This window comes from Cupriavidus sp. FW305-F7 (assembly GCF_058782875.1).
In genome coordinates, this window is sequence record NZ_JBYSYC010000007.1 from 110,070 (window position 1) to 219,489 (window position 109,420).

104 protein-coding genes and 1 other RNA gene (1 of these 105 running past the window's edge) are annotated in these 109,420 nt (G+C 67.4%); 57 read left to right on the top strand and 48 right to left on the bottom strand.

From position 1 onward, the window contains the following. The 3 genes in view from AC3WL8_RS08960 to AC3WL8_RS08970 are tightly spaced (at most 51 nt apart) and all read left to right on the top strand, a layout consistent with a single transcriptional unit that may run on beyond the window. On the top strand, positions 1 to 195 hold the 3' end of the coding sequence (locus tag AC3WL8_RS08960) for a glycoside hydrolase family 15 protein (protein ID WP_211980695.1). Its footprint begins 1,671 nt before the window's first position; the window shows 195 of its 1,866 coding nt (coding positions 1,672–1,866); its start codon lies off the left edge, out of view; it ends in the stop codon at positions 193 to 195. Positions 196 to 246: 51 nt separating this feature from the next. Further along, positions 247 to 1,638: an alpha,alpha-trehalose-phosphate synthase (UDP-forming) gene (gene otsA, locus AC3WL8_RS08965; protein ID WP_013955519.1), complete on the top strand. Its 1,392-nt coding sequence runs from the start codon at positions 247 to 249 to the stop codon at positions 1,636 to 1,638. A 35-nt stretch (positions 1,639 to 1,673) separates the two neighbouring features. Then, on the top strand, positions 1,674 to 2,018 hold the full coding sequence (locus AC3WL8_RS08970) for a 4a-hydroxytetrahydrobiopterin dehydratase (protein ID WP_013955520.1): 345 nt from the start codon (positions 1,674 to 1,676) through the stop codon (positions 2,016 to 2,018). 12 nt (positions 2,019 to 2,030) lie between these two features. Here AC3WL8_RS08970 and AC3WL8_RS08975 read toward each other — a convergent pair whose 3' ends face one another. From AC3WL8_RS08975 to AC3WL8_RS09010, 8 genes are all read right to left on the bottom strand, one after another. Then, a complete protein-coding gene (locus AC3WL8_RS08975) occupies positions 2,031 to 2,636 on the bottom strand; it encodes a nucleotidyltransferase family protein (protein ID WP_013955521.1) in 606 nt (201 codons plus the stop codon). A 22-nt stretch (positions 2,637 to 2,658) separates the two neighbouring features. After that, positions 2,659 to 3,696 carry an XdhC family protein gene (locus AC3WL8_RS08980; RefSeq protein ID WP_492378165.1) on the bottom strand — a complete coding sequence of 346 codons (1,038 nt, stop codon included), beginning with the start codon at positions 3,694 to 3,696 and terminating at the stop codon, positions 2,659 to 2,661. Further along, on the bottom strand, positions 3,669 to 4,226 hold the full coding sequence (locus tag AC3WL8_RS08985) for an SRPBCC family protein (protein ID WP_211980697.1): 558 nt from the start codon (positions 4,224 to 4,226) through the stop codon (positions 3,669 to 3,671). The genes AC3WL8_RS08980 and AC3WL8_RS08985 overlap by 28 nt, the downstream gene beginning before the upstream one ends. Further along, a complete protein-coding gene (locus AC3WL8_RS08990) occupies positions 4,217 to 5,473 on the bottom strand; it encodes a vWA domain-containing protein (RefSeq protein ID WP_492378166.1) in 1,257 nt (418 codons plus the stop codon). Before AC3WL8_RS08990 ends, AC3WL8_RS08985 begins: the two co-directional genes overlap by 10 nt. A 2-nt stretch (positions 5,474 to 5,475) precedes the next feature. Further along, positions 5,476 to 6,372, bottom strand: coding sequence for an AAA family ATPase (locus AC3WL8_RS08995; protein WP_492378167.1), 897 nt, complete (start codon positions 6,370 to 6,372; stop codon positions 5,476 to 5,478). 192 nt (positions 6,373 to 6,564) lie between these two features. Continuing rightward, positions 6,565 to 7,365 (bottom strand): FAD binding domain-containing protein, encoded by an 801-nt coding sequence (locus AC3WL8_RS09000; protein WP_492378168.1) that lies wholly within the window; start codon positions 7,363 to 7,365, stop codon positions 6,565 to 6,567. Between the two features lie 27 nt (positions 7,366 to 7,392). Beyond that, complete coding sequence (locus AC3WL8_RS09005; protein WP_492378169.1) at positions 7,393 to 9,768, bottom strand: xanthine dehydrogenase family protein molybdopterin-binding subunit; 2,376 nt, start codon at positions 9,766 to 9,768, stop codon at positions 7,393 to 7,395. A gap of 12 nt (positions 9,769 to 9,780) precedes the next feature. Then, a complete protein-coding gene (locus tag AC3WL8_RS09010) occupies positions 9,781 to 10,269 on the bottom strand; it encodes a (2Fe-2S)-binding protein (RefSeq protein ID WP_013955528.1) in 489 nt (162 codons plus the stop codon). 336 nt (positions 10,270 to 10,605) lie between these two features. Here AC3WL8_RS09010 and AC3WL8_RS09015 point away from each other — a divergent pair, with 336 nt between their 5' ends. The 17 genes from AC3WL8_RS09015 (at position 10,606) to AC3WL8_RS09095 (ending at position 30,542) form a co-directional block, all read left to right on the top strand. Further along, positions 10,606 to 11,184, top strand: coding sequence for a YqaA family protein (locus AC3WL8_RS09015; protein WP_013955529.1), 579 nt, complete (start codon positions 10,606 to 10,608; stop codon positions 11,182 to 11,184). Positions 11,185 to 11,365: 181 nt separating this feature from the next. Continuing rightward, positions 11,366 to 15,340 (top strand): DUF3683 domain-containing protein, encoded by a 3,975-nt coding sequence (locus AC3WL8_RS09020; protein ID WP_013955530.1) that lies wholly within the window; start codon positions 11,366 to 11,368, stop codon positions 15,338 to 15,340. Between the two features lie 9 nt (positions 15,341 to 15,349). Further along, positions 15,350 to 15,787: an HIT family protein gene (locus AC3WL8_RS09025; protein WP_013955531.1), complete on the top strand. Its 438-nt coding sequence runs from the start codon at positions 15,350 to 15,352 to the stop codon at positions 15,785 to 15,787. A 123-nt stretch (positions 15,788 to 15,910) separates the two neighbouring features. Beyond that, the gene (locus AC3WL8_RS09030) at positions 15,911 to 17,776 is read left to right on the top strand and encodes an ABC transporter ATP-binding protein/permease (protein ID WP_013955532.1); all 1,866 of its coding nucleotides are present in this window, start codon (positions 15,911 to 15,913) and stop codon (positions 17,774 to 17,776) included. 73 nt (positions 17,777 to 17,849) lie between these two features. Then, positions 17,850 to 18,272 (top strand): gamma-butyrobetaine hydroxylase family protein, encoded by a 423-nt coding sequence (locus AC3WL8_RS09035; RefSeq protein ID WP_010814444.1) that lies wholly within the window; start codon positions 17,850 to 17,852, stop codon positions 18,270 to 18,272. Between the two features lie 34 nt (positions 18,273 to 18,306). Further along, complete coding sequence (gene ubiE / locus AC3WL8_RS09040; protein ID WP_013955533.1) at positions 18,307 to 19,038, top strand: bifunctional demethylmenaquinone methyltransferase/2-methoxy-6-polyprenyl-1,4-benzoquinol methylase UbiE; 732 nt, start codon at positions 18,307 to 18,309, stop codon at positions 19,036 to 19,038. A gap of 63 nt (positions 19,039 to 19,101) precedes the next feature. After that, positions 19,102 to 20,085, top strand: coding sequence for a Tim44 domain-containing protein (locus tag AC3WL8_RS09045; protein ID WP_211980702.1), 984 nt, complete (start codon positions 19,102 to 19,104; stop codon positions 20,083 to 20,085). Positions 20,086 to 20,213: 128 nt separating this feature from the next. Beyond that, positions 20,214 to 20,903: a ubiquinone biosynthesis accessory factor UbiJ gene (locus tag AC3WL8_RS09050; RefSeq protein WP_153953226.1), complete on the top strand. Its 690-nt coding sequence runs from the start codon at positions 20,214 to 20,216 to the stop codon at positions 20,901 to 20,903. A gap of 67 nt (positions 20,904 to 20,970) precedes the next feature. Then, positions 20,971 to 22,548 carry a ubiquinone biosynthesis regulatory protein kinase UbiB gene (gene ubiB / locus AC3WL8_RS09055; protein WP_013955536.1) on the top strand — a complete coding sequence of 526 codons (1,578 nt, stop codon included), beginning with the start codon at positions 20,971 to 20,973 and terminating at the stop codon, positions 22,546 to 22,548. A gap of 31 nt (positions 22,549 to 22,579) precedes the next feature. Then, positions 22,580 to 23,200 carry a methyltransferase domain-containing protein gene (locus tag AC3WL8_RS09060; RefSeq protein WP_211980703.1) on the top strand — a complete coding sequence of 207 codons (621 nt, stop codon included), beginning with the start codon at positions 22,580 to 22,582 and terminating at the stop codon, positions 23,198 to 23,200. A 294-nt stretch (positions 23,201 to 23,494) separates the two neighbouring features. Then, positions 23,495 to 24,931: a high affinity choline transporter 1 gene (locus AC3WL8_RS09065; protein WP_153953228.1), complete on the top strand. Its 1,437-nt coding sequence runs from the start codon at positions 23,495 to 23,497 to the stop codon at positions 24,929 to 24,931. A gap of 164 nt (positions 24,932 to 25,095) precedes the next feature. Next, positions 25,096 to 25,440 (top strand): FmdB family zinc ribbon protein, encoded by a 345-nt coding sequence (locus tag AC3WL8_RS09070; RefSeq protein WP_041228286.1) that lies wholly within the window; start codon positions 25,096 to 25,098, stop codon positions 25,438 to 25,440. A 14-nt stretch (positions 25,441 to 25,454) separates the two neighbouring features. Further along, a complete protein-coding gene (locus tag AC3WL8_RS09075; protein WP_013955540.1) occupies positions 25,455 to 26,177 on the top strand; it encodes a DUF502 domain-containing protein in 723 nt (240 codons plus the stop codon). Between the two features lie 66 nt (positions 26,178 to 26,243). Further along, entirely contained in the window at positions 26,244 to 28,052 is a 1,809-nt protein-coding gene (aspS, locus tag AC3WL8_RS09080; protein ID WP_013955541.1) for an aspartate--tRNA ligase, read from the top strand. Between the two features lie 212 nt (positions 28,053 to 28,264). Beyond that, a complete protein-coding gene (locus AC3WL8_RS09085) occupies positions 28,265 to 29,176 on the top strand; it encodes a hypothetical protein (RefSeq protein WP_249679043.1) in 912 nt (303 codons plus the stop codon). A 98-nt stretch (positions 29,177 to 29,274) separates the two neighbouring features. Further along, positions 29,275 to 29,763 (top strand): dihydroneopterin triphosphate diphosphatase, encoded by a 489-nt coding sequence (nudB, locus tag AC3WL8_RS09090; protein ID WP_153953231.1) that lies wholly within the window; start codon positions 29,275 to 29,277, stop codon positions 29,761 to 29,763. Beyond that, positions 29,760 to 30,542 (top strand): endonuclease/exonuclease/phosphatase family protein, encoded by a 783-nt coding sequence (locus tag AC3WL8_RS09095; RefSeq protein ID WP_013955544.1) that lies wholly within the window; start codon positions 29,760 to 29,762, stop codon positions 30,540 to 30,542. Before nudB ends, AC3WL8_RS09095 begins: the two co-directional genes overlap by 4 nt. Positions 30,543 to 30,544: 2 nt before the next feature. Here AC3WL8_RS09095 and mobB read toward each other — a convergent pair whose 3' ends face one another. Then, on the bottom strand, positions 30,545 to 31,060 hold the full coding sequence (gene mobB / locus AC3WL8_RS09100) for a molybdopterin-guanine dinucleotide biosynthesis protein B (protein WP_013955545.1): 516 nt from the start codon (positions 31,058 to 31,060) through the stop codon (positions 30,545 to 30,547). A gap of 94 nt (positions 31,061 to 31,154) precedes the next feature. On the opposite strand from mobB, the gene clsB reads away from it, so the two are divergent. After that, on the top strand, positions 31,155 to 32,498 hold the full coding sequence (gene clsB, locus AC3WL8_RS09105; RefSeq protein WP_211982105.1) for a cardiolipin synthase ClsB: 1,344 nt from the start codon (positions 31,155 to 31,157) through the stop codon (positions 32,496 to 32,498). Here the strand turns inward: clsB and AC3WL8_RS09110 are convergent. Continuing rightward, complete coding sequence (locus AC3WL8_RS09110; RefSeq protein WP_211980705.1) at positions 32,492 to 32,809, bottom strand: hypothetical protein; 318 nt, start codon at positions 32,807 to 32,809, stop codon at positions 32,492 to 32,494. The genes clsB and AC3WL8_RS09110 overlap by 7 nt on opposite strands. A 49-nt stretch (positions 32,810 to 32,858) precedes the next feature. On the opposite strand from AC3WL8_RS09110, the gene AC3WL8_RS09115 reads away from it, so the two are divergent. The 6 genes from AC3WL8_RS09115 (at position 32,859) to AC3WL8_RS09140 (ending at position 40,915) form a co-directional block, all read left to right on the top strand. Further along, on the top strand, positions 32,859 to 33,449 hold the full coding sequence (locus AC3WL8_RS09115; protein WP_026201385.1) for a TetR/AcrR family transcriptional regulator: 591 nt from the start codon (positions 32,859 to 32,861) through the stop codon (positions 33,447 to 33,449). 76 nt (positions 33,450 to 33,525) lie between these two features. Further along, on the top strand, positions 33,526 to 35,313 hold the full coding sequence (locus tag AC3WL8_RS09120; RefSeq protein ID WP_041227732.1) for an acyl-CoA dehydrogenase C-terminal domain-containing protein: 1,788 nt from the start codon (positions 33,526 to 33,528) through the stop codon (positions 35,311 to 35,313). A 76-nt stretch (positions 35,314 to 35,389) separates the two neighbouring features. Further along, complete coding sequence (locus tag AC3WL8_RS09125) at positions 35,390 to 37,813, top strand: 3-hydroxyacyl-CoA dehydrogenase/enoyl-CoA hydratase family protein (protein ID WP_211980706.1); 2,424 nt, start codon at positions 35,390 to 35,392, stop codon at positions 37,811 to 37,813. Between the two features lie 21 nt (positions 37,814 to 37,834). Then, positions 37,835 to 39,034 (top strand): acetyl-CoA C-acyltransferase, encoded by a 1,200-nt coding sequence (locus AC3WL8_RS09130; protein WP_211982106.1) that lies wholly within the window; start codon positions 37,835 to 37,837, stop codon positions 39,032 to 39,034. Between the two features lie 113 nt (positions 39,035 to 39,147). Continuing rightward, positions 39,148 to 40,104: a DegV family protein gene (locus AC3WL8_RS09135; protein WP_492378170.1), complete on the top strand. Its 957-nt coding sequence runs from the start codon at positions 39,148 to 39,150 to the stop codon at positions 40,102 to 40,104. Positions 40,105 to 40,138: 34 nt separating this feature from the next. Then, positions 40,139 to 40,915 carry an enoyl-CoA hydratase gene (locus AC3WL8_RS09140; protein WP_211980708.1) on the top strand — a complete coding sequence of 259 codons (777 nt, stop codon included), beginning with the start codon at positions 40,139 to 40,141 and terminating at the stop codon, positions 40,913 to 40,915. 81 nt (positions 40,916 to 40,996) lie between these two features. On the opposite strand, the gene AC3WL8_RS09145 is transcribed toward AC3WL8_RS09140, so the two are convergent. Continuing rightward, complete coding sequence (locus AC3WL8_RS09145) at positions 40,997 to 41,401, bottom strand: acyl-CoA thioesterase (protein WP_013955553.1); 405 nt, start codon at positions 41,399 to 41,401, stop codon at positions 40,997 to 40,999. A gap of 107 nt (positions 41,402 to 41,508) precedes the next feature. Between AC3WL8_RS09145 and AC3WL8_RS09150 the strand changes: the two genes are divergently transcribed. The 10 genes from AC3WL8_RS09150 (at position 41,509) to AC3WL8_RS09195 (ending at position 52,246) form a co-directional block, all read left to right on the top strand. Beyond that, positions 41,509 to 43,407 carry an ABCB family ABC transporter ATP-binding protein/permease gene (locus AC3WL8_RS09150; protein ID WP_013955554.1) on the top strand — a complete coding sequence of 633 codons (1,899 nt, stop codon included), beginning with the start codon at positions 41,509 to 41,511 and terminating at the stop codon, positions 43,405 to 43,407. A gap of 204 nt (positions 43,408 to 43,611) precedes the next feature. Then, entirely contained in the window at positions 43,612 to 44,754 is a 1,143-nt protein-coding gene (locus AC3WL8_RS09155) for an ABC transporter substrate-binding protein (RefSeq protein ID WP_194946770.1), read from the top strand. Further along, positions 44,751 to 45,614 carry an ABC transporter ATP-binding protein gene (locus AC3WL8_RS09160; RefSeq protein ID WP_153953238.1) on the top strand — a complete coding sequence of 288 codons (864 nt, stop codon included), beginning with the start codon at positions 44,751 to 44,753 and terminating at the stop codon, positions 45,612 to 45,614. Before AC3WL8_RS09155 ends, AC3WL8_RS09160 begins: the two co-directional genes overlap by 4 nt. Positions 45,615 to 45,626: 12 nt before the next feature. Further along, on the top strand, positions 45,627 to 46,400 hold the full coding sequence (locus tag AC3WL8_RS09165) for an ABC transporter permease (RefSeq protein WP_013955557.1): 774 nt from the start codon (positions 45,627 to 45,629) through the stop codon (positions 46,398 to 46,400). 66 nt (positions 46,401 to 46,466) lie between these two features. Beyond that, positions 46,467 to 47,450, top strand: coding sequence for a LysR substrate-binding domain-containing protein (locus tag AC3WL8_RS09170; protein WP_013955558.1), 984 nt, complete (start codon positions 46,467 to 46,469; stop codon positions 47,448 to 47,450). A gap of 103 nt (positions 47,451 to 47,553) precedes the next feature. Beyond that, a complete protein-coding gene (locus AC3WL8_RS09175) occupies positions 47,554 to 48,861 on the top strand; it encodes a Glu/Leu/Phe/Val family dehydrogenase (protein WP_013955559.1) in 1,308 nt (435 codons plus the stop codon). 269 nt (positions 48,862 to 49,130) lie between these two features. Beyond that, complete coding sequence (locus AC3WL8_RS09180) at positions 49,131 to 50,030, top strand: glutamate/aspartate ABC transporter substrate-binding protein (RefSeq protein WP_492378171.1); 900 nt, start codon at positions 49,131 to 49,133, stop codon at positions 50,028 to 50,030. A gap of 63 nt (positions 50,031 to 50,093) precedes the next feature. Beyond that, positions 50,094 to 50,822, top strand: a complete 729-nt coding sequence (locus AC3WL8_RS09185) for an amino acid ABC transporter permease (protein WP_013955561.1) — start codon at positions 50,094 to 50,096, stop codon at positions 50,820 to 50,822. A 9-nt stretch (positions 50,823 to 50,831) separates the two neighbouring features. Then, entirely contained in the window at positions 50,832 to 51,515 is a 684-nt protein-coding gene (gltK, locus tag AC3WL8_RS09190; protein ID WP_211980712.1) for a glutamate/aspartate ABC transporter permease GltK, read from the top strand. Then, the gene (locus tag AC3WL8_RS09195) at positions 51,512 to 52,246 is read left to right on the top strand and encodes an amino acid ABC transporter ATP-binding protein (RefSeq protein WP_013955563.1); all 735 of its coding nucleotides are present in this window, start codon (positions 51,512 to 51,514) and stop codon (positions 52,244 to 52,246) included. Before gltK ends, AC3WL8_RS09195 begins: the two co-directional genes overlap by 4 nt. 62 nt (positions 52,247 to 52,308) lie before the next feature. Here the strand turns inward: AC3WL8_RS09195 and AC3WL8_RS09200 are convergent, their stop codons facing one another. Next, positions 52,309 to 53,139 carry a class II glutamine amidotransferase gene (locus AC3WL8_RS09200; RefSeq protein ID WP_013955564.1) on the bottom strand — a complete coding sequence of 277 codons (831 nt, stop codon included), beginning with the start codon at positions 53,137 to 53,139 and terminating at the stop codon, positions 52,309 to 52,311. 139 nt (positions 53,140 to 53,278) lie between these two features. Between AC3WL8_RS09200 and AC3WL8_RS09205 the strand changes: the two genes are divergently transcribed. The 5 genes from AC3WL8_RS09205 to rnpB all read left to right on the top strand — a co-directional run bounded on the left by AC3WL8_RS09205 (position 53,279) and on the right by rnpB (position 57,958). Next, positions 53,279 to 54,352, top strand: a complete 1,074-nt coding sequence (locus tag AC3WL8_RS09205) for a tartrate dehydrogenase (RefSeq protein ID WP_013955565.1) — start codon at positions 53,279 to 53,281, stop codon at positions 54,350 to 54,352. Continuing rightward, complete coding sequence (locus tag AC3WL8_RS09210) at positions 54,349 to 55,656, top strand: glycerate kinase type-2 family protein (protein ID WP_492378172.1); 1,308 nt, start codon at positions 54,349 to 54,351, stop codon at positions 55,654 to 55,656. The genes AC3WL8_RS09205 and AC3WL8_RS09210 overlap by 4 nt, the downstream gene beginning before the upstream one ends. A 44-nt stretch (positions 55,657 to 55,700) precedes the next feature. Further along, on the top strand, positions 55,701 to 56,735 hold the full coding sequence (pyrC, locus tag AC3WL8_RS09215) for a dihydroorotase (RefSeq protein WP_011614536.1): 1,035 nt from the start codon (positions 55,701 to 55,703) through the stop codon (positions 56,733 to 56,735). A 20-nt stretch (positions 56,736 to 56,755) separates the two neighbouring features. Beyond that, a complete protein-coding gene (locus AC3WL8_RS09220) occupies positions 56,756 to 57,583 on the top strand; it encodes a DUF3025 domain-containing protein (protein WP_211980714.1) in 828 nt (275 codons plus the stop codon). A 34-nt stretch (positions 57,584 to 57,617) separates the two neighbouring features. Then, positions 57,618 to 57,958, top strand: an RNA gene (rnpB, locus tag AC3WL8_RS09225) — RNase P RNA component class A. A 54-nt stretch (positions 57,959 to 58,012) separates the two neighbouring features. Here rnpB and AC3WL8_RS09230 read toward each other — a convergent pair. Next, positions 58,013 to 58,435 carry an OsmC family protein gene (locus AC3WL8_RS09230; protein ID WP_013955568.1) on the bottom strand — a complete coding sequence of 141 codons (423 nt, stop codon included), beginning with the start codon at positions 58,433 to 58,435 and terminating at the stop codon, positions 58,013 to 58,015. A 727-nt stretch (positions 58,436 to 59,162) separates the two neighbouring features. Here AC3WL8_RS09230 and rplM point away from each other — a divergent pair. The 4 genes from rplM (at position 59,163) to erpA (ending at position 61,211) form a co-directional block, all read left to right on the top strand. Beyond that, positions 59,163 to 59,591 (top strand): 50S ribosomal protein L13, encoded by a 429-nt coding sequence (gene rplM / locus AC3WL8_RS09235; protein ID WP_010813907.1) that lies wholly within the window; start codon positions 59,163 to 59,165, stop codon positions 59,589 to 59,591. Positions 59,592 to 59,603: 12 nt separating this feature from the next. After that, positions 59,604 to 59,996 (top strand): 30S ribosomal protein S9, encoded by a 393-nt coding sequence (gene rpsI, locus AC3WL8_RS09240; protein WP_010813906.1) that lies wholly within the window; start codon positions 59,604 to 59,606, stop codon positions 59,994 to 59,996. A 255-nt stretch (positions 59,997 to 60,251) separates the two neighbouring features. Next, positions 60,252 to 60,740 carry a bactofilin family protein gene (locus AC3WL8_RS09245; protein ID WP_013955569.1) on the top strand — a complete coding sequence of 163 codons (489 nt, stop codon included), beginning with the start codon at positions 60,252 to 60,254 and terminating at the stop codon, positions 60,738 to 60,740. 102 nt (positions 60,741 to 60,842) lie between these two features. Further along, on the top strand, positions 60,843 to 61,211 hold the full coding sequence (gene erpA, locus AC3WL8_RS09250) for an iron-sulfur cluster insertion protein ErpA (protein WP_010813904.1): 369 nt from the start codon (positions 60,843 to 60,845) through the stop codon (positions 61,209 to 61,211). Between the two features lie 57 nt (positions 61,212 to 61,268). Here the strand turns inward: erpA and AC3WL8_RS09255 are convergent, their stop codons facing one another. Next, a complete protein-coding gene (locus AC3WL8_RS09255; RefSeq protein ID WP_211980715.1) occupies positions 61,269 to 62,066 on the bottom strand; it encodes a phytanoyl-CoA dioxygenase family protein in 798 nt (265 codons plus the stop codon). 90 nt (positions 62,067 to 62,156) lie between these two features. On the opposite strand from AC3WL8_RS09255, the gene AC3WL8_RS09260 reads away from it, so the two are divergent. Beyond that, the gene (locus AC3WL8_RS09260) at positions 62,157 to 63,062 is read left to right on the top strand and encodes a LysR family transcriptional regulator (protein WP_011614539.1); all 906 of its coding nucleotides are present in this window, start codon (positions 62,157 to 62,159) and stop codon (positions 63,060 to 63,062) included. Between the two features lie 3 nt (positions 63,063 to 63,065). On the opposite strand, the gene AC3WL8_RS09265 is transcribed toward AC3WL8_RS09260, so the two are convergent. Then, positions 63,066 to 64,196 carry an anhydro-N-acetylmuramic acid kinase gene (locus AC3WL8_RS09265; protein ID WP_492378173.1) on the bottom strand — a complete coding sequence of 377 codons (1,131 nt, stop codon included), beginning with the start codon at positions 64,194 to 64,196 and terminating at the stop codon, positions 63,066 to 63,068. Positions 64,197 to 64,207: 11 nt separating this feature from the next. Continuing rightward, complete coding sequence (locus tag AC3WL8_RS09270; protein ID WP_153953240.1) at positions 64,208 to 65,599, bottom strand: M23 family metallopeptidase; 1,392 nt, start codon at positions 65,597 to 65,599, stop codon at positions 64,208 to 64,210. 245 nt (positions 65,600 to 65,844) lie between these two features. Between AC3WL8_RS09270 and tyrS the strand changes: the two genes are divergently transcribed. The 4 genes from tyrS to AC3WL8_RS09290 all read left to right on the top strand — a co-directional run bounded on the left by tyrS (position 65,845) and on the right by AC3WL8_RS09290 (position 68,996). Beyond that, positions 65,845 to 67,086 carry a tyrosine--tRNA ligase gene (gene tyrS / locus AC3WL8_RS09275; protein ID WP_211980717.1) on the top strand — a complete coding sequence of 414 codons (1,242 nt, stop codon included), beginning with the start codon at positions 65,845 to 65,847 and terminating at the stop codon, positions 67,084 to 67,086. A 10-nt stretch (positions 67,087 to 67,096) separates the two neighbouring features. Next, a complete protein-coding gene (gene dtd, locus AC3WL8_RS09280) occupies positions 67,097 to 67,558 on the top strand; it encodes a D-aminoacyl-tRNA deacylase (protein ID WP_492378174.1) in 462 nt (153 codons plus the stop codon). Between the two features lie 51 nt (positions 67,559 to 67,609). Continuing rightward, on the top strand, positions 67,610 to 68,257 hold the full coding sequence (locus AC3WL8_RS09285) for a YbhB/YbcL family Raf kinase inhibitor-like protein (RefSeq protein WP_492378175.1): 648 nt from the start codon (positions 67,610 to 67,612) through the stop codon (positions 68,255 to 68,257). 64 nt (positions 68,258 to 68,321) lie between these two features. Continuing rightward, positions 68,322 to 68,996 carry a histidine phosphatase family protein gene (locus AC3WL8_RS09290; protein WP_035824657.1) on the top strand — a complete coding sequence of 225 codons (675 nt, stop codon included), beginning with the start codon at positions 68,322 to 68,324 and terminating at the stop codon, positions 68,994 to 68,996. 2 nt (positions 68,997 to 68,998) lie between these two features. On the opposite strand, the gene AC3WL8_RS09295 is transcribed toward AC3WL8_RS09290, so the two are convergent. From AC3WL8_RS09295 to AC3WL8_RS09375, 17 genes are all read right to left on the bottom strand, one after another. Continuing rightward, positions 68,999 to 69,724 (bottom strand): queuosine precursor transporter, encoded by a 726-nt coding sequence (locus AC3WL8_RS09295; RefSeq protein ID WP_013955577.1) that lies wholly within the window; start codon positions 69,722 to 69,724, stop codon positions 68,999 to 69,001. A gap of 176 nt (positions 69,725 to 69,900) precedes the next feature. Further along, complete coding sequence (locus tag AC3WL8_RS09300; RefSeq protein ID WP_013955578.1) at positions 69,901 to 70,485, bottom strand: BPSL1445 family SYLF domain-containing lipoprotein; 585 nt, start codon at positions 70,483 to 70,485, stop codon at positions 69,901 to 69,903. Positions 70,486 to 70,529: 44 nt separating this feature from the next. Then, on the bottom strand, positions 70,530 to 71,123 hold the full coding sequence (locus tag AC3WL8_RS09305) for a hypothetical protein (RefSeq protein WP_010813893.1): 594 nt from the start codon (positions 71,121 to 71,123) through the stop codon (positions 70,530 to 70,532). Between the two features lie 206 nt (positions 71,124 to 71,329). Then, entirely contained in the window at positions 71,330 to 72,388 is a 1,059-nt protein-coding gene (ruvB, locus tag AC3WL8_RS09310) for a Holliday junction branch migration DNA helicase RuvB (RefSeq protein WP_013955579.1), read from the bottom strand. Between the two features lie 58 nt (positions 72,389 to 72,446). Continuing rightward, positions 72,447 to 73,028: a Holliday junction branch migration protein RuvA gene (ruvA, locus tag AC3WL8_RS09315; protein WP_013955580.1), complete on the bottom strand. Its 582-nt coding sequence runs from the start codon at positions 73,026 to 73,028 to the stop codon at positions 72,447 to 72,449. A gap of 78 nt (positions 73,029 to 73,106) precedes the next feature. After that, positions 73,107 to 74,342 carry a glycerophosphodiester phosphodiesterase gene (locus AC3WL8_RS09320; RefSeq protein ID WP_153953242.1) on the bottom strand — a complete coding sequence of 412 codons (1,236 nt, stop codon included), beginning with the start codon at positions 74,340 to 74,342 and terminating at the stop codon, positions 73,107 to 73,109. 81 nt (positions 74,343 to 74,423) lie between these two features. After that, positions 74,424 to 74,969 carry a crossover junction endodeoxyribonuclease RuvC gene (gene ruvC / locus AC3WL8_RS09325; protein ID WP_013955582.1) on the bottom strand — a complete coding sequence of 182 codons (546 nt, stop codon included), beginning with the start codon at positions 74,967 to 74,969 and terminating at the stop codon, positions 74,424 to 74,426. A 149-nt stretch (positions 74,970 to 75,118) separates the two neighbouring features. Next, entirely contained in the window at positions 75,119 to 76,693 is a 1,575-nt protein-coding gene (gene purH, locus AC3WL8_RS09330; protein WP_492378176.1) for a bifunctional phosphoribosylaminoimidazolecarboxamide formyltransferase/IMP cyclohydrolase, read from the bottom strand. Between the two features lie 22 nt (positions 76,694 to 76,715). Further along, positions 76,716 to 76,949: a Fis family transcriptional regulator gene (locus tag AC3WL8_RS09335; protein WP_010813887.1), complete on the bottom strand. Its 234-nt coding sequence runs from the start codon at positions 76,947 to 76,949 to the stop codon at positions 76,716 to 76,718. Beyond that, a complete protein-coding gene (gene dusB, locus AC3WL8_RS09340) occupies positions 76,946 to 78,007 on the bottom strand; it encodes a tRNA dihydrouridine synthase DusB (RefSeq protein WP_013955584.1) in 1,062 nt (353 codons plus the stop codon). The genes AC3WL8_RS09335 and dusB overlap by 4 nt, the downstream gene beginning before the upstream one ends. A gap of 285 nt (positions 78,008 to 78,292) precedes the next feature. Continuing rightward, entirely contained in the window at positions 78,293 to 79,531 is a 1,239-nt protein-coding gene (locus AC3WL8_RS09345; protein WP_492378185.1) for a UbiH/UbiF/VisC/COQ6 family ubiquinone biosynthesis hydroxylase, read from the bottom strand. Next, on the bottom strand, positions 79,512 to 79,991 hold the full coding sequence (locus tag AC3WL8_RS09350) for a hypothetical protein (RefSeq protein ID WP_492378177.1): 480 nt from the start codon (positions 79,989 to 79,991) through the stop codon (positions 79,512 to 79,514). The genes AC3WL8_RS09345 and AC3WL8_RS09350 overlap by 20 nt, the downstream gene beginning before the upstream one ends. Next, the gene (locus AC3WL8_RS09355; RefSeq protein WP_492378178.1) at positions 79,988 to 81,391 is read right to left on the bottom strand and encodes an aminopeptidase P N-terminal domain-containing protein; all 1,404 of its coding nucleotides are present in this window, start codon (positions 81,389 to 81,391) and stop codon (positions 79,988 to 79,990) included. Before AC3WL8_RS09355 ends, AC3WL8_RS09350 begins: the two co-directional genes overlap by 4 nt. A 96-nt stretch (positions 81,392 to 81,487) precedes the next feature. Continuing rightward, a complete protein-coding gene (murU, locus tag AC3WL8_RS09360; RefSeq protein ID WP_013955588.1) occupies positions 81,488 to 82,231 on the bottom strand; it encodes an N-acetylmuramate alpha-1-phosphate uridylyltransferase MurU in 744 nt (247 codons plus the stop codon). Next, positions 82,231 to 82,554, bottom strand: coding sequence for an AzlD domain-containing protein (locus AC3WL8_RS09365; RefSeq protein ID WP_010813881.1), 324 nt, complete (start codon positions 82,552 to 82,554; stop codon positions 82,231 to 82,233). Before AC3WL8_RS09365 ends, murU begins: the two co-directional genes overlap by 1 nt. Then, positions 82,551 to 83,354 carry an AzlC family ABC transporter permease gene (locus tag AC3WL8_RS09370; protein ID WP_211980721.1) on the bottom strand — a complete coding sequence of 268 codons (804 nt, stop codon included), beginning with the start codon at positions 83,352 to 83,354 and terminating at the stop codon, positions 82,551 to 82,553. The genes AC3WL8_RS09365 and AC3WL8_RS09370 overlap by 4 nt, the downstream gene beginning before the upstream one ends. A gap of 4 nt (positions 83,355 to 83,358) precedes the next feature. Next, positions 83,359 to 84,393, bottom strand: a complete 1,035-nt coding sequence (locus AC3WL8_RS09375; protein WP_211980722.1) for an aminoglycoside phosphotransferase family protein — start codon at positions 84,391 to 84,393, stop codon at positions 83,359 to 83,361. Between the two features lie 210 nt (positions 84,394 to 84,603). Between AC3WL8_RS09375 and AC3WL8_RS09380 the strand changes: the two genes are divergently transcribed. From AC3WL8_RS09380 to trpS, 5 genes are all read left to right on the top strand, one after another. After that, positions 84,604 to 87,045 carry an LPS-assembly protein LptD gene (locus AC3WL8_RS09380; RefSeq protein WP_492378179.1) on the top strand — a complete coding sequence of 814 codons (2,442 nt, stop codon included), beginning with the start codon at positions 84,604 to 84,606 and terminating at the stop codon, positions 87,043 to 87,045. Positions 87,046 to 87,054: 9 nt separating this feature from the next. Further along, on the top strand, positions 87,055 to 88,530 hold the full coding sequence (locus tag AC3WL8_RS09385; protein WP_492378180.1) for a peptidylprolyl isomerase: 1,476 nt from the start codon (positions 87,055 to 87,057) through the stop codon (positions 88,528 to 88,530). 28 nt (positions 88,531 to 88,558) lie between these two features. Beyond that, positions 88,559 to 89,662, top strand: coding sequence for a 4-hydroxythreonine-4-phosphate dehydrogenase PdxA (gene pdxA / locus AC3WL8_RS09390; protein ID WP_013955593.1), 1,104 nt, complete (start codon positions 88,559 to 88,561; stop codon positions 89,660 to 89,662). Between the two features lie 17 nt (positions 89,663 to 89,679). Beyond that, positions 89,680 to 90,522 carry a 16S rRNA (adenine(1518)-N(6)/adenine(1519)-N(6))-dimethyltransferase RsmA gene (gene rsmA / locus AC3WL8_RS09395; RefSeq protein ID WP_035824601.1) on the top strand — a complete coding sequence of 281 codons (843 nt, stop codon included), beginning with the start codon at positions 89,680 to 89,682 and terminating at the stop codon, positions 90,520 to 90,522. Between the two features lie 63 nt (positions 90,523 to 90,585). Continuing rightward, positions 90,586 to 91,620 (top strand): tryptophan--tRNA ligase, encoded by a 1,035-nt coding sequence (gene trpS / locus AC3WL8_RS09400; protein WP_013955595.1) that lies wholly within the window; start codon positions 90,586 to 90,588, stop codon positions 91,618 to 91,620. A 52-nt stretch (positions 91,621 to 91,672) separates the two neighbouring features. On the opposite strand, the gene AC3WL8_RS09405 is transcribed toward trpS, so the two are convergent. The 15 genes from AC3WL8_RS09405 to AC3WL8_RS09475 all read right to left on the bottom strand — a co-directional run bounded on the left by AC3WL8_RS09405 (position 91,673) and on the right by AC3WL8_RS09475 (position 107,723). Next, positions 91,673 to 92,578 carry a DMT family transporter gene (locus AC3WL8_RS09405; RefSeq protein ID WP_035824599.1) on the bottom strand — a complete coding sequence of 302 codons (906 nt, stop codon included), beginning with the start codon at positions 92,576 to 92,578 and terminating at the stop codon, positions 91,673 to 91,675. Between the two features lie 12 nt (positions 92,579 to 92,590). After that, positions 92,591 to 92,998, bottom strand: coding sequence for a lactoylglutathione lyase (gloA, locus tag AC3WL8_RS09410; RefSeq protein ID WP_013955597.1), 408 nt, complete (start codon positions 92,996 to 92,998; stop codon positions 92,591 to 92,593). A gap of 83 nt (positions 92,999 to 93,081) precedes the next feature. Next, positions 93,082 to 93,933, bottom strand: coding sequence for a M48 family metallopeptidase (locus tag AC3WL8_RS09415; RefSeq protein WP_013955598.1), 852 nt, complete (start codon positions 93,931 to 93,933; stop codon positions 93,082 to 93,084). Continuing rightward, complete coding sequence (locus AC3WL8_RS09420; protein WP_011614553.1) at positions 93,930 to 94,694, bottom strand: lysophospholipid acyltransferase family protein; 765 nt, start codon at positions 94,692 to 94,694, stop codon at positions 93,930 to 93,932. The genes AC3WL8_RS09415 and AC3WL8_RS09420 overlap by 4 nt, the downstream gene beginning before the upstream one ends. A 34-nt stretch (positions 94,695 to 94,728) precedes the next feature. Next, a complete protein-coding gene (gene gmhB / locus AC3WL8_RS09425) occupies positions 94,729 to 95,316 on the bottom strand; it encodes a D-glycero-beta-D-manno-heptose 1,7-bisphosphate 7-phosphatase (protein WP_013955599.1) in 588 nt (195 codons plus the stop codon). A gap of 21 nt (positions 95,317 to 95,337) precedes the next feature. Further along, positions 95,338 to 97,461, bottom strand: a complete 2,124-nt coding sequence (gene glyS / locus AC3WL8_RS09430; protein WP_035824590.1) for a glycine--tRNA ligase subunit beta — start codon at positions 97,459 to 97,461, stop codon at positions 95,338 to 95,340. A 36-nt stretch (positions 97,462 to 97,497) separates the two neighbouring features. Further along, a complete protein-coding gene (locus tag AC3WL8_RS09435; RefSeq protein WP_013955601.1) occupies positions 97,498 to 98,127 on the bottom strand; it encodes a hypothetical protein in 630 nt (209 codons plus the stop codon). Beyond that, complete coding sequence (gene glyQ, locus AC3WL8_RS09440) at positions 98,124 to 99,071, bottom strand: glycine--tRNA ligase subunit alpha (RefSeq protein ID WP_035824587.1); 948 nt, start codon at positions 99,069 to 99,071, stop codon at positions 98,124 to 98,126. Before glyQ ends, AC3WL8_RS09435 begins: the two co-directional genes overlap by 4 nt. A 590-nt stretch (positions 99,072 to 99,661) precedes the next feature. Continuing rightward, positions 99,662 to 101,272 carry an apolipoprotein N-acyltransferase gene (lnt, locus tag AC3WL8_RS09445; protein WP_492378181.1) on the bottom strand — a complete coding sequence of 537 codons (1,611 nt, stop codon included), beginning with the start codon at positions 101,270 to 101,272 and terminating at the stop codon, positions 99,662 to 99,664. Continuing rightward, positions 101,269 to 102,156 (bottom strand): CorC family transporter, encoded by an 888-nt coding sequence (locus AC3WL8_RS09450; RefSeq protein WP_035824582.1) that lies wholly within the window; start codon positions 102,154 to 102,156, stop codon positions 101,269 to 101,271. Before AC3WL8_RS09450 ends, lnt begins: the two co-directional genes overlap by 4 nt. 144 nt (positions 102,157 to 102,300) lie before the next feature. Then, positions 102,301 to 103,047, bottom strand: coding sequence for an rRNA maturation RNase YbeY (gene ybeY, locus AC3WL8_RS09455; protein WP_211980726.1), 747 nt, complete (start codon positions 103,045 to 103,047; stop codon positions 102,301 to 102,303). Further along, on the bottom strand, positions 103,048 to 104,046 hold the full coding sequence (locus AC3WL8_RS09460) for a PhoH family protein (protein WP_013955606.1): 999 nt from the start codon (positions 104,044 to 104,046) through the stop codon (positions 103,048 to 103,050). Positions 104,047 to 104,079: 33 nt separating this feature from the next. Continuing rightward, positions 104,080 to 105,432: a tRNA (N6-isopentenyl adenosine(37)-C2)-methylthiotransferase MiaB gene (gene miaB, locus AC3WL8_RS09465; protein WP_013955607.1), complete on the bottom strand. Its 1,353-nt coding sequence runs from the start codon at positions 105,430 to 105,432 to the stop codon at positions 104,080 to 104,082. Positions 105,433 to 105,521: 89 nt separating this feature from the next. Beyond that, positions 105,522 to 105,923, bottom strand: coding sequence for a hypothetical protein (locus AC3WL8_RS09470; protein WP_013955608.1), 402 nt, complete (start codon positions 105,921 to 105,923; stop codon positions 105,522 to 105,524). 114 nt (positions 105,924 to 106,037) lie between these two features. Further along, a complete protein-coding gene (locus tag AC3WL8_RS09475) occupies positions 106,038 to 107,723 on the bottom strand; it encodes a ClcB-like voltage-gated chloride channel protein (RefSeq protein ID WP_492378182.1) in 1,686 nt (561 codons plus the stop codon). A 300-nt stretch (positions 107,724 to 108,023) separates the two neighbouring features. Between AC3WL8_RS09475 and AC3WL8_RS09480 the strand changes: the two genes are divergently transcribed. Then, a partial coding sequence (locus AC3WL8_RS09480) for a DEAD/DEAH box helicase (protein WP_492378183.1) occupies positions 108,024 to 109,420 on the top strand: 1,397 nt, incomplete at its 3' end.

Consider the following 109,420-nt stretch of genomic DNA (forward strand, 5'->3'; position numbering starts at 1 on the left):
CGCATCGGCCGGCGCGAAGAAGCGCGCGAGATCTTCGAATCGATGCTGGCCGCGCGCAATCCGCTGGGGCTGCTGTCCGAGGATACCCATCCGGTGACCGGCGAGATGTGGGGCAATTTCCCGCAGACGTACTCGATGGTCGGGCTGATCAATGGCGCGATGCGGCTGTCGGCGCCGTGGGACACGGTGATCTGAACCGCCCACGGCATCCACGGCATCCAGAACAGAGGACTCCAAGAACAACATATGCCAAGACTTGTAGCGGTATCCAACCGGGTCGCCGATCCCCGCAACGTGGCGGCGGGCGGCCTCGCCGTGGCGCTATCCGAAGCCCTGCGCCAGACTGGCGGCATGTGGTTCGGCTGGAGCGGCAAGGCGCTGGAAACCGCCCAGGGCGGCACGCCGGGTGAAGGCGACCTGCACCTGCAGCAGGCCGGCAACGTGACGCTGGCCACCGTCGACCTGAGCCGCGAGGACCACGACGCCTACTATCTGGGCTACAGCAATGGCGTGCTGTGGCCGGTGTTCCACTACCGGCTGGACCTGGCGGATTTCGACTCCAACTTCCTGAATGGATACCGGCGCGTGAACCAGCTGTTCGCGCGCAAGCTGGCGCCGCTGCTGCAGCCCGACGACATCATCTGGATCCATGACTACCACCTGATCCCGCTGGCCTCAGAGCTGCGCGCCATCGGCTGCGGGCAGAAGATCGGCTTCTTCCTGCATGTGCCGCTGCCGCCGCCGCTGATTCTGGCCGCCATCCCGCAGCACGAGTGGCTGATGCGCGCACTGTTTGCCTACGACCTGCTCGGCTTCCAGAGCCATGCGGATGTCGAGCACTTCTCGCGCTACGTGCAGGCCGAAGCGCAGGCCGAGCCCATGGGCGAGCACCGCTACCGCGCCTTCCACCGCACGGTGCGGGCGCAGGCCTTCCCGATCGGCATCGACGTCGACGAGTTCATGGAGCTGGGCCGCGGCGCGGATGCGCAGGAAACCTACGAGATGATGTGCGCGCAGTACGCGCGCCGCCGGCTGCTGCTGGGCATCGACCGGCTCGACTATTCCAAGGGCCTGCCGCAGCGGCTCAAGGCGTTCTACCGGCTGCTGGCCGAGTATCCCGAGAACCGCTCGAGCGCGACGCTGGTGCAGATCGCTGCCCCGTCGCGTGAGTCGGTGGATGCCTACGTCGACCTGCGCCGCGAGATGGAGCAGCTGAGCGGCGCCATCAACGGCGAGTTCGGTGAGCTGGACTGGATGCCGGTGCGCTATATCCACCGCACCACCGCGCGCAAGCGGCTGCCCGGCCTGTGCCGCGCCAGCCGCGTGGCGCTGGTGACGCCGCTGCGCGACGGCATGAACCTGGTGGCCAAGGAGTTCATCGCCGCGCAGGACCCGGAGGACCCGGGCGTGCTGGTGCTGTCGCGCTTTGCCGGCGCCGCCGAGCAGCTGCGCGAGGCGCTGCTGGTCAATCCGTACGACACGCGCGCCACCGCGCAGGCGATCCAGCAGGCGCTGCACATGCCGCTGGCCGAGCGCCAGCAGCGGCACCAGAAACTGCTGGAGCGCATCCGCGCGCAGGATGTGCACTGGTGGAGCAGCGAGTTCCTGCGCGCACTGACTGAGACCGAAGGGGCCTGAGGCGCGGGCTGTTCTTCCGGTCGGGGAGCATGACCATGAGCGAAGACCTGGCAGCGCAATCGTGCACGCCTTGCCGTGGCGGCGTGCCGCCGTTGACGCCGGCTGAGGCCGAGGATTTACTGCAGCAGGCGCCGGGGTGGGAGCTGGTCGATAGCGCGACGCGGCTCGAACGGCGTTTCACCTTCGGCAATTTCGCGCAGGCGCTGGCGTTCGTGAACGGCGTCGGGCAGCTGGCCGAGGCGCAGGGGCATCATCCGGAGATCAGCTTTGGCTGGGGGCATGCCACGGTGTCGTGGCGGACCAAGAAGATCAAGGGGTTGCACCGGAATGATTTCATCATGGCGGTGAAGACGAGCGAGTTGGCGGAGGGGATCGGGTGAGGTTCATGAGGGTCACTTCAAATCCCCAGGCGTATCAATATCGCGAAACGCCCCTTCATCCTCAGTCAGGATCCGCGTCACAGGCTTGTCCTTCAGCAACGCCCGCGCGCCCTCATCTCCGTCCAGCTTCAGCAATTCCTCACGCCAGGCTGCGCCAAAACCCACCGGATGCCCACGTTGCCCGTTGCGCCAAGGGGCGGCGATGGTATCCGGCGTGGTGATCGTCAATGCCACCGCCCGGATCAGTTCCATCGGCAGCCAGGGCATATCCGCCAGCGCTACCACCCAGCCGCGCGCTTCGGGCGTGGCTGCCACGGCGGCACGCAGGGCTGCGCCCATGCCGGCTTCGGCGTCGGCCGACTCCACCACGCGGCAGCCGCCGCGGCGCAGTTCCTCCGCCAGTGCCGGGTTGCCCGGGCGAATGACGGCGATCGATTCCGGCAGCGCCGCGGCCAGCGTGCGCGCGCTGCGCCAGGCCACGGAGCGGCCGCCGGGCAGCACCTCCAGCAGCTTGTTGCGTTTGCCGGCGGCGTCGAAGCGGCGGCCGAAGCCTGCGGCCAGCAGGATGCCGGTGGGCAGGTCGGTGCGGAGCAGGGGAGCGTTGGGGGCGGCAGTCATGGCGGGCGCACTCGCGAAGTCGTCAGGTGGGGTCAGGCGCGACGTCGCAGCTGCTGCCGGTGCTGGCAGCCATCTCGCGCGCGGCCTTGGCGCCTTCCACCTGCAGGATGTCGGGCAGCGATACGTGGTTCCTGGCCGCGATCACCTCGGCCAGGATCGAGATGGCGATCTCGGGCGGCGTGCGGCTGCCGATGTAGATGCCCACGGGGCCATGCAGCCGCGCCAGCTGCAGCTCGGTCAGGTCGAATTCCTTGAGGCGTTCGCGGCGCGCCTGGTTGTTGCGGCGCGAACCCAGCGCGCCCACATAGAAGGCCTTGGTGCGCAGCGCTTCCATCAGCGCCAGGTCGTCCAGCTTGGGGTCGTGCGTGAGCGCGATCACGGCGCAGCGCTCGTCCAGCTTCATGTCAGTGACGGTGTCGTCCGGCATGGTGCGCACCATGGTCACGCCGGGGATGTCCCAGGTCTCTGTGTATTCCTCGCGCGGGTCGCACACGGTGACCTGGAAGCCCAGGCCCACGGCGATCTGGCACAGGTACTTGGACAGCTGCCCGGCGCCAATCACCAGCATGCGGTAGCGCGGGCCGTGGATGGTCAGCAGGGTCTTGCCGTCGAACACCAGGCCGTCGGTGGCGTTGGCCGGGCCCAGCGTGGCGGTGCCGGTGGCCATGTCGAGCGTGCGCGCGACCAAGCGGCCGTTTTCCACGGCGTCGAGCAGCTCGGCGATGCCGCTGGCCGGGGTCAGCGGTTCGGTGAGCAGCTCGATGGTGCCGCCGCATGGCAGCCCGAAGCGGTGGGCTTCCTCGGCGCTGATGCCGTACTTGATCGCTTCCGGGTGGTCGGCGATGATGCCTTGCCGGCGCACGCGGTCGATGATGTCATCCTCGATGCAGCCGCCCGAGACCGAGCCCACCACCAGGCCGTCGTCGCGCACGGCCAGCATCGCGCCTTCGGGCCGGGGCGACGAGCCCCAGGTCCGCACTACCGTGACCAGCAGCACGCGATGGCCTTGCTGCTGCCACTGCACACTGTTCTTCAGGACTTCGAGATCCACGCTGTCCATGATCGTTTCCGCTTCGGTTCCTCTGTTGGTTCATTGTCGCCGGCGGCTGCGGCGGGGGCGCCGTCGGCCGCTGGCGTGTCGTCGGTGGCGTCTGGGGTGACGGCCTCGGTGAAGCGCGCAAAGAAGGTATCTGCCATCTTGCGTGCCGCGGCGTCCACCAGCCGCGAGCCGATCTGTGCGATCTTGCCCCCCACGTGGGCGTTGACGGTGTAGGTCAGCACGGTCTCGTCACCGTCTGGTTCCAGCCGGACCTGGGCGCTGCCCTTGCCGAAGCCCGCCGCGCCGCCCTGGCCATCGAAACGGATGGTGTAGCTGTCGGGGGCCTGGATGTCTTCCAGTGCCATGCGGCCCTTGAAGCGCGCCTTGACCGGGCCTACCGCGGCCGTCAGGGCCAGCTGGTAGGCGTTGTCGCCGTCGGGCTCGATACTCTCACATCCCGGGATGCATTGCTTGAGCAGCTCGGTGTCGTTGAGCGCTTCCCATGCCACCTGCTGCGGGACCGGCAGGCGCTGGCTCTGGTTCATTTCCATGGCGGGGCTTCCTTGTTGTGCCTGGCGAGGGCAGGGGTGGCGGCCCGGGGCGGGCCGCCATGGTCGGACAGCAGCGTCTCGAGCGCCAGCAGGCTGTCCAGGTTATGGGCCGGGCGCAGTGCGTCCACGTGCGGCAGGATGGCTTGCACGCCACGCGCCTGCGGGGTGAAGCCGGGGTAGCGCAGCAGCGGGTTGAGCCAGACGATGCGGTGCGCAAAGCGGCGCAGCCGTGCCATTTCGTCGCCGAGCAGTTCGATGTGCTCGTGGTCCAGGCCGTCGGTGACCAGCAGCACGGTGGCGCGTCCGGACAGCGTGCGCCGCGCCCAGTGGCGGTTGAAGCTGGCCAGCGCGGCGCCGATGCGGGTGCCGCCGGCCCAGTCGCGCACTTGGCCGGTGATCAGCGCGACGGCCTCGTCCGGGTCGCGTTCGCGCAGCGAGCGGGTGATGTTGGTCAGTCGCGTGCCGAACAGGAACACCGACAGCCGCTCGCGCGACTGCATCAGCGCATGGCAGAAGTACAGCACCGCGCGCGAGTACTGGCTCATCGAGCCGGAGATGTCGAGCAGCAGCACCACCGGCGGCTTGCGCTCGGCGTGCTTGCGGAATTTCCAGCGCAGCCACTCGCCATGCTGGCGCACCGCCAGGCGCGCGCTGGCGCGCAGGTCGGCATGGGTGCCGCAGGTGGCTGCGCGCAGGCGGCGGGTGCGCTGCAGTGCGAGATGGGCGCGGCGCGTGCGCACCAGGTGCTGCAGCGCGCGCCACTCTTGCGCGGTCAGGGTTTCAAAGTCGCGCTGCGCCAGGCGTTCCTGGTCGGAGAAGGTCAGCGGCACGTGGATGCGCTCGGCTTCGGTTTGCGCGGGCCGCGATGGCGTTTCGGGCTGGCGCGCGGCCAGGGCATCGGCCAGCCGGTTGCTGCGTTTGGGCGGCGGCGCGCCGCTGTCGACGCGCGGCAGCAGCAGCGCGCGCAGCTTGCCTTCCCAATCGGGATCGCGCCAGAACAGGTCGAAGGCGGCATCGAACAGCGGGCGCTGGTCGGGGCCGGACAGCACCAGCGCCGCCAGCGCGGCGCGCACCTCGTCGCACTGGCCGATATCGACATGGCGCAGCGCCTGCAGCGCATCGACCGCATGGGCCGGCGACAGCGCGAAGCCACCGTCGCGCAACAGCCGAATGAAGTGCGTGACGTTGCGCGCCAGCACCGGCAGGGCCGGTGCGGCAGGCCGTACAGCGGCGTGCAGCGTGGCCATCTTCAGCCTCCCGGCGTGGCACCCGCCAGCAGCTCGGCCACGGTGGGGCCGTCCACGCGCGCCAAGTCGTCCTGGTACTTGAGCAGCACGCCCAGCGTGTCGCGCACGGACTGCGGATCGAGCTCGGTCGCGCCCAGCGCGGAGAGCGCGCGGCACCAGTCGATGGCCTCGGCGATGCCCGGCGCCTTGAACAGGTCGATGCCGCGCAGCCGGTGGATAAAGTCGATGGCCTGGGCCTGCAGCGCCGTGGCGGCCTCGGGGGCGCGCGCGGCCACGATCTGCAGTTCGCGGTCGCGCTCCGGGTAACCCATCCACTGGTACAGGCAGCGGCGCTTGAGGGCGTCGTGGACTTCGCGGGTGCGGTTGGAGGTGATCACGATCAGCGGCGGACGCTCGGCCCGGATCACGCCGATTTCGGGGATCGACACCTGGAATTCGGACAGCACCTCCAGCAGGAAGGCTTCGAAGGGTTCGTCGGCGCGGTCGATCTCGTCGATCAGCAGCACGCGCGGGACGTCCGGTGCGGCAGGGTCGGGCAGCAGTGATTCCAGCAGCGGGCGCTTGAGCAGGTAGTCGTCGTGGTACAGCGACTGCGCCTCGGGACGTTCGCCGCGTGCCTCGGCCAGGCGCAGCGCCATGATCTGGCGCGGGTAGTCCCATTCGTACAGCGCGCTGGCGGCGTCCAGCCCTTCATAGCATTGCAGCCGCAGCAGCCGTGTGCCGAGCACGCCCGCCATCGCATGCGCCATGGCGGTCTTGCCGACGCCGGGCTCGCCTTCCAGGAACAGCGGCCGCTGCATGCGGATGGCGAGATAGAGCACCGTGGCGGTCTCGCGGTCGGCGAAGTATTGCTGGCGTTCCAGCTGGGCGATGGTGTCGTCGATGGAGGTGGGAAGCATGAGATTCTTTCTGTGCCGGCATGCCTCGCACGCCGACGGTTTGCTCCCCTCTCCCGCACGGCGGGGGGGCGGGGGAGAGGGCAGGAGGTTCGCGCGCGATAACGCTTGATTCAAGCGCCGGCCCTCTCCCCCGACCCCTCTCCCGCGGTGGCGGGAGAGGGGAGACCACAATGGGGAGAGGTAAAACTCGCGCTACCCCTTCGCCGCCGCCTCCACCGCCCGCGCCGCCAGCACCGGGATCAGATGCGCCCGGTACTCCGCCGACGCATGCAGGTCGGCGTTCAGCTTCGACGCATTGACCTTCACCCCACGCGCCGCCTGCGCGGTGAAGCTGGCCGACAGCGCCTGCTCCAGCGGCTGGCAGCGGAACACGCTGTCGGCCGCGCCTGTCACCGCCACGCGCACTGTGTTGCCGGTGCGCGCCACCATCACGCCCACCAGCGCAAAGCGCGAGGCCGGGTTGCGGAACTTGGCGTAGGCAGCCTGCTCCGGGATTGGGAAGCGCACCGCGGTGATCAGCTCGTCCGGTTCCAGGGCGGTTTCATAGAGGCCCTTGAAGAAGTCGTCGGCGGCGATGGTGCGGCGGTCGGTGACCACGGTCGCTCCCAGCCCCAGCACACCCGCGGGGTAGTCGGCAGCGGGATCGTCATTGGCGAGCGCGCCACCGATGGTGCCCATGGCGCGCACCTGGCGGTCGCCGATGCCGCCGGCCAGTGCCGCCAGCGCCGGGATGCGCTGGCGCACCTCGGCATGCTCGGCCACATCGGCATGGCGCGCGGCGCCGCCGACCACGATCTCATTGCCTTCGACGCGGATGTCGGCCATGCCGGGAATGCGCGCCACGTCCACCAGCACGGAGGGCGCGGCCAGCCGCAGTTTCATCGCGGCCAGCAGGCTCTGGCCGCCGCCGAGGAACTTGGCGTCGGGATCGGCCTTTAGCGTGGCCACGGCCGCCTTGGCATCCGCGGCGCGTTCAAAATTGAATGCGTACATGTCGGTTTCCTTTGCGGTGTGCGTGGGTCACGGCCGGGCGGCCTGGATGGCCTGCCAGACCCGGTGCGGCGTGGCGGGCATCTGGATGTCCTTCACGCCCAGTGGGCTGAGCGCATCCACCAGCGCGTTGATGAACGCCGGCGGCGAGCCGATCGCGCCGGCTTCGCCGCAGCCCTTCACGCCCAGTGGGTTGTGGGTGCAGGGCGTGCCGGTGGCGGTCTCGACGGTGAAGTCGGGCAGGTCGCCGGCGCGCGCCATGGCGTAGTCCATGTACGAGCCGGTCAGCAACTGGCCGCTGTCGTTGTCGTAGATGCACTGCTCCAGCATGGCCTGGCCCAGCCCCTGGCCGATGCCGCCATGGACCTGGCCTTCGACGATCATCGGGTTGATGATGTTGCCGAAGTCGTCCACCGCGGTGAACTTGACCACCTGCGACTCGCCCGTATCGGGATCGACCTCCACCTCGCACACATAGGCGCCGGACGGGTAGGTGAAGTTGGTCGGGTCGTAGAACGCGTTTTCGTTCAGGCCCGGCTCCAGCTTGTCGAGCGGATAGTTGTGCGGCACGTAGGCGGACAGCGCGACCTCGCCGAAGGTCTTGGTGCGGTCGGTGCCGGCCACGCGGAATACGCCGTTGCTGAACTCGATGTCGGTGTCGGCGGCTTCCAGCAGGTGCGCGGCGATCTTCTTGGCCTTGGCCTCGATCTTGTCGAGCGCCTTGACGATGGCCGAGCCGCCCACCGCCAGCGAGCGCGAGCCATAGGTGCCCATGCCGAACGGCACCCGGCCGGTGTCCCCGTGCACGATCTCGACCTGGTCCAGCTGCAGCCCGAGCCGGTCGGCGACCACCTGCGCGAAGGTGGTCTCGTGCCCCTGGCCATGGCTGTGCGAGCCGGTGAACACGGTCACGGTGCCGGTCGGGTGCACGCGGATCTCGCCCACCTCGAACAGCCCCGCGCGCGCGCCCAGCGCGCCGGCGATATTCGACGGCGCCAGCCCGCAGGCCTCGATATAGCAGGAATAGCCCAGGCCGCGCAGCTTGCCGCGCTGCTTCGCTTCGTCGCGCCGGGCCGGGAAGCCCTTGACGTCGGCCAGCTCCTGCGCGCGCGCCAAGCACGGCTCGTAGTCGCCGGTGTCGTAGGTCAGGCCCACCGGCGTGGCGTACGGGAACTGGCGGATGAAGTTCTTGCGGCGCAGCTCGGCCGGGTCGATCTTCAGCTCGTGCGCGGCGGTTTCGACCAGGCGCTCGACCACATAGGTGGCCTCGGGCCGGCCGGCGCCGCGGTAGGCATCCACCGGCGCGGTGTTGGTGAAGACCGACTGCACTTCGGCGTAGATCGCGGGCGTGGCGTACTGGCCCGCCAGCAGCGTTGCATACAGGATGGTCGGAACGCTGCTGGCGAAGGTCGACAGGTAGGCGCCCATATTGGCGGTGGTATGCACCCGCATCGCCAGGAACTTGCCGTCGGCGTCGAGCGCCAGCTCGGCCCTGGTCACATGGTCGCGGCCGTGCGCATCGGTCAGGAAGGACTCGGAGCGGTCCGCGGTCCACTTGACCGCGCGGCCGATCTTCTTCGAAGCCCAGGTCAGCGCCACGTCTTCCGGGTACAGGAAGATCTTGGAGCCGAAGCCGCCGCCCACGTCCGGCGCGATGATGCGCAGGCGCGATTCGGGCAGCCCCAGCACGAACGCGCCCATCAGCAGGCGTTCGACGTGCGGGTTCTGGTTGGCCACGTAGACCGTATAGCTGTCGTCCTGGCGCGTATAGCTGGCGTTGACCGCGCGCGGCTCGATCGCGTTGGGAATCAACCGGTTGTTGACGATGTCCAGCGTGGTCACGTGGGCGGCCTTGGCAAAGGCGGCGTCGGTGGCGGCCTTGTCGCCGTGGCCCCAGGTGTAGCAGGTGTTGGCGGGCACGTCGTCATGCACCAGGGTGGACGCCTTGGCGGCATCGGCAGCGCTGACCACGGCGGGCAGCTCTTCATAGTCGACGTCGATCTTCTCGGCGGCGTCGCGCGCCTGCTGCAGGGTCTCGGCGATGACCAGCGCGACCTGGTCGCCGACGTGGCGGACCTTGTCGTGGGCAATCACCGGGTGCGGCGGCTCCTTCATCGGCGAGCCGTCGATGCTGTGGATCAGCCAGCCGCAGGGCAGGCCGCCGACCTTGTCGGCCGCCAGTTCGTCGCCGGTCAGCACGGCGATCACGCCGGGCGCGGCCAGCGCCTCGGTCTTGTCGATCGAGCGGATGCGCGCATGCGCGTGCGGCGAGCGCAGGAAGTACGCGTAGCTTTGCTGCGGCAGCACGATGTCGTCGGTGTACTGGCCGTTGCCGGTCAGGAAGCGATAGTCTTCCTTGCGCTTGACCGGCGCGCCTACCAGGCGCTGGCTTTCGGGTGCGTTCATGGCCGTTCCCCCTTATTCCGCGCTGGCGGCGGTGCCCTGCATGGCCGCCTGGCCTTGCTGCACTGCGCGCACGATGTTGTGGTAGCCCGTGCAGCGGCACAGGTTGCCTTCCAGGTGCGCGCGGATGGTGGCGGCGTCGGCGCCGGGGTGTTCCTGCACCAGCGCGGTGGCGCTCATCACCATGCCGGGCGTGCAGAAGCCGCATTGCAGGCCGTGGCATTCGCGGAAGGCTTCCTGCATCGGGTGTAGCGTGCCGGGAGCGGCGAGGCCCTCAATGGTGGTCACGGCGGCGCCGTCGGCCTGGACCGCGAGGATATTGCACGACTTGACCGCCCGGCCATCCAGGTGGACCGTGCAGGCGCCGCACTGCGCGGTGTCGCAGCCGACGTGGGTGCCGGTCAGGCGCAGCTGTTCGCGCAGGAACTGGACCAGGAGGGTGTTGGGTTCTACCTGCGCGTCAACGGACTTGCCGTTGACCGTCAGGCGGATCGGAATCGCCATGCTTGTCTCCATGTGGGGTGGACGCGCATGACCAATTGCCCGAAATCCCGAACGAACTGCGTGGGACTGGCCACGACGCGGTACTGCCGCTTAAGACGGCTATAGGACGGCTAATTCGTGATATTGGTGCTGCCGCTACAACTGCTGTAGGTGCGCCAGCGCACGCGGCGAGCGGCTTCAATGCTGGCGCGAATGCTGCGGCCGGCGAACGATTGGCCACAACAGGCTCTAACAGTTAATCACAAATCGTGGGGCGCTGCCATGTGGTTTGCCCGCGCCCCGTTCGGGGCACAGCAGCTAGAATGAGCAGCGCCCACTGGCACCCGCCACGCTTACATGGAAGCCTTCTTCGACTGGCTGTTTGAAACCATTGCCCTGCCCAAGGTGGGCCTGCCCGCGATCTTTGTGGTCAGCCTGATCTCGGCCACGCTGCTGCCGCTGGGCTCGGAGCCGGCGGTGTTCGGCTACGTCAAGCTCAACCCGCATATGTTCTGGCCGGCGATCCTGGTGGCCACGCTCGGCAACACGGTCGGCGGTGCCATCGACTGGTGGCTGGGCTATGCCGCCAAGCTGGCACTGGTGCGCTACCACAAGCGGCGCCGGGCGCGTGAGCACGACCTTGAGCACCTGGAGCACCGCAAACATATGCGCAAGCCGCCCAAGCCCAAGCTCGATGCGCGCTACTTCCGGTGGATGCGCCGGCTCGGGCCGCCCACGCTGCTGTTCTCCTGGCTGCCCGGCATAGGTGATCCGTTGTGCACGTTAGCCGGCTGGCTGCGCCTCTCGTTCTGGCCCAGCCTGGCCTGGATGGCGGTCGGCAAGTTCATCCGCTACCTGTTCATGACCGCCAGCCTGCTGTGGATCCCGGACAGCTTTTGGCACAACATTGCGCAAATGTGGAAGGCCTGGTTCTGATCCGGTGCGCCGCCGGCACCACCGCAGGGCGCCGGTGCCACCGCCTAAATGTCGCCTAATCCCTTGTTCCAACAAGGATTCCTCGATGTTGCGGTGCGGCGAAACCGGGCCTTGCAGTACAATCGCGCTTTAATGAACGATTCGCGCACAGTCCTCGTGCGCAGCAGGAAGCGGTCCCCCAATGAACGCCCCACTCGTGCTCGACGCCAAGCTCGCCGCGCAGGACGCCCCGCCGCGCCTGCGTGAAATCCCCTATAACTACACGTCCTTCTCGGACCGCGAGATTGTCATCCGCCTGCTCGGCGAGGAAGCCTGGCGCATCCTGGACGAGCTGCGCAGCGAGCGCCGGACCGGCCGCTCCGCCCGCATGCTGTACGAGGTGCTGGGCGATATCTGGGTGGTTCGCCGCAACCCCTACCTGCAGGACGACCTGCTGGAAAATCCCAAGCGCCGCCAGATGCTGGTCAGCGCGCTGCACCACCGCCTGAACGAGATCGAGAAGCGCCGCGCGGCCGACCGTGCCGAGCACGCCGAGCCCGCCGCCGAGGACCGCTCGCACCGCGTGGAGCAGCTGGTCGCCTTCGCCAAGCAGGCGATCGAGGATTTCAAGAACGAATTCGCCGCCGCCTATGACCTGCGCAAGCGCGCCCAGCGCGTGCTGGGCAAGGTCACGCAGAAGGACAACATCAAGTTCGACGGCCTGTCGCGCGTCTCGCACGTGACCGACGCCACCGACTGGCGCGTGGAATATCCGTTCGTGGTGCTGACGCCGGATACCGAGGAAGAGATCGCCGGCCTGGTCAAGGGCTGCTTCGAGCTCGGCCTCACCATCATCCCGCGCGGGGGCGGCACCGGCTATACCGGCGGCGCCGTGCCGCTGACGCCGATGAGCGCGGTGATCAATACCGAGAAGCTGGAGCAGCTCGACCCGGTCGAGCAAACCGACCTGCCCGGCGTGTCGCACAAGGTTGCGACCATCTTCTCCGGAGCCGGCGTGGTGACGCGCCGCGTGGCCGATGCGGCCGACAAGGCCGGCCTGGTGTTCGCGGTCGACCCGACTTCGATCGATGCCTCGTGCATCGGCGGCAACGTGGCCATGAACGCCGGCGGCAAGAAGGCCGTGCTGTGGGGCACCGCGCTGGACAACCTGGCCTGGTGGCGCATGGTTGACCCGGAGGGCAACTGGCTGGAAATCACCCGGCTGGACCACAACCTGGGCAAGATCCACGATGTGCCGGTGGCCACCTTCGAACTGAAGTGGTCGGACGGCAACCGTGCGCCGGGCGAGAAGGTGCTACGCACCGAGACGCTGGCGATCGAAGGCCGCAAGTTCCGCAAGGAAGGCCTGGGCAAGGATGTCACCGACAAGTTCCTGGCCGGCCTGCCGGGCGTGCAGAAGGAAGGCTGTGACGGCATCATCACCAGCGCGCGCTGGATCCTGCACCGCATGCCGAAGTTCATCCGCACGGTCTGCCTGGAGTTCTTCGGCCAGGCGCGCGACGCCATCCCCAGCATCGTTGAGATCAAGGACTTCCTTGATGCGGAGACGAAGAAGCCCGGCGGCGCCATCCTGGCCGGCCTGGAGCACCTGGACGAGCGCTACCTGCGCGCGGTCGGCTACGCCACCAAGAGCAAGCGCAACGCCTTCCCGAAGATGGTGCTGATCGGCGATATCGTCGGCGACGATGAAGACGCCGTGGCGCGCGCCACCTCGGAAGTGATTCGCATGGCCAACGGCAAGAGCGGCGAAGGCTTTATCGCCGTCAGCCCCGAGGCGCGCAAGAAGTTCTGGCTGGACCGGTCGCGTACCGCCGCCATCGCCAAGCACACCAACGCCTTCAAGATCAATGAAGACGTGGTGATTCCGCTCAATCGCATGGGCGAGTACACCGACGGCATCGAGCGCATCAATATCGAGCTGTCGATCAAGAGCAAGCTCAAGCTGGTCGACACGCTGGAAGCGTTCTTCGCGCGCGGCAACCTGCCGCTGGGCCGCAGCGACGACGCCAACGAAATCCCCAGCGCCGAGCTGCTGGAAGACCGCGTGCAGCACGCGCTGACGCTGCTGCGCGAGATCCGTGCGCGCTGGCGCTACCTGCAGGACCACATGGACGTGCCGCTGACGCAGGCCAAGGCCTCGCTGATCGGGCATGGGCTGGGATTGCTGGGGCAGGAGTTCGACGCGCGCCTGCAGCAGCAGCCTGACGCCACCGTGTTCCACCTGCTGCAGGACCGCACCATCCGCGTGTCCTGGAAGGCCGAGATCCGCGCCGAGCTGCGCAAGATCTTCAACGGCGGCGAGTTCAAGCCGATCCTGGACGAGGCCCAGAAGATCCACAAGCAGGTGCTGCGCGGCCGCGTCTTCGTGGCGCTGCACATGCACGCCGGCGACGGCAACGTGCACACCAACATCCCGGTGAACTCCGACGACTACGACATGCTGCAGGACGCGCACCGCGCGGTGGCCCGCATCATGGCGCTGGCGCGTTCGCTCGACGGCGTGATCTCGGGCGAGCACGGCATCGGCATCACCAAGCTGGAATTCCTCACCGAGGAAGAGATCGGCGACTTCCGTGCCTACAAGGCCAAGGTCGACCCGCAGGGCCGCTTCAACAAGGGCAAGCTGCTGCCCGGCGCCGACCTGCGCAATGCCTACACGCCGTCGTTCGGCCTGATGGGGCATGAGTCGATCATCATGCAGCAGAGCGATATCGGCGCCATTGCCGAGAGCGTCAAGGACTGCCTGCGCTGCGGCAAGTGCAAGCCAGTGTGCGCCACCCACGTGCCGCGCGCCAACCTGCTGTACAGCCCGCGCAACAAGATCCTGGCGACTTCGCTGCTGATCGAAGCCTTCCTGTATGAAGAGCAGACCCGCCGCGGCATCTCGGTCAAGCACTGGGATGAGTTCTCCGACGTGGCCGACCATTGCACCGTGTGCCACAAGTGCGTAACGCCGTGCCCGGTCAAGATCGACTTCGGCGACGTGTCGATGAACATGCGCAACCTGCTGCGCAAGATGGGGCAGAAGAAGTTCAACCCCGGCACCGCGGCGTCGATGTTCTTCCTCAACGCCACCAACCCCGAGACCATCAACCTGACCCGCAAGGTCATGATCGACTGGGGCTACAAGGCGCAGCGCCTCGGCAACGACGTGCTGAAGAAATTCGCCAAGAAGCAGACCGCGCATCCGCCCGCGACCGTGGGCAAGGCGCCGGTGCGCGAGCAGGTGATCCACTTCATCAACAAGAAGATGCCGGGCAACCTGCCCAAGAAGACCGCGCGCGCGCTGCTCGACATCGAAGACAACGAGATCGTGCCGATCATCCGCGACCCGAAGGCAACCACGCCGGAATCGGAAGCGGTGTTCTACTTCCCGGGCTGCGGCTCGGAGCGGCTGTTCTCGCAGGTCGGGCTGGCCACGCAGGCGATGCTGTGGCACGTCGGCGTGCAGACCGTGCTGCCGCCGGGCTACCTGTGCTGCGGCTATCCGCAGCGCGGCAACGGCCAGTACGACAAGGCCGAGAAGATCGTCACCGACAACCGCGTGCTGTTCCACCGCGTGGCCAACACGCTGAACTACCTCGACATCAAGACCGTGGTAGTGAGCTGCGGCACCTGCTACGACCAGCTCGCCGGCTATGAATTCGACAAGATCTTCCCGGGTTGCCGCATTATCGACATCCACGAATACCTGCTCGAGAAGGGCGTGAAGCTGGAAGGCGTGACCGGTACGCGCTACATGTACCACGATCCCTGCCACACCCCGATCAAGACCATGGACCCGACCAAGCTGGTCAACGACCTGATGGGCGGGAACACCGGTCTGGGCAAGATCGAGAAGAACGAGCGCTGCTGCGGTGAATCGGGCACGCTCGCGGTGACGCGTCCGGATATTTCGACCCAGGTCCGCTTCCGCAAGGAAGAGGAAATGACCAAGGGCGCAGACAAGCTGCGCGCCGACGGCTTCACCGGCGACGTCAAGATCCTGACCAGCTGCCCGTCGTGCCTGCAGGGGCTGTCGCGCTACAAGGAAGATGCTTCGGTGCAGGCGGACTACATCGTCATCGAGATGGCCAAGCATTTGCTGGGCGAGAACTGGATGCCCGAGTACGTGGCCAAGGCCAATGCCGGCGGCATCGAACGCGTGCTGGTGTAAGCCAACGCCATGACGCGCGCTCCCAACTGCCCGCTCTGCGAGACCGACGGCGGCGAACTGGTCTGGATGGGCGACCGCGCCCGGCTGATCCTGGTCGAGCATGACCGTTTCCCTGGCTTCTGCCGCATTGTCTGGAACGACCACGTGGCCGAGCTCAGCGACCTGGACGATGCCGACCAGGCCTGGCTGATGCGGCTGGTCGCACGTGTCGAACGGGTGGTGCGCGAGGTCATGGCGCCGGACAAGGTCAATCTGGCGGCCTTTGGCAATATGGTGCCGCACCTGCACTGGCACATCATCCCGCGCTACCGCTGGGACACCCATTTCCCCGAGGCGATTTGGGCCGCGCCGCAACGCGCGGCGGATGCCGTGCGCGTGCAGGAGCTGGCCAGTCGGCTGCCGGCGCTGCGTACGGCGCTTTCGCTGCTCGAAGCCGGCGACGCCTGAGTGGTGCGCGGAACCCACGCCTGGCCGTGACCGTCTGAATGCTGTTGCCGCCGTGGCCTGCCGCCACGGTATCCAGAACAACAAGCCCGGCCGGCATCCGCTGACGGGCCAAGCGCTGCCGCTATGTCCTCCACTCCGACCTCCGTCACCGTACCGGGCCCGGCCGTCCCTGCCCGGGCCCTCAAGATCCAGAGCCGGCTGCGCATGGCCGCCACCTGGGCACTGATCAAGCCTTACTGGAAATCCGACGACCGCGTCGCCGGGCTTGGCCTGCTGGCCCTGGTGGTCGTGCTCAACCTCGGCATCGTCTATATCAACGTGCTGCTCAACGAGTGGAACCGCGTGTTCTACAACGCGCTGGAGCAGCGCGACTACGCCTCGTTCAAGGTGCTGCTGCTGCGCTTCTCGTGGATCGCGGCGTTCTTTATCGTGGCGGCGATCTCGCGCCAGTACTACACCATGATGCTGCAGATGCGCTGGCGTACCTGGATGACCGGCCGCTTCATGGGCCACTGGCTCGGGCACCAGGCCTATTACCGCATCGAGCAGACCCACACCACCGATAACCCTGACCAGCGTATCGCCGACGATCTGCGCCAGTTTACCGACGGCGCGCTGTCGTTGTCGCTCGGGCTGCTCAACTCGGTGGTGACGCTGCTGTCCTTCGTCGGCATCCTGTGGACGGTATCGGGGCCGATCAGCTTTGCAATGGGCGGCACCGAATGGACCATTCCCGGTTATATGGTGTGGTTCGCGGCGGGCTATGCGGTGATCGGCTCGCTGGTGGCGCACGTGGTCGGCCGCCCGCTGATCGGCCTGAACTTCCAGCAGGAACAGTACGAGGCGGATTTCCGTTTCACGCTGGTGCGCCTGCGCGAGAACAGCGAGCCGGTGGCGCTGTACCGCGGCGAGCCGACCGAGCAGGCCGGCCTGCGCGCGCGCTTCGACCGCATCCGCGCCAACTGGAACCAGTTGATGCGCTATACGCGGCGGCTGACCTTCGTCAGCTCCGGCTACGCGCAGTTCGCCATCATCTTCCCGATCCTGGTGGCGGCGCCGCGCTACTTCGCCGGCAAGATGACGCTGGGCGGTCTGATGCAGACCAGCTCCGCCTTCGGCCAGGTGCAGGGCGCGCTGTCGTGGTTTGTCGACAGCTACGCCACGCTGGTGGGCTGGAAGGCCGCCGCCAACCGCCTGATCGATTTCCAGGAAGCGATCCGCGTGGCCGAGCGCCAGGACATGGCGCCGGGCGGCGTGCGCGATATCGAGGTGGAACATACCGGCAAGCCGCAGAATGGCATCACCATCGACGGCCTGGCGCTGGCATTGCCGGTACGCGCCGCGCGCAGCGCGGCCGTGGGCCAGCGGCCGCTGGTGGCGCCGTTCTCGCTGTCGGTCGCGCCGGGCGAGCGCTGGCTGGTCAGCGGCCCGTCTGGTTGCGGCAAGAGCGTGCTGTTCCGCGCGCTGGCGGGGATCTGGCCGTACGGCAGCGGCACCGTGACCATGCCCGACGGCGCGCGCATGCTGTTCCTGCCGCAGCGCAGCTACCTGCCGATCGGCACGCTGGCCGATGCGCTGGCTTACCCCGACGCCGGCACCGTGCACAGCGCGGAAGCGCTGCAGGCGGCGCTGCGCCAGGCGCGGCTGGCCGCACTGGTGGACCAGCTCGACGTGTTCGACAACTGGTCGCTGAGGCTGTCGCCGGGCGAACAACAGCGGCTGGCGTTTGCGCGCGCACTCTTGCAGAAGCCCGACTACCTGTTCCTGGACGAGGCCACCAGCGCGCTGGACGAGGAAACCGAGGGCGTCATGTACAAGCTCATGGTGGACTCGCTGCCCGGTGCGGCCATCGTCAGCATCGCCCACCGCAGTACCGTGGCGGCCTTCCACGGCCGGCGCCTGCGCTACGTGCCGCAGGATGGGGACGCCGCCCGGGCTGCGCAAGCCGGCGAGCCTGGGGTAAGCTATCGGGTTGTATGCGAAGCGTGATGCCGTGCCGTACCGGCAGCATCGCGCGGCAATCACCCCCCTCAGGAGCGACCCTAACCGGGCCGCGATCATCATGGCAGGCCTGGAAAAAGACACCCCTCATCCCACCGCGCTGACCGTCCATACGCAATCCCGCGTGCTGGAGATCGGCTTCGACAACGGCCGCAGCTTCCGGCTGCCGTTCGAGCTGCTGCGCGTGTATTCGCCGTCCGCTGAAGTCCAGGGCCACGGCCCGGGGCAGGAAGTGCTGCAGACCGGCAAGCGCGAGGTGGGCGTCAACGCGGTCGAGCCGGTCGGCAACTACGCGATCCTGATCCGCTTTACCGACGGCCACGACACCGGCATCTATTCCTGGGACTTGCTGTACCGCCTCGGCGACAACCAGGATGCGCTCTGGCAGGACTACCTGCAGCGCCTGGAAGCCGCCGGCGCCGACCGCGACACCCCGATGCCCGCCGCCGGCGCTGCCGGCGGCCACGGCTGCGGCCATCACTGAGCCGCGCCGAACCGATTACCCTGGAGTCTGAAAGATGAGTGAAACCCACTTCGGGTTTGAAAAGGTCGACGAAGCGGAAAAGGCCGACAAGGTTGCCGGTGTATTCCATTCGGTGGCAAGCAAGTACGACGTGATGAACGACCTGATGTCCGGCGGCATGCACCGGCTCTGGAAGATGTTCACCATCGCCCAGGCCGGCGTTCGCCCCGGCCACAAGGTGCTGGATATCGCCGGCGGCACCGGCGACCTGGCCAAGGCGTTCGCCAAGCAAGCCGGCCCGACCGGGCAGGTCTGGCTGACCGACATCAACGAGTCGATGCTGCGCGTGGGCCGCGACCGGCTGTTGAACAAGGGCATCGTCACGCCGGTGTGCCTGTGCGACGCCGAGCACATCCCGTTCCCGGACAATTACTTCGACCTGGTCACGGTGGCCTTCGGCCTGCGCAACATGACGCACAAGGATGCCGCGCTGGCCGAGATGCGCCGGGTGGTCAAGCCGGGCGGCAAGGTCATGGTGCTGGAATTCTCCAAGGTGTGGAAACCCCTGGAGAAGGCCTACGACGTCTATTCTTTCAAGGTGCTGCCGTGGCTGGGTGAGCGGGTGGCAGGGGATGCCCCCAGCTATCGCTATCTCGCGGAATCGATCAGAATGCATCCAGACCAGGTTTCACTTGTACGCTTGATGGAACATGCGGGCCTGGAAAATGTCGAATACTTCAATCTGACGGCCGGAGTGGTGGCGCTCCACGTCGGGCGCAAGTATTAAGAAGACTTGAAATCGCCATGCCTCGCCCGCATATAGGGTGAAACTGACAGGGGATAGCAGAATATGTCGTCATTTCGTGGAAAATTCCTGGTTGGGTCGCTGATTACCGCGATTGCCTTCGGGATGGTGTTCGACGCCAATGCCAAGCGCATGGGCGGTTCGCGCAGCATCGGCAAGCAGTCGTCGACGGTCACGCAGCAGCGCCAGCAGGCGCCGCAGCCCACTTCGCCGACCCAGCAACCGGCCCAGCAGCCTAATCAGGCAGCCCCGGCCACGGCTGGCGCCGCCGGCGCGGCTGCCGCGGCAGCCCCCAAGCGCAACTGGGGCGGCATCCTGGGCGGCATCGCCGCCGGCCTGGGTATCGGCTGGCTGCTGTCGCACTTCGGCCTGGGCGGCGCGGCGCTGGGCTTCCTGTCCAACCTGATCCTGATCGCGCTGGTGGCGTTCGCCGCGATCTGGCTGATCCGCAAGTTCCGTGGCGGCAGCAAGCGCACCCAGCAACCGGCCTACGCCGGTGCCGGCAACGCGCCGAACCTGGATCGCAGCGCCGAGCCCATGTTCCGCGGTGAGCCGACGCCTGTGTCTTCGGGTAGCCCGGCCGCCAGCACGGTACTGCCGGCAGCATCGGCGGCCCCGGTCGCGGCCGATGCCGTGGCCCAGCAGCCGTGGGGCGTGCCGGCCGACTTCGATACCGAAGCCTTCCTGCGCAACGCCAAGGTCCACTTCGTGCGCCTGCAGGCCGCGTGGGATGCCGGCAACCTGGACGACATCCGCGAGTTCACCACGCCGGAGATGTTCGCCGAGATCAAGATGGACCTGTCCGAGCGCGGCGCCGAGGTCAACAAGACCGACGTGGTCACGCTGGAAGCCCAGCTGCTCGGCATCGAGTCGGCCGCGGCCCAGCATATCGCCAGCGTGCGCTTCTCGGGCATGATCCGCGAGAAGTCCGGCGAGGCGGCCCAGCCGTTCGGCGAGGTCTGGAACCTGGCCAAGCCTGCCAGCGGCACCGGCGGCTGGCTGCTGGCCGGCATCCAGCAAGAGTCCTGATGCCGCACCCGCGGCGGTGATGCGCCGGGGGGAGTAGCTTAGAATGGAGGCCCACGCGAAAGCGTGGGCCTTTTTTGTTTGGGACGCCCGACCTGCGGCGTCGCTGCCTGCCCGCCAACCGCGCTGTCATGAATACTCTGCCTTCCGCCCTGGCCATGCCCGCCATCTCGGCGCTGAACCACCTGCTTGAGCAGGAGCCGTGGGCCCGCAACCAGCTCACGCCGTTTGCCGGGCGCGTGATCCGCTTCGATGCCGCCGCCTTCGTGCTGTCGCTGAAGGTGACAGAGCACGGCTGCACCGAACCGGCGCCCGAGGCCGAGGCGCCCGCGGTGACGCTGCGCGTGCCGGTGCAGCAGTGGCCGCTGGTGGCCGCCGACGTGGCCGAAGGCGGCCAGGCCGCCGCCATGCGCCATGTCCGCATCGAGGGCGACGCCGAGCTGGCCAACACCGTCTCGACGCTGGCGCGCAACCTGCGCTGGGACGCCGCCGAAGACCTGTCGCGCGCGCTGCGCGGCATCCTGGGCGGGCCGGTGAGCGACAGCGTGGCGCAGCGCGTGGTCGATGGTGCGCGCCAGGTGCATGAGCAGGCCACACGCGTTGGCCGCGCCCTGGTCGACAACGTCACCGACTACCTGCTGGACGAGCATCCGACCCTGGTGCGCCACGCCGCGCTCGATGCCTTCGGCGCCGACGTGGGCCGGCTGCGCGATAGCCTGGCCCGGCTCGAAAAACGGCTGGAGCGGCTGGAGCGCGCCGGCCCGCCGCCGGTATCCGGCCAGTCGGGCCAGTCCGGCAAGCTGCCGTCGCCGCACCGCTGAGCCGGCCGCGCCACGATCCCATCCACCACCAACGTGACTGCCTGCCCGGCCCTGTGAAGACTCCCGAATGACCCGCCTCCTGCGCCTTGGCAAGATTCTCTTCGTCATCCTCTATTACGGCCTGGACGAGCTGGTGCTCTCGGGCTTCAGCAGCCGCAGGATCCGCTTCCTGGTGCGCGTCATCACCATCGGGCGCAAGCTCGAGATGCCGCGCGGCGAGCGCCTGCGGCTGGCGCTGACGCGGCTGGGTCCGATCTTCGTCAAGTTCGGCCAGGTGCTGTCGACCCGGCGCGACCTGATGCCGGCGGACATTGCCGACGAACTGGCCAAGCTGCAGGACCAGGTGCCGCCCTTCGATTCGGTGGTGGCGGTGAAGATTATCGAGCGCGCGCTGGGGCGGCCGCTGGACCAGCTGTTCGAGACCTTCGAGCACCAGCCGGTGGCCAGCGCCTCGATCGCGCAGGTGCACTTCGCCACGCTCAAGGGCGGCCCCTGCCACGGCCGCGAGGTCGCGGTGAAGGTGCTGCGCCCGGGCATGCTGCCGGTGATCGACAGCGACCTGGCGCTGATGCGCGACATGGCCACCTGGCTGGAACGCTTCTGGGCCGACGGCAAGCGCCTCAAGCCGCGCGAGGTGGTGGCCGAGTTCGACAAATACCTGCACGACGAGCTCGACCTGATGATCGAGGCGGCCAATGCCAGCCAGCTGCGCCGCAACTTTGCCGACACCAGCCTGCTGCTGGTGCCCGAGGTGTTCTGGGACTGGTGCAGCAGCACCGTGTTCGTGATGGAGCGCATGCACGGCATTCCGATCTCGCGCACCGAGTCGCTCAAGGCCGCCGGCGTGGACATGCACCAGCTGGCGGAAGAGGGCGTCGAGATCTTCTTCACCCAGGTGTTCCGCGATGGCTTCTTCCATGCCGACATGCACCCCGGCAATATCCTGGTGTCGGTGCAGCCCGAGTCCTTCGGCCGCTATATCGCGCTGGACTTCGGCATCGTCGGCGCGCTGTCCGAGTTCGACAAGAACTACCTGGCGCAGAATTTCATCGCCTTCTTCCGGCGCGACTACCACCGCGTGGCGCTGCTGCATGTGGAGTCCGGCTGGGTGCCGCCCGATACCCGCGTCGAAGAGCTGGAAAGCGCGGTGCGCGCCTGCTGCGAGCCATACTTCGACAAGCCGCTGAAGGAAATCTCGCTGGGCATGGTGCTGATGCGGCTGTTCCAGACCTCGCGCCGCTTCAATGTCGAGATCCAGCCGCAGCTGGTGCTGCTGCAGAAGACGCTGCTCAATATCGAAGGCCTGGGCCGCCAGCTCGACCCCGACCTGGACCTGTGGAAGACCGCCAAGCCTTTCCTGGAGCGCTGGATGCACGAGCAGGTGGGCTGGAAGGGCGCCTGGGAGCGGGTCAAGGTGGAGGCGCCGCTGTGGGCCAAGATGCTGCCCGACTTCCCGCGCCTGGCGCACCAGTTCCTGGAGCGGCGCGCGCTGACCAGCAACGGCGAGCAGGACAAGCTGCTGGCGATGCTGGTGGTGGAGCAGCGCCGCACCAACCGGTTGCTCGGCACCGGGCTGCTGTTGCTGGGCGGCTTTGTCGCCGGCATCGTGCTGACGCATGTGCTGGGCTGGGCCGGCTACTGGTAGCGCACCCGGGACCGAGCCATCGGAGATGACCATGAGCGACACCGCCAAGCCTGCGCCGACCTTCGCCACCCGCAACGCCGCCGACCCGACGTTCTGGGACGAGCGTTTCGAACAGGGCTTCACGCCCTGGGACCAAGGCGGCGTGCCCGAGGAATTCCGCCAGTTCATTGAAGGCCGCGCGCCATGCCCGACCCTGGTGCCAGGCTGTGGCAACGGCTGGGAGGCCGCGTGGCTGTTCGAGCGCGGCTGGCCGGTGACGGCGATCGACTTCTCGCCGCAGGCGGTGGCGTCGGCGCGGCGGACGCTGGGGCCGGCGGGGGTGGTGGTGCAGCAGGGCGATTTCTTCGCCTTCACGCCGCAGCCGGCGTGCGGGCTAATCTACGAACGGGCCTTCCTGTGCGCGCTGCCGCCGGCGATGCGGGCTGACTATGCCGCCCGGGTCGCGCAACTGCTGCCGCCGGGCGGCCTGCTGGCCGGCTACTTCTACCTGGGCGAAAACCGCGGCGGGCCGCCGTTCGCGATGCCGGCCGAAGAGCTGGACGCGCTGCTGGCACCGGCCTTCGAGCGACTGGAGGACCGGCCCTCGGCCGCGCCGCTGCCGGTGTTCCAGGGGCAGGAGCGCTGGCAGGTCTGGCGCCGCCGGTCCGGCTGAAGCAGCCACCGGCCAGCCCTTGTGGCGCAGGCGATGCTCCGCGTGGCGCATTTGCGCCAGCGGGGAATTTTTTTCGCTCACGCTGGTCTGCGTCGCTATAATCCGCGTTTTGATTCGGCTACGACCGCAGCCCCGACCGCGTTTTCCGCCCAGCGCGAGAACTCCAGGCAGCTCGATATGCGGCCCCGACCGATGAATTGGACTCCGGGCGGATGCGCGCAAGCAACGTGCACCCATGCGCCGCCCGGCATTCGGTTTCTCGCCACAAGGGCACTTTCTGCATAGGGCAGCGGCATGCTGATCTGGTTCGTCATCATCTACTGGGTAATCTCGGTCGGCATCGGCCTGTGGGCGGCGCTGCGCGTACGCAACACCACCGATTTCGCCGTCGCCGGGCGCAGCCTGCCGTTCCATATCGTCACCGCCACCGTCTTCGCCACCTGGTTCGGCTCCGAGACGGTGCTGGGCATCCCCGCCGTATTTCTCAAGGAAGGCCTGTCGGGCGTGGTCTCCGACCCCTTCGGCTCGTCGCTGTGCCTGATCCTGGTGGGCCTGTTCTTCGCCCGGCCGCTGTACCGGATGAACCTGCTGACCATCGGCGACTACTACCACAACCGCTATGGCCGGCTGGCCGAGGTGCTGACTACGCTGTGCATCGTGGTGTCCTACCTGGGCTGGGTGGCGGCGCAGATCAAGGCGCTTGGGCTGGTGTTCTTTACCGTCTCGGACGGCGCGCTGTCGCAGGAGGCCGGCATGATGATCGGCGCCGCCAGCGTGCTGGTCTATACGCTGTTCGGCGGCATGTGGTCGGTGGCCATCACGGACTTCATCCAGATGATCATCATCGTGATCGGCATGATCTATATCGGCTACGAGGTCAGCGGGCAGGCCGGCGGCGTCACGGCCGTGGTGTCGCACGCGGCGGCGGCCGGCAAGTTCGAGTTCCTGCCGTCGCTGGATCTCATCCAGATCATCGGCTTTGCGGCGGCGCTGTTCACCATGATGCTGGGTTCGATCCCGCAGCAGGACGTGTTCCAGCGCGTGACCTCGTCGCGCACCGAGCAGATCGCCGGGCGCGCCTCGGTGCTGGGCGGCGTGCTGTACTTCTGCTTTGCCTTTATCCCGATGTTCCTGGCGTATTCGGCCACGCTGATCGACCCGGACATGGTCGCCAAGTACATCAACGCCGATTCGCAGCTGATCCTGCCGAAGCTGATCCTGCAGCATGCGCCCATGTTCGCCCAGGTAATGTTCTTCGGCGCGCTGCTGTCGGCGATCAAGAGCTGCGCCTCGGCCACGCTGCTAGCGCCGTCGGTGACCTTTGCCGAGAACATCCTGCGGCCGTACTTCCGCCACCTGGACGACAAGCAGTTCCTGCGCGTGATGCAGACCGTGGTGCTGGTGTTCACCGTGGTGGTGATGCTGTTCGCGCTCAACTCGCACCTGTCGATCTTTCATATGGTTGAAAATGCCTATAAGGTCACCTTGGTCTCGTCCTTCGTGCCATTGGCCTTCGGCATGTTCTGGAAGCACGCCACCCGCCAGGGCGGGCTGGCGGCGATCTTGCTGGGCCTGTCTTCCTGGCTGACCTGCGAGGTGGCCTTTGCCGGTGCCGTGGTGCCGCCGCAAATGGTCGGCCTGCTGTTCTCGATCAGCGGCATGGTGATCGGTTCACTGCTGCCACAGTGGATTGCAGATCACGCACCGGTCAAGGAAGTCCATATCGCCTGACGCCCGGGGGTCTGCAACCCCTTCATTTCCGGCGATCAGGCAGCCCCGGAACGGTTTATAATTCAAGGCTTTGCATCGTCGCGCGGGAATTTCCCGCAGCCGCCATGGCCCGCGGCGATGTCCGCCTTTGTACCGATTCCGAAGTTTTCTCGCGAAATAACACCATGCCGATCTATGCCTACCGTTGCGACGCCTGCGGCCACGGGCGCGATGTGCTGCAGAAAATGAGCGATGCCCCGCTGACGGACTGCCCGTCGTGCGGCGTCGCCGGCTCGTTCAAGAAACAGCTGACTGCTGCTGGTTTCCAGCTCAAGGGCTCGGGCTGGTATGTGACCGACTTCCGCGGCGGCAGCGCCAGCGCGCCGGCAGCCACCGGCGCCGCGGGTGGCACCTCCGCAGCGGCGGCCAGCGCCCCGGCGGCGGCTGAATCGTCGGCCAGTCCTGCCTCGTCCGCTTCGGCCACGCCCGCGGCAGCCGGCGGCTGCGGCAGCGCCTGCGCCTGCCATTGAGCCGGACCCGTCCCGTGGTTGCCAAGAAGACTTCCGCCCTGAAAACCTGGTTCCTGACCGGGCTGCTGGTGCTGGTGCCGCTGGGCATCACGCTGTGGGTGCTCAGCCTGATCATCGGCACGATGGACCAGAGCCTGGCGCTGCTGCCCGAGGCCTGGCGCCCGGACCGGCTGATGTTCGGCAAGCGCGTGACCGGCCTGGGCGCCATCCTCACGCTGCTGGTCATCCTGCTGGTCGGCCTGCTGGCGCATAACTTCATCGGCCAGCGCCTGGTGCGCTGGTGGGAAGCGCTGCTGGGCCATATCCCGGTGGTGGGCCCGATCTACACCAGCGTCAAGCAGGTCTCGGACACGCTGCTGTCGTCCTCGGGCAATGCCTTCCGCAAGGCGCTGCTGGTGCAGTACCCGCGCGAGGGCTCGTGGACCATTGCCTTCCTGACCGGGCGCCCCGGCGGCGACGTGCAGAACCACCTGCAGGGCGAATACGTCAGCGTCTATGTGCCGACCACGCCGAATCCGACCTCGGGCTTCTTCCTGATGATGCCCAAGGCCGACACCATCGAACTCGACATGACCGTCGACGCCGCGCTCAAGTACATCGTCTCGATGGGCGTGGTGGCACCGGCGGAATTGCCGCGCAAGAACGGCAGCGTGCCCCGGCCGGCAGCCCCGGCCAGTCCGGCCAATCCGGCCGGCAGGGCCAGCAACGAGGAAACGGTCGAGACGACCGATCCTTAAGCATCCAATCTGATCACGGGCCGCCCGATGCGTTTCGGGCGGCCGCGTTTTACCGGGAATCTCTTTATGTCCTCCATGCGTACTCACTACTGCGGTCTGGTGACCGAACAATTCTCGGGCCAGGAAGTGGCCCTGACCGGCTGGGTCCAGCGCCGCCGCGACCATGGCGGCGTGATCTTCATCGACCTGCGCGACCGCGAAGGCCTGGTGCAGGTGGTGTGCGATCCGGACCGCCCCGAGATGTTCAAGGCCGCCGAAGAGATCCGCAATGAGTTCTGCATCCGCGTCACCGGCAAGGTCCGTCCGCGCCCGGCCGGCACCGAGAACGCCAACCTGACCTCGGGCAAGATCGAGGTGCTGTGCCATGAGCTGACCGTGCTGAACCCGTCGGTCACGCCCCCGTTCCAGCTCGACGACGACAACCTGTCGGAAACCACGCGCCTGACGCACCGCGTGCTGGACCTGCGCCGCCCGCAGATGCAGTACAACCTGCGCCTGCGCTACAAGGTGGCGATGGAAGTGCGCAAGTTCCTGGACGCGCAGGGCTTTATCGACATCGAGACCCCGATGCTGGGCAAGAGCACGCCCGAAGGCGCGCGCGACTACCTGGTGCCGTCGCGGGTGAATCCGGGCCACTTCTTCGCGCTGCCGCAGTCGCCGCAGATCTTCAAGCAGATGTTGATGGTGTCGGGCTTCGACCGCTACTACCAGATCACCAAGTGCTTCCGCGATGAAGACCTGCGCGCCGACCGCCAGCCGGAATTCACGCAGATCGACTGCGAGACCTCGTTCCTGACCGAGCAGGAGATCCGCGACCTGTTCGAGGACATGATGCGCACGGTGTTCAAGAACGCCATCGACGTCGACCTGGACGCCAGGTTCCCGGTGATGGAGTTCCGCGAGGCCATGGCCCGCTTCGGCTCGGACAAGCCTGACCTGCGCGTCAAACTGGAATTCACCGAGCTGACCGAGGTGATGAAGGACGTCGACTTCAAGGTGTTCTCGGGTCCCGCCAACAGCGACAACGGCCGCGTGGTCGGCCTGCGCGTGCCGGGCGGCGCTGCGATCTCGCGCGGCGAGATCGACGCCTACACCCAGTTCGTCGGCATCTACGGCGCCAAGGGCCTGGCCTGGATCAAGGTCAACGAAGTGGCCAAGGGCCGCGACGGCCTGCAATCGCCGGTCGTCAAGAACCTGCACGACGCCGCCATTGCCGAAATCCTCAAGCGCACCGGTGCCCAGGACGGCGACATCATCTTCTTCGGCGCCGACAAGGCCAAGGTGGTCAACGACTCGATCGGCGCGCTGCGCCTGAAGGTCGGCCACTCTGACTTCGGCAAGGCCAACGGCCTGTTCGAAGACACCTGGAAGCCGCTGTGGGTGGTCGACTTCCCGATGTTCGAGTACGACGAGGAAGACGCGCGCTGGGTGGCCATGCACCACCCGTTCACCAGCCCCAAGGACGAGCACCTGGAATACCTCGAGACCGACCCGGGCAAGTGCCTGGCCAAGGCCTACGACATGGTGCTGAACGGCTGGGAAATGGGCGGCGGCTCGGTGCGGATCTTCCGTTCGGACATCCAGAGCAAGGTGTTCCGCGCGCTCAACATCAACGACGAGGAAGCCCGTGCCAAGTTCGGCTACCTGCTGGACGCGCTGCAGTACGGCGCGCCCCCGCACGGCGGCCTGGCCTTCGGCCTGGACCGCATCGTCACCATGATGGCCGGCGCCGACTCGATCCGCGACGTGATCGCCTTCCCCAAGACCCAGCGGGCCCAGGACCTGCTGACCCAGGCCCCGAGCTCGGTCGACGAGAAGCAACTGCGCGAGCTGCATATCCGCCTGCGCGTCGCCGAGCCCAAGCCGACGGCCTGAGTTGCCTGAAGCTCGCAAGGAAGCCGCGCAATTGCGCGGCTTTTTTGCTTTATGCGCAACGTCGGGTCGACTGTGCTGTGAGGCGCGCGGCGCATTGGTTTCGATTTGTTACCGGTAGGAACGAAGGGCGCCGCCGCGGGGTCTGCTCTTTTTGACACGTAATTTGCCGAGGGGCCTCGCAATGAAGGCTTCCGGCACTCGGGAGGAAATTCGTGACCCTGGATATCGACCTGATCCGCCAGTTCCTGCTGGCCCATGACCAAACCATCCTGACCTGGCTGGTGGCCGGGTTGCTGATGATGCTGCTGGCGCGCTTCGAGCTGCGCCGCGCCGTGCGCCGCTCGGCGCAGGCCATGTCTGAATCGGTGGCCACCACCGTGGCGGCCTGCGTGCCCGACATCGCCCATGCGGTGCAGTCGGCCGCGCCCGCCGCGGCGGCCGAGCCGGTGGAAATGCAGCGCGCCGAAGCGTTGCGCCGGCTGGCGCTGGATACCGTCGGCGTGGTCATGACGCGCGGGCGCTGGCTGGACGAGCTCGGCAACCTGCGCCTGGCCGACGACGCCTTGCTGGCCGGCCAGCGCGCCGACGGCGCCGACCCGCTGCTGGTGGTGGCGCCGCAGCCGGTGGTGCAGGCCTACCTGGATGCGCAGCGCGTGTTCGAGGACGAGGCCGCGCAGGTGCAGGCGCTGCGCCGCGATGCCCAGCGCGTGCAGGAGGCGCTGCAGGCCCTGGACGCCGAGGTTGCCCATATCGAGCAGGAAACTGGCAGCATCGTGCTGCGTTTCGAGCAGGTCAACGCGCAGGCGGCGCAGGGCATGGATGGCGGCGACTACCAGCGCTTCCTGATCCAGAAGTACAACGCGCTGGGACAGCGCGAGAAGGAAATCGCGCTGGAGCGCACGCGGCTGCAGGGCGAGGTCCGGCACCGCGCCGACGCCCTGGCCACGCACGCGCATGGCGCGTCCAAGCGCTACCGCCAGGCGCTGGCGCCGCTGATGGACCAGCTGCGTGCCGCCTGGGGCCACGGCGATTCGCCCCAGGTGTTCGACACCTGGCAGCGCACCGCGGGCGACGAGCCGTACCTGGCACCCCATACCTCGTATGGCGCGCGCAGCGCCGCCTGAAGGCCGCCGACAGTCGCCTCGGGCGGGCGCCGCCACGCTTTCGCGTGGCAACGTGGCGCGGCTGCGCTATCCTTGGGTTTGTCCTTTCGCCCAGACCCATGTCCTACAAGATCCCGGAATCCGTGCTGGTGGTGATTTACACGCCAGATCTTCAAGTCTTGCTGCTGGAACGCGCCGATCGCCCGGGGTTCTGGCAGTCCGTGACCGGCAGCCTCGACACCCTGGACGAACCCCTGGCCCTGACCGCCGCGCGTGAAGTGGCCGAGGAAACCGGCCTCATCACCGGCGAGCACCAGTTGACCGACTGGGGCCATACCATCCAGTACGAGATCTACCCGCAGTGGCGCCACCGCTACGCCGAAGGCGTCACGCGCAATACTGAGCATTGGTTCGGGCTGCGCGTGCAGGAGGCGCTGCCGGTGACGCTGGCGCCACGCGAACACCTGCAATACCAGTGGCTGCCATGGGAGCAGGCGGCGCAGCAGTGCTTTTCCAGCAGCAATGCCGAGGCCATCCGCCAGTTGGCCTGGCGCGCGGCCGGGGCTGGCGCTGGCGAGCGGCAGGCGGCGTATGGAGCGCAGCCATGAAGCTGCGCGTGGTCACCTACAACATCCACAAGGGAGTGACCGGCATCTCGCGGCGCCCGCGCATCCAGAACGTGCGCGCCGGCCTGCATGCGATGGATGCGGACATCGTCTTCCTGCAGGAAGTGCAGGACCGCAACGACCGCCTGGTGGCCGCGGCGCTGTTCGATCCGGAGCATACGCAGCTCAACTACCTGGCCACTGACGCCTATCCGCACTCGGTCTACGGACGCAACGCGGTCTATGACTACGGCCATCACGGCAACGCGATCCTGTCGCGCCACCCGATCCTGATGTCCGAGAACCTGGATATTTCCGACCACCGCTTCGAGCAGCGCGGGCTGCTGCATGCGGTGGCGGATGTGCACGGGGTGGAAACCCACCTGATCTGCGTGCATTTCGGTCTGTTTGCGCGCAGCCGCGCGCGCCAGGCCGAGGCTCTGGTGGAGCGCGTGCGCAATGTAGTGCCGGCCGGCATGCCGCTGGTGATCGCCGGGGACTTCAACGACTGGAACCACCGGCTCGATGCGCAGATCTGCAATACGCTGGGCGCGGTCGAGGCCTCGCACGCGCGTGGCGCGCGTCTGCATACCTTCCCCAGCCATATGCCGTGGTGGCAGCTCGACCGCATCTATGTGCGCGGCTATGAGATCGAGCGCGCGCATGCGCTGACCGGCCGCGACTGGGCGCAGCGCTCGGATCACGTGCCGCTGGTGGCGGAACTGGGGCATCCGCAGGGCGAGTTGGCCATGCCCGCGGAGCCCGCCGGCAAGGCCGCCTGAATTCAGCGCGCGCGCTCCGGATAGTCGCGGATGAAGGCGAACACCGCCTGCGGGTCGTTCAGGTCCAGCACCGGCAGCGCGGTCATGGCGGCCACCGCGGCAGGGTCGTCGCTGGCCACCGCCACCACGCCCGGCACCTCGTCCCACAGCGGCGTGCGCCCCAGCGCCGGGCGATATACTTCCAGCTTGGGAAAATCACTGCGCTTGTAGCCCTCAACCAGCACCAGTTCGGTGTCGGCCGGCAGTACGGCGAGCGCATCGTCCAGTTCTGGCGAGGGCACCGCCTCCGGATAGTGGCGCATCAGCGTCAGGTGGCGCGCGCCGACCAGCACGACATTGGCGCAGCCGGCCTCGCGCATGCGCCAGGAGTCCTTGCCGGGCGTGTCGGGGTCAAAGCCGTGGTGGGTGTGCTTGACGCCGGCCACGCGCAGGCCGGCGGCGACGAAACAGGGGATGAGCTGGTCCAGCAGCGTGGTCTTGCCGCTGCCGGACGATCCGGTAATGCCGAATACCTTCACAATGGGTTCCGTGGGGGGGCGTCAGTCGTCGATGGCCCGTCGCTGGCTGCGCAGGCAAGCATCAGTATCGACGATAGCAGAGATGCGCCTGCCAATGTGCGCGCGGCGCCTTGCGCCCGGCAATCTGTCCGATAATCACGGCATGTCACGGATATCCCACTCCGCTCATGCCGACGCCCGCGCGCACGACCCGGCCGCGGCCGGCGACCACGCGCCGCGCCGCCACATGCTGCGCTGGACCTGGCGCCGCGGCAAGCCCACCACCGGCAATGCGGTGCGGCTGCTGCACGGCGGCCAGGACTTCTTCCCCGCGCTGATCGCCGCCATCGACCAGGCCGCGTTCCAGGTGATGCTGGAAACCTACATCTATGCCGATGACGAGGTCGGCCGCGCGGTCAGCGACTCGCTGATCCGCGCCGCCGCGCGCGGCGTGACCGTGCGCGTGACGGTGGACGGATTCGGCGCCGGCGACATGCCCGCCGAGCTGGCCGCGCGGCTGCGCGCCGGCGGCGTGCAACTGCGCGTGTTCCGCATGCTGCGCGGCTTCCGGCTGGCGCGGCGCCACCTGCGCAGGCTGCACCGCAAGCTGGCGGTGATCGACCGGCGCGTCGCCTTCGTCGGCGGCATCAATATCATCGACGACCACAACCACGGCCCGTTCGAGGGCGCCAACCTGGGGCCGCGCTATGACTTCGCGGTGCAGGTCAGCGGCCCGCTGGTGGACGGCATTGCGCTGTCCGCCGAGCGGCTCTGGTGGCGCTTGTCGCTGCGCGATATGCACGGCGCCGAACGCGCCGCCGCGGTGGCCGACTACCCGCTGGTCACCGACCTGCCGCCGCGCCCGGAAGCCGCGGGCGGCGTACGCGCCGCGCTGCTGCTGCGCGACAACCTGCGCAACCGCCGCACCATCGAGCGCGAATACCTGCGCGCGCTGGGCGCCGCGCGCCACGACGTGATCCTGGCCAACGCCTACTTCCTGCCTGGCCATAAGATGCGGCGCGCGCTGCTGGCCTGCCGCGCGCGCGGCGTGCGCGTGCGGCTGCTGCTGCAGGGCCGGGTCGAATACCGGCTGCAGCACTACGCCACCCATGCGCTGTACGCCTCGCTGCTGGAGGCCGGCGTCGAGATCTACGAGTATGCCGAGAGCTTCCTGCATGCCAAGGTGGGCGTGGTGGACGAGGCCTGGGCCACGGTCGGGTCGAGCAATATGGACCCGTTCAGCCTGCTGCTTGCACGCGAAGCCAATGTCGCCGTTTATGATGCGGCCTTCGCCGCTGAACTGCGTACCGCACTGGAATACGCCATTGCGCACCGCAGCGTGCGCGTGATGCCGGAGGTGCATGCGCGCCGCTCGCCGCTGCACCGGCTCGCCAACTGGACGGCCTATATGGTGCTGCGCCTGGGTGTCGTCATTGCTGGTGTCACAGGGCGCTACTGAACGGCAGCTGCGAGCGCGGTGTGCGTTTGCTGCCATGCGGTAGGGCGCTGGCTGCAACCGGTTGCAGCGCCAGCCATGGCCGACATGAAGGACATGCTGCATTGCAGTCCGTTTAGAAACAGCGGTCTAATTAAAAGCTTGATGGTCGGCTGCTGCGCCAGAATAATCTGAACGACCGTTCTTTTTTGGCTTAGACTGCGTGCATTCGCGGTATGCACCGGCAAATCCGCCGGTTCGGCCGCAAGCAGAAATGCAACGTCAGGGTCATACGCGATGCCGCAGCAGGGCATCGCAGAACGGAGAAAAAACATGCGACACCAGTCAGCCCGTCTCGAATCCGCCGCCGCCTCCCCCGCGCCAATGCGCAAGGGTGAAATGACGCGCGTGGCGATTCTGGATGCCGCACTGGAATTGTCGTCCCGCGACGGGCTCGAAGGTCTGACCATCGGGCTGCTCGCGGAACGCATGCAGATGAGCAAGAGCGGTGTCTTCGCGCATTTCGGTTCGCGCGAAGACCTGCAGGTGGAGGTGGTGCGGGAGTATCACCGCCGGTTCGAGCAGGAGGTGTTCTATCCCTCGCTGCAGGAGCCGCGCGGACTGCCCCGGCTGTGGTCGATGGTGCGGCGCTGGATGGAGAAGCGCATCCAGGAAGTGACGACTGGATGCATCTACATCAGCGGCGCCGTGGAGTACGACGACCGTGCCGGCAGCCTGGTGCGTGACGAACTGGTCAAGAGCGTCACCATCTGGCGGGCAGCGCTCACGCGCGCCATCAACCAGGCGCGGGAGGAAGGGCACCTGCGCGCGGACTGCGATCCGCGCCTGATGCTGTTCGAGATGTACAGCCTTGAACTAGGCTTGCATCATGACGCCCGTTTCCTGCGCCTGCCTGACAGTGCCGAGCTTGCCATGGTCGCGCTCAACAAACTGATTCAGTCTTACCGTACCTGAGGTCGCCCCAGTCGGACCGTATCGCGCAAGCGGGACGGGCGGCGTGGCGGCATCGCACAACTCCAAGGAGTCTCAGATGGGCCAGTACACCGCACCGTTGCGCGACATGCAGTTCGTGCTCCATGAACTGCTCGGCGCCGAAGCCGAACTCAAGGCGATGCCGCCGCACGCGGACATCGACGCGGACACCATCAACCAGGTCATCGAAGAAGCCGGCAAGTTCTGCTCGGACGTGGTATTCCCGCTCAACCAGGTGGGCGACCGCGAAGGCTGCACCTACGTCGGCGACGGCGTGGTCAAGGCCCCCACCGGCTTCAAGGAAGCCTACCAGCAGTACGTCGAAGCCGGCTGGCCGGCGCTCGCCTGCGATCCCGAATTCGGCGGCCAGGGCCTGCCGATCGTGATCAACAATGTGGTCTACGAGATGCTGAACTCGGCCGGCCAGGCCTGGACCATGTACCCGGGCCTGTCGCACGGCGCGTACGAGGCGCTGCACGCGCACGGCACGCCCGAACTGCAGCAGACCTACCTGCCCAAGCTGGTCTCGGGCGTGTGGACCGGCACCATGTGCCTGACCGAGCCGCACTGCGGCACCGACCTCGGCATCCTGCGTTCCAAGGCAGAGCCGCAGGCCGACGGTTCGTACCTGATCTCGGGCACCAAGATCTTCATCTCGGCCGGCGAGCACGACATGGCCGAGAACATCATCCACCTGGTGCTGGCACGCCTGCCGGACGCGCCGGGCGGCACCAAGGGCATCTCGCTGTTCGTGGTGCCCAAGTTCATCCCCGATGCCAATGGCAACCCGGGCGAGCGCAACGGCATCAAATGCGGCTCGATCGAGCACAAGATGGGCATCCACGGCAACGCCACCTGCGTGATGAACCTGGACGGCGCGCGCGGCTGGATGGTCGGCGAGCCCAACAAGGGCCTGAACGCCATGTTCGTGATGATGAACGCCGCCCGCCTGGGCGTGGGCGCGCAGGGCCTGGGCCTGACCGAAGTGGCGTACCAGAACTCGCTGGCCTACGCCAAGGACCGCCTGCAAATGCGCGCGCTGACCGGCCCGAAGGCGCCGGACAAGCCCGCCGACCCGATCATCGTGCACCCGGACGTGCGCCGCATGCTGCTGACGCAGAAGGCCTACGCCGAAGGCGGCCGCGCCTTCAGCTACTGGACCGCGCTGCAGATCGACCGCGAGCTGTCGCACCCTGACGAAGCCGTGCGCAAGCAGGCCGGCGACCTGGTCGCGCTGCTCACGCCGGTGATCAAGGCCTTCCTGACCGACAACGCTTTCACGTCCACCAACGAGGGCATGCAGGTGTTCGGCGGCCACGGCTATATCGCCGAGTGGGGCATGGAACAGTATGTGCGCGATGCGCGCATCAACATGATCTACGAAGGCACCAACACCATCCAGGCGCTGGACCTGCTGGGCCGCAAGATTCTGGGCGACATGGGCGCCAGGATGAAGGCCTTCGGCAAGATCGTGCAGGAGTTCGTTGAAGCCGAAGGCACCAACGAAGCCATGCAGGAGTTCATCAACCCGCTCGCCGACATTGGCGACAAGGTGCAGAAGCTCACCATGGAAATCGGCATGAAGGCGATGGGCAATGCCGACGAGGTGGGTGCCGCCGCGGTGCCGTACCTGCGCGTGGTGGGCCACCTGGTGTTCTCGTACTTCTGGGCCCGCATGGCCAAGATCGCGCTGGAGAAGGAAGGCAGCGGCGACAAGTTCTACACCGCCAAGCTGGCCACGGCACGCTTCTACTTTGCCAAGCTGCTGCCGGAAACCGCCGCCGAGATCCGCAAGGCGCGCGCCGGTTCGGCCACGCTGATGGCGCTGGACGCAGACCTGTTCTGAGTCGACTCTACCCGTCGTTCCCGGCCGGGAACGACGGCTTCGCATCTGTCTAACGCTCACTAATCCAGGAGCGAGCATGTCCAATTTCATCGTCAAGAAAGTCGCCGTGCTGGGTGCCGGCGTCATGGGGGCGCAGATCGCCGCCCACCTGATCAATGCACGCGTGCCCGTGGTGCTGTACGACCTGCCGGCCAAGGAAGGCCCCAAGAACGGCATCGCGCTGCGCGCCATCGAGAACCTGAAGAAGCTCTCGCCCGCGCCGCTGGGCATCAAGGAAGAGGCCGGCCTGATCCAGGCGGCCAACTATGAGGACGACATCGCGCTGCTCAAGGAATGCGACCTGGTGATCGAGGCGATCGCCGAGCGCATGGACTGGAAGCACGACCTGTACAAGAAGGTCGCGCCGCACCTGGCCTCGCACGCGATCTTCGCGACCAACACCTCGGGCCTGTCGATCACCGCGCTGTCCGACGGGTTTGATGCCGACCTGAAGTCACGCTTCTGCGGCGTGCACTTCTTCAACCCGCCGCGCTACATGCACCTGGTCGAGCTGATCCCGACCGCGACCACGCAGCCGCAGATCCTCGACCAGCTTGAAGCGTTCCTGACCACCACGCTCGGCAAGGGCGTGGTGCGCGCCAAGGACACGCCCAACTTCATCGCGAACCGCGTCGGCATCTTCTCGATCCTGGCGGTGTTTGCCGAAGCCGAGAAGTTCGGCATCCCGTTCGACGTGGTCGATGACCTGACCGGCTCCAAGCTGGGCCGCGCCAAGTCCGCCACCTTCCGCACCGCGGACGTGGTCGGCCTGGACACCATGGCGCACGTAATCAAGACCATGCAGGACACGCTGCACGACGACCCGTTCGCGCCTGTGTACAAGACCCCGGCCGTGCTCAAGGGCCTGGTCGACGCGGGCGCCCTGGGCCAGAAGACCGGCGCCGGCTTCTACAAGAAGGAAGGCAAGGCCATCAAGGTGCTCGACGCCAAGACCGGTCAGTATGTCGATGCCGGCAAGAAGGCCGACGAGATCGTGGTGCGCATGCTGAAGAAGGATGCGGCCGAGCGCATCAAGCTGCTGCGCGAGTCGACCAACCCGCAGGCGCAGTTCCTGTGGGCGGTGTTCCGCGACGTGTTCCACTACATCGCCGTGTACCTGGAGCAGATCGCCGGTTCCGCCGCCGATATCGACCTGGCGATCCGCTGGGGCTTCGGCTGGACCTCGGGTCCGTTCGAGGACTGGCAGTCGGCCGGCTGGAAGCAGGTGGCCGAGTGGGTCAAGGAAGACGTGGAAGCCTGCAAGGCGTTGTCGGCGGCGCCGCTGCCGGCATGGGTATTCGAGGGGCCGGTGGCAGAGAACCAGGGCGTGCACGCCGCCGCCGGTTCGTGGTCGCCGGCGACGCAGTCGTTCGTCGTGCGCAGCACGCTGCCGGTGTACCAGCGCCAGGCATTCCGTGCCGCGATCAAGGGCACTGCCGCGGCCGATCCGCGCAAGGCCGGCCGCACCGTCGAAGAGAACGACGCCGTGCGCATCTGGGTGAGCGAAGGCCAGGACGACGTGCTGGTCGTCTCGTTCAAGAGCAAGATGAACACCATCGGGCCGGACGTGATCGACGGCCTGACCCGCGCCATCGACCTGGCCGAAGCCGGTTACAAGGGCCTGGTGGTATGGCAGCCGACTTCGCTGCAACTGGGCGCGCCGGGTGGCCCGTTCTCCGCCGGCGCCAATCTGGAAGCGGCCATGCCCGCCTTCATGATGGGCGGCGCCAAGGGCATCGAGCCGTTCGTGAAGAAGTTCCAGGACGGCATGATGCGCGTGAAGTACGCCTCGGTGCCGGTGGTCTCCGCGGCGTCCGGCATTGCGCTGGGCGGCGGCTGCGAGCTGATGCTGCACTCGGCTTCGCGCGTGGCCGCACTGGAGACGTATATCGGCCTGGTCGAAGTGGGCGTGGGCCTGGTACCGGCCGGCGGCGGCCTGAAGGAAGCCGCGCTGGCAGCCGCGCGTGCTGCGCAGGCCGCGGGCAGTACCAACATCCTGCAGTTCCTGACCAGCCGCTTCCAGAGCGCGGCCATGGCCAAGGTCTCGGCTTCGGCGCTGGAAGCGCGCCAGATGGGCTACCTGCAGCCGTCCGACAAGATCGTCTTCAACGTGCATGAGCTGCTGTACGTGGCGCAGAACGAAGTGCGCGCGCTGGCCAACGCGGGCTACCGCGCGCCGCTGCCGACGCTGGTCCCGGTGGCTGGCCGCTCGGGCGTTGCCACCATCAAGGCATCGCTGGTCAATATGCGCGACGGCGGCTTTATCTCCGCACACGACTTCCTGATCGCCAGCCGCATTGCCGAAGCGGTGTGCGGCGGCGACGTCGAGGCCGGCTCGCTGGTGAGCGAGGACTGGCTCCTGGCGCTGGAGCGCAAGGCCTTTGTCGACCTGCTCGGCACCGGCAAGACGCAGGAGCGCATCATGGGCATGCTGCAGACCGGCAAGCCGGTGCGTAACTAACAGGGCAAGCGAGGAACCGACATCATGAAACAACTGCAAGACGCATATATCGTTGCGGCCACCCGCTCGCCGATCGGCAAGGCCCCGAAGGGCGCGTTCAAGAACACGCGCCCGGACGACCTGCTGGCCACCATCCTGAAGGCTGCCGTGGCGCAGGTGCCGAACCTGGACCCGAAGCTGATCGAAGACGCCATCGTCGGCTGCGCGATTCCTGAGGCGCAGCAGGGCCTGAACGTGGCGCGCATCGGCGCGCTGCTGTCGGGCCTGCCCAATACCGTGGGCGGCATCACCGTCAACCGCTTCTGCGCCTCGGGCGTGAGCGCGGTGGCGATGGCGGCCGACCGCATCCGCGTGGGCGAGTCCGACGTCATGATCGCCGCCGGCGTGGAATCGATGAGCATGGTGCCGATGATGGGCAACTCGCCGTCGATGTCGCCGGAAATCTTCACCCGCGACGAGAACGTGGGCATCGCCTACGGCATGGGCTTGACCGCCGAGAAGGTGGCGCAGCAATGGCAGGTCAGCCGCGAGGACCAGGATGCGTTCTCGCTGGCCTCGCATCAGAAGGCCATCGCCGCGCAGCAGGCCGGCGAGTTCAAGGACGAGATCACGCCGATCGAGATCGTCGAGCGCTTCCCCGACCTCGCCAGCGGCCAGGTCAACGTGAAGACGCGCACGATCTCGCTGGACGAAGGCCCGCGCCCGGAGACCTCGCTGGAAGGCCTGGGCAAGCTGCGCCCGGTGTTTGCCAACAAGGGCAGCGTCACCGCCGGCAACAGCTCGCAGACCTCTGACGGCGCCGGCGCGCTGATCCTGGTCTCGGAAAAGATCCTCAAGCAGTTCAACCTGGTGCCGCTGGCGCGCTTCGTCTCGTTCGCGGTGCGCGGCGTGCCGCCCGAGATCATGGGCATCGGCCCCAAGGAAGCGATTCCGGCGGCGCTGAAGGCCGCGGGCCTGACCCAGGACCAGCTCGACTGGATCGAACTGAACGAGGCCTTTGCCGCGCAGTCGCTGGCGGTGATGCGCGATCTGCAACTGGACCCGGCCAAGGTCAACTGCATGGGCGGCGCGATTGCGCTGGGCCACCCGCTGGGTGCCACCGGTGCGATCCGTTCGGCCACGGTGGTGCACGCGCTGCGCCGCCACAACCTGAAGTACGGCATGGTGACCATGTGCGTCGGCACGGGCATGGGCGCCGCAGGTATTTTCGAGCGCGTCTGAACGCGCCTGCGGGACGGTCCCTCGGGACTGTCCCGCCCTTCTGTCAGGTGAAGAAAGCAGTACCGGGGCTGCCGCCCGCCATGCGGGTCACCAGGTAGGGAGGAGACAATAATATGCAGGAGACAGCCATCCTGGCCGATGCCGCGTGCGATCTGCCGCGCGACGTCATGGCCCAGCTGAAGATCCATACCATTCCGTTCCGCATCCGCGCGGGCGAGCATTTCGTCGCCGATACGCGCGATGAAGACGCGCTACCCACGCTCTACCATCAATACCTGGTTGGCCGCCAGGACCACTACGCCGAATCGATCCCGCTGCTCGAGCGCGAGCTGGAAGAACACCTGCTGCGCAATGTAGTGGCCCATTGCGACCGCGCCATCCTGTTCACCATCGCCAGTTCGCGCAGTAAGCTGTATGCGCATGCCACCGGCGCGGTGATCGGTACCGTGGCGCGCAGCGTGCGCCTGCGCAAGGAAGCCGGGCGCACCGGCCTGTTCGACCTGACCGTAGTCGACACCGGCGCGATCGGGCCGGGCCAGGCGCTGATCGTGCGCGAAGCCGCGCGCATGGCCGCCGCCGGCGCCAGCCCGCAGGCGGTGCGGGAAGCGGTCGAGACGCGCCTGCGCGACGCCGCCCATATGTTCCTGGTGCCCGACGAGCTGCTCTACATGTACACGCGCGCGCGCCAGAAGGGCGAGGGCAGCATCACCTGGGGGCGCTATGTGATGGGCAGCGCCTTCAATATCCGCCCGGTGGTGCGCATGCACCGCGGGCACACCGGCGCCATCGCCAGGGCGCGCGGCTCCGAGGAGGGAGCGCGCCGCGTGCTGCAGCATGCCGAGCAGTGCATCCGCGGCGGCGACCTGATGGTCCCGGCGATCTCCGTCTGCTATGCCGGCCCGCTCGACGCCGTGCGCGCGATGCCGGCCTTCCAGTCGCTGGAGCGCACCGCGCGCAGCCAGGGCGTGGAACTGATGCTGGCGCCGATGAGCCTGACGGTGGCGCTGAATGTCGGTGCGCGCGCGTTCGGGCTGAGCTATCTTTCCGAGTCGCCGCCGCCTTTTGAATAACCCTCCAAGCAATGCATCCACAGACGAGGACACCATGAGCATCCGCACCGGCATCGAGCAGGGCATCCTGACCATCGAGTTCGACCGCATCGACAAGAAGAACGCCATCACCGCGGCGATGTACCAGGCCATGGCCGACGCGCTGCGCGCGGCCGAGACCGACCGCAACGTGCGCGCCATCCTGCTGCGCGGCAAGCCCGAGATCTTTACCGCCGGCAACGACCTGGAAGACTTCATGCAGCGCCCGCCTAGCGCGGGCGATGGCGCCGAGCAGGCGCCGGTGTTCCAGTTCCTCTACCAGATCAGCCACGCCACCAAGCCGATCGTGGCAGCCGTCAGCGGTGCCGCGGTCGGGGTGGGCACCACCATGCTGCTGCATTGCGACCTGGTCTATGCGTCCGATACGGCCAAGCTGTCGCTGCCGTTCGTGCAGCTGGGCCTGTGCCCCGAGGCGGCCTCGAGCCTGCTGCTGCCGCGGCTGGTCGGCTACCAGCGCGCGGCCGAGAAGCTGCTGCTGGGCGAGGCTTTCAGCGCGCAGGAGGCGCTGGAGATCGGGCTGGTGACGCGGGTGCTGTCGGTGGCCGAGCTGCACGACTTTGCGCTGCAGCAGGCGCGCAAGCTGGCGGCCCTGCCGGCGTCTTCACTGCGCGAGACCAAGCGGCTGATGAAGGCGGGCGATGTGGCGGCTGTGGAAAAGCAGATGGCCGAGGAGGGCGCGGTGTTCCGGAAGATGCTGGTGGCGCCGGAGGCGAAAGAGGCGTTTGCTGCCTTCTTCCAGAAGCGCAAGCCGGATTTTACGAAGTTTGAGTAAGCCGGCCGGAGCCCCGGAAAGGAATAAAAGAAGCCGCCTGCGTTACGCGCAGACGGCTTTTTGCATTCGGGGGCGAGGCGCTCAAGCCGACGGCAACACCCGCGGCTGCCGCGATTCATCTGTCGCCACATACGTCAGCGTGGCCTCCGTAACCTTGACGATCTCATTGCTGTGGCGCATCCGTTGCGCATAGACCTCGACCGACACCGTGATCGAGGTACGGCCGGTCTTGACGATGTCCGCATAAAAGCTGACCAGGTCGCCAACGAACACCGGATGCTTGAACAGGAAGGAGTTGACCGCGACGGTGGCCACGCGGCCCTGGGCGCGTTCCACCGCCGGGATCGAGCCGGCGATATCCACCTGCGCCATGATCCAGCCGCCGAAAACGTCGCCGTGCACATTGGCGTCGGCGGGCATGGGCACTACGCGCAGAGCGGGATTCTTGCCGGCGGGCAGGGCTGGGACGGTGTGGGGAGCGTTCATGACGGTGTGTGGTGGACTGCGGAAGGGGCGGGGCGCGGCGAAAGACCCTTCGCCTGCCACGTAATGCGAACTCTGCGACAATCGCGCATTGGCCCGAATTCTAACGTATGCGCCGCTATTCCACGACCGCTGAGCCGGCCCCCGCTCCTGCTTCAAACACGCTCTTTCCCGGTCAGCGCGCGCCCCGCAGCGACTGGCAGACGGTGCGCAACCTGCTGCCCTATGTCTGGCACTACAAGTGGCGCGTGATGCTGGCGCTGGCGTGCCTGGTGTCGGCCAAGGTGGCCAACCTGGGCGTGCCGGTGCTGATGAAGCAGCTGATCGACAGCATGAACCTGCAGCCGGGCGACCCGCGCGCGCTGCTGGCCGTGCCGGTCGGGCTGATCGTCGCCTACGGGCTGCTGCGGCTGTCGGCGACGCTGTTCACCGAGTTGCGGGAGATGCTCTTTTCCAAGGTCACGCAGAGCGCGGTGCGCGAGATCGCGCTGCAGGTGTTCCGGCACTTGCACGCGCTGTCGCTGCGCTTCCACCTGGACCGGCAGACCGGCGGCATGAGCCGCGACATCGAGCGCGGCACCCGCGGCATCCAGTCGCTGATCTCGTATTCGCTGTACAGCATCCTGCCCACGCTGGTGGAGATGGGGCTGGTGATCGGCTTCTTTATCCTGCACTACGACATCTGGTTCGCGGCCATCACCGGTTGCGCGCTGGTGGGCTATATCGTCTTCACCATTGTGGTGACGGAATGGCGCACGCATTTCCGCCGCCGCATGAACGAGCTGGATTCGCGCGCCAACCAGAAGGCGATCGATTCCCTGCTCAACTTCGAGACGGTCAAGTACTTCGGCAATGAAGAGTATGAGGCGCAGCGCTACGACGAGAACCTGCGCAAGTACCGCACCGCGGCGATCCGCTCGCAGAATTCGCTGTCGTTCCTGAACTTCGGCCAGCAGACCATCATCGCATTGGGGCTGATCCTGATCCTGTGGCGCGCCACCGTGGGCGTGGTCGACGGCAAGCTCACGCTGGGCGACCTGGTGCTGGTCAATACGCTGATGATCCAGCTCTATATCCCGCTGAACTTCCTCGGCGTGATCTACCGCGAGATCAAGCAGGCCACCACCGACATGGACCGCATGTTCGTGCTGCTGGGCACCAACCAGGAGGTGGCCGACGCGCCTGATGCGAAGCCGCTGCAGGTCAACGGCGCGCAGGTGCGCTTCAGCGGCGTGCGCTTCAGCTATGAGCCGGACCGGCTGATCCTGGACGGCGTGGATTTCACCATCGCGGCGGGCACCACCACCGCGGTGGTCGGGCACAGCGGCTCGGGCAAGTCGACGCTGGCGCGGCTGTTGTTCCGCTTCTACGACGTCAACGGCGGCGCCATCGAGATCGACGGCCAGGATATCCGCGCGATCACGCAGGACAGCCTGCGCCGCGCCATCGGTATCGTGCCGCAGGACACGGTGCTGTTCAACGACAGCATCTTCTACAACATCGCCTACGGCCGGCCCGACGCCAGCCGCGACGAGGTCATCGCCGCCGCGCGCGCCGCGCAGATCGACAGCTTCATCCGCGAGCTGCCGCAGGGCTACGACACCCCGGTGGGCGAGCGCGGCCTGAAGCTGTCCGGCGGCGAGAAGCAGCGCGTGGCGATCGCGCGCACGTTGCTGAAGAACCCGCCGGTGCTGGTCTTCGACGAAGCCACCTCGGCGCTGGATTCACGCACCGAGCAGGCGATCCAGGCCGAGCTGATGCGGCTGGCGCAGAACCGCACCACGCTGCTGATCGCGCACCGGCTGTCCACCGTCGTGCATGCCGACCAGATCCTGGTGATGGACCACGGCCGCATCGTCGAGCGCGGCACCCATGCCGAGCTGATGCGCGCGCGTGGCCGCTACGCCGAGATGTGGGACATCCAGGCGCGCGCCGCCGCCAAGGGCGGCGAAGCCGTGGGCGCGGATGCGCTGGCACTCGACGTTGGCGACGCCACGCAGGACGCCTGACGGGACTGCATTCTCCTGCATCCGCGTGCACCAAGGGGCGGCGGGCATTGTCGACAATCATTGCCGACGATGCCGATGCGGCAATCGCCTCGCACGATTTTGGTTCGGCAATCGCTTGCGGGCACGCCCTGAAACGGAGCTTCAAAACCTGGCACGTCCCTTGCGGACGAATCCCTCCGAGATCACGATCCACGGAGAGATTCCATGCCTCATTTCCACGCTGCGCCAGTGTCCCCCGGTGTTTGTGCCGCTGCCGCCGGGAACACTGACAATGCCGGCACGCGCGCGGCCCGCATCACGGCACGGCGCCGCCTGCTGAAGCTCGGCGTGATGATCGGCACCAGCCTGGTGCTGTCGACACAATTCACCGGCGCGGCCCACGCGCAGGCTGCACCAACCAAGGTCCGCTTCCAGCTCGACTGGCGCTTCGAAGGGCCGGCGGCGCTGTTCCTGCTAGGCGAGCAGAAGGGCTACTACAAGGCCGAGAAGCTCGATGTCTCGATCGACGCCGGCAACGGCTCGGGCAACGTGGTCAACCGCGTGGCCTCGGGCACGTACGACATGGGCTTCGCCGACATGTCGTCGGTGATGGAGTTCTACGGCAACAACCCCGACGCCAAGAACAAGCCGGTGGCCGTGATGATGGTCTACAACAACACGCCCGCGGCCGTCCTGGCGCTGAAGAAGTCCGGCATCCGCGCGCCGAAGGACCTCGCCGGCAAGCGCATGGGCGCGCCGGTGTTCGACGCCGGCCGCCGCGCCTTCCCGATCTTCGCCAAGGCCAACGGCCTGCAGCCGTCCTCGTTCAACTGGCAGGCGATGGACCCGACGCTGCGCGAGACCATGCTCACGCGCGGCGACCTCGATGCCATCACCGGGTTCTCGTTCACCTCGATCCTGAACCTGAACGCGCGCGGCGTGAAGGATGAAGACATGGTGGTGCTGCCGTACCCGCAGTTCGGCGTGAAGCTGTACGGCAACGCGGTGATCGCCTCCGAGGAGTTCATTAAGAAGAACCCCGAGGCGGTGAAGGCCTTCCTGCGCGCCTTCAGCAAGTCGGCGCGCGACGTGATCGCGCGGCCGGAAGAGGGCATCAAGGCGGTCAAGGCGCGCGACGGCATCATCGACGAAAAGCTGGAAGTGCGCCGGCTCAAGCTTGCGCTGGACAGCGTGGTCAAGTCGCCGGACGCGAAGGCCGAGGGTTTCGGGCGCATCAGCAAGCCGCGCCTGTCGCTGATGGCCTCGCAGGTGGCCGATGCCTTCGGCACCAAGGGCCGCATCAACCCCGATGCGCTGTGGACCGACGCGTTCCTGCCCAGCGCGGCCGAACTGGATGTGCTGCGATGATGACGCGCCAGGCTGCCTTCATGCCCGCGTCCGGCGGCAGTGCCGCGCCCGCCGCGCCCGCGGCCGCTGAACCCTTTGTCGATTTCAACCGGGTCTGGCTGGCCTATAACGACGAGCTGGCGCACAAGGGCGAGTTCGCGGTCGAGGACATCTCACTGCAGGTGGCGCCGGGTGAGTTCATTGCCATCGTCGGCCCGTCCGGCTGCGGCAAGTCCACCTTCATGAAGCTGGCGACGGGGCTCAAGCCGGCCACGCGCGGCATCGTGAAAATCGCCGGCCAGAAGGTGACCGGCCCGCTCAAGCAGGTCGGCATGGCCTTCCAGGCGCCCACGCTGCTGCCGTGGCGCACCACGCTGGACAACGTGATGCTGCCGCTGGAGATCGTCGAGCCGTATCGCTCCACCCTGCGCGCACGTCGCGACGAGTACATCGAGCGCGCCCGCAAGCTGCTGCATACGGTGGGCCTGGCCGGCTACGAGGACAAATACCCGTGGCAGCTGTCCGGCGGCATGCAGCAGCGCGCCTCGATCTGCCGCGCGCTGATCCACGAGCCGCGCATGCTGCTGCTGGACGAGCCCTTCGGCGCGCTCGACGCCTTTACCCGCGAGGAGCTCTGGTGCGTGCTGCGCGACCTGTGGCAGGCGCAGCGCTTCAACGTGATCCTGGTCACGCACGACCTGCGCGAGGCCGTGTTCCTGGCCGACACCGTCTACGTGATGAGCCAGCGCCCGGGCCGCATCCTGATGCGCAAGGAGATTGACCTGCCGCGCCCGCGCGACCTGGAACTGACCTATACCGAGCCCTTTGCCGACCTGGTGCACGTGTTGCGCGAAAAGATCGGCCATGTGCGGCAACACTAAGGCAACCCAACGATGATGACTCTGACTTCCGCGCAAGAGCGCCGCGTGCAGCGCGTGGCGCCCTGGCTGCTGCTGGCGGCGGTGCTGCTGCTGTGGCAGGGCGCGTGCATGGCCTTCGGCGTGTCCGACTTCATCCTGCCGACGCCGTCGGCGATCGTGGCCTCGCTGGTGGAATATGCCGGCGTGATCGCCGGCCATGCGTGGCGCACCTTCTGGACCACCATGGTGGGCTTCGGCGTGGCCATCGCCGTGGGCGTGCTGCTGGGGCTGGCAATGGGCTCGTCGCGGCTGCTCTATGCCGCCAGCTATCCGCTGATGACGGCCTTCAACGCGCTGCCCAAGGCCGCCTTCGTGCCGATCCTGGTGGTGTGGTTCGGCTTGGGCGCCGGCCCGGCGATCCTGACCGCGTTCCTGATCTCGTTCTTCCCGATCATGGTCAATATCGCCACCGGGCTGGCCACGCTGGAGCCGGAGCTGGAAGACGTGCTGCGCGTGCTGGGCGCCAAACGGCGCGACGTGCTGTTCAAGGTCGGGCTGCCGCGCGCGATGCCGTATTTCTTCGCCTCGCTGAAGGTGGCGATCACGCTGGCCTTTGTCGGCACCACGGTGTCGGAGATGAACGCCGCCAACGAAGGCATCGGCTACCTGCTGGTGTCGGCCGGCTCGGCCATGAAGATGCCGCTGGCCTTTGCCGGGCTGGTGGTAATCGCGGTGATGGCGATGGCGATGTACGAGCTGTTTGCGGTGGTCGAGAAGCGCATGACGGGCTGGGCACATCGCGGCTGACGGCTTGCTGCCGGGCAGGTGACGCGCAGGTGACGGAAAGCCCGGCGCGGGTGGATAATCCGCGTCATGGAAATCAAATGGCTTGAAGACTTCGTCAGCTTGGCCGAGACGCACAGCTTCTCGCGCTCGGCCGAACTGCGCCACGTCACGCAGCCCGCGTTCTCGCGCCGCATCCAGTCGCTGGAGGCGTGGGTCGGCACCGAGCTGATCGACCGCTCGAGCTACCCCACCAGCCTGACCCCGGCCGGCAAGGTGTTCTACGAGCAGGCGCTGGCCATGCTGGCGCAGGTCAGCGAGACCCGCGCGCTGATGCGCGGCCAGCGCTCGGCCAACGCCCAGGTGCTGGAGTTCGCGGTGCCGCATACGCTGTCGCTGACCTTCTTCCCGGAATGGCTCAAGGCGCTGGAGCGCAGGATCGGCACGCTGCCGTGCCGGCTGCGCGCGCTCAACGTCCACGACGCGGTGCTGATGCTGGTGGAGGGCGGCTGCGACCTGGTGATGGTCTACCACCATGCGCGCCAAGCGATCCAGCTGGATCCAGCCCGGTACGACATGCTGGTGCTTGGTACCGAGCGGCTGTCGCCCTACAGCGTGCCGGACGCCGCCGGCAAGCCGCAGTTCCGGCTGCCCGGCACTGACAAGAAGCCGGTGCCCTTCCTCAGCTACACGCCCAACGCCTTCCTCGGCCGCATGGTCGACCTGCTGCTGGCCGACACCTCCGAGGCGCTCAAGCTCGACAAATGCTACGAGACCGACATGGCCGAGGCGCTCAAGGTGATGGCGCTGGCCGGCCACGGCATGGCCTTCCTGCCCGAAAGCGCGGTGCGCGAGGACGTGGCCGCGGGCCGGCTGGTGCGGGCCGAGTCGGCGCGCGGGCTGCCGCTGTCGATCGACATGGAAATCCGGCTGTACCGCGAGCGCCCGGGCGAGAACGGCAACGAACGCCGCGCCGGGGCACGGCGCAAGCGCCAGCTGGTCGATCAGGTGTGGTCGACCTTGTCAGCGGCCCAGTCCGCCCAGCCGGCCGGTGCCCCGGTTTCCGCCAGATGACAAGGTTATGCAGGTTTTGCATGACCGGATGAGCAAACGGCATTGGATTCGGGCGGGGCGCCACCCCTAAGCTTGCGGGCATTCTTCACACCGGAACCAACCGATGTCTTCCGCAGCACCGACCAATATTGCTGGCCAAAAGCACGCACTCCCGTCTTACCTCAATGCCGACAATCTCGGCCCCTGGGGCATCTACCTGCAGCAGGTCGACCGTGTCACGCCTTACCTGGGCTCGCTGGCACGCTGGGTCGAAACCCTCAAGCGCCCCAAGCGCGCGATGATCGTCGACGTTCCCATCGAACTGGATAACGGCACCATTGCCCATTTCGAGGGCTATCGCGTGCAGCACAACCTGTCGCGCGGCCCGGGCAAGGGCGGCGTGCGCTTCCACCAGGACGTGACCCTGTCCGAGGTGATGGCGCTGTCGGCCTGGATGTCGGTGAAGAATGCCGCGGTCAACGTGCCCTACGGCGGTGCCAAGGGCGGCATCCGCGTCGATCCGCGCACGCTCTCGCACGCCGAACTGGAACGCCTGACGCGCCGCTACACCAGCGAAATCAACATCATCATCGGGCCGAGCAAGGATATTCCGGCGCCGGACGTGAACACCAACGCCCAGGTCATGGCCTGGATGATGGACACGTACTCGATGAACTCCGGCAGCACGGCCACCGGCGTGGTGACCGGCAAGCCGATCTCGCTGGGCGGCTCGCTCGGCCGTCACGAAGCCACCGGCCGCGGCGTGTTCGTGGTCGGCTCCGAAGCCGCGCGCAATATCGGCCTGGAAATCAAGGGCGCGCGCGTGGCTGTGCAGGGCTTCGGCAACGTGGGTGCCGTGGCCGCCAAGCTGTTCCATGAGGCCGGCGCCAAGGTGGTGGCGGTGCAGGACCACCGCACCACGCTGTTCGACCCGGCCGGCCTGGACGTGCCGGCGATGATGGAATACGCCTCGCACAGCGGCACCATCGAAGGCTTCCGCGGCGAAGTCCTGCGTACCGCGCAGTTCTGGGAAGTCGACTGCGACATCCTGATCCCGGCCGCGCTGGAAGGCCAGATCACGGCCGAGAACGCGCCGCAGATAAAGGCCCGCCTGGTGATCGAGGGCGCCAACGGCCCGACCACCCCGGAAGCGGACGACATCCTGCGCGAGCGCAATATCCTGGTGGCCCCGGACGTGATCGCCAACGCTGGCGGCGTGACCGTGTCCTACTTCGAATGGGTGCAGGATTTCTCGAGCTTCTTCTGGACCGAGGAAGAGATCAACCAGCGCCTGGTACGGATCATGCAAGAAGCCTTCCGGGCAATCTGGCAAGTGGCACAGGACAACAAGGTGACCCTGCGCACGGCGGCGTTTATCGTGGCCTGTACGCGGATCCTGCAGGCGCGCGAGATGCGCGGCCTGTATCCCTGATCGGCAGGCACAGGAAAGCCGGGACGAGGCACTGCCATGGTGCAATGCAGCAATCGTCCCGGCACCCCTGGTCATGACCGCCAGACGCGGTCTCCGGCTAGCGCCGGAGACCGCGTTGTCGTATCCGGATGCCGTGCGCAGTGATTGCCCTGAAGTGGGCTTCTAGGAGAAAACCCAGTTGTATTGCGGCGGATGCTGCGCAATACTGTGTCATCAGTGGGGGTTTTGTCTCTAGAATCCCGCTTTCTCTTCATGGTCAAGGAGATGTTATGAATTTTGCCAAGTTGGCTGCCCTGATGATTGCCGCGGGCGTGATGTGCGGGACGGCACAGGCAGCTGAACAACTGACGGGCACGCTGAAGAAGATCAAGGACACCGGCGTCATCACGCTGGGCGTGCGCGAGTCGTCGATTCCGTTCAACTACAACCTGGGCGGCGTGCGGCAAGTCGGCTATTCCTACGATATCAACATGAAGATCGTGGAAGCCATCAAGGACCAGCTGAAGCTGCCGAACCTGCAGGTCAAGGAAATCCCGATCACCTCGCAGAACCGCATCACGCTGCTGCAGAACGGCACCATCGACATCGAGTGCGGCTCCACCACCAACAACCTGGAACGCCAGAAGCAGGTTGCGTTCACCAACTCCATCTTCATCATCGGCACGCGCATCATGGTGAAGAAGGATGCCGGCATCAAGGACTGGGCCGACCTGAAGGGCAAGAACATCGTCACCACCGCCGGCACCACGTCGGAGCGCCTGCTGCGCAAGATGAACGATGACCAGAAGCTGGGCATGAACATCATCAGCACCAAGGACCACGGCCAGTCGTTCCTGACGCTGGAATCGGGCCGCGCGGTCGCGTTCATGATGGACGACGCGCTGCTGTACGGCGAGCGTGCCAAGGCGAAGAACCCGGCCGACTGGATCGTGGTGGGCAAGCCGCAATCGCGCGAGTCCTATGGCTGCATGATCCGCAAGGACGATCCGCAGTTCAAGAAGCTGTCCGATACCGTGATCACCGGCATGATGAAGGACGGTTCGGTCAACACCCTGTACACCAAGTGGTTCATGCAACCGGTGCCGCCGAAGGGCCTCAACCTGGACTTCCCGCTGTCTGAAGACATGAAGGTGCTGATCAAGGCGCCGAACGACAAGGCGCTGGACTGACCTGCCGTTGACAGCAGTGTGAAACGGAAGGCATGTCCTTCCGTTTCTTTTTGAGGACGCAACATGAACTACAACTGGCATTGGGGAGTCTTCCTCGAACAGGCCGCCCAGAACGAGACCTACCTGGACTGGATGATCTCGGGCCTGAAGGTGACGCTCGCGCTGGGGCTCTCGTCCTGGGTCATCGCCCTGGTCATCGGCTCGGTGCTCGGCGTGCTGCGCACCGTGCCCAACAAGTGGCTGGCGGGCATCGCCGCCACCTATGTGGAAATCTTCCGCAACATCCCGCTGCTGGTGCAGCTGTTCATCTGGTATTTCGTCGCGCCCGAGCTGCTGCCCGGCGGCGAGGCGATCAAGCAGATGAACCCGTTCGCGCAGCAGTTCCTGGCCGCCATGCTGTGCCTGGGCACCTTCACCGCCGCGCGGGTCTGCGAGCAGGTGCGCTCGGGCATCAACTCGCTGGCGCGCGGGCAGATGAACGCCGGCCTGGCGATGGGCTTCACGCTGCCGCAGACGTACCGCCACGTGCTGCTGCCGATGGCGTTCCGCGTGATCGTGCCGCCGCTGACTTCTGAGTTCCTGAACATCTTCAAGAACTCGGCGGTGGCGTCGACCATCGGCCTGCTGGAACTGGCGGCGCAGGGCCGGCAACTGGTGGACTACACCGCGCGCCCATATGAATCGTTCATCGCGGTCACGCTGATGTACGCGCTGATCAACGTGACGGTGATGCTGATCATGCGCTGGGTGGAAGCCCGCACGCGCGTGCCCGGCTTCATCGGCGGCAAGTAAGGGGGCGCCATGGCTTATTCCTTCGATTTCACCTCCATCACCCCTGCCACGCTTCATGTCCTGGGTGAGGGCATGATGGTCTCTCTCAAGATCACCGTCACCGCGGTGGTGGTGGGCATTGTCTGGGGCACCATCCTGGCGATGATGCGGCTGTCGTCGTTCAAGCTGCTGAACTGGTTTGCGCAGGGGTATGTGACCATCTTCCGTTCCATCCCGCTGGTGATGGTGCTGCTGTGGTTCTTCCTGATCATCCCGCAGGTGCTGCAGAACCTGTTCAACCTGTCGCCGGCGACCGACCTGCGCATGACGTCCGCGCTGGTGGCCTTTGCGCTGTTCGAGGCCGCGTACTACTCGGAAATCATCCGCGCGGGCATCCAGAGCGTGTCGCGCGGGCAGATGTTCGCGGCGCAGGCGATGGGCATGACCTATGGCCAGTCGATGCGGCTGGTGATCCTGCCGCAGGCGTTCCGCAACATGGTGCCGCTGCTCCTGACGCAAGGGATCATCCTGTTCCAGGATACGTCGCTGGTCTACGTCAGCGCGCTGGCCGACTTCTTTGGCCAGGCCTATGGCGTCGGCGAACGTGACGGCCGCATCGTCGAGATGCTGCTGTTCGCCGGCCTGGTGTACTTCGTTATCTGCTTCTCCGCTTCGCTGCTGGTCAAGCGTTACCAGAAAAAGGTGGCTGTATGATCGAAATCAACAATGTCTCCAAGTGGTACGGTGCCTTCCAGGTGCTGACCGACTGCACCACCAAGGTCGCCAAGGGTGAAGTGGTGGTGGTGTGCGGCCCGTCCGGGTCGGGCAAGTCCACGCTGATCAAGACCGTCAATGCGCTTGAGCCGTTCCAGAAGGGCGATATCCTGGTCGACGGCACCTCGGTGGGCAATCCCAAGACCAACCTGCCCAAGCTGCGTTCGCGCGTGGGCATGGTGTTCCAGAACTTCGAGCTGTTCCCGCACCTGTCGATCACCGAGAACCTGACCATCGCGCAGATGAAGGTGCTCGGCCGCTCAAAGGAAGAGGCGCTGGCCAAGGGCCTGAAGTACCTGGACCGCGTGGGCCTGAAGAGCCAGGCGGAGAAGTACCCCGGTCAGCTGTCGGGCGGCCAGCAGCAGCGCGTGGCGATTGCGCGCGCGCTGTCGATGGATCCGATCTGCATGCTGTTCGACGAACCGACTTCGGCGCTGGACCCGGAGATGGTCAACGAAGTGCTGGACGTGATGGTGCAGCTGGCCCAGGAAGGCATGACCATGATGTGCGTGACCCACGAAATGGGCTTCGCGCGCAAGGTGGCCAACCGCGTGATCTTCATGGACCAGGGCAAGATCGTCGAGGACTGCGAGAAGGAGGAGTTCTTCGGCAATATCGAACACCGCTCCGAGCGCGCGCGCCAGTTCCTGTCGAAGATTTTGCATCACTGATCGGCCTGGCAGGGCAAGCAAGAAGGGACGCCTCGGCGTCCCTTTTTTTTCGTTCTGATGTCTCAGGTGCAGGTCGTGTTGGCCGCGTTCTTCGCCTGCACTTCCGGCGGGATCGGCACCGTCAGCGTCATGGTCGGGCGCCCGTCCTCGAACATGATCAGCTCGCCCGGGGCGAAGCGGGTCCAGGTCTCGTTGTCGGTCAGCGGCTGGGTGGCGATCACCGCCACGCGGTCGTCCGGCGTGGTGACCTGGGCGAAGTCGATCGACAGGTCGGCATCGATCAGGTGCGCGGTCGAGAACGGCCACTGCCGCACGATGTAGTACAGGTGCGTGGAGCAATGCGCGAACTGGGCCTGGCCGTTGCACAGCAGGTAGTTGAACACGCCGTGCAGCGTGATCTCGCGGGTGATGTCGGCCAGCGCATGGCACAACTCGTTCAGCGGCGGCTGCGAACCCGGGAAGCGCTTGCGCAGGCCCTGCATTAGCGTGCAGAAGGCCAGTTCGCTGTCGGTGTCGCCCACCGGCTGGTAGACGCCGGACAGGAACGGGGTGAAGCCCTTCAGGTCGCCGTTATGGGCAAAGATCCAGTGGCGGCCCCACAGTTCGCGCATGAAGGGGTGGCAGTTCTCCAGCAGCACGGTGCCTTGCGTGGCCTTGCGGATATGCGAGATGACGTTCTTGGACTTGATCGGGTAGCGCTTGATCAGGTCTGCCACCGGCGAGGTGCCGGCGGACTGGTTGTCGATAAACAGGCGGCAGGCCTTGTCCTCGAAGAAGGCGACACCGAAGCCGTCGGCGTGATGGTCGGTCAGGCCACCGCGCGCGGCAAAGCCGGTGAAGGAGAACGTCACGTCGGTCGGCGTGGCGCAGTTCATGCCTAGCAGCTGGCACATATCGGGGCACCGGTCGGCAGCGGGCTGCCGCTTTGCAATAGAATGCAGACATTATCCCGCGCACCCGGGCCGCTGCCAAGCAGCGTCGGCCGGGCCGCGCGCGGCGACCGGCCATCCTGCACGTATCTCCCCAATAACCATGCGCCAATACAAGATCGCCGTGATTCCCGGAGACGGAATCGGCACGGAAGTCATGCCCGAGGGCATCCGCGTGATGGACGCCGCGGCGCGGCGCTTCGGTATCGACTTCCAGTGGGACCACTTCGACTTTTCCAGCTGCGACTACTACGCCCGCCACGGCAAGATGCTGCCGGACGACTGGTTCGACACGCTGGTCAAGTACGACGCCATCTACTTCGGCGCGGTGGGCTGGCCTGATGCCGTGCCTGACCACGTCTCGCTGTGGGGCTCGCTGCTGCAGTTCCGGCGCTCGTTCGACCAGTACGTGAACCTGCGCCCGGTGCGGCTGATGCCCGGCATCAGGAGCCCGCTGGCCGGCCGCAAGCCTGGCGATATCGACTTTTATGTGGTGCGCGAGAACACCGAGGGTGAATACTCCAGCATCGGCGGGCGCATGTTTCCGGGCACCGAGCGCGAGATCGTGGTGCAGGAAACCGTGATGAGCCGCACCGGCGTCGACCGCATCCTGAAGTTTGCCTTCGAGCTGGCGCAGAAGCGGCCCAGGAAGCACCTGACATCGGCGACCAAGTCCAATGGCATCTCGATCACCATGCCGTACTGGGACGAGCGCGTCGAGGCGATGGCGGCCAGCTACCCCGGCATCAAGGTCGACAAGTATCACATCGACATCCTGACCGCGCATTTCGTCCAGCATCCGGACTGGTTCGACGTGGTGGTGGCCAGCAACCTGTTCGGCGACATCCTGTCCGACCTGGGGCCAGCCTGCACTGGCACCATCGGCATCGCGCCGTCGGGCAATATCAACCCGGACCGCACCTTCCCCAGCCTGTTCGAGCCGGTGCACGGCTCGGCCCCGGATATTGCCGGGCGCGGCGTGGCCAACCCGATCGGCCAGATCTGGTGCGGCGCCATGATGCTGGAGCATCTGGGCCATGAAGCCGCCGGCGCTGCCGTGCTGGGTGCGATCGAGAAGGTGCTGGCCGCGGGCCCCGAACACGCGCCGCTGACGCGCGACATCGGCGGCAAGGCCGGCACGGCCGACCTGGGCCAGGCTATCGCGGAGGCGCTGTGAGCACGGCGGGCGCGGGCGAGCCGCGCGTACTCCTGCTGGACAGCTTCCACGCCGCCGTGGCGGCCGCCGATCCGCTGCAGATCGTAGCGCAGCACCTGCCGCCCCCGCACGCGGGCGGCCGCACGCTGGTGGTGGGCGCGGGCAAGGCCGCGGCGTCGATGGCCGCGGCGGTCGAGCGTGCCTATGCGGGCAAGGCCACGCTGGAAGGGCTGGTGGTCACGCGCTACGCCCACGGGCTGCCGACCGACCATATCCGCGTTATCGAGGCCGGCCACCCCGTGCCCGACGAGGCCGGCGAGCAGGCCGCCGCCGATATCCTGGCCAGCGTGCAGTTGCTGACGCCGCAGGACCGGCTGCTGGTGCTGGTGTCGGGCGGCGGCTCCAGCCTGCTGTCGCTGCCGGCCGAAGGCATCCCCATGGCTGACCTTAAGGCCACCACCCGGGAACTGCTGCGCTGTGGCGCGCCGATCACCGAGATGAATATCGTGCGCAAGCATGTCTCGCGCATCCAGGGCGGGCGGCTGGCGCAGGCAAGCCGTGCGCCGGTGACCACGCTGATCGTCTCGGACGTGGCCGGCGACGATCCCAGCGCGATCGCCTCGGGCCCGACCGTGGCCGACCCGAGCACCTTTGCCGATGCGCTGGAGATCCTGCGCCGCTGGGGCGCGCAGGTGCCGGCCAGCGTGCAGGCCCACCTGGAGCGCGGCGCCCGCGGCGAGGTGTCGGAGACGCCCAAGCCGGGCGACGCGCTGTTCGCCCAGGTCGACAACCGCATGATCGCCACCGCCCATGGCAGCCTGCAGGCGGCTGCGGCGCTGTTCCGCGAACGCGGCATCACGCCGGTGGTGCTGGGCGATACCGTGACCGGCGAAGCGCGCGAAGTGGCCCGCGTCTACGCTGCGCTGGTGCGCGAGATTCGCGCGTACAATGCGCCGTTCGCCGCGCCCGTGGTGCTGATTTCCGGAGGTGAGTGCACGGTCACTTTGCCTGCCGGCGGTGGCGCCGCAAAGGCACGGGGCGGGCGTTGCTCCGAATTCCTGCTGTCGCTGGCGGTCGAGCTTGACGGCATGCCTGGCGTGCACGCGATCGCGGCCGACACCGACGGCATCGACGGTTCGGAGGACAATGCCGGTGCGCTGGCCGATCCGACCACGCTGGCGCGTGCCGCGGCCGCCGGCCTGCCGGGACTGCGCCAGCTGGACGCGCACGACGCCTGGGGCCTGTTCGATGCCATCGGCGACCTGGTGGTCACCGGCCCGACGCGCACCAATGTGAACGACTACCGCGCCATCCTGATTCTCTGATTTCGACGAACGCCAGCCGCCGCCGCGGCAGGCCCAAGCTAGCCATGACCCAGAAGCTCACCATCACCCGCCCGGACGACTGGCACCTGCACCTGCGCGACGGCGCGGCCCTGGCCGCCGTGCTGCCCGACACCGCGCGCCAGTTCGCACGCGCCATCATCATGCCCAACCTGAAGCCGCCCGTGACCACGGTGGCGCAGGCGCAGGCCTACCGTGCCCGCATCCTGGCGGCGCTGCCGGCCGGCCTGCAGTTCGAGCCGCTGATGACGCTGTACCTGACCGACAACACCACGGCCGAAGAAATCGCCGCGGCCAAGGCCAGCGGCTTCGTGCACGGCGTCAAGCTGTACCCGGCCGGCGCCACCACCAACAGCGACGCCGGCGTGACCGATATCCGCCGCTGCTACCCGGCGCTGGAAGCGATGCAGCGCGCGGGCCTGCCGCTGCTGGTGCACGGCGAGGTGACCGACCCCAGCATCGACATCTTCGATCGCGAAGCCGTCTTTATCGACCGCGTGATGACGCCGCTGCGCCGCGACATGCCCGAGCTGAAGGTGGTGTTCGAGCACATCACCACCAAGGACGCGGCCGAATACGTGCGCGACGCCAGCGGCCCGGTGGGCGCCACCATCACCGCGCACCACCTGCTCTACAACCGCAACGCCATCTTCACCGGCGGTATCCGCCCGCACTACTACTGCCTGCCGGTGCTCAAGCGCGAGACCCATCGCGAGGCCCTGGTGGCGGCCGCGGTCTCGGGCAGCCCGCGCTTCTTCCTGGGCACCGACAGCGCGCCGCACGCGCGCGGGCTGAAGGAACACGCCTGCGGCTGCGCCGGCTGCTATACCGCGCTGCATGCGATGGAGCTGTATGCCGAGGCCTTCGACGCCGCCGGCGCGCTGGACAAGCTGGAAGCCTTTGCCAGCTTCAACGGTCCGGCCTTCTACGGCCTGCCGCGTAACACCGGTACCCTGACGCTGGAGCGAGAGGACTGGGAACTGCCGGCCGAGCTGCCCTATGGCGACACCACGCTGGTGCCGCTGCGCGGCGGCGAGACGCTGCGCTGGAAGGCCCGCTAAACCCTGCTGGGGCCTTGGCCATGCAGGTGCCCGCGGCCGACGAGCCTTTCGTCGCCGCGCTGGCCGGGATCGACTGGTCCCGGCCGTGGTTCCAGCCGTTTGCGGCGCGGGGTGCCGCGCTCGCTGCGGCGGTGCAGGGCGGCGCCGATTTGCGCGCGCTGCTAAACGCGTATGCAGCGCAACTTCGCCTGCGCAACGCCCGCGGCCTGCCGCTGCGTTTTATCGCCCAGCATGCCTTGCCCGAAGGCAGCGCCTATGAGGCGCATATCCATGCCACGGGCGAGATCCCGACCCGCGACAATCTCCACGATTTCTTCAACGCGCTGACCTGGCTGCATTTCCCGCGGGGCAAGCGCGTGCTCAACCAGATCCAGGCCGAGGTCATCGCGCGCGAAGGCGTGCAGACCACGCGCGGCGGCGTGCGCGATGCGGCGACCCTGTTCGACGAGAATGCGGTGCTGTTTGTCAGCGCCGATCAGGGCTTGGTGGATGCGCTCAAGGGGTTTGCGTGGCAGCGGCTGTTGGTCGAATCCAGGCCGGCGTGGGGCAGGGCCTGCACGGTGGTGCCGTTCGGCCACGCGCTGCTCGAAAAGCTGGTGCAGCCGTACAAGTCGGTCACTGCGCATGCGTGGGTGCTGCCACTGGCGCCGCAGCAGGCGGCAGGCCCATCGCTGGACGCCATGCTGGCGCAATCCCTTGCCGCTGCGGCCCAGGCTGGCGCGCTGCGCGGCGGGCGCAGTTTTGCGCCGCTGCCGGTGCTGGGCATCCCGGGCTGGTGCGACGATAATGCCGAACCTGGCTTCTACGCCGATACCGCGGTGTTCCGCCCGGGACGGCGCGCCGGCTGAAGGCGCCGCCAATCGGTGTTAGACTGCGGGCCGCAAAGCAGGCCAGGCAACCGCTGCCTGCACCGCAAGGTGCAGGGGGAGGAAAGTCCGGACTCCACAGGGCAGGGTGTTGGCTAACAGCCATCCACGGCAACGTGCGGAATAGGGCCACAGAGACGAGTCTTGCCGCCGGGTTCGCCCGGCGGGAAGGGTGAAACGCGGTAACCTCCACCTGGAGCAATCCCAAATAGGCAGGCGATGAAGCGGCCCGCTGAGCCTGCGGGTAGGGAGCTGGAGCCGGCTGGTAACAGCCGGCCTAGAGGAATGGTTGTCACGCACCGTTTGCCGCAAGGCGGGCGGGGCGCACAGAATCCGGCTTATCGGCCTGCTTTGCTTCTTCTTATGGCATGACCCGGCGCCACCACGGTGTACCGGGTCTGCATCTTCCCTTCAGGCTTCGACGATTTCCAGCGTGTGCGTGATCTCGGCCGTCTTGGCCAGCATGATCGACGCCGAGCAGTACTTTTCGTGCGACAGCTTGATGGCACGCTCGACCGTGGCGGGGTTGAGATTCTTGCCGGTCACCACAAAATGGAAGTTGATGCGGGTGAAGACCTTGGGGTCCTCGCCGGCGCGCTCGGCCTGCAGCTGGACGCTGCAGCCGGAAACGTCCTGGCGGCCGCGCTTGAGGATCAGCACCACGTCATAGGCGGTGCAGCCGCCCGTGCCGAGCAGCACCATCTCCATCGGCCGCGGTGCCAGGTTGTGGCCGCCGCCCTCAGGCGCGCCGTCCATCGCCACGATATGGCCGCTGCCGGTCTGGGCCACGAAGCTCATGCCGTCCGCGCCCATCCATGTCACTTTGCATTCCATTTTGTTCGTTCCTGTCGTTTATATTGTGTGTTACCGATCACAAACGCATGATCTCGAATCTTGCAATTCTCAGTATATGGCATCGTCAAGCTTGGGCTGCTGACGCCCATACCCGTATGAAATCTGAGGGTTTCCTCTAGTATGACAGTTCAATGACATAGCTGGATGTTGCATAAGTCATTGATTTCGAATTGAAATTACCTGTCTGGCGCGTCACGTCTTTCTTTCCGTAATACGAAATGGCATTTCGCAGTGCAAATTTCCCTTGCACTGGGGAAAACCCCATGTATAATTTGAATCATTGAACGACGGCACCGACAGCGCGCCAGAGTGCGAAAGCGAAGCCCCAGGGCAAGCCCGCCGCACCGCCCGCGAGTCCCTCCGTCGATCTCCCAGTGTCTCCTCCACCCTCCTCCTTTGGTGGATTCAAACCCAAGCTCAACAGCTTGGGTTTTTTTTCGCCCCCGCGTCCTGGTGCGCCGTGCACGGCAAAGTGCGCGCGGCTGCCCTGGCTTGGTCCCGCCATGGCGGCGACCTTGACGAAAAGATCAGTCTTTGCTTGTGCGGTTCTGGTGCCCACCAGTATAATGGAAGGCTTTCCGTCATACCCGCGGAAAGAAAGAGCAGGGCCAGGTCAGCCTTCACGGGCCAGCCACAAGACTTGCAGGGGCGAGTACAAGCCTTCGCGAGTCGGATTTCGGGTACGAACTAATAGTCAGGAAAAATCATGAAGACCTTTTCCGCCAAGCCTCATGAGGTAAAGCGCGACTGGTACGTGATTGACGCGACGGACAAAGTCCTCGGCCGTGTCGCCAGCGAAGTGGCACGCCGTCTGCGCGGCAAGCACAAGCCGGAATTCACTCCGCACGTCGACACGGGTGATTACATCATCATCGTCAATGCAGCAAAGCTGCGTGTCACGGGTACCAAGGAAACGGACAAGAAGTACTATCGCCATTCGGGCTACCCGGGCGGTATCTACGAAACGACGTTCGGCAAGATGCAGCAGCGTTTCCCGGGCCGTGCCCTGGAAAAGGCTGTCAAGGGCATGCTGCCGAAGGGTCCGCTGGGCTACGCGATGATCAAGAAGCTGAAGGTTTACGCCGAAGCCGAGCATCCGCATGAAGCGCAGCAGCCCAAGGCGCTGGAAATCTAAGGAGGCCAATCCATGATCGGTAACTGGAATTACGGTACTGGCCGCCGCAAGAGCGCTGTGGCTCGTGTCTTCATCAAGTCGGGCAAGGGCGATATCATCGTCAACGGCAAGCCCATCAAAGAGTATTTCGCTCGCGAAACCTCGCTGATGATCGTGCGCCAGCCCCTGGAACTGACCGCTCACGCTGAAACGTTCGACATCAAGGTCAACGTGACCGGCGGTGGCGAAACCGGCCAGGCCGGCGCAGTGCGCCACGGCATCACCCGCGCCCTGATCGACTACGATGCGACCCTGAAGTCGGCCCTGTCGAAGGCTGGCTACGTCACGCGCGATGCACGTGAAGTCGAGCGTAAGAAGGTCGGCTTCCACAAGGCGCGTCGTCGCAAGCAGTTCTCGAAGCGCTGATGCGTTTTCGCAGGTCCGGTACTGCCGGATCTTGCGAGACCAAAAAAACCGCACGCTGGCCGTGCGGTTTTTTTTCGCCTGCAGGGTACGGAAATACTCTGGCCTGCCGAAAAAGCGATTGGGCAGCCATACTTTTGTGGGGTATGGGCTGCGCGCGGCTACAATCACGCCCTGTCGCCATCGGCAAGTGCTGCTTGCCGGCGCGAATGCGCCACGGCCGGAGGGTTCGGCACGAACGAGAGAGGAGTGAGAGTGATGCTGTTTTCGAAAAAGAAGGGCCTTTCGATCGATACGCTGATCGGCGAAGACACCGCTATCGACGGCGACCTGGTCTTTGCCGGCGGCCTGCGCCTGGACGGCCGCGTGCGCGGCAACGTCACCGCGGCGCCGGGCAAGCCGAGCATGCTGGTGGTCAGCGAAAAAGGCATGGTCGAGGGCGAGATCAGCGTCGGCCACCTGGTGCTCAACGGCACTGTCAAGGGTCCGGTGCAGGCCACCGACCTGCTCGAACTGCAGCCGCATGCCCGCGTGCTGGGCGACGTGCGCTATGCGGCGCTGGAAATGCACCAGGGCGCGCTGGTCGAAGGCCGCCTGATGCCGCTGGTGCAAGGCGAGATCAAGGCGCTGCCGAACCTGCTCGAGGCGGCGCCGGCGGCTGAAGTGACGGAAGCGGCGGACGAGGCTGCCGCCACGGACCGCGCAGTGCCCGCTGGCGACGCGCATCCCACTGAAAAAGCCGCCTGAGCGGCACCCGCCATGCCGGGAACCCCCTTGAAAACACAGGGTTTCGGCACGATCTTCCAGTAGCGCTTAGAATACAGGCGTATATAAACAGGAGAACACCCCATGAACGCAGTCGCAGAGGCACCCGTTACCGAGGACGTGCCGGCACCGTTCGTCTTTACCGACAGCGCCGCCGACAAGGTCAAGCAGTTGATCGAGGAAGAGGGCAATGCCGAGCTGAAACTGCGCGTGTTCGTGCAGGGCGGCGGCTGCTCCGGCTTCCAGTATGGCTTCACCTTCGATGAGGAAGTCAACGAAGACGACACCACCATGGTCAAGAACGGCGTCACGCTGCTGATCGACTCGATGAGCTACCAGTACCTGGTCGGCGCCGAGATCGATTACAAGGAAGACATCAACGGCGCGCAGTTCGTAATCAAGAACCCGAATGCCTCGACCACCTGCGGTTGCGGCTCGTCGTTCTCGGTCTGACCGACACCGGTCCCAAAAAAACGCACCTTCGGGTGCGTTTTTCTTTTCCGCGATGACTTACCGGGCGGCGCGCCAGACCACGGGAAACCAATCTTCGCGCATGCGCTCGCCGGTCTGCTGATCGATGCCGGGGAAGGGCGGCGAGGGGCGCCCGGGCCGCTGCATGAAGCGCACGTCGTCGCCCAGGAAACGCGCCGAGAACGCGCGCCGGCGCCCGCTGCCGGTATTGCCGGCAGCGCCGTGCACGGTACGGAAGTCGAACACCACGGCATCGCCCGGCTCCAGTTCCGGTGTGAGCAGGGTGTAGCTACCGTCTTCCACGTCCGGCATCTCCATGAAGGCGTCGTCACCTCCATAGAAGTTCTCGTTGCTGGCCCAGCGCTTGGGCCGCACCAGCCGCGGCCAGCGGTGCGAGCCGGCCACCACGCGCAGGGTATTGGCCTGCGTCACCGGATCCAGCGGGATCCAGTAGCTCGCGGTCTGGGTGCCGTCGACACAGTAGTAGGGCAGGTCCTGGTGCCACGGCGTGGGCTTGGCCGTGCCGGGCTCCTTGACCAGGATGTGTTCGTGGAACACCTGCACCGCCTGCGACTGCATGATGCGCCCGGCAATGGCAGCCGCCGGCGACTGGCGGATAAAGTCATCGAACGGCGTAATGCGCTGCCAGTTGCAGTAGTCCTCGAAGAAGCGCCCGCTTTCGCCGGGCCGTACGTTCTCGATGGCAAAGGGGCCGGGCTCGGCCAGGTTCTGCGCAAAGCCGTCGCGCAGCCGTTCGACCCAGTCGGTGAAGGCGCCGCGCAGCACCAGCACGCCGTCGCGCTGGTAGGTGTCGATCTGTTCCTGGGTGATGTTCATGGCGATGTTGTATGGGGGCGATGTGCCCAGTATCGCCATGCGTTGGGGATAGGAAAAGCATATATTTCCTATGTTGCGATATAGGAAATCATGATCCCCTTCTCTTTCCGCCAGCTCGAATACTTTGTCGCCGCAGCCGAGCACGGCAGCATCAGCGCGGCGGCTCGGGCGCGCCATGTGTCGCAGCCGTCTGTCTCCACCGCGATCGCGCAGCTGGAAGACACCCTGGGCGAGCCTCTCTTCAGGCGCCAGGTCAGCCGTGGGTTGTCCCTGACGCCCGCCGGGCAGCGCCTGCTGGGGCGGGCACGAGACATCCTCGCGCTGGCGGCCGGCCTCACCGTGGACGACGCCACCGGCCGGGGGTTGACCGGCCAGCTCTCGCTGACCTGCTTCCAGGACCTCGGGCCGTACTTTGTGCCACGTCTGCTGGCGGGGCTGCGCCGGCACCATCCGGGCATCTCGGTGACCTTGTTCGAGGCCGACCTGGCGACCGTCCACCGCACGCTGCAGGCGGGCAAGGCCGAACTGGCGCTGACCTATGAACTGGGGCTCGATGCCCGCACCGAGCGCCGCACGCTGGCGGAACTGGCACCCTATGCGCTGCTGCCCGCCGGCCATCCGCTGGCAAGCGGCACCGATGTGAGCCTGGCCGACCTGGCAGGCGAACGGCTGATCCTCGAGGACATCCCGCAGACGCGCGAGTACTTCCTGTCGCTGTTCTGGGCGCATGGCCTGCACCCGGTGTTGCACCAGTACACGCAGACCTTCGAGATGCAGCGCGGACTGGTGGCGCACGGCTATGGCGTGGCGCTGTCGTGCACGCGCCCGGCCGGCGACCACAGCTACGACGGCGTGCCGATCGCCTGCCTGCCGCTGCGCGAGCCGGTGACGCCGCAGCGCGTGGTGCTGGCGCGCTCGCCGGCCATGCGGGCCTCGCCGCTGGCGCAGGCGTTCATGGATTGGGTGGAAGCGGGCGGCGCGATGCGCCTGCCCTAGCGCTTAGCGCGGATAGATTGCGCCCAGCACGCGCGGCCCGGCGGCGCCGGTCACGGTGGGCACGTTGCCGGGCTGGCGCAGCAGGCACTGGCGTGCCAGCCAGGCAAAGGCGATGGCTTCGACCTGCGACACCGGCACGCCGTAGTCTTCCGAGGTCTCGATGGCCACGCCGGGCAATGCCTGCACCAGCCGTGCCATCACGAACGCATTGCGGGCGCCCCCGCCGCAGACAATCAGGCGGCGCGCATCGGGCGCGTGGGTGCGCACGTCGCGCGCGATGGCCTCGGCCGTCAGCGCGGCCAGCGTCGCCTGCACATCGGCAGGTGCGAGGTGCTGGAACGAGGCGAGACGGGCTTCGAGCCAGCCCGGATGGAACAGGTCGCGCCCGGTGCTCTTGGGCGGCGCTGCGCTGAAGTAGGGCTCATCCAGGCACTGCGCCAGCAGTGCGGCGTCGACACGCCCGCTCGCGGCCCAGTCGCCGTTGCTGTCAAAGGGAAGCCCGCGGTGGCGGCCGATCCAGTAGTCGAGCAGCGCATTGCCCGGGCCGCAGTCGAAGCCGCTGACGGCGCCGCCCGCCGCGGGCAGGATGCTGATATTGGAGATGCCCCCGATATTGCAGGCAACGCGGGTTTCGGCGTCGCTGCCGAACAGCGCATGGTGCAGCGCCGGCACCAGCGGCGCGCCCTGGCCGCCGGCGGCGAGGTCGCGGCTGCGGAAGTCCGCCACCACGTCGATGCCGGCCAGCTCGGCCAGACGCGCCGGATGCTGGCTCTGGCGGGTGTAGCCGATGCCGTCATACAGGCCCGGCCGGTGGCGGATGGTCTGGCCGTGGGCGCCGATCGCGGCCACTGCGGCCGCGTCGACCTGTGCCTCGCCCAGCAGTGCGGCCACGCAGCCGGCGTAGACCTGCGCCAGCGCATTGGCTGCCAGCGCCTCCCGATGGATCTCGTCCTCGCCCGGTTGCTGCAGGGCAGAGAATGCCGCGCGCAGCGTGTCGGGGAAGGGCTGGCTGGCGGCCGCCAGCACGGCGGGCCGCGCGCCGCTGAAATCCACCAGCACCGCGTCGGCACCGTCCATGCTGGTGCCGGACATGATGCCGATATAGCGTTCGCTGCCAGGCACGGGCTGGGTCACGATGGGCGCGGTCAGTTGGAGGCGGTCAGCACGTTGTAGGTGCGCAGCGCATTGATGCGGCTGAGCAGCCCGCTGGTGTAGGTCAGGAATTCCTGGCGCGACTTGCCGGTCAGCGTCGGCGATTCCATCAGCGTGATGGTCAGCGGGTTCTGCGGCACGTCGTTGAAGCGGAACTCATAGTGCAGGTGCGGGCCGGTGGCCCAGCCGGTCGAGCCGACATAGCCGATCAGCTGGCCCTGGCGCACCGGCTGGCCCTGGCGCATGCCGGCAAAGCCGGACAGGTGCGCATAGTAGGTCGAGTAGCCGTTGGCGTGGTTCAGGATGACGATATTGCCGTAGCCGTTCTGCTGGCCCACGAACTCGACCACGCCGTCGCCGGTGGCCAGCACCTTGGTGCCGGTCGGGGCGGCGAAGTCCACGCCCTTGTGCTGCGCCCAGTCATGATGCAGAGGGTGCTCGCGGCCGCCGAAGCCCGACGACACGCGCGAGAATTCCACCGGCGAACGCAGGAACGGCCGCTTCATGCTGCGCCCGTCGAAGGTGTAGTAGGCGCCGCCGTCTTTGCTGTCCTCGGGCGCGAACCACAGCGCCTGGTGCAGCTGGTTGCGGTTGATCAGCTCCAATGCGACCACGCGGCCGTTGCGCACGAAGGTGCCGTCGCGGAAGCCCGCTTCGTAGATGATGCGGAAGCGGTCGCCGCTGGCGATGTCGTGGTGGAAGTCGATCACGCCGGAGAAGATCGACAGCATCTGCTGCACGACTTCGTCGGGCACGTTGGCCGCGTCCATGGCCTTGAAGAAGCCGCCCGCGGAAATCGCGCCCGAGGCCATCTCGTAGTGCACGTCGTTGTCGACGCGCTGCACCTTGGCCTTGTAGGTGGCGGCGGTATCGTCGCTGGCCGCGCGCACGCGCTCGATCACCAGCTCGCGCGAGGCGGCTGCATCGCCGCCCAGGTTGGCCTGCAGCGACACCAGCGTGTTGCTTTCGTCGATCTCCGCCTGCACCGCCTGGCCCGCGTTCAGGTTGAACAGGCCGCGCGCGGTCGGGTTCTTGACGATGAACGCCTGCGCGTCGGCATCGTCCACGCCCAGCCGCTTGAGCAGGCTGGCGATGGTGTCGCCGCGCTGCATGCGCTCTTCGCGTACGTAGACGGCCTGGTTGTCGGTAAGCTGTTCAAGTTGCTCGCGCACGTCGGGCATGCGCAGCGCCTGCTGCGTGCGCGGTGCGAGCGGATCGTCAAAGGCGCTGCGCGGCGCAACGCCCATCGCCGCGGCCATGCCGAGCGTGAAGATTGCGCCCACCGAGGCCGTCAGTTGTTTGCGCCGCCGCGCGTGCTGGGGGTTGGTCGGATCGACAAGAACCACCAGCTCACGCGCGAAAACTTCGCGGAGTCTGGACCACATCACGTAAAATTCAACCTTGGTCTGAGCACCACTGCCGGGGACGATGTGTCTCGTCTGCCTTCCTCCCCCGAGGTGCGGCGCGGGCTCTTCACTGTTATTTGGCCGCCAGCATTGCTGCACAAAGTGGCGGGTAGCGCACTGGAAAGGCTTCCGTAGGCGCCGGGAATCGCGGATTATACCAAAATCCGGCCCTGGCGGCTGTCAGGAAATTTCCTAAAATTTCAAGTATTTCAAAGACTTACGTCATGACTGAAGTTGCCACGGGCCCCACGGCCAAATACCCCCTGACGCCGTCGGTGATGCAGGCCCTGGAAGTCTCCAAGCGAGGCTGCGACGAGCTGCTGATCGAATCCGAGTGGACGCAGAAGCTGGCGCGCAGCGAGGCCACCGGCGTGCCGCTGCGCATCAAGCTGGGCCTGGATCCGACCGCGCCCGACATCCATATCGGCCATACCGTGGTGCTGAACAAGCTGCGCCAGCTGCAGGACCTCGGCCACCAGGTGATCTTCCTGATCGGCGACTTCACCTCGACCATCGGCGATCCGTCGGGCCGCAACAGCACGCGCCCGCCGCTCACGCGCGAGCAGATCGAGGCCAACGCGCAGACCTACTACCGCCAGGCCAGCCTGGTGCTGGACCCGGCCCGCACCGAGATCCGCTACAACAGCGAGTGGTGCGATCCGCTGGGCGCGCGCGGCATGATCCAGCTGGCGGCAAAGTACACCGTGGCGCGCATGATGGAGCGCGACGATTTCACCAAGCGCTTCCGCTCCGGGATTCCGATTTCCGTGCACGAGTTCCTCTACCCGTTGATGCAGGGCTATGACTCGGTCGCGCTCAAGTCAGACCTGGAGCTCGGCGGCACCGACCAGAAGTTCAACCTGCTGGTCGGGCGCGAGCTGCAGAAGGAATACGGCCAGGAGCCGCAGTGCATCCTGACCATGCCGCTGCTGGTGGGCCTGGACGGCGTCGAGAAGATGTCCAAGTCCAAGGGCAACTATGTCGGCGTGACCGAGGCGCCCAACGAGATGTTCGGCAAGCTGATGAGCATCTCGGACGACCTGATGTGGCAGTACTACACGCTGCTGTCGTTCCGCCCGCTGGCCGAGATCGAGCTGATGAAGCAGGAAATCGCGCTGGGCCGCAATCCGCGCGACTGCAAGGTGCTGCTGGCGCAGGAGATCGTGGCGCGCTTCCACAGCCAGGCCGATGCCGAGAAGGCACTGGAAGATTTCAACCACCGCGCCCGTGGCGGCGTGCCGGACGATATCCCGGCAGTCAGCCTGAGCGGCGCGCCGCTGGGCATCGCGCAGCTGCTCAAGCAGGCCAACCTGGTGCCGTCCACCTCGGAAGCCAACCGCAATATCGAGCAGGGCGGCGTCAAGATCGACGGCGCCACGGTCAGCGACAAGGCCACCAGGGTGGCCGCCGGCACCTATGTCGTGCAGGTCGGCAAGCGCCGCTTCGCGCGCGTGACGCTGGCCTGAGGCGGCCGGGATGATCGCGCTGATCCAGCGGGTGGCCCAGGCCCGCGTCACGGTAGAAGGCCGCACCACCGGTGAAATCGGCGCCGGCCTGCTGGCGCTGGTCTGTGCCGAGCGCGGCGACACCGAGGCGCAGGCCGAGCGGCTCCTGGCCAAGATGCTGTCGTACCGGGTGTTTTCCGATGCGGCCGGCAAGATGAACCTGTCGGTGCAGAACATGGACGGCAACGGCAACGCCGGCGGGCTGCTGGTGGTGTCGCAGTTCACGCTGGCGGCCGATACCAACAGCGGCACGCGGCCGAGTTTCACGCCCGCTGCCTCGCCCGAGGACGGCCGGCGCCTGTACGAGCATTTCGTGGCGCAGGCGCGCGCCGTCCATCCGCAGGTGCAGACCGGCGAGTTCGGCGCGATGATGCAGGTCAGCCTGGTCAACGACGGCCCGGTCACCTTCTGGCTGCGGGTGCCGCCGGCCTGAACAGATTCCAAGCTGCCGCGCCCCGGCGCGGCACCAAGACAGGAGAGACAAATGAAACTCTGGAGCAAGTCCTTCAACGACAACGCGCCGATTCCCGGCGAGTTCGCCTTCTGCGTGCCCGACGCCACCGCCCACGTGGCCCTGTCGAACAACCGCAATCCCGACCTGCACTGGGAAGACGCCCCGGCCGAGACGCGCTCGTTCGTGCTGATCTGCCACGACCGCGACGTCCCCAGCAAGGGCGACGACGTCAACCAGGAAGGCCGCGAAGTGCCGGCCTCGCTGCCGCGCGTGGACTTCTTCCACTGGGTGCTGGTCGACATCCCGCCGGGCCTGACCTCGATCGCGGCGGGCTCGCACAGCGACGGTGTGATCGCGCGCGGCAAGCCGGGCCCCGAAGCCGCCGGCGGCACCGCCACCGCGGGCGGCCTGCGCCACGGCATCAACGACTACACCAGCTGGTTCGCCGGCGATGCCGACATGAAGGGCGACTACTACGGCTATGACGGCCCGTGCCCCCCGTGGAACGACACGCTGCTGCACCACTACGTGTTCACGCTGTATGCGCTGGACGTCGACCGGCTGCCGCTGGATGGCACGTTCACCGGCGCGCAGGTGCGCGACGCGATCCAGGGCCATGTGCTGGCGCAGGCCAGCCTCACCGGAACCTATACGCTGAACCCGAAGCTGGCGAAATAACGCCTGGCCGGCGCCGCGCCAGCCGCGCAGTGCCCGGCCTCAAGGAAATCCCGAAGGAAACGGCATGTCGCAAAGCCCCGGGCCGCATTCGCTGGCCTATACCCACCTGATCGTGATCCGCCACGGCGAAACGGCCTGGAACCGGGAGCGCCGGCTGCAGGGCCAGCTCGACATTCCCCTGAACGAGACCGGCCGCGCCCAGGCGCGCGCGCTGGCCACTGCGCTGGCGGGCGAGCCGATCGATGCGGTATATGCCAGCGACCTGTCGCGTGCGATGGAAACCGCTGCGCCGCTGGCCGAGGTGCTGGGGCTGCAGGTGCGCCCCGATGCGCGCTTGCGCGAGCGCAGCTATGGCACGCTGCAGGGCAAGACCTACGCCGAAGTGGCCGAGCACCTGCCCGAGGATTTTGCCCGCTGGCAGGCGCGCGTGCCGGACTACGCGCCGCCTGAAGGCGAGTCGCTGCTGGGCTTCCATGAGCGCGCGGTCGAGGTGGTGCTGGCGCTGTCGCGCCGGCATCCCGGCGAGCGCATCGCGCTGGTGGCGCACGGCGGCGTGCTCGACTGCCTGTACCGCGAGGCCACCGGCATGACGCTGGAAGCGCCGCGCCAGCATGAACTGCTCAATGCCAGCGTCAACCGGCTACGCAGCGACAGCACCCACCTGACGCTGGCGCAGTGGGGCGATGTCAGCCACCTGGAAAATCTGGCGCTGGACGAGGTGGACCGGCGCGTGCCGTAGCGCTACACGCGGACGCGGAACGGGGTGAAGTCGGTATTGCGGTCGAAGTAATCCTCGTTCTCGGCCCGCTTCAGGAACCCCACCACCTTGTACGTCACCGGTGTCATTACCACTTCCCAGCCGGTCTTCAGCACGTACTGCGCCACCGCCACCTGGATCACCTTCTCCAGCGGCCAGATGCCGTAGAAGGCGATCACGTAGAACAGCGACGAGTCGACTAGCTCCCCGGCCAGCGTGGAGCCGATCGTGCGCGTCCACAGCCACCGCCCCGACGTCCACAGCTTCATCTTGGCCAGCACGTAGCTGTTGGTGAAGCTGCCGCAGCAGAAGGCGATCAGCGAGCCGAGCGCAATCCGCCAGGTGTTGCCGAACACCTCCTGCAGGCTTTTCTGGTAGTCCGCCATGAAGGGCGCGACCGGCATGTTCAACACCACCAGGCTCATGAAGGTGGCGAACGCCAGCGCGGCAAAGCCGGCCCAGACCACGCGCCGGTCGCGGCCGTAGCCGTAGACCTCGGTCAACACGTCGCCGAAGATGTAGGAGATCGGGAAGAACAGCACCCCGGCGCCGAAGGTCACCGTGCCGATCACCGGCAACGTCACCTGCGCCGCCTTGGCCGCGCCGATCAGGTTCGAGCACAGCAGCACGGTGACAAAGGCCACCATGACTAAGTCATAGTAGCGGTAGACACGGCCCGGTTGGGTCGTGCTGGCGGGGACGGCGGACATGGGGGCTCCCGGTCGGACGCGCTGGCGCGCGGTGTTTTGGGCGCGATTATGCCAGCGGGCCCCGGATTGCGCCGCGCCTGCCGCGGCGTGCGCAAGCGTTGCTGTGGCCGCCCGAAATGAAAATTCCCGGCCGAAGCCGGGAACTTCAGGTAGAGCGGCGCAGCCGGGTGGCCGCGTCAGATTTCCAGCTTGCTGATCTTGGCGCCGTTCACCGAGACGTCGAACATCAGGCCGGCATTGGTCTGCACGAAGGCAATCACCGGCTGCTGGCTGGTCAGGGTGTCGAGCCTGCCGTCCGCGCCGATCTTGGCCACCGCCACGTTGGCATCGGCGCCGGCGGTCCAGCCCTTGCTGGAAACAAACTTGTTGTAGGCCTCCGGGGTCATGAACATGATGATGACGGCCTTGGACTGCCCGCCGGCGGTCAGCCCGACCGAGGCCTGCGTCGTGCTGTAGTAGCCGACCGTCGCGCCCTTCGATCGCAGCGCACCCTCGCCGTACTCGCCGCCTACCACCAGGCCGGCCGAGATCACGCGCGGGAACACCAGGACCCCTTGCGCACGCTGCGCCAGGTCGCGTGCGCCGGCGTTGGTGGAGAACAGCCGGTTCAGCGCTCCGTCCACCCCTGCATCGATTTCCTGCTTCTTGGCGACCGGGTCCTTCGAGGCGCTGGTGCCGGTAGTGCTGCAGCCCGCAGCCATCACCGTGGCGACGAGCAGGCCCGATCCGGCAACCCGGGTAACAAAGTGGCGACGATTCATAGGTAACCTCCTGATGGGAAAAGTACCGCGTCTGGCTCAGTGGCTCAGTTGGCTGCGGCTGCCGCGGGTGCCTTGACCGTAATGGCCACGACTTCACGGTAGACGATCTTGGCCATCTGGCCCTGCTTGATGCCGTTCAGGTCGATGGCCGGGTCCTGCACTTTCACCGTGCGCAGCGTCTCGCGCGGACCGCGGAAGGTGATCAGGCGCTTGGCCGGGTCGACCTTGGTGATCTGTGCGGTCACCGTGGTGGTGATCTCGCGCATGATGCCTGGCTTGCCGCCCTCTGCGGCGCGCGTGGTGCGGTCGACCGATTCGGCCAGTGCGGTGGCCTTGCTGTCGACCGGTTCAAGCGCGGCGACCAGCGCGGCGCCACGCGCTACGGTCAGGATGTCGCCCTTGCGGATCTGGCCAAAGTTGCGGGCTTCGTCGCCAGCGACCAGTTCGACCACGTTGCCGCGCGGGCCCTGGACCAGCACGGCCTTGGATTCGGGATCGATATCGACGATCTTGCCGCTGATGACCGCTTCTTCGGCCACGCCGACCGGCGCCGGCGGGCGCTGGGCGTTGGCACTGCCGGCGGCGAACGCGGTGGCGGCGAGGGCTGCGGCGAGCAGGCTGGACGAATGGCGAATCATTGGCTTTCCTTGACGTATTTGTGAAGGTGCCGTGCCTGGCGGGGCGCGGCCATCGCAGCACCGGGCCGGTGCCGATAAAGCCATTGTGGACAATCGGCCACGGGCCAGCAATCCACTTCGAAAAAATTTGGAGCGCGAAATTAAAACATTTAATTGGTGCTGCGCCGGGCCCTGCCAAGGCGCTATTGCTGCACTGCAGCGCGCTGTCAGGCGTCGCCGAACAGCTCGGTCGCGCCGCTGCCTTGCGGGTTGGCCAGGCCGAAATGCCGATAGGCGGCAGCCGTGGCCACGCGCCCGCGCGGCGTGCGCTGCAGATAACCTTGCTGGATCAGGTAGGGCTCGAGCACGTCCTCGATGGTGTCGCGCTCCTCACCGATGGCCGCGGCCAGGTTGTCAACGCCCACCGGGCCGCCGCCGAACTTGAGCAGCACGGCTTCGAGCAGCTTGCGGTCCATCAGGTCGAAGCCGACGCTGTCCACGTCCAGCATGGCCAGCGCTGCGTCGGCCATAGCGCGAGTGATGTTTCCGTCACCCTTGACCTCGGCGTAGTCGCGCACGCGGCGCAGCAGCCGGTTGGCGATACGGGGCGTGCCGCGCGCGCGCCGGGCGATCTCCAGCGCGCCCTGCGGGTCGATGCGGGCATGCAGCAGCTGCGCCGAGCGCGTGACGATGCGGGCCAGCTCATCGGCGGTATAAAACTCCAGCCGCGCCACGATGCCGAAGCGGTCGCGCAGCGGGTTGGTCAGCATGCCGGCACGCGTGGTGGCGCCCACCAGCGTGAACGGCTGCAGGTCGAGCTTGACTGAGCGCGCCGCCGGGCCTTCGCCGATCATGATGTCGATCTGGTAGTCCTCGAGCGCCGGGTACAGGATTTCCTCGACGACCGGCGAGAGCCGGTGGATCTCGTCGATGAACAGCACGTCGTTGGCTTCCAGGTTGGTCAGCAGCGCGGCCAGGTCGCCCGGGCGCTCCAGCACGGGGCCCGAGGTCTGGCGCAGGTTGACCCCCATCTCGCGCGCGATGATGTGGGCCAGCGTGGTCTTGCCCAGGCCCGGCGGGCCGAACAGCAGCACGTGGTCCAGCGCCTCGCGCCGGTTGCGCGCGGCGTGCATGAAGATATCGAGCTGCCCACGCACCTTTTCCTGGCCGACATATTCGTCCAGCAGCTTGGGCCGCAGCGCGCGCTCGAACGCCTCCTCCTGCGACGAGGCGGGGGTGGCGGCGATCACGCGGGCGGGGGCGGCAAGCTTGTCAGTTTCGATCATGATGGTCAGGGGCCCGGACAGCGGCAACAAGCCGCCATTCTACGCGCCTATGCAGCTCTCAACCCTTGGACAATGCCTTGAGCGCCAGCTTGATGCCTTCCGACACGCCGGTCCCCGCCGGCACCTGCTTGATCGCGGCGGCGGCTTCCTTCTCCGAGTAGCCCAGCGCCAGCAGCGCATTGAGCACGTCGACGGCGCTGTCCGGCACCGCCGGCGTGCCCGGCGCATGGCCCAGCTCCGCGCCCAGCTTGCCCTTGAGCTCCAGCAGCAGCCGCTCCGCGGTCTTCTTGCCGATGCCGGGAATGCGCGTGAGGCGGCCGGCTTCCTGCAGCGTGATGGCCTGCGCCAGCTCGGGGACCGACATGCCCGACAGCACCGCCAGCGCCATGCGCGCGCCGATGCCGGTGATCTTGATCAGCTCGCGAAAGGTGTTGCGTTCCGATGCGGTGCCGAAGCCGTACAGCAGGTGCGCGTCCTCGCGCACGATCAGCTGCGTCAGCAGCGTCACCGGCTGGCCCACCGCGGGCAGGTTGTAGAAGGTGCTCATCGGCACGTCCACCTCGTAGCCGACGCCGTGGCAATCGACCAGCAGGTGCGGGGGATTCTTCTCGATAAGGGTGCCGGCGATGCGTCCGATCATGGTGCGGAGGAGGGAATGGAAGGTGGGGTGTCAGGGAGGAGGCGGCCGCAAGTGTAGCCCAGCGGCCGCCCGGCCGGATCAGCGCGCCGGCGTATCCACCGCGCGGCGGCCCAGCGCCGGGTCGTCGGTGAAGAAGCCGTCGATGCCGGCCGCGATAAAGGCCTGCACCTCCCGCTCCATGCCGGACGGGCTGCGCGTGGCGTCGTCGCCGCCGGTCTGCAGCGCCTTGGGCAGGAAGCTGTTTTCCGGGCGGAAGGTGTAGGGATGGACGAACAGCCCGGCAGCATGCGCCTGGCGCACCACCGGCGTCGGCGCAGCCAGCGCGCCCTGCGCATCGCGTGGCACCACGCTGCTCTTCTCCGGGCCGATGCCGTCGGCGTAGGCTGCCACTTCGCGCAGGCCGGTCGTGCTCAGCATGTCGTCGAAGGTGCGCGGGTCGCCGGCAAGCTTCCAGTCCGCGGGGCCTTTGCGCGGGTTGCCGATGAGTTGCACCAGCTTCACGTTGGGCAGCCCGCGGCCCAGCGTGCGTCGCATCGCGCGCAGGCTGCCGCTCTCGAAGCACTGGATAAACACCGGCGCCTGGCGCAAGTAGGGCTGCGCGCGCAAGGCCGCTGCCAGCTTGTCTTCAAGTGGCAGGCCGATGCCGCGAAAATAGCTCGGATGCTTCAGTTCGGGATAGATGCCGATGGGTTTGCCGGTGCGCAGCGAGGCCTGCTCGGCCAGCCGCACGATCTCGTCGAAGGTCGGCACCTCGAACTGGTCGTTCAACCGCGCATTGGCCGGCCGCAGGCGCGGGATGCGCTCACGCGCGCGCAGTGTCTTGAGCTCGGCCAGCGTGAAGTCTTCGGTGAACCAGCCGCTCAGGCGCTCGCCGTCGATCACCTTGGTGCGCTTGCGCTCGGCGAACTGCGGCAGTTCGGCCACGTTGGTGGTGCCGGTGATGTCGTTCTCGTGGCGCGCCACCAGCACGCCGTCGCGTGTCATGACCAGGTCGGGCTCGATGGCGTCGGCGCCGTCCTCGATGGCCTTGGCGTAGGCGGCAAGCGTATGTTCCGGGCGCAGCGCGCTGGCGCCGCGGTGGGCGATCACCAGCGGCCTGGGAGGCTGGGTGGCGGCGGCCGCAGGCGGAGCGCTCGCGGCGGGTGCCGGCACCGGAGCCGCAGACACGGGCTTAGGGCGCGGCGCGGTGGCGCAGCCGGCGACCAGCACGGCGCAGGCCGCAGCGGCCGGGAACAGCCATCGCCGGAAGGCAAGAACAGGGAAGAGGCTGGCTGCGCGCCAACGCGGCGCGCTCAATCGGGACTGGCTAGGCATGCAGCGTTCCTGTGGTGAGACCAAGGCCCGATTGTAAAAGATGGGGGAGCGGGCACAGCAAGCGCCAGCCGCTGGCCGTGCTCAGCCGACCAGCCGCCCGCGCCGCACGCGCATGCCCTTGCGCACCAGGTCGGGCGCCAGGCCCGACAGCGTGCCCAGGGTATCGCTGCCGTTGGCATGGCAGATCGCCACGCCGAGCGCATCGGCCGCATCGCTGCCGGGCTGGCCGGGCAGCATCAGCAGCCGCGTCACCATTTCCTGCACCTGCGCCTTGTTGGCGCGGCCGTAGCCGACCACCGCCACCTTGAGTTGCAGCGCGGTGTACTCGAACACCGGCAAGCCGTAGCCCACCAGCCCGCAGATTGCCGCGCCGCGGGCCTGGCCGAGCAGCAGCGTGGACTGCGGGTTGACGTTGACGAAGACCTTCTCGATCGCCGCGCAGTCGGGTGCATAGGTGCGCGACACTTCGCTGATGCCGTCGTAGAGCGTCTTCAGCCGTTCCGGCAGGGTTGAATTGCCGTCGCTCGTGATCGTGCCCGAGGCCACGTAGGCAAGCTTGTTGCCGTGCTTCTCGATCACGCCGAAGCCGGTGGTGCGCAGGCCGGGGTCGATGCCTAGGATTCGCATGAACTGGGTAGGGTGGGATACCGTCGTTAGTGTATTGCCTTTTGCGCCGGCACCTAATGCAAAAAGCGGTTTCGCTTTCCCTTGCAGGAGAACGAAACCGCTTCGGGAGCCGGCGGTCTTGCCAGGCAAGACCGCAAGCCTGCCAGTGCTTAGTGGCGGAAGTGGCGCGTGCCGGTCACCACCATGGCGATGCCGCGCTCGTCGGCGGCGGCGATCACTTCGTCGTCGCGCATCGAGCCGCCCGGCTGGATCACGCAGGTCGCGCCCGCGTCGACCACCACGTCCAGGCCGTCACGGAACGGGAAGAACGCGTCAGAGGCCACGGCCGAGCCGGCCAGCGTCAGGCCGGCGTTCTGCGCCTTGATGCTGGCGATGCGGGCCGAATCCACGCGGCTCATCTGGCCGGCGCCAACGCCCAGCGTCATGCCGCCGCCGCAGAACACGATGGCGTTGGACTTGACGAACTTGGCCACGCGCCAGGCGAACATCAGGTCGTCCATTTCCTTCGGGGTCGGGTGGCGGCGCGTCACCACGCGCAGCTCGGACGGCTGCACGTTCCTGGCGTCCGGGCTCTGCACCAGCAGGCCGCCGCCGACACGCTTGAAGTCATACTGGTTGATGCCCTTGCCCAGCGGGATTTCCAGCAGGCGCACGTTCTGCTTGGCCGCGAATACGGCACGCGCGCCGGCGCTGAACGACGGGGCGATCAGCACTTCGACGAACTGCTTGGCCACGGCCTGAGCGGCGGCTTCGTCCAGCTCGACATTGAAGGCGATGATGCCGCCGAAGGCCGAGGTCGAATCGGTCTTGAAGGCCTTGTCATACGCTTCCAGTGCATTCGCGCCCAGCGCCACGCCGCACGGGTTGGCATGCTTGATGATGACGCAGGCGGCGCCGTTGGCGGCGTCGAACGATTTGACGCATTCCCAGGCCGCGTCGGCATCGGCGATGTTGTTGTACGACAGTTCCTTGCCCTGCAGCTGCACGTAGTTGGCCAGCGCGCCGTCCACGGCCTTCAGGTCGCGGTAGAACGCGGCGGACTGGTGCGGGTTCTCGCCGTAGCGCATTTCCTGCACCTTGTCGAAGGCCAGGTTCAGCGTCTGCGGGTAGGCGCTTCGGGCCTGGTGCGACTTGTCGGCACCCAGGCTGGTCAGGTAGTTGGTGATGGCGCCGTCGTACTGCGCGGTGTGCGCGAACACCTTGGTGGCCAGGCGGAAATTGGTGTCGTAGCCGACGCTGTTGGCGTTGGCGCGCATTTCATCGAGCACCACGGCGTAGTCGGCCGGGTCGACGATCACGGTCACGTCGCGATGGTTCTTGGCCGCCGAACGCAGCATGGTCGGGCCGCCGATGTCGATGTTCTCGATCGCGTCGGGCAGGGTGCAGTCATCCTTGGCCACGGTCTGCTGGAACGGGTACAGGTTCACCACCAGCAGGTCGATCGTCGGGATGTCGTGCTCGGCCAGCGCGGCCATGTGCTCGGGCAGGTCGCGGCGCGCCAGGATGCCGCCGTGCACCTTCGGGTGCAGCGTCTTGACGCGGCCGTCGAGCATTTCCGGGAAGCCGGTGTAGTCGGCCACCTCCGTCACGTGCAGGCCGCTGTCGGCCAGCAGCTTGGCGGTGCCGCCGGTGGAAAGCAGCGTGACGCCGAGCGCGTTCAGTTCGCGCGCGAAATCGACGATGCCGGTCTTGTCGGAAACGGAGAGTAGGGCTTGCTTGATCATGGCTGTGGGAGATGCTTCAAATTCAAAGTAAACCGTGCTGCTGCAGCTTTTTGCGCAGCGTATTGCGATTGATGCCCAGGTAGGCGGCCGCCAGCGACTGGTTGCGCTCGGCGCGCACCATCACGGCTTCCAGCAGCGGCCGTTCGACGGCCTCGAGCACCATGTTGTACATATTGGACGGCTCTTCGCCGTCCAGGTCGCGAAAGTACGTATCCAGGCTTTCCCGGATGCACTGGTCGATAGCGTTGCGGCTCATGCGGCAAGCAACTCCCCGTTTTTGTTGTTGTTCGCTTCGTCTTGGTCTTGTGCTGCGTCGTCCACGTACACCAGCCGGTCAGAGATCTGCGCCTGCTCGTCGAAGAACGCATTGACCGCCGCCAGTTGTTCGGCGGTGCTTTCCAGCGTGTTCATGCGGTGGCGGAACAGGTTGGCGCCGCGCAGCCCGCGCGTGTACCAGGCAATATGCTTGCGCGCGGTGCGCACGCCGGTGAATTCGCCATAGAAGTCGTAGTGGTCTTCCAGGTGCGCATTCATGATGGCGCGGATCTCGGCCACTTCCGGCGACGGCAGCATCTCGCCGGTCTTCAGGAAGTGCTCGATCTCACGGAACAGCCAAGGCCGGCCCTGCGCCGCGCGGCCGATCATGATCGCGTCCGCGCCGGTCAGCGCCAGTACTTGCTTTGCCTTCTGCGGCGTGGTGATGTCGCCGTTGGCGACCACCGGGATCGAGACCGCTGCCTTGACCGCGGCAATGGTCTCGTACTCGGCGTCGCCGTGGTACAGGTCGGCGCGGGTGCGGCCGTGGATGGTCAGCATGCTGATGCCCGCGTCCTCGACCATGTGCGCGATGCGCAGCGCATTGCGGTTCTCGCGGTTCCAGCCGGTGCGGATCTTCAGCGTGACCGGTACCCGGTCGCCCACGGCGCCGACCACGGCCTGGACGATGCGCACCACCAGCGGCTCGTTCTGCAGCAGGGCCGAGCCGGCGGCGACGTTGCACACCTTCTTGGCCGGGCAGCCCATGTTGATGTCGATGATCTGCGCGCCGCGGTCCACGTTGTAGCGCGCGGCCTCGGCCATCATCGACGGCTCGGCGCCGGCGATCTGCACGGCGATGGGCTCGACCTCGCCGGCATGGTTGGCGCGGCGCATGGTCTTCTCGCTCTTCCACAGCTGTGCGTTGGACGCCACCATTTCCGACACCGCATAGCCTGCGCCGAGCTGCTTGCACAGCTGGCGGAAGGGCCGGTCCGTCACGCCCGCCATCGGGGCGACAAACAGGTTGTTGCGGAGTTGGTGAGGTCCGATCTGCACGATTGGGCGGCGGTTCTGAGAGGCTGTCCCGGTGACCGTAGCGCCTTCGCGGCGCGGATGGCGCCAGGGAAGGGATCGGGACGGCCTGCTCTGAGACGGAAGACGAAACGGAAAAACATGCCCCTGCCGAAACTGCTGCCGGCGTTGGATCGGGACATGTGCGAGGGCAGGATTCTACCGCCAAACCGTCGCCATTGCCCAAGATTTGAGCATCCGGAGCGCATCCGGGCAGGGGCAGTGGCGCAAACGCCGCCACGCGCGTGCCGCTTGCGCCACTGCCTGAGGTCAGTGGCGCATTCCAAACATCATGTGGCGCGCCAGCGCATGCCGCAGCGGCGGCAGGCAGGCCAACGCGGCCAGCGACGCGCCCCGCGCGTGCGCGGCCAGCGGGTAGGCGATGCCGAACACGCGCGGCAGCAGGTCGGTCACGCCGATGGTGACGGCGCGGTCGAACCGGTGGCGGCTGGCGAAGGCTTGCAGCGCCTGCGGCGTGCAGGCGCTGCGCAGCGAATCGGCCAGCGCGAAGGCGTCGCGCAGGCCCAGGTTGAGCCCCTGGCCGGCCACCGGGTGCAGCGTTTGCGCGGCATTGCCGACCGCCGCCACGCGGCCGTTGACGGTCACCGGTGCGGCATTCAGGCCGAGCGGGAAGGCATGGCGCTTGCCGGCCAGCGTGAAATGGCCCATGCGGTCGCCAAAGGCCCGGCCCAGTTCCGCCGCGAACTCGGCTTCCGGCAACGCGATGCGCCGCGCGGCCTGGTCCGGCGGGCAGCACCACACCAGCGCATAGCCCGAAACGCCGTGCTCCTCGTGCGGCAGCAGCGCCAGCGGGCCTTCCTCGGTAAAGCGCTCCCAGGCCCAGCCCGGCTGCGGGCGCGAGCAGGTCACATGGGCGATCACCGCTGTCTGGCGGTAGTCGCGCGTGCGCGCGCCGCGGCCCTGGTGGGCGGCCTGCTGGTGGAACAGCCCGCCCTCGGCCTGCACCACCAGGCGTGCGGCCAGGTGCGCCACCTCGCCGTCGTGGCCGGTGCCGGCCAGCTGCACGGTGCCGGCATCGGGGTCGTCCGCGGCGCGCGGCGCGGGATCCTGTGCGATCTGGTCGATGCGGGTCTCGAACACGCGCTGCAGCCGGCCTTCGCCCGCCGCCTGCGCGGCATGGGCGAGCGCGCGCTCGAGTGCCTCGCACAAGTCGCCGTAGCGCACCACGTAGCCGAGCGCCGGCACGCCGTAGTCGTCATGGTGCAGCCGGACATGGCCGAAGCGGCCGCGCTGCGAGACATGGATGTGCTCGATCGGGCTGCCGGGCACCGGCCAGGCGCCGATCTGCTCCAGCAGCTGGCGGCTGCCATGCGACAGCGCGATCGCGCGCGGATCGCGCGCGGCGCGCGCCGGGGTGGCGGCATCGACCAGCGTCAGGCGCCAGCCGGTCGTGCGCAGCAGCTGGCAGGCCAGCGCCAGCCCGACCGGGCCGCCGCCGACGATGGCGATGTCGCGAAGGCCGTGGAATTCAGGTTGCGCGGCCGGCATCGTCGCTGCCTCCTGCATGACCCGCATCCGCCTCCGCTTGTGCTGCCGTATCGCGCTTCCAGCAGATCGCATCCGAGCGCGACTTGCCCGCCGCGGCGTCGCGCAGCGCGTTCTCGAGCTTCTGGTGGTTGAAACCCGGCAGTGCGCGCAGCTGCTCCAGCAGTGCTACATGGTTGGCGGCATTGAGCGGCGCCACGCAGCCCTGGCCCGAATCGGGCGTGCCGATCAGGATCAGCCAGGCCGTGCCGGCCCAGGGCGCGCGGTCGGACACCCGCACCACCACGCGCTCGAGCGCGTCCCAGGCGACTTCCTCGCGCTGGCCGTCGGGGCGGTGCACCACCACGCGGTCGTCGTACAGGTTGATGATGAAGGGTTCGGACGGATCGGGCCGGCGGGTGCTGCCAGCATTGCTGCCGCTGCGGGCCTGGCCCGGAAAGATCCTGCGCAGCCAGCCGATCATCGCAGACCTCCGGCAGCATTTGCGTTATCGCGCATCAGCGCCTCGATCTCGTCGGCCAGCACCGGCACGCCGCGCGTGATCAGCTCGCAGTCGCCGTCGGTGACCACGGCGTCGTCCTCGATGCGGATGCCGATATGCCAGTAGCGCTCGGGCACGTCCTCGGCCGGGCGCACATAGATGCCGGGCTCGATGGTCAGCACCATGCCCGGCTGCAGCGGCCGCCACGGGCGCTCGCCCTCGCCGCCGTGGCTGGCCACGCGGTATTCGCCCACGTCATGGACATCCATGCCAAGCCAGTGGCCGGTGCGGTGCATGTAGAAGCGGCGGTAGCTGCCGCTGGCCAGCACGTCGTCGAGCGTGCCTTCCTTGTTGCGGTCGAGCAGGCCGGTATCGAGCATGCCCTGCGCCAGCACGCGCACGGCGGCGTCATGCGGCACGTTGTAGGGCACGCCGGCGCGGGTCTCGGCAATGGCGGCGTCCTGCGCGGCCACCACCAGGTCGTACAGCTCTCGCTGCGCCGGCGAGAAGCGGCCCGAGACCGGGAAGGTGCGGGTGATGTCCGAGGCGTAGCCGTCGAACTCGCATCCGGCATCGATCAGGCAAAGGTCGCCGTCCCGCAGTTCGGCGGGGCCGGCGCGGTAGTGCAGCACGCAGGCGTTGGGGCCGGCCGCGACGATCGAGTTATAGGCCACGCTCTGCGCGCCATGGCGGCGGAATTCATAGAGCAGTTCTGCTTCCAGGTGGTATTCGCGCAGCCCGGCGCGGGTGGCCTGCATGGCGCGCACATGGGCCCCGGCGGAGATCTGCGCCGCGCGGCGCATGGTGGCCAGTTCGCCCGCATCCTTGAACAGGCGCATTTCATCGAGCACGGTGCGGATGTCGAGCGCAACCGACGGCGCGGCCACCCCGGCGCGGCCCTGCATGCGCACGGCGTCCAGCCAGCGTCGCATCTGCACGTCGGTGCGGGTCGAGTCGGCCAGCGGGTAAGCAATCTGCGCGCGGTTGGCCAGCAGCGGCGGCAGCGCGGCATCGATCTCTTCGACCGAATGCGCTTCGTCAAAGCCAAAGGCGGCGCGCGCGCCTTCCGGGCCGAAACGGAAACCGTCCCAGATTTCGCGCTCTTCATGCTTGGGGCGGCAGAACAGGATGCTGCGGTCGGCATCGGCGGGGTCGCCCGGCGCGCCGGCCACCAGCACCAGCACGGCATCAGGCTCGGTAAAGCCGCTCAGATAATAGAAATAGCTGTCGTGCCGGTACGGGTAGTCGCTGTCGCGGTTGCGCATGGCTTCCGGCGCCGTGGGCAGGATCGCCACGCCGCCGCCACCGGCGCGCAGGTGCTGCAGCACACGGGCGCGGCGGTCGCGGCAGGCGGCGAGGAGGGCGTTGTCGGGTGAGGACATGGTAGGGCCTGGGATGAGGAGGATCAGGGCGATTCTACCGCCGCTGGCGCCTTGCTGGCCGCGGGATCTTCCGGGCAGCCTGCCCAGTCAGTCGACTTAGCGCCCGTGCGCCGCCACAGGCGCTGCTGCCGCAAGCGCCGCATCCAGCTCGGCCAGCTGCGCCGGCGTGCCCACGTTCTCCCAGCGTCCGTCGAAGCGTTCGCCGGTAGCAGCGCCAGCCTCGATGGCCTCCCAGTAGTAGGGTGTCATCGGCATTTTGGTGCCAGGTTCGATGGCGGTGAAGAGGCGCGTGTCGTACAGGCCGATATTGCCGAATGTCAGCCGTTCGCCACCGTTGGCCAGTGTCCCGTCGAGCGTCAGCAGGCCGTTCGGTTCCAAGGTGAAGTCGCCATTCGGGTGAAAATCCGGGTTGGGCACCATCACCAGGTGCATGCGCGGGGCGGGCGCGCCGGCCATGTCGTGCGCGCGAGGCAGCAGCCTGCGGAAGTCGTAGTCGCAGAAAATGTCGCCCGACACGGCCAGGAAGATCTCGCCGCGCTCCGGGTGCGCGGACAGCAGCGGCAGGGCCTGTGCTATGCCGCCGGCGGTTTCCAGCGCAGTGCCCTCGGCAGAATAGGCCAGCCGCACGCCGAAACGGCTGCCGTCTCCCAGCGCGGCTTCGATCTGTGCGCCCAGCCAGGCATGGTTGATGACGATGTCGCGCAGGCCGGCACGCGCCAGCGCCTCGATCTTCCAGACGATCAGTGGCTTGCCGCCCACCGCCAGCAGCGGCTTGGGGCAGGTATCGGTCAACGGACGCATGCGGTCGCCGCGGCCGGCGGCGAAGATCATGGCCTTCATCAGAACAGAGCCTCCAGGGCAAGCAGCGCGGCCATGCCACCGGCGATGGTCCAGCCCACGCTGCGGGTTCGAGCGGCGATCAGGATGGCCACCACGCCGGCCACCAGCCGCGCGTTGGCGGGGGTGAGGGCAAGCTCGCCATGCTGCATCAGCAGGTCAGGGGCGATCAGCGCCGACAGCATCGCTGCCGGCACGAACTGCAGCGCGGTGCGGAACCACGACGGCAGCCGCACGCGGCCTTCCACGGCGATGAACGACAGGCGGATCAGGAAGGTCGCCAGGCCCGCGGCAAGGAAGACCCACAGCAGGGTCATCGCACTCATGCGGCCCCCTTGCCGGCCGGTCCGCCTGACGTGGCATCGGCGCCACGGCTGGCCGGGCGTGGCCCGGGTCGGTTGCCGCGGCCCAGCACCAGCATGCCCACGGCAATGCCGCCGAGCGCCGCCACCATCAGACCGAGCTTGTGCGGCAGGCTGTAGCAGGCCACCGCCAGCACGCTGGCGGCCAGCGCCGCGGCCACGTGCGAGCGGTGCTTCAGGCCCGGCACGATGATGCCGATGAAGGTCAGCGGCAGGAAGAAATCGAGCGGCCAGTCGCGCGGCACCTGGGCGCCGACCAGCACGCCGGCCAGCGTCGACAGCTGCCAGCTGGCCCACAGGGCGAAGCCGCCGCCGAAGTAGTACCAGTGGCGGTAGCGGGCGCGCGGGCCGCTGTCGCCAAGCCGGTGCGTCATCGCGGCAAAGGCTTCGTCGGTCAGCAGGTAGGCGATTAGCGCCTTCCAGCGCCGCGGCAGGTGCGCGAGCGTGGGCGCGATGGTGGCGGAATACAGCGCGTGGCGCAGGTTGACCATGGCCACCGTCAGCGTGATCACCACTGCCGGGGTGCCGGCGGTCCACAACTGGGTCAGGATCATCTGCGAGGCGCCGCCGAACACGACCACGCTCATCGCGCAGGCCAGCCACGCCGGCATGCCGGCGCCGACGGCCAGCACGCCATAGATCAGGCCGAACGGCACCACGCCCAGCAGCATCGGCGCGAGCGCGCGCGCGCCGGCCAGCCATTCGCCGGCGGCGGTGATGGCGGGCGCGTGGTGGTCGGGCAGAACCGGCTCGTTGTCGGGCACGGCGTCAGAACGTGTAGCCGGCGGGGCTGGCCACGCCTTCGAGCGCGTCCAGCAGCCGGATCAGCTTGCGCAGTTCGGTGTAGCGGCCGGCCACCTGGCGGGTGTACTTCATCACCAGCGGCAGGTTGGCCAGGTAGCCGTCCTTGCCGTCGCGGTGGTACAGGCGGGCGAAGATGCCCAGCACCTTAAGGTGGCGCTGCAGGCCCATCCACTCAAAATCGCGATAGAACTCGCCAAAGTCGGCATTGACCGGCAGCCCGGCCTTGCGCGCGCGCTCCCAGTAGCGGATCAGCCAGTCCAGCTGCTGCTCCTCGTCCCATTCGATATAGGCGTCGCGCCACAGCGAGACCGCGTCGTAGGTGATCGGGCCGATCACCGCGTCCTGGAAGTCGAGCACGCCCGGGTTGGCGCCGCCGTCGAGCACCATCAGGTTGCGCGAGTGGAAATCGCGGTGCACGTAGACCTGCGGCTGCGCAAGATTATTGACGAGTAGCGTTTCAGTCACTTCGCGCAGGTCAGCCTGCTGGGCGTCGGTCAGGCTGGCTCCCAGGTGCTTGGCCACATACCACTGCGGGAACAGGTCGAGCTCGCGCTGCAGCAGCGCGCGGTCGTAGGCCGGCAGCTCGCCGGGGCGGGTGGCGGCCTGGATGCGGATCAGCGCGGCGGCCGCGTCGGCGTACATGCCGTGGGCGGTGGAATCATCGAGCCGCGACAGGTAGGTCTGGTTGCCGAGGTCGGCCAGCAGCAGGAAGCCCTGCTCCAGGTCCTGCGCCAGCACGGTCGGCACGGTCACGCCGGCCGCGCCGAACAGCCCGCACACATGGATGAACGGGCGGCAGTCCTCATGCGCCGGCGGGGCGTCCATCACGATGGCGGTGGGATGCGCCGGATGGCCGGTGCTGACGCGGAAATAGCGCCGGAAGCTGGCGTCGGCCGAGGCGGGGGCGCAGGAATCGGGATCGGCGGACCATGCCGGGCCGAGTCCGGATACCCAGGCCTTGAGCTGGTCCAGGCGCGGGTCGTGGGAGAGAGCTGCCATACAGATACGTGTGGGGAACGGGCGCAGAGTGGAAATGAAACCGAAAGTAAGCGGGAAGGGGACCCTAGGTTGCCCCGTATAATACCCGACCAGACCCGGGCGCCGGGTGGCCCCCGGGAGGGGCCATTCGGTGCCCCGCAGCCTGCTCCGGCAGGGGCTGGCGGCTTGCAGGCGGGCCGCAGCCGACGCCGAGACTGACAACCCGTGCGAATGACCGAACAACAACGATCACCGAACAACAGGGCCTTGCCTTCGCCTGCCCCAACCAGCGTTCCTGCCCGAGCCAGGCGCGCCGGCGGCCTGCACGCGGGCGCGCTGCGGCCGCTGGTGCTGGCCATGGCCAGCCTGTCGGCCGGCGCACACGCCCAGATGTCCGGTTCGGCGATCCCCGATCTCGACCAGGTCGAGCCGGTGTTCGAAGCCGCGCCGAAAGCGCCGCCGCTTCCGGTGGAGTCCGGCGAACTGGTGCCGCGGCTTGCCGAACCCGGCAAACAGTCAGACGCCGGCCCCGGCGGCCCGACCTTTATCGAGGCCGACCGCATGACCGGCTACAGCGAGCGTGGCGTCGAGCTGGAAGGCCATGCCGAGCTGCGCCGTGACGGCGGTGCGATCAAGGGCGACAAGCTGACCTACGACCAGGACACCGACGAAGCCTTCGCGCAGGGCAATGTACGGATGTCGCGCAGCGGCACGCTGGCGGTCGGCCCCGAGGCGCGGATGAAAGTCGAGGCCAACGAAGGTTACATGCTGTCGCCGGACTATTATTTCCAGCAGACCGGCGGCACGGGCAAGGCCGAGCGCATCGACTTCCTGGACAAGGATCGGAGCACCGCCAGGCACGCGTCGTACACCACCTGCTCGCCCGACAACGCCGACTGGTACTTCAGCGCGAACCGGATCGACCTGGACAACGACCGCCAGGTGGGCGTGGCCTACGGCGGCGTGCTGAACTTCTTCGGCGTGCCGATCGCGGCGGCGCCGGCTTTCAGCTTTCCGCTGAACGACGAACGCCGCAGCGGGTTCCTGGCGCCGCTGATGGGCTACAGCTCGCGTTCGGGCTTCGACCTGACCACGCCGTACTACGTCAACATTGCGCCGAACCGCGACCTGACCATCTATCCGCGTCTGATGACAGAGCGCGGCCTGCAGCTCGGCGGTGAGTACCGTTACCTTGGACAGGGCTACAACGGGCGCCTGCGCGCCGAGTTTCTGCCCGACGACAAGAAAACCAATTCAGACCGCTGGGCCTACTCGTTCCAGCACAACCAGAACCTGGCCAAGGGTCTCAACGCCTACCTGAATCTGAACCGGGTGTCGGACGATCAGTATCCGGACGACTTCAACCGCAGCGTGGCGCAATCTACGCTGCGCCAGTACGCGCAGGAAGGCGGCGTTACCTACAACTGGCAGGATTTCACGGTGCTGGCGCGGGTGCAGAAGTTCCAGACGCTGCGCCCTAGCGAGCCGTCGTACGAGCGCGTGCCGCAGCTCAACGGCAAGTACATCCGCTATGACCTGGGCGGCTTCGACGTGCAGGTGGAAGCGGACTACACGCGCTTCCGCATTCCGCTGACGTCCACCGGCCTCCAGCAGCCGCAGGGCGAGCGCATGTTTATCCAGCCGAGCATCAGCTACCCGATCGTGCGGGCGGGCTGGTACGTGACGCCGAAGGTCACCTTCAACGCGACGCAGTACCAGATGGAGGCGGCCTCGAGTACGCCTACGGCGCAGAATAACTTCTCGCGCGTGCTGCCGACCATGAGCCTGGATTCGGGCATGACGTTCGAGCGCGAGGCACCGACGGTCAGCCGCCTGTTTGGCGTGAATTATGTGCAGACGCTCGAGCCGCGGCTGTTCTATGTGTACACCCCGTTCCGCGACCAGAGCCAGTTCCCGCTGTTCGACACGGTGCAGTCCGACTTCGGCTACGGGCAGATCTTCAGCGAGAACCCGTTCACCGGCTACGACCGCATTGCCGACAACAACAAGCTGACCGGCGGCCTGACCACGCGCCTGATCGAAGCCGACACCGGCATCGAGCGCTTCCGCGGCACCATCGCGCAGCGCTACGACTTCACCGGCCAGCGCGTGCAGATCAACAGCACGCTGGCGGATCCCAAGGCGGGTTTCTCGGACCTGCTGGCGGCCACCACCATCCAGATGTTCCGCGGCTATTACCTGGACGCTGGCGTGCAGTACAACCCGGACAGCGACCGGATCAACTACGGCAACGTGGCGCTCTCTTACCGGCCCGAGTCGCGCAAGGTGATTAACGCAGGCTATCGCTACCGCCGCCCGACCTCGGTGACCGACAACACCGCGATCGACCAGTTCGAGGTGTCGAGCCAGTGGCCGATCACGCGCCGTGCCTATGGCATCGCACGCTTTGCCTTCGACCTGACCGCGAGCCAGATGGTCGACGCGCTGGCCGGTGTCGAGTACGCCGCCGACTGCTGGGTTGGCCGCGTGGTCTACCAGCGCTTCCGCAACACCACGAATGGCTACACCGGGCGGGTCTTCCTGCAGGTGGAGTTCCGTGGCCTTTCCAAGATCGGTTCCAACCCGTTGAACATCCTGCGCCTGAACGTACCGGGCTATGAGCCCGTATCGGCCAAGCCGGTGCCGACGACCCAGTTCGATCACTATGAATGACGGATTACGATGAAACGTCAAGAATTCGCCGTGTTTTCCTTTCTCCTGACGTCCTGGCACCGCTTGCTGCTGCCGGCCGTGCTGGCCGCCATGGCGGTGCCGGCTGCCGCGCAGCTCAAGGCGCCCGGGACGGCGCCGCGCTCCAGCGGCATCTTCGTGCCGCAGGCGTCTGACGTCGCGGCGCCTTCGAGCCAGCCCAAGCTGGGCGTGCCGCCGGCCGGGGGCCAGAAGCGTTCGCAACTGGTCGACGAAGTGGTCGCGGTCGTCAACAACAGCGTGATCACGCGGCGTGAGCTGCTCGACCGTGCCGACGAAATCGAAGGCCAGCTGCGTACCGCCGGCCGCCCGGTGCCCGCGCGCGCCGACCTGTTGGGCGAGGTGCTCGAGCGCCTGGTCATGGAGCGCGTGCAGGCCCAGGCCGCACAGGATGCCGGCATCCGCGTGACCGACCAGGAAATCGACCGCGCCATTGAATCGGTGGCGCAGCAGAACCGGCTGAACGCGACCGAGCTGCGTCGCCGCGTCGAGGCCAGCGGCATGACCTGGACCAAGTACCGCGAGGAGCTGCGCAAGCAGGTGCAGGTGATCCGCCTGCGCGAGCGCGAGGTCGACTCCAAGGTGCAGGTCTACGACGGCGAGATCGACAACTACCTGGCGGCCCGCGGCGGCCAGGGCGCCGCCCGCGGCCCGACCGAATACAACGTGGCGCAGATCCTCGTGCGCGTGCCCGAGAATGCCTCGGACGCACAGAAGCAGGCGCAGCGCGCCAAGGCCGAAGGGCTGCTCAAGCAGGCCCAGGGCGGCGCCGACTTCGCGCAGCTGGCGCAGGCCAATTCCGAGGGCGCCGAGGCGGCCCAGGGCGGTGCCATGGGCTTCCGCGAGATCGGCCGCCTGCCGGTACAGTTCGCCAACGCCGTGGTCGACCTGCAGGCTGGCGCAGTGGCGCCGCAGGTGGTGGAAAGTGCTGCGGGCTTCCATGTGGTCAAGCTGGTGGCCAAGCGCGCGGCGCCGGCATCGAGTCCGGCCGCCGCCTCGAAGATCACCCAGACCCAGGTGCGCCACATCCTGATCCGCACCGGCCCCAACATGCCCGAGGCCGAGGCGCGCCGCCAGCTCGGCACGCTGCGCGACCGCATCACCCACGGCGGCGATTTTGCGGACGCGGCCAAGCGCTTCTCGCAGGACGGCTCGGCGCAGAACGGCGGCGACCTCGGCTGGGTGTCGCCGGGCGAGCTAGTGCCCGAGTTCGAGCAGGCCATGAGCCGCCTGCGCCCGAACGAGATCTCGGAGCCGGTGGTCACGCAGTTCGGCGTGCACCTGATCCAGGTGCTCAACCGGCGCGAGACCGAGATGTCGCCCGAGAAGCAGCGCGACTTCGCCCGTGCCGAAGTCCGCGAACAGAAGCTGCGAGCAGCCTATGATGACTGGGTGCGCCAGCTGCGTTCGCAGGCGTATGTGGAGTACCGGATCAACCGGCAGCGCTGAAGCGCCGGCCCCGATCCGCTGACCTGACATGCCCGACCCGCTAGCCCTAGCCATCTCGACCGGAGAACCCGCCGGCATCGGTCCCGATATCACCATCGGGGCGTTGCTGCAGCTGGCGGGCGCCAACAATGGCGTCGGTGGCGGGCAATACCGCTTTCATGTGCTGGGCGATGCCCGCCTGCTGGCCGATCGCGCCGCGGCGCTGGGCGCCACGCACGCCTGGGAGCGACGCATTGCCGACGGCGACGTGGTCGTCGAGGACATCCCGCTGGCGGTCGCGTGCGAGGCCGGGCGGCTCGATGCGCGCAACGGCCCCTATGTGCTGAAGCTGCTCGATGCCGCCATCCGCGGCTGCCGCGCGCGCGGCAGGGCCGCGCCCCGGTATGCCGCAATGATCACGGCGCCGGTGCAGAAGAGCACCATCAACGACGCCGGCGTGCCTTTCACCGGCCATACCGAATACCTGGCCGACAGCGCCCGCGTGCCGCGCGTGGTGATGATGCTGGCCGGCCCGCAGCCCGCGCACGACGGGGCCATGCTGCGCGTGGCGCTGGCCACCACCCACCTGCCGCTGCGCGCGGTGCCCGATGCGCTGTCCGTGCCGCTGCTGGTGCAGACGCTGTCGATCATCGATGCCGACCTGCGCCGCTACTTCGGCATCTCGCGGCCGCGCATCCTGGTCACGGGCCTGAACCCGCACGCCGGCGAAAGCGGCCATATGGGCCGCGAAGAGATCGACATCATCATGCCCGCGCTGGCGCAGGCAAAAGATGCCGGCATCGACGCGCGCGGGCCCTTTCCGGCCGACACGCTGTTCCAGCCGCGCCACCTGCGCGATGCCGACTGCGTGCTGGCGATGTACCATGACCAGGGGCTGGCGCCACTGAAATACGGCACCTTCGGCCACGGCGTGAATATCACGCTGGGGCTGCCCTTTATCCGCACCTCGGTGGACCATGGCACCGCGCTCGACCTTGCCGGCACCGGCCAGGCCGAACACGGCAGCATGATCGAGGCCATCCGCAGTGCGGTCATCATGGCCGGCCACGCCAATGGCCGGCGCCCTGGCAGCAACGGTGCCACGGGCAGCCATCCTGGCCACACCCATTCCGGCCCGCAGCCGCCATGCTGAAGCTGGACGAATAACCCATGCGTTCAAACGTGCACCAGGGCCATGTGGCCCGCAAACGATTCGGGCAGAACTTCCTGGTCGACGACACCATCATCCACGGCATCGTCAATGCCATCAGCCCGCAGGCCGACGACGTGCTGGTCGAGATCGGTCCCGGCCTGGGCGCGCTGACCACCCCGCTGCTCGAACGGATCCCGCAGATGCAGGTGGTGGAACTCGACCGCGACCTGGTCGAGCGCCTGCGCCGCCGCTACGGCGAGCGTCTGCAGGTCCACGCCGGCGACGCGCTGGACTTCGACTTCGGCAAGCTGGAGGTGCCGGGGCGGCCGCTGCGCATCGTCGGCAACCTGCCGTACAACATTTCCAGCCCGCTGCTGTTCCACCTGATGGACTTCGCCGACCAGGTGCGCGACCAGCACTTCATGCTGCAGAAGGAAGTGGTGGAGCGCATGGTGGCCGAGCCCGGCAGCAAGGCCTTCGGCCGGCTGTCGATCATGCTGCAGGTCCGCTACTACATGGAGCATGTGCTCGACGTGCCGCCGGGCAGCTTCAACCCGCCGCCCAAGGTCGATTCCGCCGTGGTGCGTATGATCCCCTGGCCGCGCCACCTCGATGGCCGGCTGCGTTCGCCGCATGCCGATTGCGACATCACCGTGCTGGGCGACGTGGTCACCGCGGCGTTCTCGCAGCGGCGCAAGGTGCTGCGCAACACGCTCTCGTTCCTGCGCGACCAGGTCGACTTCGATGCGATGGGCTTCGACCTTGGCCGCCGCGCCGAGGAAGTGCCCGTTGGCGAGTATGTCGAACTGGCCCGGCGCCTGGGTGGTACGCCATCCGGCCAGGCCGGACAGGCCGCCTGAGGTCCGCGCAACCCGATTCCCGAATCCCGAATTTCCCGCGACTATTTCGTGCAAGACCGTCCCATGACAGCCCAGACCCAAACCAACCGGCGTCCCGTGATCCTGACCGGCGACCGTCCCACCGGCCCGCTGCACCTTGGCCACTATGTCGGCTCGCTGAAGAGCCGCGTGGTGCTGCAGGACTCGCATGAGCAATACGTGCTGCTGGCCGACACCCAGGCCATGACCGACAACGCGCACGATCCCGACAAGGTGCGCCGCAACGTGCTGGAAGTGGCGCTGGACTATCTGGCAGTGGGCATCGACCCGGCCAAGACCACCATCACCGTGCAGTCGCACCTGCCGGCGCTGGCCGAGCTGACGCTGATGTACCTGAACTTTGTCACGGTGGCGCGGCTTGAGCGTAACCCGACCATCAAGGAAGAGATCCAGGCGCGTGGCTTTGGCCGCGACATCCCGGCGGGCTTCCTGTGCTACCCGGCATCGCAGGCCGCGGACATCACCGCCTTCAAGGCCCATGTGGTGCCGGTGGGCGAAGACCAGGCGCCGCTGATCGAGCAGACCAACGAGATCGTGCGCCGCATCAACCACCAGGTCGGCCGCGAAGTGCTGCCCGAATGCAAGGCCCTGATCCCCGAGTTCGGCCGCCTGCCTGGCGTGGACGGCAAGGCCAAGATGAGCAAGTCGCTGGGCAACGCGATCGCGCTGGGGGCCTCGCCCGAGCAGATCAAGGCCGCCGTGCACAGCATGTACACCGACCCCAATCACCTGCGCGTGTCGGACCCGGGCCAGGTCGAGGGCAACGTGGTGTTCACCTACCTGGATGCGTTCGACCCCAACACCGAGGAAGTCAAGGCGCTGAAGGAGCACTACCAGAAGGGCGGCCTGGGCGACATGGTGCTCAAGCGCCGCGTCGAGGGCGTCCTGCAGGACATGCTGGCCCCGATCCGCGCGCGCCGTGAAGAACTGGCCAAGGATCCGGACTATGTGTTCGACATCCTGCGCCAGGGCACCGCGAAGGCGCGGGCACTGACCCAGCAGACGCTGGACGAAGTGCGCGACGCGCTCGGCATGTTCTCGTTCGAGGCACGCCGCTGAGCGTCAGGCAGCGGCGGCTCCGGTCGCCGCCGTATTACGCTAGCCGCGCCGCTCAGGCGCGGCGATTGACCAGCACGATGCCGGCCAGCACCAGGAGTGCCGCCACGGCAAAGCGCGGGCCCACCGCGTCGTGCATCAGCACCACTCCGAAGGCGACCCCGAACAGCGGCGTCAGGAAGGAAAACACCGACAGCCGCGACGCCAGGTAGCGCCGCAGCAGCCAGAACCAGGTCAGGTAGCTGGCAAACGCGATCAGCACTGACTGGTAGAACAGGCTCGCCAGCACCACCCCGTCGATCTGCACGGTTGCGGTCTGGCCGGCGGCCACCGCCATCGCCAGCAGCATCACCGCGGATACCCCCAACTGGTACAGCAGGGTCTTGCTGGCCGGGGCGCTGGCCAGCGGGCTGGCGCGCACCACCACGGTGGTGGCGGCCCACAGTGCGCCGGCGAGGATGCCAAGCGCATCGCCCAGCAGCGTGCTGCCCTGCGCCGACGGCGCGGCAATGCCATCGGCAAAGGCCAGCGCCATGCCCGCGAACGCGAGTGCCACGCCCAGCCATTGCCCGGTTTGCAACCGCTCGCCCAGCACCACGAAATGCAGTCCCAGCGCGGTGAAGATCGGCGCGGTGTACAGGAACACCGCCATGCGCGAGGCGGTGGTGTGGCCCAGCCCGACGAAGATGCAGAAGAACTCCGCGCCGAACAGCAGCCCGGCCAGCAAGCCGGCGTTCAGCGTGCCGTCGCGCCGCCACAGCGGCGTGCCGCGCCAGGCGGCAAAGCCGAACACCAGCAACGCCGCCACTGCCGAGCGCACGCCCGCCTGCAGCACCGCGCCCATCAGCGGCGCGGTGACCTTGATCACCACCTGCTGCAGGCCCCAGGCGGCGCACAGCACCACCATCAGGCCCACGGCGAAGCCGTCGAGCGGCTGCCGGGCCAGGCTTTGCGTGCTCATGGCGAGCGTGCGTCAGGGACGGCTGGCGTCGCGGGTGGAATGGCGCTCGATCAGCTCGATCTTGTAGCCGTCCGGGTCTTCGACAAAGGCGATCACGGTGGTGCCGCCCTTGACCGGGCCGGCTTCGCGCACAACCTTGCCCCCGGCGGTGCGGATGCGCTCGCACGCGGCCGCGGCATCGTCGGTTTCCAGCGCGATATGGCCGTAGGCCGTGCCCAGGTCATATTGGTCGACGCCGTAGTTGTAGGTCAGCTCCAGCACCGCGGTCTCGCTCTCGGGGCCGTAGCCGACAAAGGCGAGGCGGTACTTGTATTCAGGGTTGTCGCTCTGGCGCAGCAGCTGCATGCCGAGCACGCGCGTGTAGAAATCGATGGAGCGCTGCATGTCGCCGACGCGCAGCATGGTGTGGAGGAGTCGCATTTGAGGGCCTTCAACTTTTTTAGGTATAGGAAGGCGCCATTTTAGTGCGTTTGGCCGAAACCTACCGGCCCGCTTCCGCCCGCTCAGAAGGTCGGCAACAGCTCGGGCGGGTGTGCCCGCAGTTGCGCGCGCGCATCGCGGAACTCGGGGAAGATCGATTCCACGGTCTGCCAGAAGCGCGGGCCGTGGTTCATTTCCTTCAGGTGCGCCAGCTCGTGCGCGGCGACATAGTCGATCATCGACAGCGGGAAATGCATCAGGCGCCAGTTCAGCCGGATCTTGCCGTCGGCGGTGCAGCTGCCCCAGCGCGTGGCGGCCGAGGTCAGCGCAAAGCCGGTGTGGCGCACGCCCAGCTTGTCGGCGTAGATATCGAGCCGCTCGGCCAGCAGCCGGCGCGCCTGCTGCTGCAGCCAGCCCTGCACACGGTCCTTGATCTGCTGCTCGTCGGCATGGCCCGGCAGCGCCAGGTGCAGCACGCGGCGGTCGGCATCGAACAGCAGCGCGCCGAGCGGCGACTCCAGCGACAGCGTCAGCGGCTGCCCCAGGAAGGGCAGGCTGGCGCCGTCGCGCCATTGCACCGTGGGCAGGATGCGGCGCGACTCGCGGTGGCGCCACTCGCCCAGCTTGTTGAAGATCCAGCGCTGTTTTTCCAGGATGGCCAACTCGATGTCCGCCAGCGTGACCCAGCGCGGCGCCGTGATCGACAGGCCGCGGTCGTCGATGGTGAAGCCGATGGTGCGGCGCGCCGAGCGCTTGAGCGTGTAATGCAGCGGCCGTTCGCCGATGCGCAGCAGGCGAGCATTGGGTTGCGGCACCGGCCATGCGGGCTGCTGCGGGGGCTCCTGCGCAAGCGGGGCTGGCTGCGGCGCCTGGGCGGACTCCGCCAGCGGCAGCTCCAGCTGCGCGCCGTCGGCGTCAGGTCGCAGCAGCTTCATGCGGCGGGCCCGCCCGGAGCCGCGCTCCGGTAGCTTTGCGGATCGATGCGGCGCATGTCGCGCTCGATCCATTCCGCCACCTCCTGGTTGAGCTGGTCCGCGGTCTTGTTGGCCGAGGCGATTGCCGGGCCGACCGAGATCGTCACCATGCCCGGGTGCTTCAGGAACGAATTGCGCGGCCACACCCGGCCCGAGTTGACCGCCATCGGCAGCACCCAGGCGCCGGTTTCCACCGCCAGGCGCGCGCCGCCGCTCTTGTAGCGCGCCTTCTCCAGGCCCGAAGGCGTGCGCGTGCCTTCCGGGAACATGATGATCCAGGCGCCTTCGGCCAGCCGCTCGCGGCCCTGGCGCGCGGCCGAGGCGAAAGCGCGGGTGCCTTCCTTGCGGTTGATATGGACCATCTTCAGCATGCCCAGCGCCCAGCCGAAGAACGGCACCAGCAGCAGCTCGCGCTTGAACACGAAGCACAGCGGCTTGGGCATCAGCGCCACGTAGGCCACGGTTTCCCAGGCCGACTGGTGCTTGGACAGCAGCACCACCGGCTTGTCGAGCATCACGTCCATATGCTCATGGCCTTCGATGCGGTACTGGATGCCGCAGATGCCGCGCGCGGCCCAGATCACCAGCAGGGGCCAGCCGCGCACGAAGCGGAAGCGCTGGTCGGCATTCATGAACGGGAACACCAGGAAGCAGGCGCAGGCGTAGGGTGGCGTCAGCACCAGCAGGTACAGCGCAAACAACAGGGAACGAAGAAACGTCATGCGGGGGGCGCGAATAGGGAATGGATGCGGGCGGTCAGCCGGCGCTATGAGCGGGCGGGCGCTGTGCGCCGCCGTTGCCGGTCAGCCAGCGTGCAAACGCGCGCAGGTCGTCGTGTACCTGCGTGCCCGGCGGCAGGCCACCCTGGTCGAAGGTCTTCTGGCCTTTGCCGCTGCGCACCAGGTGCGGCGCGCAGCCAACCGCCACGCCGGCTTCCAGGTCGCGCAACGAATCGCCAACGATGGGCACGCCGCGGAGCTCGATGCCGAAGCGCTCGCTGATCTGCTCCAGCATGCCCGGCTTGGGCTTGCGGCAGTCGCAACCGTCCGCGGCGGTATGCGGGCAGAAGAACACCGCGTCGACGCGCCCGCCCAGGCGCGCGAGCAACGTGTGCATCTTCTCGTGCATGGCGTTGAGCGCGCTCATCTCGAACAGCCCGCGGCCGATGCCGGACTGGTTGCTGGCGAGGATCACGCGGTAGCCGGCCTGGTTCAGCGCGGCGATGGCCTCCAGGCTGCCGTCGATCGGCACCCATTCATCGGGCGTCTTGATGAACTGGTCGCTGTCGAGGTTGACCACCCCGTCGCGGTCCAGGATGACAAACTTGGGCGGCGTCTGTGGCATGTGCGGCTCCGGTGGCTGAGATCAGGCGGCCAGCTTGGAGATGTCGGCCACGCGGTTGGCCATCGCATGCAGCGAAGCCAGCAGCGCCAGGCGGTTGGCGCGCAGCTGCGCGTCCTCGGCCATCACCATCACATCATTGAAGAAGCGGTCGACGGCATCGCGTAGCTGGGCCAGGTCGCGCAGCGCGGCGGTGAAATCGCCGCTGGCGAAGGCTGCTTCCACGGCCGGGCGCACGCGCTCGATGGCGGCGTGCAGCGCGCCTTCTGCCTCTTCCTGGAACAGCGCCGGATCGACCGCGCCGACCGGCTCGGTGTTCTTGCGCAGGATGTTGGTGATGCGCTTGTTGGCGGCGGCCAGGGCCTCGGCCTCGGGCAGCGCGGCAAAGGTGCGCACTGCCTCCATGCGGCCCAGGATGTCATGCAGCTGGTCCGGGCGCAGGCTGACCACGGCCTCGACTTCGTTGGTGGTGTAGCCCTTGTCCTTCAGGTAGCCGCGCACGCGGTCGTACAGGAAGTCGGCGATTGCCTCGGGTGCCGGCTTGACTGCAGCGATGCCGGCAAAGGCGTGCTGCGTCAGCGCCAGCAGCGACGACAGCGACAGCGCCAGCGGCTTTTCGATCAGCATGCGCAGGATGCCAAGCGCATGGCGGCGCAGCGCGAACGGGTCCTTCTCGCCGGTGGGCTGCAGGCCGATGCCCCAGATCCCGACCAGGGTCTCGAGCTTGTCGGCCAGCGCCACGGCGGTGCTGACCGCGCCTGCGGGCAGCGCATCGCCGGCAAAGCGCGGACGGTAGTGTTCGGAGCAGGCCAGTGCTACGTCTTCGGCCTCGTCATCGTGACGGGCGTAGTACGTGCCCATGGTGCCCTGCAGCTCGGGGAACTCGCCGACCATGTCGGTCAGCAGGTCGGCCTTGGCCAGTTCAGCGCCGCGCATCGCGGCGGCCTTGTCGGTGGGCACGCCGCTGTCGTTGAGCGCATCGGCGATATGGCCGGCGATCTGCTGCAGGCGCTGCACGCGGTCCAGCTGGGTGCCGATCTTGTTGTGGTAGACCACGCTGGCCAGTTGCGGCACGCGCGATGCCAGCGTCTTCTTGCGGTCCTGGTCGAAGAAGAACTTGGCATCGGCCAGGCGCGGGCGCACCACGCGCTCGTTGCCGGTGATGATCGACTGCGGCGTCTCGGTGGCCAGGTTCGACACGATCAGGAAGCGGTTGCGCAGGTGGCCGTCGGCATCGGTCAGCGCAAAGTACTTCTGGTTGGTCTGCATGGTCAGGATCAGGCATTCCTGCGGCACCGCCAGGAAGGCTTCCTCGAAATGGCAGGCATAAACCACCGGCCATTCCACCAGCGAGTTGACTTCATCGAGCAGCGACTCGGGCATGATCACCTGGTCGGCGCCGGCTTCCTTGAGCAGCGCGGCGCGCATGCGCTCGCGGCGCTCGGCATAGCTGGCCACCACGTGGCCGGCGGACTCCAACTGCTGCGCATAGTCGTTGGCATGCGCGATCTCGATCCTGCCGTGGGACAGGAAGCGGTGGCCCTGGGTCAGGTTGCTGGCCTGCAGCCCCAGAAGCGTCACCGGCAGGATCTCGGCGCCGAACAGCGCGATCAGGCTGTGCGCCGGGCGCACGAAATGCACCGTGCTGCCGTCCGGGCGCTGGTAGCTCATGACCTTGGGGATCGGCAGCTTCGCAATGGTGTCTTCCAGCGCTGCCTGCACCGCGGCAGCCAGTTCGGCGCCGCGTGCGGTATAGCGGTAGAAGAAGGCCTCGGCCTTGCCGTCGGAGGCGCGCTCCAGCGACTGCCAGTCGATCTCGGCGACGCCGACCGACTTGGCCAGCGCGGCCAGCTTCTTGGCCAGCGGCGCGGTGGGCTCGCCGTTGGCGTCCAGCGCCACCGACAGCGGCAGGACCTTCTCGCGCTGCTCGCGGTCCGGCGCGCTGCGGCGCACGCCCGACACCAGCGCGGCCAGGCGGCGCGGGGTGGCGAACGGCGTCACGGTGGCGCCCGGTTCAAGCAGGTCGCGCTCGCCCAGGCCGGCGAACAGGCCCTGCGCGAAGGCGTCGCCCAGGCGCCCCAGCGCCTTGGGTGGCAGTTCTTCGGTGAACAGTTCGATCAGCAGCGAGTCGGTCATGGGTTGCGACATGAATCGTATCCAGCAAGTTGTAGCGCGCGCCGCTTATCAGCAGCGCGGCGAAAGATTAGGTTCTACTCCGGACAGCAGCCACAGGCCGTTCTGTTGTCGGAATTGCAGCGTGGTGTAGGCGCATTGCGCGGCCGCTGCGGCGCTGGCCGCGCCGTTGCTGCCACCGCGGCTGCCTGCAGCCGGGAAGCGCGCGTCGATGCGGCGCAGGCGCTTGTCGTAGCGGATCTCGTCGATGCGCCCGCCCACCCAGAAATCGATCTTCGGCGGCAGCTGCGCCGCCGAGTGGTAGGTCTTGACCGTGCGGCGGGTGCGGCCGTTGTGGGTCTCCATCTCCACCCACGTCAGCGGATAGCGGATCGCGCTTTCATAGGCGCGCAGCGGCACGCGGTGCCATCCCAGGTCGCGCTGGCCGGACAGGTCGCACGAGAACGAGCGCACCAGCTGCGTCCACTGGTCGAGCGCGTTCAGCGACGGGCGCCATTGGCGCGCCATGGCCAGCTGCAGCGCCTGCGGGTCGGCCTCGCACACATTGCTCAGCTCCGCCGGCAGCATCAGCGCCTGCGCGCTGGGTGCCGCCTGCGCGCGCGCGCCGATGGCATTGCCGGCGGCGGCGAGCGCGGCGGTCGCCATGGCGCAGCACAACGCGCTGCGCGCCAGTTGCGTCATGCCCGGGCTCCGCCGTTGCTGCACATTGGGAAGCCGAGGGCCTCGCGCGAGTCGTAGTAAGCCTGTGCCACCTGGCGCGACAGGTTGCGGATGCGGCCGATATACGCCGCGCGCTCGGTCACCGAGATCGCGCCGCGCGCGTCCAGCAGGTTGAAAGTGTGGGCGGCCTTGAGCACCTGCTCGTAGGCGGGCAGCGCCAGGCGCGTGCCGGCGGCCTGGCCTTCCTCGGCGCCGTCGCCATTGCCCATCAGCCGCTTGGCCTCGCCTTCGTGCTCGGCGAAATGGCGGAACAGGATCTCGGTGTTGCTGTGCTCGAAGTTGTAGGTCGACTGCTCGACTTCATTCTGGTGGTACACGTCGCCATAGGTCAGGCGGCGCGTCTCGCCGTTCTCGACCCACTCGGTCCAGATCAGGTCAAAGACGTTCTCGACCTTCTGCAGGTACATCGCCAGGCGTTCGATGCCGTAGGTGATCTCGCCGGTGATGGGCTTGCAGTCGATCCCGCCCACCTGCTGGAAGTAGGTGAACTGCGTCACTTCCATGCCGTTGAGCCAGACTTCCCAGCCCAGGCCCCAGGCGCCCAGCGTGGGGTTCTCCCAGTCGTCCTCGACGAAGCGGATGTCGTTCTGCTTGAGGTCCAGGCCGAGCGCCTCGAGCGAGCCCAGGTACAGCTCCAGAATGTTCTCGGGCGCGGGCTTGAGCACCACCTGGTACTGGTAGTAGTGCTGCAGGCGGTTGGGGTTCTCGCCATAGCGGCCGTCCTTGGGGCGGCGCGACGGCTGCACGTAGGCGGCGCGCCACGGCTCGGGGCCTAGCGCGCGCAGGAAGGTGTGTACGTGGGATGTGCCGGCGCCGACCTCCAGATCGATGGGTTGCAACAGCGCGCAGCCCTGCCGGTCCCAATAGGCCTGCAGGGTCAGAATCATTTGTTGGAAGGTCAGCATATGAAGACTAGGTAGAGGCACCCGGGCGCGGTAGCGCCGCCCGGCATGCAGGCCCCGCAGCGCGTGCCGGAGCCGGCGCATGCGGATTTTGCCAAACCCTGAATTCTATCGGCTTTTTGGCAAGGCGCCCCGTTTGGCGGGGCCGGCTAGGGCGCGCACCGATGGCTGAGGACGCTTGCCAATGTCGGCCCTACGCAACGCATCGGGAAAATACTGACGCGGATTTCAGGTTTGGCCGCTGCTAGCCGATAGTGTTTTTGTATACAGTATGAGTAAGCAACCCGTTTCAGAGCGTTGCGGTTGACAGTCCGTGCCGGCATGGCGGGCACGGCGGCTGCTGGCTGGCACCGCAGTAGCCGTTTGTCGGTAACTGATATTGATGGGGACTTGGCATCATGGCACTTCTTTCTCGCAAACCTTACCTGGTCGCAATCGCGGTCATGATCGCCGCGGCCACCGTGTCCGTGGCGACCGGGCTGCTGGGCTGAACCGGCTGGCGCTCACCTGAGGCGCCACAACCGGCACCGCAATCAAGCGCCGGACGGCGGCGGCGATCCCGCCGCGTCCGGTGCCTGCTTCTGCCTGTGCCTTCAGCTTGTGCCGCGCCGCTTGCGCGCACGCCAGGCAGCCATCCCCAGCACCAGCGCAAACAGCGCCAGCACCGGCGCGTTCCCCCAGCGGATATAGGGCGTCAGCCCCTGCATGCCCTGCACCTCGGCCGCCAGCGTGCCGACCGTGAAGGTCGGCAGGCGTTGCTGCACCGAGCCATCCGGGCGTACCACCGCGGTCATGCCGGTATTGGTCGAGCGCAGCATCGGCCGGCGCGTTTCCAGCGCGCGCATGCGCGAGATCTGCAGATGCTGGTCCAGCGCGATGGTGTCGCCGAACCACGCCAGGTTGGTCAGGTTGGCCAGGACATTGGCCGGCGCCGGTTGCTGGCGCAGCGTCTGCGCGATTTCCTCGCCGAACAGATCCTCGTAGCAGATATTGGGCGCCACGCGCACGCCGCGCACCGGCAGCGAGGCCTGGTCGAGCCCGCCGCGGCGGAAGTCGCCCAGCGGCATCTTCATCATGTCGACGAACCAGCGGAACCCCAGCGGGATAAATTCGCCGAACGGCACCAGGTGGTGCTTGTTGTAGCGGTACAGGCGTTCGGTCTCGGGGCCCAGGCCGAAGACGCTGTTGGTGAAGTCCACTGGGGAGTCGGCGCCGGCGGCGCCGAACAGCACCGTAGTGCCGCTGGCCAGCGCGTAGTCGCGCACCGCCACGGCCACGTCGACCGGCAGCTCTTGCAGGATGACCGGGAACGCGGTTTCCGGCGTGACCACCAGGTCGGCCGGCGCGGCGGTGATCATGTCGCGGTACAACTCGATCGAGCGCTGGATGCCGGCGGGCTCGAACTTGATGTCCTGGGCCACGTTGCCTTGCAGCAGCCGCACCGACAGCGGCTTGCCGGCGGGCGTGGTCCAGGCCAGCGGCGCCAGCGCTGCGCCCGCAGCGGGCAGGGCCAGTGCCAGTGCCAGCGCGCCCAGCGCCCGGCCGCGTTCACCGCGGCCCAGTCCGCGTACGGCAGCCGCCAGCAGTGCCGCCACCGCGGCGGCCAGGGCGCCGATGCCGTACACGCCAACGAGCGGCGCGAAGCCGGCCAGCGGGCCATCGGCATGGGCATACCCGCCCGACAGCCACGGGAAGCCGGTAAACACCACGCCGCGCAGCCATTCGGCGAGACCCCAGGCAGCGCCGAAGGCCAGCGGCGCCAGCAGCGTGGCCCCCGGCAGGCGCGCCGTCAGCCGATGCCACAGCGCGCCGGCCAGCGCCGGGTAGAGCGACAGGAAGCCCGAGAACAGCACCACCGCCAGCGCGGCCATCCACGCCGGCATCTCGCCGTAGACGTGCATGCTGATATAGAGCCACCAGATGCCGGACAGGAACCAGCCCAGCCCGAAGGCATAGCCAGTGGCGGCGGCCAGGCGCGCGCGCGGCGCGTCGGCCATCAGCGCGGCCAAGCCGGCCAGCGACAGGATCTGCAGCCACCACCAGTCATGGGGGGCAAAGGCTTGCGTATGGGCGATGCCGAGCACGCCGGCCAGCAGCAGCCGCACCATGGTCGCTGCGCGCGAACGCGCGCGCGTGCCAGGCACGCCTGTCGGGGCGGCGTCGGCAGCGGCGGCGCCGTTGAGGACCGGGGCGGAACGCTTCATGCGCCGGCCGCGCCCGCGTTGTCGCCGTTGGATTCGCGGTGCACCTGCAGCAGGTGCACCTGCCGCGCGTCGGCGCGCAGCACCTCGAAGCGGATCGGCGGCAGGGTGATGACCTCGCCGCGGTGGGGCACGTGGCCCACGTGGTTGGACAGCAGCCCGCCCACGGTATCGACATCGTGGTCGGAGAAGGCGGTACCGAAGGCCTCGTTGAACTGGGCGATCTCGGTCAGGCCGTGCACGCGCCAGCTGCCGTCGGGCATTGGCAGGATATTGTCCTGGTCTTCGTCCAGGTCGAACTCATCCTCGATGTCGCCCACGATCTGCTCCAGCACGTCCTCGATCGTCACCAGGCCGGCCACGCCGCCGTACTCGTCGACGACCATGGCGATATGGTTGCGGTTGATGCGGAAGTCGCGCAGCAGGATGTTCAGGCGCTTGGACTCGGGGATGAACACCGCCGGGCGCAGGGTCTCGCGCAGGTCGAAGGCGGGGTCGGTGTAGTAGCGCAGCAGGTCCTTGGCCAGCAGGATGCCGATGATGTTGTCACGGCTGCCTTCGTAGACCGGGAAGCGCGAGTGCGCGGTCTGCTGCATGAAGGGGATGAACGCCTCCGGGGCGTCCGCGATATTGACCATATCCATCTGCGCGCGCGGCACCATGATGTCGCTCGCGGTCAGTTCGGAGACCTGGAACACGCCCTCGATCATCGACAGCGAGTCGGCGTCGATCAGGTTGCGCTCATGCGCTTCCTGGAGCACTTCGAGCAATTCCGCGCGGGTGTCCGGCTCAGGGGAAATCAGGTCTGACAGGCGTTCGAGAAGCGATCTGGGCCGATCGGCCTGCTTCAGGTAAGCGGGCTTCGAACTGGGATAAGGGTCGTTCATTTCGCGGCGAGCGCGTGGTGGAGATCGTCTGAAGGATACACTAAAAGCCTGACCGTCCCGTGACGGCGGGCGGTCGCCTGAGACCATATGTGCAGCAGGCGGCGCCCGACCGGCGCCGCGTGTGAGAGAGGGATCACGCGGAAATCACGCGGTGCGGTCGCCCTGGTAGGGATCGGCGTAGCCCAGCGCCTGCAGCGTCTCGGTCTCGATCGCTTCCATTTCCTCGGCCTCGGCGTCTTCCTCGTGCTCGTAGCCTTGCGCGTGCAGCACGCCGTGCACGATCAGATGCGCATAGTGCGCTTCCAGCGGCTTGCGCTGCTCGCGCGCCTCGGCTTCCACCACCGGGCAGCACAGCACGATATCGCCCGTGACCGGATCGGCTTCGTTTTCCGCATAGGCAAAGGTCAGCACGTTGGTGGCGTAGTCCTTGCCGCGGTAGGTGCGGTTCAGCGTGCGCCCCTCTTCCTCGCCGACAAAGCGGATGGTCAGTGCGGCATCGGCATACAGTGCCGACTTGACCCAGGTTTCGATCTTGCGGCGCGCCGGCAGGCCATCGCCCTTGCCGACGCCGTCGCCGTGCTGGACCTCCAGCTCCAGCGCCGGCGGCGTGGCCGGCGTGCCGGTGGTGGTGACCACCGGCGTGGCGGTCACGGCCACCGACAGCGAGTCGTGGTTGTCCGGGCGCACCAGCAGGCCGGCCTGCTGGTTGGTGTCGGTGTGCTCGGCCAGCAGCGCCACCACGCCGTCGGCGGCCTGCGACAGGTCCAGCGTCAGGCTGCGGCCGTCGGGCAGTTGCACGCGCAGCGCGTGCGCGGCGCTCTTGCGCGCGCGGCCGTCGCCGTCGAACAGGGTCAGGCTCACGGCGGAAGACTTGGATTTCTGGGATTTCAATTAAGCGTCCTTGTGCTGGGCGTGGTATTCGTCATAGGCATCGACGATGCGGGCCACCAGCGGATGGCGCACCACGTCGATGCTGGTAAAGCGGGTGCAGGCAATGCCGCGCACGTCGCGCAGCACGAGCTGCGCTTCCACCAGGCCGCTCTTCTGCCCGCGGGGCAGGTCGATCTGGGTGATGTCGCCGGTGATCACCGCCTTCGAGCCGAAGCCGATGCGTGTGAGGAACATCTTCATCTGCTCGGGGGTGGTGTTCTGCGCCTCGTCCAGGATGATGAAGGCATGGTTCAGCGTGCGCCCGCGCATGTAGGCGAGCGGCGCGATCTCGATCATCTGCCGATCGAACATCTTCTGCGTGCGGTCGAAGCCGAGCAGGTCATACAGGGCGTCGTACAGCGGGCGCAGGTAAGGGTCGACCTTCTGCGCCAGGTCGCCGGGCAGGAAGCCCAGGCGCTCGCCGGCCTCCACCGCCGGGCGCGTCAGCACGATGCGCTTGACCGCATCGCGCTCCAGCGCATCGACCGCGCACGCCACCGCCAGGTAGGTCTTGCCTGTGCCGGCCGGGCCGATGCCCATGGTCAGGTCGTGCGACAGGATATTGCGCAGGTAGTCGCGCTGCGCCACGGTGCGGCCCTGCAGGCCGGTGCGGCGCGTGTGCAGCACCGGCGATTCGTCGCCGATCTCGCGATCCTCGACATCGCCGCCGTTGCCAGGCAGGTAGCTGCCATGCGCGGACAGCTGGCGCGTTTCCACCAGGCCCAGCTGCACGTCGTCGATCGACAGCGGCGTACGCGCCTGGTTGTAGAAGCGCTCCAGCGCCGTTGCCGCATCCTGCGCGTTGCCGCCGCGCACCGTCATGCGGTGGCCGCGACGCTGGATGTTCACGTCCAGCGCCTGCTCGATCTGGCGCAGGTTTTCGTCGAGCGGCCCGCACAGGTTCTGCAGCCGGGTGTTGTCGTCCTTGGGGGCGACGAATTCTGCGGATGGGACTTTCATCAGTTGGCGATGGCCTCGCTGGATAGTGCCTGGTTACTGCCGAACCACGATCTCGCCGCGCAGCGAGTGCGGGAACGCCTGCGTGATGCTCACGTCGACCAGTTGGCCGACCAGCCGGTCGCGGCCTGCCTGGGGCACGCCCGGCAGCGCGAAGTTGACCACGCGGTTGTTCTCGGTGCGGCCGTGCAGCTCGGTCGGATCCTTGCGCGCAGGGCCTTCCACCAGGATGCGCTGCACCGTGCCGACCATGTTCTGGCTGATGCGCTGCACGTTTTCCTCGATAGTGGCCTGCAGGCGCTGCAGCCGGCGCAGCTTGACCTCGTGCGGGGTGTCGTCGTGCAGGTTGGCAGCGGGCGTGCCCGGGCGCGGGCTGAAGATGAACGAGAACGAGGTGTCGTAGCCGATCTCCTCGATCATCGCCATCAGCTTCTCGAAGTCGGCATCGGTCTCACCGGGAAAGCCCACGATAAAGTCCGACGACATCGACATGTCCGGGCGCAGCACGCGCAGCTTGCGGATGATGCTCTTGTACTCCAGCACGCTGTAGCCGCGCTTCATCGCCATCAGGATGCGGTCGGACGCATGCTGCACCGGCAGGTGCAGGTGGTTGACCAGCTTGTCGCAGCGGCCGTACAGCTCGACCAGGCGCGAGGTGAATTCCTTCGGGTGGCTGGTGGTGTAGCGGATGCGCTCGATGCCGGGGATCTCGGCCACGTACTCGATCAGCAGCGCAAAGTCGGCGATCTCGGTGGTGTCGCCCATCTTGCCGCGGTAGGCGTTGACGTTCTGGCCCAGTAGCGTGACTTCACGCACGCCCTGTTCAGCCAGGCCGGCAACTTCGGCCAGCACGTCCTCGAACGGGCGCGACACTTCTTCGCCACGGGTGTAGGGCACCACGCAATAGCTGCAGTACTTGGAGCAGCCCTCCATGATCGAGACGAAGGCACTCGGGCCTTCCACGCGCGCCGGCGGCAGGTGGTCGAACTTCTCGATCTCGGGGAAGGAGATGTCCACCTGCGACTGGCCGGTGCGCTGGCGGCGCGCGATCAGGTCGGGCAGGCGGTGCAGCGTCTGCGGGCCGAACACCACGTCGACATACGGCGCGCGCGAGACGATGCTGGCGCCTTCCTGGCTGGCCACGCAACCGCCCACGCCGATCACCAGGTCGGGTTTGACGGCTTTGAGCGCCTTCATCCGGCCCAGTTCCGAGAACACCTTCTCCTGCGCCTTCTCGCGCACCGAGCAGGTGTTGAACAGGATCACGTCGGCGTCTTCGACGTTGTCGGTGGGTTCCAGCCCCTGGCTGGCGTTGAGGACGTCGACCATCTTGCCCGAGTCGTACTCGTTCATCTGGCAGCCGTACGTCTTGACGAAAACTTTCTTCATATGCCGATCTCAGTGGTTGACCTGGGGGCATCAGGGTGTTGCAACAACACGGCCGGCGCGTGGGGCACGCCGGTCGCACTTCCGGGGGACTACGATTTCTTCTTCAGCGCCTTCTGTTCCGGCTCGCTCAGCACCCAGGCGGTCAGCAGCTGGCCGTACAGGTCCAGCTTGTACCGCACCGGCAGCTTCTGGCCGGCCACCGCGGCGCTGGCCAGCAGCTGGTTGTCGGTGCCGAACAGGCGCAGGCCCGGCGCCACGCCGACGGTCTTGCCATCGAGCGTGGCCGTTTGGGGCGCACCGGCAGACGGCGTGGCGATAACGAGCCTGGCCGCCTGCGCATCGTCCGGGATCACCCGCACCGGCTGGGCCATCGCGCTTGCCGCACCGAGCAGCAGGGCGGCGGCGCAGGCCAGCGTTGGCAGCAGCCTGCGGGCGCGCCTGGGTTGGACAGACTCCGGCGCCTCGCGGCGCGCATCACGACCTGCTGGCATGGGGGGAGAACTCCGACAAATGGGACGACGCGTTGGCGGGAATGGCCCAAAGACGGGCGCAACCTGTCATTTTACCCCGCTGGCGGCCTGGCCGGGTCGGCGATGCAGGCGAGCTCAGAACAGGCAGGATGCCTCTTGCAGCACACGTTGCTTGGACACCGTGCCCATCAGTTCGCGGCTGGCGCTGTCGCGCACCAGCGGAATGCGGTTGATGCCGTGCCCGGCAAACACCGCCAGGGCGTCGCGCAGGCGCGAATCCGGGGTCAGTGCGGGGAAGTCGCGCTCGGCCAGCGCCAGCACGTCGTCCGCGGCGCCCTCGCGCTGGGCGCGCTGCAGCGCGTGGATCGACAGCGCGCCCAGCAGGCGGCCATCTGCTTCGACCAGATAGAGGTAGCGTGTGCCGGTCTCGGCAAACTTGTCGGCTGCCACCGCCAGGGTAGCGTTCGGGTCGAGCACGGTATCGGTCGGGTCGCACAGGCCCGCCAGCGTCAGCGTGCGGGCATGTTCGGCCGCGGCCGAGGCCTGCGCGCGCTCGGCGATCACGCTGTACAGCGACAGCGTCTGGCAGCGTGACGCCGTGTAGTACGCCGCCACCGCGCCGATCATCGACGGCAGCAGCAGCGCGGGCGCCAGCGTCATCTCGAACACCATCAGCACCGACATCAGCGGCGCCTGACTGGTGGCCGCCAGGAACGCACTCATGCCCACCAGCGGTAGCAGCGGCGCCGCACCGGCCGCCGTGCCCTGCATGCCGATGGCCAGCAACTGCCCGAGCGCCGCCCCCACGAACAGCGACGGCGTGAACACGCCGCCGACCGCCCCCGAGCCCATGCTGATCACCGTTGCCACCAGCTTGGCCAGCAGCACGCCGGCCACCGGCACGCTCAGCGGCTGTTCCTGCAGGATGGTCTGGATGGTGGAATAGCCGTTGCCAACCACCTCGGGCACCGCCATCGCCAGCACGCCGACCAGCGCGCCGCCCAGCGTGAGCCGTGCCACTGGCCCGCCCGGCACGGCGGCAAAGCGGCTGCGCGCAAAGCCGGCCGCGCGCATGAACAGCGCGCCCGCGATGCCGGCGGCCACGCCCAGCGCCGCCGCGGCCAGCAGGATGTGCGGGCGCAGGTCGGGGGCGATATCCAGGCCCGGGTAGAGCGGCTGCAGGCCGCCGTGCCACTGGCTGACCATGGCGCCGGCCACCGAAGCCAGGAAGAGCGGCATCAGGCGCTGCACCGCGAGCGCCCCGAACACCACTTCGGCAACGAAGACGGCGGCGGAGAAGGGGGTGTGATAGACGGTGGCAAGGCCGGCCGCGGCCCCGCAGGCGGTCAGCATGCGGCGCATGTTCGAGCCGCCGCCGCGTTCCAGCCGGGTCGACGGGAACAGCGAGCCGCACAGCGCCGCCAGCTGGATCATCGCGCCTTCCTTGCCGACCGAGCTGCCGCTGACGATCGAGAAAAACGATGAGAGCGCGCGCAGCAAGGTGATCCGCACCGGCAGGCGGCCGCTGCCGTTGGCCACCGCTTCCATGTAGTCGGTGGCGCCGCTGTGGCTGCCGGCCAGGCGATTGGCCAGCACCAGCAGGCCGCCCGCCAGCGCGCCGCCCGCGGCCGGAATTACCACGCGCCACGCCAGCGCCAGCGTGGCGAATACGGCCACCACGTCGGCATGGCTGGAAAACAGCACGACGCCGGCGCCCTCCAGCGCTTCCTTGAACAGTGTGGTGGCAATGGCCGCGACGATCCCGACCGGGATGGCCGCGAACAGGGTGACTTCCTGGTCTTCGAGGAAACGCAAGCGCATGGCGGCTTTCCGGGGCAAATGTGGCGCGGGTGCGGAGCCGGAGAGGGGGCGGGCAGAGGCTGTCATGATAGCGCAGCGCCACCCGCGCAGACCCGATGTGCGCCGGCGCGCATGCGGGGCCGCGCCCGGTGCAGAACCCGCTTGTCACGGACTGGTACACTACCGCTCTTTCCTTCGCGGGCGGGCCGGTGCCCTGCCATGCCGGCTTCCCGGCGTTCGCGTTCCGATTCCGATCCGATTACCAGGAGCCATCCGGCGTTTGGCGCACCGCGTGCGCAGCGATGGCCCAAGCAGCAATACATGTCTTTTTCTGAACTCGGCTTGTCCGACAAGATTGTGCGTGCCGTGGCCGAACAGGGCTACACCACGCCGACTCCCATCCAGGCCCAGGCAATCCCCGCCATTCTCAAGGGCGGTGACCTGCTCGCCGGCGCGCAGACCGGCACCGGCAAGACCGCCGGCTTTACGCTGCCGATGCTGCAGATGTTGTCCGACTCCGCGGCGCGCGGCGCCAATGGCGCGCAGCGTCCGGCCCGCCTGCCGGTGCGCGCACTGGTGCTGACGCCCACGCGCGAACTGGCCGCCCAGGTCGAAGAGAGCGTGCGCAACTACGGCAAGTACCTGCGCCTGCGTTCCATGGTGATGTTCGGCGGCGTCGGCATCAACCCGCAGATCGAGCAGCTCAAGCGCGGCGTCGAGATCGTCGTGGCCACGCCCGGCCGCCTGCTGGACCACGTGTCCCAGCGCACCATCGACCTGTCGCAGGTGGAACTGCTGGTGCTCGATGAAGCCGACCGCATGCTCGACATGGGCTTCATCCACGATATCCGCAAGATCCTCAACGTGCTGCCGGCCAAGCGCCAGAACCTGCTGTTCTCGGCGACGTTCTCGGACGATATCCGCGCGCTGGCCGACCGCCTGCTGAACAACCCGGCCTCGATCGAGGTGGCGCGGCGCAACACCACGGCCGAGACCGTGGACCAGCGCGTCTACCCGGTGGACCGCGAGCGCAAGCGTGAACTGCTGGCCCACCTGGTGCGCCAGCATGACTGGCACCAGGTGCTGGTATTTACGCGCACCAAGCACGGCGCCAACCGCCTGGCCGAGCAGCTGACCAAGGACGGCCTGTCGGCACTGGCGATCCATGGCAACAAGAGCCAGTCGGCGCGCACGCGCGCGCTGTCGGAATTCAAGTCGGGCACGCTGCGGCTGCTGGTGGCAACCGATATCGCCGCGCGCGGCATCGACATCGACCAGCTGCCGCACGTGGTCAACTTCGACCTGCCCAACGTGCCCGAGGACTATGTGCACCGCATCGGCCGTACCGGCCGCGCCGGCGCCGAGGGCGAAGCGATCTCGCTGGTCTGCGTGGACGAGATTGCGCTGCTGCGCGATATCGAACGCCTGATCAAGCGCAAGCTCGAACAGACCGTGCTGCCGGGCTTCGAGGTCGACCCGAGCATCGCGCCCGAGCCGATCCAGAAGGGCCGCCAACAGCGTGGCGGTGGTGGCCAGGGGCAAGGACAAAGCCAGGGCCGCGGACGCGCCCAGGCGCGTCCGGCCGGCAACGAAGGCGAGGGCGCCCAGCGCCAGCGCCCGGCGCGCGAAGCGCAGGCTGCGCCGCGCCAGGCCCAGGGCGGCCAGCCGCGCACGCGCGCTGCCGAAGGCGGCCAGCGCGGCAATGGCGCGGCCAACGG

Excerpts from the sequence above, each read along its gene's own strand:
- otsA (WP_013955519.1), top strand. The coding sequence starts at position 247 with ATGCCAAGACTTGTAGCGGTATCCAACCGGGTCGCCGATCCCCGCAAC.
- AC3WL8_RS08970 (WP_013955520.1), top strand. The coding sequence starts at position 1,674 with ATGAGCGAAGACCTGGCAGCGCAATCGTGCACGCCTTGCCGTGGCGGC.
- AC3WL8_RS08975 (WP_013955521.1), bottom strand. The coding sequence starts at position 2,636 with ATGACTGCCGCCCCCAACGCTCCCCTGCTCCGCACCGACCTGCCCACC.
- AC3WL8_RS08980 (WP_492378165.1), bottom strand. The coding sequence starts at position 3,696 with ATGGACAGCGTGGATCTCGAAGTCCTGAAGAACAGTGTGCAGTGGCAG.
- AC3WL8_RS08985 (WP_211980697.1), bottom strand. The coding sequence starts at position 4,226 with ATGGAAATGAACCAGAGCCAGCGCCTGCCGGTCCCGCAGCAGGTGGCA.
- AC3WL8_RS08990 (WP_492378166.1), bottom strand. The coding sequence starts at position 5,473 with ATGGCCACGCTGCACGCCGCTGTACGGCCTGCCGCACCGGCCCTGCCG.
- AC3WL8_RS08995 (WP_492378167.1), bottom strand. The coding sequence starts at position 6,372 with ATGCTTCCCACCTCCATCGACGACACCATCGCCCAGCTGGAACGCCAG.
- AC3WL8_RS09000 (WP_492378168.1), bottom strand. The coding sequence starts at position 7,365 with ATGTACGCATTCAATTTTGAACGCGCCGCGGATGCCAAGGCGGCCGTG.
- AC3WL8_RS09005 (WP_492378169.1), bottom strand. The coding sequence starts at position 9,768 with ATGAACGCACCCGAAAGCCAGCGCCTGGTAGGCGCGCCGGTCAAGCGC.
- AC3WL8_RS09010 (WP_013955528.1), bottom strand. The coding sequence starts at position 10,269 with ATGGCGATTCCGATCCGCCTGACGGTCAACGGCAAGTCCGTTGACGCG.
- AC3WL8_RS09015 (WP_013955529.1), top strand. The coding sequence starts at position 10,606 with ATGGAAGCCTTCTTCGACTGGCTGTTTGAAACCATTGCCCTGCCCAAG.
- AC3WL8_RS09020 (WP_013955530.1), top strand. The coding sequence starts at position 11,366 with ATGAACGCCCCACTCGTGCTCGACGCCAAGCTCGCCGCGCAGGACGCC.
- AC3WL8_RS09025 (WP_013955531.1), top strand. The coding sequence starts at position 15,350 with ATGACGCGCGCTCCCAACTGCCCGCTCTGCGAGACCGACGGCGGCGAA.
- AC3WL8_RS09030 (WP_013955532.1), top strand. The coding sequence starts at position 15,911 with ATGTCCTCCACTCCGACCTCCGTCACCGTACCGGGCCCGGCCGTCCCT.
- AC3WL8_RS09035 (WP_010814444.1), top strand. The coding sequence starts at position 17,850 with ATGGCAGGCCTGGAAAAAGACACCCCTCATCCCACCGCGCTGACCGTC.
- ubiE (WP_013955533.1), top strand. The coding sequence starts at position 18,307 with ATGAGTGAAACCCACTTCGGGTTTGAAAAGGTCGACGAAGCGGAAAAG.
- AC3WL8_RS09045 (WP_211980702.1), top strand. The coding sequence starts at position 19,102 with ATGTCGTCATTTCGTGGAAAATTCCTGGTTGGGTCGCTGATTACCGCG.
- AC3WL8_RS09050 (WP_153953226.1), top strand. The coding sequence starts at position 20,214 with ATGAATACTCTGCCTTCCGCCCTGGCCATGCCCGCCATCTCGGCGCTG.
- ubiB (WP_013955536.1), top strand. The coding sequence starts at position 20,971 with ATGACCCGCCTCCTGCGCCTTGGCAAGATTCTCTTCGTCATCCTCTAT.
- AC3WL8_RS09060 (WP_211980703.1), top strand. The coding sequence starts at position 22,580 with ATGAGCGACACCGCCAAGCCTGCGCCGACCTTCGCCACCCGCAACGCC.
- AC3WL8_RS09065 (WP_153953228.1), top strand. The coding sequence starts at position 23,495 with ATGCTGATCTGGTTCGTCATCATCTACTGGGTAATCTCGGTCGGCATC.
- AC3WL8_RS09070 (WP_041228286.1), top strand. The coding sequence starts at position 25,096 with ATGCCGATCTATGCCTACCGTTGCGACGCCTGCGGCCACGGGCGCGAT.
- aspS (WP_013955541.1), top strand. The coding sequence starts at position 26,244 with ATGTCCTCCATGCGTACTCACTACTGCGGTCTGGTGACCGAACAATTC.
- nudB (WP_153953231.1), top strand. The coding sequence starts at position 29,275 with ATGTCCTACAAGATCCCGGAATCCGTGCTGGTGGTGATTTACACGCCA.
- AC3WL8_RS09095 (WP_013955544.1), top strand. The coding sequence starts at position 29,760 with ATGAAGCTGCGCGTGGTCACCTACAACATCCACAAGGGAGTGACCGGC.
- clsB (WP_211982105.1), top strand. The coding sequence starts at position 31,155 with ATGTGCGCGCGGCGCCTTGCGCCCGGCAATCTGTCCGATAATCACGGC.
- AC3WL8_RS09110 (WP_211980705.1), bottom strand. The coding sequence starts at position 32,809 with ATGTTTTTTCTCCGTTCTGCGATGCCCTGCTGCGGCATCGCGTATGAC.
- AC3WL8_RS09115 (WP_026201385.1), top strand. The coding sequence starts at position 32,859 with ATGCGCAAGGGTGAAATGACGCGCGTGGCGATTCTGGATGCCGCACTG.
- AC3WL8_RS09120 (WP_041227732.1), top strand. The coding sequence starts at position 33,526 with ATGGGCCAGTACACCGCACCGTTGCGCGACATGCAGTTCGTGCTCCAT.
- AC3WL8_RS09125 (WP_211980706.1), top strand. The coding sequence starts at position 35,390 with ATGTCCAATTTCATCGTCAAGAAAGTCGCCGTGCTGGGTGCCGGCGTC.
- AC3WL8_RS09135 (WP_492378170.1), top strand. The coding sequence starts at position 39,148 with ATGCAGGAGACAGCCATCCTGGCCGATGCCGCGTGCGATCTGCCGCGC.
- AC3WL8_RS09140 (WP_211980708.1), top strand. The coding sequence starts at position 40,139 with ATGAGCATCCGCACCGGCATCGAGCAGGGCATCCTGACCATCGAGTTC.
- AC3WL8_RS09145 (WP_013955553.1), bottom strand. The coding sequence starts at position 41,401 with ATGAACGCTCCCCACACCGTCCCAGCCCTGCCCGCCGGCAAGAATCCC.
- AC3WL8_RS09150 (WP_013955554.1), top strand. The coding sequence starts at position 41,509 with ATGCGCCGCTATTCCACGACCGCTGAGCCGGCCCCCGCTCCTGCTTCA.
- AC3WL8_RS09155 (WP_194946770.1), top strand. The coding sequence starts at position 43,612 with ATGCCTCATTTCCACGCTGCGCCAGTGTCCCCCGGTGTTTGTGCCGCT.
- AC3WL8_RS09160 (WP_153953238.1), top strand. The coding sequence starts at position 44,751 with ATGATGACGCGCCAGGCTGCCTTCATGCCCGCGTCCGGCGGCAGTGCC.
- AC3WL8_RS09165 (WP_013955557.1), top strand. The coding sequence starts at position 45,627 with ATGATGACTCTGACTTCCGCGCAAGAGCGCCGCGTGCAGCGCGTGGCG.
- AC3WL8_RS09170 (WP_013955558.1), top strand. The coding sequence starts at position 46,467 with ATGGAAATCAAATGGCTTGAAGACTTCGTCAGCTTGGCCGAGACGCAC.
- AC3WL8_RS09175 (WP_013955559.1), top strand. The coding sequence starts at position 47,554 with ATGTCTTCCGCAGCACCGACCAATATTGCTGGCCAAAAGCACGCACTC.
- AC3WL8_RS09180 (WP_492378171.1), top strand. The coding sequence starts at position 49,131 with ATGAATTTTGCCAAGTTGGCTGCCCTGATGATTGCCGCGGGCGTGATG.
- AC3WL8_RS09185 (WP_013955561.1), top strand. The coding sequence starts at position 50,094 with ATGAACTACAACTGGCATTGGGGAGTCTTCCTCGAACAGGCCGCCCAG.
- gltK (WP_211980712.1), top strand. The coding sequence starts at position 50,832 with ATGGCTTATTCCTTCGATTTCACCTCCATCACCCCTGCCACGCTTCAT.
- AC3WL8_RS09195 (WP_013955563.1), top strand. The coding sequence starts at position 51,512 with ATGATCGAAATCAACAATGTCTCCAAGTGGTACGGTGCCTTCCAGGTG.
- AC3WL8_RS09200 (WP_013955564.1), bottom strand. The coding sequence starts at position 53,139 with ATGTGCCAGCTGCTAGGCATGAACTGCGCCACGCCGACCGACGTGACG.
- AC3WL8_RS09205 (WP_013955565.1), top strand. The coding sequence starts at position 53,279 with ATGCGCCAATACAAGATCGCCGTGATTCCCGGAGACGGAATCGGCACG.
- pyrC (WP_011614536.1), top strand. The coding sequence starts at position 55,701 with ATGACCCAGAAGCTCACCATCACCCGCCCGGACGACTGGCACCTGCAC.
- AC3WL8_RS09220 (WP_211980714.1), top strand. The coding sequence starts at position 56,756 with ATGCAGGTGCCCGCGGCCGACGAGCCTTTCGTCGCCGCGCTGGCCGGG.
- AC3WL8_RS09230 (WP_013955568.1), bottom strand. The coding sequence starts at position 58,435 with ATGGAATGCAAAGTGACATGGATGGGCGCGGACGGCATGAGCTTCGTG.
- rplM (WP_010813907.1), top strand. The coding sequence starts at position 59,163 with ATGAAGACCTTTTCCGCCAAGCCTCATGAGGTAAAGCGCGACTGGTAC.
- rpsI (WP_010813906.1), top strand. The coding sequence starts at position 59,604 with ATGATCGGTAACTGGAATTACGGTACTGGCCGCCGCAAGAGCGCTGTG.
- AC3WL8_RS09245 (WP_013955569.1), top strand. The coding sequence starts at position 60,252 with ATGCTGTTTTCGAAAAAGAAGGGCCTTTCGATCGATACGCTGATCGGC.
- erpA (WP_010813904.1), top strand. The coding sequence starts at position 60,843 with ATGAACGCAGTCGCAGAGGCACCCGTTACCGAGGACGTGCCGGCACCG.
- AC3WL8_RS09255 (WP_211980715.1), bottom strand. The coding sequence starts at position 62,066 with ATGAACATCACCCAGGAACAGATCGACACCTACCAGCGCGACGGCGTG.
- AC3WL8_RS09260 (WP_011614539.1), top strand. The coding sequence starts at position 62,157 with ATGATCCCCTTCTCTTTCCGCCAGCTCGAATACTTTGTCGCCGCAGCC.
- AC3WL8_RS09270 (WP_153953240.1), bottom strand. The coding sequence starts at position 65,599 with ATGTGGTCCAGACTCCGCGAAGTTTTCGCGCGTGAGCTGGTGGTTCTT.
- tyrS (WP_211980717.1), top strand. The coding sequence starts at position 65,845 with ATGACTGAAGTTGCCACGGGCCCCACGGCCAAATACCCCCTGACGCCG.
- dtd (WP_492378174.1), top strand. The coding sequence starts at position 67,097 with ATGATCGCGCTGATCCAGCGGGTGGCCCAGGCCCGCGTCACGGTAGAA.
- AC3WL8_RS09285 (WP_492378175.1), top strand. The coding sequence starts at position 67,610 with ATGAAACTCTGGAGCAAGTCCTTCAACGACAACGCGCCGATTCCCGGC.
- AC3WL8_RS09290 (WP_035824657.1), top strand. The coding sequence starts at position 68,322 with ATGTCGCAAAGCCCCGGGCCGCATTCGCTGGCCTATACCCACCTGATC.
- AC3WL8_RS09295 (WP_013955577.1), bottom strand. The coding sequence starts at position 69,724 with ATGTCCGCCGTCCCCGCCAGCACGACCCAACCGGGCCGTGTCTACCGC.
- AC3WL8_RS09300 (WP_013955578.1), bottom strand. The coding sequence starts at position 70,485 with ATGAATCGTCGCCACTTTGTTACCCGGGTTGCCGGATCGGGCCTGCTC.
- AC3WL8_RS09305 (WP_010813893.1), bottom strand. The coding sequence starts at position 71,123 with ATGATTCGCCATTCGTCCAGCCTGCTCGCCGCAGCCCTCGCCGCCACC.
- ruvB (WP_013955579.1), bottom strand. The coding sequence starts at position 72,388 with ATGATCGAAACTGACAAGCTTGCCGCCCCCGCCCGCGTGATCGCCGCC.
- ruvA (WP_013955580.1), bottom strand. The coding sequence starts at position 73,028 with ATGATCGGACGCATCGCCGGCACCCTTATCGAGAAGAATCCCCCGCAC.
- AC3WL8_RS09320 (WP_153953242.1), bottom strand. The coding sequence starts at position 74,342 with ATGCCTAGCCAGTCCCGATTGAGCGCGCCGCGTTGGCGCGCAGCCAGC.
- ruvC (WP_013955582.1), bottom strand. The coding sequence starts at position 74,969 with ATGCGAATCCTAGGCATCGACCCCGGCCTGCGCACCACCGGCTTCGGC.
- purH (WP_492378176.1), bottom strand. The coding sequence starts at position 76,693 with ATGATCAAGCAAGCCCTACTCTCCGTTTCCGACAAGACCGGCATCGTC.
- AC3WL8_RS09335 (WP_010813887.1), bottom strand. The coding sequence starts at position 76,949 with ATGAGCCGCAACGCTATCGACCAGTGCATCCGGGAAAGCCTGGATACG.
- AC3WL8_RS09345 (WP_492378185.1), bottom strand. The coding sequence starts at position 79,531 with ATGCCGGCCGCGCAACCTGAATTCCACGGCCTTCGCGACATCGCCATC.
- AC3WL8_RS09350 (WP_492378177.1), bottom strand. The coding sequence starts at position 79,991 with ATGATCGGCTGGCTGCGCAGGATCTTTCCGGGCCAGGCCCGCAGCGGC.
- AC3WL8_RS09355 (WP_492378178.1), bottom strand. The coding sequence starts at position 81,391 with ATGTCCTCACCCGACAACGCCCTCCTCGCCGCCTGCCGCGACCGCCGC.
- murU (WP_013955588.1), bottom strand. The coding sequence starts at position 82,231 with ATGAAGGCCATGATCTTCGCCGCCGGCCGCGGCGACCGCATGCGTCCG.
- AC3WL8_RS09365 (WP_010813881.1), bottom strand. The coding sequence starts at position 82,554 with ATGAGTGCGATGACCCTGCTGTGGGTCTTCCTTGCCGCGGGCCTGGCG.
- AC3WL8_RS09375 (WP_211980722.1), bottom strand. The coding sequence starts at position 84,393 with ATGGCAGCTCTCTCCCACGACCCGCGCCTGGACCAGCTCAAGGCCTGG.
- AC3WL8_RS09380 (WP_492378179.1), top strand. The coding sequence starts at position 84,604 with ATGACCGAACAACAACGATCACCGAACAACAGGGCCTTGCCTTCGCCT.
- AC3WL8_RS09385 (WP_492378180.1), top strand. The coding sequence starts at position 87,055 with ATGAAACGTCAAGAATTCGCCGTGTTTTCCTTTCTCCTGACGTCCTGG.
- pdxA (WP_013955593.1), top strand. The coding sequence starts at position 88,559 with ATGCCCGACCCGCTAGCCCTAGCCATCTCGACCGGAGAACCCGCCGGC.
- rsmA (WP_035824601.1), top strand. The coding sequence starts at position 89,680 with ATGCGTTCAAACGTGCACCAGGGCCATGTGGCCCGCAAACGATTCGGG.
- trpS (WP_013955595.1), top strand. The coding sequence starts at position 90,586 with ATGACAGCCCAGACCCAAACCAACCGGCGTCCCGTGATCCTGACCGGC.
- AC3WL8_RS09405 (WP_035824599.1), bottom strand. The coding sequence starts at position 92,578 with ATGAGCACGCAAAGCCTGGCCCGGCAGCCGCTCGACGGCTTCGCCGTG.
- gloA (WP_013955597.1), bottom strand. The coding sequence starts at position 92,998 with ATGCGACTCCTCCACACCATGCTGCGCGTCGGCGACATGCAGCGCTCC.
- AC3WL8_RS09415 (WP_013955598.1), bottom strand. The coding sequence starts at position 93,933 with ATGAAGCTGCTGCGACCTGACGCCGACGGCGCGCAGCTGGAGCTGCCG.
- AC3WL8_RS09420 (WP_011614553.1), bottom strand. The coding sequence starts at position 94,694 with ATGACGTTTCTTCGTTCCCTGTTGTTTGCGCTGTACCTGCTGGTGCTG.
- gmhB (WP_013955599.1), bottom strand. The coding sequence starts at position 95,316 with ATGCCACAGACGCCGCCCAAGTTTGTCATCCTGGACCGCGACGGGGTG.
- glyS (WP_035824590.1), bottom strand. The coding sequence starts at position 97,461 with ATGTCGCAACCCATGACCGACTCGCTGCTGATCGAACTGTTCACCGAA.
- AC3WL8_RS09435 (WP_013955601.1), bottom strand. The coding sequence starts at position 98,127 with ATGACGCAACTGGCGCGCAGCGCGTTGTGCTGCGCCATGGCGACCGCC.
- glyQ (WP_035824587.1), bottom strand. The coding sequence starts at position 99,071 with ATGCTGACCTTCCAACAAATGATTCTGACCCTGCAGGCCTATTGGGAC.
- lnt (WP_492378181.1), bottom strand. The coding sequence starts at position 101,272 with ATGAAGCGTTCCGCCCCGGTCCTCAACGGCGCCGCCGCTGCCGACGCC.
- AC3WL8_RS09450 (WP_035824582.1), bottom strand. The coding sequence starts at position 102,156 with ATGAACGACCCTTATCCCAGTTCGAAGCCCGCTTACCTGAAGCAGGCC.
- AC3WL8_RS09460 (WP_013955606.1), bottom strand. The coding sequence starts at position 104,046 with ATGAAAGTCCCATCCGCAGAATTCGTCGCCCCCAAGGACGACAACACC.
- miaB (WP_013955607.1), bottom strand. The coding sequence starts at position 105,432 with ATGAAGAAAGTTTTCGTCAAGACGTACGGCTGCCAGATGAACGAGTAC.
- AC3WL8_RS09470 (WP_013955608.1), bottom strand. The coding sequence starts at position 105,923 with ATGCCAGCAGGTCGTGATGCGCGCCGCGAGGCGCCGGAGTCTGTCCAA.
- AC3WL8_RS09475 (WP_492378182.1), bottom strand. The coding sequence starts at position 107,723 with ATGCGCTTGCGTTTCCTCGAAGACCAGGAAGTCACCCTGTTCGCGGCC.